Below are 115343 nucleotides of genomic sequence, written 5' to 3' on the forward strand. Positions count from 1 at the left end.
TTTATTACCTGATTGACATGCCATACGTTTTGGACAATCGTGTACTGTAACATCACGCATGCAACCTCCAAATTGTAAAGGGTGTAAGTAAGCATGTCTTTCGACTAATGAGTCTGCTTTTGGAAGATCTGAATTACTTAATTCATTAAAGGCGTCAGTAATATCAGAAAATAGATCTTCAAAGAAAGAGTGTTTAATGTGTTCTGAGATCTCATTTTTATTATCAAAAGATTGTAAATTCATTTTTAAATTACTTTCTAAATCTAGATATTTTGAAAAATACATATAACCATCTTGCTTAATTGATTCTACAGGATTAGAAGGCAGATAATTTTCTTTGTGTGTGGAGAGTATTAATTCATGTTTGTCCAACAAACTAGCTGCAATTTTTCTCTGTTTAATTGCTACATGTTGATAGTATTGATTTTGCTTAATATCTACACGCCCCATAAGTAAAGCTTGTAAATGCTCTGATAGTCCAGATAAAGCAAGGAACGTGTTAATATTATGCCTTGGGATATGTGTAGACAATTTTGAATATTCAGTATCATTTTCCTTGAGATAATATTTCTCAAATACAGATAAATTTTGACCACCCCCCAAGAAATTATTTATTATAGTACATGTGAATGGAATTATATTAGATTTATGGCTAAACTTTCTACTAAAATTCAATGACTTGTATTCATGCAAAAAAAGTAAATCCTCGTATAAAATTTCCTCATTCAAACCATTTTCATTAAGAACATGAACAAATGGTGAGCTAGATGTAAAATTGGGTGTCAAAGACTTTATGTAATCATTAATATCTTTCTTTAGATAATAAGTATTTACTTTTTTACCAATTTTAATTTCCTTTAGTACAGGAATTTTCTTAACTGACGGCAAAATTATTGCTCTGTAATTAATCCTATATTTATAGTCACTAATTTTTCTTACCTTAAATATCGTATTGATTAAATCTTCTAAAACAACTTCATTTCCTGGGATGTTATCTAATTCTAATGGGAGAAAATCAATCATTCTCTTTGATTTGATATATTGAATTTGAGCACGATATCCTTCTGTAAGTTGTTGTACAGTATCAAAAATTATTTCTGCTAATTTACCTGCGAGAGGCTCTAACCAATGAATACGCTCACCAGCACCTTTGGCACCATGATATCGAATACCTATTGAATATTGTGCGATACCATCTAAATTTAAATGTTCTTGTGTAATCGGATCTATAATTTTCTTTTTTATTAACGCATTTTTTTTTAATAATATAGCTTCAGTTGAACGAAAGCCCGTAATAATCAATAGCAACAGAAAATTAAGTGCTATTTTTTCACTGGTTGTTTGACATAGACTACTGAGAGCTACAATATTAATAAAAGTTTGAATTGACACTAATTTATCACTTTCGAGATCATCTTCATCTAGCTCAAGTTGATCAATTAAAGCTTTTGTTTTCTTTGCATTTGGTGTTCTATTTTGCTTGTTGAGATATTTTAAATCATGTACAAATTCAAGCTGTGATTCTGTAAAACCATAATGATTTATCATATTTTGTATACGCATAAAACTTCCTGCATGGTCTGGAAGATTTGTTTTACTTGAATTCTCAAATAAACAATCAAAAGCGATATTTAGAATTTCCGTTGTTAATGAACATGCATGGTGATTTTGAGTACGTTGAACTAATGCGCTGTACCAACGTTTAAGAACTAGCATTTCTGCATACAATTTTTGTGGCGAAGCACTTTTATTGGATTGACGATAACTTAAAACAATAACTGATTTCATAAAGTATTGAAATGCTTCATTTATCTCAATATCATTAATTCCCTTTATCCTTTTGATAACCCCAAAATTTAAATAAGTTTTACCTGATCTTGATAATAACCATCCAGATCCAACCGCACCTCCAACCCATAATGATTCATCCCAAGTATTTTTAAATGTTGGTTGAATATTTTCTAAGAAATACTGTTTTTGTTCCTTAATAAATTCTTGATAATTTTTAGAAATCATGATCTGATTCCTTACAAACATTACAGCGTAATATCACTGATTCAATTTCAAACTTTGTAGTTTCATGAATTCTAATCACCGGGTTCCTAGCTAGACCAATTCCATCAGATAATTTAATCAAGGAATTTATTTCGTTTTGAATACTACGAAGAACTTTTTCATGATCAGCATCGATGAAAGGGTGGAAATACATGCAACCGTAGCAATTTCTCACAGGTTGATATAAACAGTTATCTGAATAGGAGCAACCACCAATATCGTAGTGAATTTCTGCCCCTATGTTGCCTAATACTTTTTTGTGGGACCAATCTTTTGTATAGACCAACCGACCCGTCAATAGCATGGCAATCATTTGTTGATATAAAGAGTTTCTTCCTAATGCCTTAGCTCTAATTTGTGCCATTTCAGGTGTGGAAAAAATATAGTGTCTAGCCGTTACAACCGATGAATGTCCTAAAATATAAGCAATTTCTTCTGCAGTAGCCCCACTTATTGCAAGGCTGTAACCAACATGATGTCTGAAATCTGAGTAAGAATATTTCTGTTGAATCATCTCACCAGATAGAACTGCTTCTTTGTATTGCTTTGGAGAAAAATCAAATAATTGTTTATTAATCGAGTGTTGGCAAAAACGAGAAGCATTGTCACCCATGTCGAACATTTTTTGATCACCACTAAGGTTGTATCTTTTAATGTAAGCGATAAGAATGTCAGCAATTTCTTCGGGTAATTTTATAGCAATTTTTTCATGAACATAACGAGCTTGCTTTGCATAAGGAATAAGGACGCTATAACGACAAAAATTATCACTTTTGCGGATAGTATCCTGCTTTAAATCATTAACAGATAATTTAGCCAATTGGACGGGTCTAAGCCCTGATACATAAACTAGACCTAGCATCGCTGAATTTAAGAGTTGATCATTAGTGATGCTCTCAGCCTGATTTACCAAATTACTATTAATGTTAGAAAATCCTTGTTGAATCATAGTTTTAAGAGGGTAGTCAATCCGATCCTCATATTCTTGATAATATAATTCTGAGTTGAATGATTTAGGACGTTCCAAAAAATCAAGTTCATACTCTTTATCAATATTAAATCCAGAAAAATTTTCCAAAAAAAGTAATTTAACTAAAAATTTTAAATCATAATAAAAATGATTTTTATCTGTTTTAGATAAATGATTTAATAATATTTTAAAACTATCGAAGTTAAAATTTAATTTATTATTTTTAAAATATCTTATAGCATATTTAAATGAATCCAATTTAGAATTAAGCCTAGAAGGAGTGTTAACCTGTACAAAAAAAACCAAGAAAAATTTCAAAATTTTCTTTTCATAGAAGTCAAAACAATCAAAATTTAAATGAATCTTATTCCCAGAATAAAAAAATTCCCAAATATCATGTTTAGTACCAATAAATTTAGTATCAAATTTAGAAGCAAGATTAAATTTAAGAATTGGAGGTATCTTTAAATTATCAATAGAATTTAAATCTTCAGATGAGAATATATTAAAAAACTTTTCATTAACCGAAGACTCAAACTCAATATCAAGTTGTTTTTTAAGTGTTTTTTTCAAAAATAGCACTCATTTCAATAATTCTTTCAAGATTTGAGATATTTGCTCTTTCTACGAGAAACCTCTTCCCGTAGTAGATAGGCATTAAACTCGCAGGAGACCAACCTCCAAGCACACGTAAATCATCTTGTGCTTTATTCAAAGAATTTTGACCTATATTATTAATCGAATTTCCTAGTTTATCCATATTCTCATATTTTTTAAATGAATAATTTAACATTAAATATGCCCATGTATGTCTACATACATGCGGTGTAATGCCATTTATTGAATCAAAAGCTTTATTATCAAAGTGATGCGGTATTCTATGTTTAATTTTTTTATCCAAGATTGTAAAAATTTTATTAACACTAGAATAACTCAATGAAGAGTAGGGTGGTTTTAATGATGTGAATAAGATATCAGAATTAATATCACTGCGAATTTCTTTTATATAAATATTTATAAACCTATAATCTCTTTCTTGTAGTGTTATTACTCGATATGAAAACTCATTTTTAATTTTAGGTTTTCTCCGTCTGTCATCATGTTCATCATCAGTATTGGTAATAATTAAACTATAAGAGTCATTCAATATAGACTTTTTAATAGAATTTACGGTCAGCAACATCAGCTCACCGACTCGAAGTCCATAATTGAGCATTAAATGAATTATTAGGAAATTCCTAAATTGAGTTGGTCTATTTTTAAATGGATTAAAAGCATTAGTATTGTCAGAACTGCTAGGTGCTATAGTCTCATAAAGAACTTTAACCATTTCATTTGTCATACTTTTAAACAGATACTTCTTTTCACCATGTATGGTTTTAGTGGATTTCCTAAGAATCTTTTTCTTAATATCGATATGTTTTTTAATATTTAATTTAATTTTTTCTATTTCTTTTCTATCTAGATGAGGGTGTTTCTTTACAGTCAGATAGTCATCCATAAGATAAGTATAAAATTTCAAGAAAGAGCGAATCTTGTTGCTAATATTTATATAACTGACTTTACGATTTCCTCCTAAGTATGTGACATCACTTATGTCATTATTATTTTCTAGGTAAATGATAAAACTATCAATTTCGTCGTAAACAAGTTCAAAATTATAGTTTGAAGAATAGAAAAATTCGCAGAAAGAAATAGAGTATTTTTTATACCAAAATATATACCAATCTTTTAGTGCCATCAAATCAGAATATTGCGTAGATAAGCTTTGAAAACGTATCACTCTCAAGCTAAACAATAATGGGAATAAGCATGGGAATGTCGATTCAGTATCAAACAATAATTTGATTTCGTTCTCATTAGATATCTTTTGTTCTAACTGGATACTTTTGACTTCAAACATAGTGAACTTTATGAACTAAAATTTAGGTCAACATATCATATTTGTGATTAGGAGTTTTATTTGTATAAGTTATTGATATGAGGTAAGAGAAGTACAAATATGAAGTTAATGTTAGGTGTATTATATTTAACATAATATACATTATACGAAATCAATCTGTAAGCCACAAATAGATATGTTGCTCAAGCAACCTAAGCTTTAAAGCACTTCAAATTCAATCCTGCGATTTTTCTTACGACCTTCAGCTGTTAAATTATCAGCTATAGGTTGAGTTGATCCTAAACCATCAACACTTAAATTTTCAGCTGCTATATTTTTACTGATTAAATAATTCTTTACGGCTTCTGCGCGCTGTTGACTCAGTACTATATTTTTGTTGGCATCACCGGAACTATCAGTATGTCCAATAATCCGTACCTTCTTTCCGCTCACCTTATTTAAAGCTATGACCATTTCATCCAGAATCTTTGCACCGGACGCTGCCAGTACCGCACTACCAGATTCAAACTCAACAATGCGATTCTTTAATACCGCATCAATAATCTGCTGTTCTGCCTGATTTACAGTGAGCTGTGCATTTAAATGATAATTTGCTGGTATTAAACCTTGAAACTTTTTAGTAGTGATATCCATTTCATGAAGATTCAAAACCTTACCAATCAACTGAATATTAGACCCTTTGACCGTTAATTTACCTTGTTTTACCTTTTTAAGATCATCATTAATCACCTTATTTACCGCATTCGACCATCCAATTGGTGCTGTCACTTGACGGATCTGAATGCGATTTATCACATTTTTCTGGCCATAAGTTGCATAGAGTTTATTCAAAATTTCCTGTTGTGTGCTGTCATTCGGTACAACACCTTCAACAATAATGGATTGGGCCTGTACGCCGCCGCCTAAACATATAGATAATAAAATTATGATTTTATTTATATAATTCAATTTTAAGCAGGTTTTTTTTATTTTCATTTCAGGTTTCTACCCCATGTGTTTTTTATAGTTTAATATCGTGAGTTAAGCTCATCTGACATTTATTTATTTATTTATTTATTTTGGATTAAAAAGATCATGGCGTCGTCGCTCCTGTTTTTCCTACCGGAAGCATAGATGTTTGATTTATTTGTCCAGACACCGCAGTACGCTGTGCAGCGACCACACGTACCGATTTATTCGAGACGATCTGATCTACCAGTTGCAAATTGCTATAATTTGGCTGACCTCCGATAGAACTTGAATTATTACCACTCACCAGCCGGAAATGGGTCTTCACAAATAGTTCAGGATAATCTTTGCTGCGCCACACCATTTCAAAAATATTGCCTTTTTGAGTACGTTGTGCATTATCAATCATGCGGTTGATGCCATATTCACCTGGTTCATCAAATATGGTATGGGTCTTCCCTTCCAGATCGATTACTGTGATTCGCGCGCCCGGAATGGTGCCAGGATTTGGCCAGATAAAATTCACCCATTGTTGAACACCATTTTCAAATAGCATTCTTTGTCCGTCAATATCAATGGTATACGCTAATAAATGAGACTGTTCTAAGGGATAAAACTGAAAATTAGATTGATTGAAGTTCACGGTTTTTGAATTGGTATGGTTTAACTCTCCAGTCGCCAGACCATGTACCGGTGCGACATAATTTTGAAAACTTGCAATAAAGGCAGGATTTAGACTAATGCCTAAATTTTGCCAGGTTTTTGAAGTCAGACTATAGCCGCGACGGATCACCAGAGGATCCAGATGCTCTTTGACAAAACGTGCAATACTGCCATTTTCACCAAAAATCTGATTAATTTCCTGAGAGCTTGCCTGCAAACTGGCCTGACTGCTAAACGGATATTTTTGTGCCAAATTTCCACTAAATGGTTGATAGGCCTGTATCTGCCATAATTTATTCATTTCAGCCTGGGCCGGAATCATCAGGCTTTCAAAGGAACGTGTCAGCGGCACACTCAATAATTTTTTAATCAGCTGTTGATCCAGCTCATTGCTTCCCACCGACATTTTTTCATCGACAAATTTCTGTGTAATATTGAAGATAGAGTTCTGCTCATCAATGGTTTGTTTGACTAAGATCATGCTGGCAGGACCAATATCGCCAGAACTTTTTAAATCATTGAAACGGCTTCGAACCTTGGCCATGGACTGCATATACTCATCTAGCAGCGACCGGTTCTGCAGATCGTCTCGCGAGCGTACAATCTGATAAAACAACTGAAAATCTTTAGAAATCAGGATGGTGAAATTTATCAGGCACCAGCACAGGATTTATTACCGGAACCCGTGCAACTGGATGCTTTAAACCTGCATGGAGAGATGCAGGTTTATTTGGCTTTACCGATGCTACAACCCAATAAACAAAATGTAAGTCATGCCGAAAGTACTCAGGCTGGCCGCTATCACTCGCAGTTAATTTCAACCCACGACTTATTTACCGATGCAACGACTGCAGAAATCACCCTGTTACGCCGTCGTGCTGAATTTAAGCTATTTGAACTCGGACAAATACCTCAACAGCATCTGGATGGCTATTTATATATCCCGGTTGCTCAAATCAAGAGACAAAGTTCAGGGAATTTTATTCTCAATCATAAGTTTATTCCTCCCATTCTACATATCCAGGCATGTGAATATCTGCTAGACAATTTAAAGCGAAGCTTAAATATCATTCGAGCCAAAATTAAGACGATTCAATCCAATAATCGTGAAAATGAACAGAAATTGATTGAATTTCGCTCGGGAGATATTGTCTCTTTCTGGCTGGTAAATGCCTTAAATACAGCCCATGCAAGCTTGAACCATATTTTGCAGTATCCGCAAATTCATCCGGAGCGACTATATGCGGAACTGCTACGACTTACTGGATCTTTACTCACCTTCTCGACTGCTTATGAGATTGATCAACTGCCACAGTATCAACACCATCAACTTTACGAAAGCTTTAATCAGCTGGATATTATTCTCAGAGATTTACTCGATACGATTATCTCGAATCGCTATATCAGTATCAGTTTAAAAGAAACACGTCCATCCTATTGGATTGGGAGTCTGGAAACAGACAAAATCAGCCGAAATACCAGGTTATATCTGGCTGTATCGAGTAGCGTAATGCCAGCGCATAATCTGATTGCGCATGTTCCGGTCCGTTTTAAGGTCGGCAGTACCATCGATGTTGAACAACGTGTAATTGCAGCTTTGCCTGCTGTGCCAGTGCAGCATCTTATGCAGGTTCCTACGGCAATTCCGGTGCGATCCGGTGTTCATTATTTTGAGATCGAACCAAATAATGAACTGTATCAGCGTATGCTGGATTCAGAAGCAATTTGTGTTTATATCCCGAATGGGTTTCAGGATATTGCGATTGAACTCATTGCGGTTATGAATGGATGAATATTCAAATGAATACAATCACAAATAATCCTTCTTCACTGTTTGAAGAGGATCAGAACGGAATCGGCGATATAGCAAGACAATCTATCGAAACCAATATCTCATACGGGGCAAGTTTGCTAGATTTACTGCATGATGGTTTTTATATCATTTTTCTTATAAAAAATAAATACATACCTGCTGATATAGAATTATTCCGTGAGAAAGTTTTGCAGATGCTCAGCCGATTTGAAAGCCAGGCACGTAAGGTACAATTTTTAGCTGAAGATATTCAAGATGCCAAATATGCCTATTGTGCTTTACTGGACGAAACGATTGTCACACAACAGGATGAGCGCTTTTTTGATTTGCAGAATTCCTGGATGTTGAGCCCGTTGCAATTAAGTCTGTTTGGTTCACAACTGGCTGGCTATCAGTTCTTTGAATATCTGGAAAACATCCGTCATAAAGACAAGGATCGACTGGCAGTATTAGAGGTTTATCATTACTGTCTATTATTAGGCTTTCAGGGAAAATACCGGATTGAATCGATTGAACATTTGAATAGTTTGGTGGCTCGAGTCGGAGATCAGATTGATTATCTCAAAGTCAAGAAAACGACCTTTTCTCCTTTTTCCGCGCTTCCCGATCAAATCAGACATATAATTCATCGAGAATTACCATTTTTCTGGATTCTAATTTTCCTGTTTTTATTTGCAGTATTCAGCTTTGTCGCTTTTAAATATGCTTTATCGACAGAACAAACAACTATTTTTACTCAATATCAGAATCTGATTAGCGCTCCTGCTGAGCAAGCTTATATTACAATTCATTTACCCTAATTAAATTTTTCAGATCAATACCATGAAAGCTCATAAAAATAAAAACTTAAAAGTATTTACTTCAAAAAAATTGAATGCAATCTTTGCAAAGAATTGCGCCGTTGTACAATTTATATCGCTTAAGAAAAGACTTAGTTGGAATCTTAATTAGATCAAGTATTTCACTTATGATTTTTATCATATTGAGTAGCTTCACCCTAATGAGTTTGGTAATGTTCGCCCTGCTGTCCTATGAATTTAGACGAAGGATACAGGCTGTTTTTCTCAGATTCATTCCGCAAAGTAAACAGCAATTGACTCAAGCAATACATTTTTCACGTAAATTTTATCGGGCAGCCTCGCCTGAACATCTGCATTCTCATTGGTATGTGCAGCAGTGGTGGATTTTGATTACCGGATTAATATTATTTGGCAGTATTTTGCTACTCGCTTTTACCCAGCCCTTAACTGCCAGAAAATTTGAATCTGAATATTTAAGGAAAGTTGATCCACAAATTTATGCTCTTTTGGATGGGCAAATGTTGACGGCTCCGCCTGAAGTTGCTGACCACCTCATTATAGAAGCCCTTCAACAAGAGCATTTTCCAGATCATCCGGCTATTTCAGCACAAAGCTTTAATTCAAATCTTGAAGATATTTATAGACCAGCAATGCATACGCATTCAGATATCAGTACAGCAGACCGTAAATGGCATAAGATGAATCCACGATTTAAGCAACGTTTACTGATGGTATTTAAAATCATGAAAGAACAGCATGATTATGAGCTGGTTTTACTTGAAGGCTATCGGAGTCCGGAACGGCAAAATTCGTTGGCAGCCGATAGTAATATTACCAAAGCCAAAGGCTTTCAGAGTTATCATCAATTTGGATTGGCTGCAGATATTGCCTTTAAACGGCATGGCAAAGTAGTCATTACAGAACGTGATCCCTGGGCCATGCGCGGTTATGAGTTATATGGTCAGGTCGCTGAATCGGTAGGTTTGACCTGGGGCGGCCGCTGGAAATCCATTAAAGATTTCGGACATACTGAATATCGTATGCCCGGTTTAAAGAAAACTGCTGAGATGGCACATCAACTGATCCATGAAGGTCAATTACAGGTATATACATTACAGCCTTAAATATTACTTAATTAAGAAAGGCTTGCATGTGTTTAATGACTTCATCTGGTTTTTCACCATGTAGCCAATGACCGGTATTTTCAATAACTTCGATTTTTGCCTGAGAAAACTGTTCATTAATTGCTGCAAAATGTTCTGGTTTTGAGATATAAAAAGAATCACCACCACGCAGAAATAAGGCTGGCCGATTAATTTTTTCGACCTTTTCCCAAGCCATAATATCTGGATAATGATCAAATAAAGCCTGAACATTAAACAGCCACTGCCCTTTATTAAAGGATTTTAATAAAAATTGAATCACCATTTCTTCATGAATATATTTACGCATAATTTTTGCTGCTTCCAGTCGTGAAGCAACATTTGCTTGCTGTACTGCAAATAAGGCTTTAAAAATTTCAGCATGATGACTTTCATGATATTGGATCGGTGTAATATCAAGCACGATGAGTTTTTCAGTCTGTTCACGAGCTAAATCTGCCAGTTTCATAGCAATTTTCCCACCCATAGAATGTCCAACAACGACAAACTTATGAACATTTAAACTGGATAAAGTTTCCAATACATCTTCTGCCATGAGCTGATAGTTAATATCAGAGCTATGACCAGAAAGACCATGATTACGCACATCAATTTGGATCACGGTTCTCTGTTCAGAAAAATGTCGAGCCAATACTCCTAAATTACTCAAACTACCAAATAAACCATGAATAAAGATCATTGGAGATACTGTTGAAGTTTCATGATGGTGTAATTGATAGTTAAGGATCATTTGAGAATTCCGTGATTTCTTGATTTAATTGTTAATAGTGGGTTGATATTGAAAATTAATCAATTGCCAAATTTTTAAAATAAAAATTTACTTAGGCTATTTGTAGCAGGTTGATCAATTTGCTTAGGCTAAATTCATCATCAGATTAAAAGTGTTCAAAGCTTAATTATTAATTTGAATTAAAGAAAAATGCCCCATCAATATAAAAGACGATCTAATACATTTTTAAAATAGCCTTGGGATTAAGAGAAATCGCACCCATATTTTATTTTTAATTTCAGAATAAGGATGATACTAGAACAAATAGATTACCATCCCACTACTTTTTCAAAGTTAGCCCATTATTTTGTATAACAGAAATTTGTACATACATTCCTTTTTTCGTTTTAGAGCATGTAATAAATTAACAGGGATATTTGCCGCTAAAATATATAAAATACTTAGGCTATTTTATAAATACAACAGGATTAGTTTTGTAGCATAAATATAAGATATAATTTTACTACCCTGCTTGGAATACCATTCATTTATGTATGAGGACAAAATTTACTTTATTCGTTATGAAGTCATTTCTATAATGCTTATGTGTGACATGATCAAGCAACAATATTATGCAGTATTAAAAGATCTCTCGACAAGGCTTAGAAAAATATTAAAGTTTAATTATTAAATTATATTTATCAATTTTCTTATTTCCCGGATATATCCCCGGAATAATGAGTAACAATCATATTTATACTTTAGTTTAACTTCACAAAAACCCTACAGATAGATGCATCTTATTTAATATGATATTTTTTGATCAAAATCCAGCCAAGATTAAAATAATAATATTCTCTTTATTTTCATTAATGCGTGATGAAAAGCTGTGCTTAGAAGAAGTACCACTCGCCCTATTCAACATCCCTATTTTTACAGAATACGGTGGTGGTCATTCCTGATTTACTCAGGCTCTGATCCTGTCGATCAAGAAAACTTTTGGCGACCATAGCCATCATGGGCGCCATATCCAGACTGTTATTTTCTTCAGAAACTTTTTGAATGTCCTGATAGGCTTTCAGTCGATTACAAAAAGCCTGACGTTGGGTTTTGGCATCGGCCTTTGGATCATCTTCATCTAAAATGTGCTTGGTTTCATTGACGATTTTAGTCTGTTCTAAAATAAACTGGTCATACGCACTTTGTGAAAGTGGTTCTGCAAAGACCATGCTATTCAGTAAGAATAACAATCCTGCACAAATGAAAGATGATTTTTTTAGCATTTAGATTTCTTCTTTCCAGACATCTTCATAATCATCGGCATCAATCATGAAACGAAAACCTGTTTCCAGAGCAAGATATGGTAATACTTCTGGTGCGATGTCCTGTAATTCACGTACGGTCATCGTTTCAAAAGCATCTTCACTTGAAGGTTCTCCGCCATAAATATACCAGCTGATATTTTCCGCTGTCTCAGGCTTTTTACGAATACCAACTATCGGATCCTGCTTTAAGGTATGTACGGCCACAGCAACAACATCATCACCCGTGACTTCAACATAAGCTGAGCCTACTTCTTCACAAAGTAACTTTTGCTCTGCGATCAGTTCTTGTAAAGGTGATAGATTTTGCGTGTTTTTCGACATTCGATATTACTCATTTATTTGCATTAGCACGCTATTTTAACTGAATTTTAGCAATGCTGATGAGGATTTCGTCGAGATGTTAAAATATCTGCGCTTAAAATTGTTTAAGCGCAGATATGAATTTCAGGCTTATTTGAAAATTTTAAAACGCTCTTCGTCCGCAAGATAATCTTTGGCATGTGTTTCGCCTTCGATTGAACCAAAGACCAGCTGTGCGCGAAGCTTCCAGTTGGCTGGAATGTCCCACTCAGCATGCACCTGCTCATCTACGATCGGATTATAATGCTGTAAAGATGCACCTAGGCCTTCAGTATGTAATGCTGTCCATGTGGCAAATTGCGCAATCGCAGTAGAATGCTCTGCCCAGACAGGGAAGTTATCCGCATAAGACGGGAATTGCTCCTGCAACGCTTGTACCACTGTTTGATCTTCAAAGAATAATACCGTACCTACACCAGCAGCAAAGCTGGCCATTTTAGCAGTGGTTTTTGCTGCACTTGCTTCATCTTTTGCATAACTTTTTAATTTATCTGCAACGATGCCCCAAAACTTTTCATGTTCTGTGTTGAATAAAATGACGGCGCGTGAAGACTGGGAATTAAAAGCAGATGGACTTTGTTTAATTGCAGTTTGAATTAAATCAGTTAAACGTTCAGGAGATTGTTCAATATTCTTGCCAATGGCATAAATAGTACGGCGTTTAGTAATTAAATCTAAAAACTGATTCGACATTTTTAAAAATCCTGGGATATATCTTCGGGAAAATTGGAACCTTTAGCTATTTTTGTGAAGCATAGCTAATCAATTAAACTTTTAGCTTATCTAAAAATAAAACTTATATACATTAAAAAATAATAGACAGAATTACCAGGCTATTTGCTTGATATTTTTATATATTTTTTAGCTAAAACTAATTCTTTTCACCTATTTTTTAAACAAAGGTTAAAATTACTGCCCAATCAAAATACTTTAGGATAAATAGTGGGCTATCTTGCTTTGTTCTCGGGCGAAATTCTAGGAATCATTATTTTTATAAGGTTTATTTTTTGAAGATCCCTGTTAAAGAGAATCTAATAATATAGCTTAGGCTATTTCCAAGCATCTCCGATCATGAAGGAAAGCTTATGCTGCAGATAAAATTAATCCCCCAAGAATGGAGGACTAATTTTTATCAATGAAAACTATAAATTTAAATTAAAATTTTGCATTCAAAATTTGAGCTGATACTTTACTTTTCCACAGCTCACGTAGTGTCGGTAAATAGAATTTCTCACCTAGTTCAACCAGTTCTGCATCGATCAGTGCATGCATTTCCTGCATAAACAGATAGTCCAGTTCAACTGTACTTAGTTTTGCCTGCTGCTTTTGATAGTCCTTACGTTTTTGCTGGGCTTGTTTAACCAAACGATCCGCAAATGCTTTATCTTTAAACTGGCTAATCGCCTTTAAACGCAGTTCAATAATGCCCCAACCGGTTAACAACATTTGGAAAGTCTCAAAGTCATCGCTGGTCGATTCCCAAGACATTTCTTCCAGATTTTCATCATCTGGAAGCACCGGCAAAAGAAGTTCCATGACACTTGGAAAAATCTTTTTAAAATTCAGAATAAATTTAACAGGATGCTCACCTGGATAATCCTTGAATTGCACCTTTCTTTGAACATCTGTTAAATAAATATCAAGCATAAAACAATCATCAGTGGTTAATCTCATCGAGTTCTATTGTACGCAACTCTGCCTGAGATAAAAACCACTGCTGACGATTCCATGATAAAACAGGCTGAAAGATTGAAAATAAAAGCCTTAAACGCTTTATTTTACATTTGGTGAGACCATCTGTTCAGGACGCACCACCTCATCAAACTGTTCAGCCGTGACTAAACCAAGTTCAACAGCCACCTGCTTTAAGGTTTTAGCTTCTTTATAGGCAGTTTTGGCAACCTTGGCTGCATTCTCGTAACCAATCACCGGGTTTAATGCAGTGACCAGCATTAATGAGTCATGCAAGAAATGATCAATCTTGTCACGGTTCGGCTCAATACCTACGGCGCAGTGATCATTGAAACTATTACAGGCATCGCCCAAGAGCTGGATGGATTGCAGTAAGTTATAGGCAATCACAGGCATAAACACATTCAGCTCAAAGTTACCCGATGCGCCTGCCACATTAATCGTGGTGTCATTTCCAAGCACTTGCGCCACCACCATGGTCATGGCTTCACTTTGCGTCGGATTGACCTTACCCGGCATAATGCTTGAACCTGGCTCATTTTCAGGAATACGCAGTTCACCAAATCCACAACGAGGCCCACTGGCTAACCAACGAATATCGTTGGCAATTTTATTTAGGCTGACTGCAAGGGTTTTTAATGCGCCTGAAGCAAATACCGCAGCATCACGGCCGGCCAAAGCTTCAAATTTATTCGGAGCAGTGACAAATGGTAGACCTGTCAGCTTCTCCAGTGTTTCTGCGGCCTGAACTGCATAATCAGGATGGGCATTTAGACCTGTACCAACAGCCGTCCCGCCCAATGGCAACTCATACAAACCCAGTAAAGCTTGCTGTAAGCGAATTAAGCCATGATCAAGTTGGGATACATAACCACTAAATTCCTGACCTAGGGTTAAAGGTGTCGCATCCTGTAAATGCGTCCGGCCAATTTTGACAATATCGGCAAAGGCTAAAGATTTTGCATGCAAGGTATCACGTAGACGGGTAAGCGCTGGAATAAGAAGTTGATTAATCTGCAAACTCGCTGCGACATGAATCGCAGTCGGGAAAGAGTCATTCGTCGATTGGGCACGGTTGACATGATCATTTGGATGAACCGGTTTTTGCGCACCTAAATGATTGCCCAATTTTTGATTGGCAATATTGGCTATCACCTCATTACAGTTCATATTACTTTGCGTGCCTGAACCGGTTTGCCAGACCACCAGTGGAAACTGGCTATCCCACTGCCCGCTAATCACCTCATCTGCTGCATCCACAATATAGCCCGACAGCTCTTGAGGAATCTGATCCAGTTTAGCATTGGTCAAGGCTGCAGCTTTTTTTACCAGTCCCATTGCACCAATCATTGCCCGTGGCAAGCGTTCATTGCCGATCTTGAAGTTTTGCAAGCTACGCTGGGTCTGAGCGCCCCATAAAGCCTCACTTGGTACAGCCACTTCGCCCATGGTGTCATGTTCAATACGTGTTTGCATGTTCAACCTCAATTTTTTACATATCGCTGATTTTAAAAGCATCTATCACGATACTTTGCTAGATTGATTAAAAGTAATCGATTATATTAAATATGTAAATGATAATTATTATCAAATATTTTTTACTTATCTCATTTACTGTCCTCTCAGTATATTTTGATAAAATAGCCATTCATCCTCAAGCATCTTTTTCAGTGAACGCTGCGGTTGCCAATGCAAAATCTGCTGTGCCTTTTCAATATTCGCGCCTAGCTGGTCAAGCTCTGCATGAGGATAAGGCAAGGCATCGACTGTTCTAATTGCAGACTGGGTCACTTCTGCCAGTTGATCTAACAAATCCTGTATCGAAATGAGCGTTCCAGCAATATTGAAGGCTTCACATTTTAATTCCTGTTGTTGCCATAGCCACTGCAAGGATTTAATCACCGCATCACAACTGTCTGCCACATGCAGAAAACTCCGCTCTACTGTTCCATCCGCAGTATAAGCCTGACGGCGTAATTCCAGATATTCGCGCTGCTGCGCAGCGACCTGCATTGCCAAAGGCACAATATTTTTCGGTAAAGGTGGCACCGCCTCGCCTAGGACACCATGCTCGAAGGCGCCGCTAATATTAGATAGTCTTAAGATGGCAATGCGCCACTCGTTATCTGTTTTGACAGTATCCCGAATAATTTCCTCAACCATCTGTTGCGATTTAATATAGGGATTGGGATAAGTATAGTTAAAAGGTAGATCTTCATTGAGATCCGTACCGGATTGTCCATAGACTGCCAGACTGGATAAATGCACCAGATGCCGTACGCCGGTACGTTGCATGGCGCGCATTAAGCTCATAATACAGCTGACATTATCATTATAATATTCAAGGGGTTTTAATACTGATTCTTCTAGCGACTTAAAACTGGCAGCATGTACTACAGCCTGAATCGAATGCTGTTCAAATACTTTGTTTAATGCAGGCGTATTGCGAATATCAATTTTGATAAAAGGCACATACATCCCGGAAATATATTCAAGTCGCTCCAGCGTCTGCAAATTGGCATTGGCCAAATTATCGACCACAATGACCTCTAATCCTTGTGCTAACAGACTTAAAGCAATATGTGAGCCTAAAAAGCCTAATCCACCCGTCACTAAAATCATTGTATACTACCTACTTTCTGATGAAGCCCAGATCAAGCTGTTGCTATTGATCAAGCCTGTAGTGAATTTCGATGAGCACCTTAATTCTTGTTACCTCCGCACCAACTTCTATTTATGCCTGGCATGCCCTTGGTTTGGCGCAGGCATTACACAACAAAAACCAAGAATTCCGCGTATTCTTTTATCAGGACGGCGTGTCGGTCGCAAATGCACTGCAATGGGTGCCCGACGATCAACGTCATCTTACACATGCCTGGCAAGCACTCAATATTCGCCTACCGGTCTGTGTAAGTGCAGCACTGGCGCGAGGGATTACAGATCAGGACAATGCTCAACGTCACAATATTCAGCAGCATAATCTGGCGGATGCCTTTGAATTGGTCGGTTTAGGTGAACTTGCCGATGCTGTTCAATCCTCACAACGTCTGATTCAATTCTAGATGTTCCATTTTTTAGAATGTGTTGCTTTTCCAAGGAATCTTGTGTGAAATCTGTACTTGTTATATTAACCCAAGCCAATCTGACCAGCCTGCAAGTGCATGAAAGCCTGTCTGCGACCATGGTTTTGGCGACATTTGGTGCGGAAGTGAAAGTTCTGCTACAAGGTGCAGGCCTTAGTCTTCTACGCTCAGAACTGCAATTTGATCAGTTACAACATGCCTTTAAACTGGCATCAAATATGGTCGACAGTTTTGAGTTTTATGACCTCACTCCAATTCTGATTGAACAGAAAAACCAGAACTCGCCCTTTGTGGCTCAGAACGAACAAGAGATTGAATTTATTGAGCTAAGCCCAGCGTTTATTCAAGGCTTTGATCATGTGCTGTATTGGTAAGGAATAAAGGATATATAAAATGTCAAATCACACACTTTATCTGATCCAATCGAACTATGCGGCAACGGCGCAGATTCTGGAACAACTCGCTCAAATTTATACCCCAGTTGATCAGATCGTACTGATGGGTGAAGCCGTATTACAGCTGGAGCATTCATTTCTACAAAATTTGCCGAAAATTTACATGCTGGAAAATGATGCAGAGCTTTTGACACAGCCTTTGCCGGATCAGGTCAAGCTTCTCGATTTTGCCGATTTTGCAGATCTTTGCCTCGGGTTTAATCGCTGTATTTCAATGAAATAATCAATGAGTTAAATATGAATTTAGAACTGGATCAAGATGGTCATCTGATCGATTACACCATTTGGAATGAAGAAGTCGCGCAAGTCCTGGCCAATAACCTGGAACTGAACTTAACCCCGTGGCATTTTGAAATTCTGCAAGCAGTGCGTCAGTTCTATCAGCAGTTTGGCCATTCACCGGCCACACGTCCCTTAATTAAATTCCTAATGAAAACGGTTAGTGCTGACATTAACAATGCCATGCTTCAGGAAAAGTTTAATACGGGTCTGGTCGCGCGGCATTTAAGCCGTTTGGCCGGCGTACCCAAGCCTGCAAATTGTTTATAAAAGTACGCTGTCTTCAATACTTATATCTAAATGCCTGAATTCTCATTTGGGCTTTTTTATGAAAGCAATTTTCACATCTAAAATAATAAAAGATATTCGTGGCTTGAATTCGTCAACTTCGGGTTTGTTCTAAGGTTCGCAAAGCCCGATGCAATTCATGATCCATTTCTGGCAGAACTTTCAGCAGAAACTCAATTTGTGCTTTCGCCTCGTCTCGAGTCACCAGTTTAGCTTCTACCAGCGTCTGCTGTAGACTAACCAGCAAACTGACCTGTCTAGGATCTGGTTGTTGCCCCTGACCTAAAGCACTGATGATTTGAGCAAAGTCTAGATATAACTGTTGTTGTTGCTTTAACAATAGGCTTTGCTTTGTAGCTACATTATTTGGTTCAGCCTGTGTATTTTGGCTATTGCTCTTAAAACTCAGAGAAATATAGTTGGGTGATTTTTCAAGTCGGGCAACCTGATCACGATGGGCTTGGGCTTGATTGGCAAAATCAGTCCGATAGATGTCTTGTCGTATCTGGTAAGCAATAGCCACCAAAATGCCGAACAAGAGTAATCCGATGATGAGATATAAAAGAACGGTCTTATCTTTCATCTTGATCTCCTCAACCCAATAAAGACAGCTCTTATCAAAACGCTGCCTGTATCGTTGCTCGACTACGGCGTTGACCAGTCTATTGGTGCATAGCCGATCCGGACACGTTGTGGATGATTCCCAACTGGCACACTGAGCACTTTATCCCCTGTGGAAAAATCAATCACGGTCACCACATCGGTTTCACTTTCGGAAATCACACAGCTTTTACCATCTGGACTACGCGTTGCCCAATAGGGTTTACCGGCAGGAATCAGTTTGCCCGCAGTCAGCGTCTTACGATTTACAATCGTGGCATAATCATCCATGGTTCCTGCAACACAGAGCTTTTCACCATCAGCACTGATTGACAAACCATGATGACGCGAATCATTGACCCATTTTGTCCGGTCTTTCGGGATACTATCACTACCAGGGAGCTGTCCGATCCGGCTAATCTTGTTCTGATTCAGATCGTACTCAATCAGACCATTAAAAAATGAAACCTGGGCATAAAGTTTCGTTTCATCCTTGCTAAATACCATTGGGCGAACTGAATTGGATAAATCCTTGCGACCAAATGCATCGAGTGCGGGCCTGAAATCAATTTTTCTCAGCACTTGATGGGTATTGGCATCCGCGATGCTAATGTAGCGTTTTCCTTTGGTGAAATCCTGCCACTGTGCATCCATTGACGTTTCAACATTGCCAATCGCGGAGTTCAGGATTTTGTTACCATCATCGAAGTAGATATTTTCATGCGGTTTATCACCCGTAGCAAAACGCCCTAACTCTTTGCCAGTGTGAATATCCAGGACATGTACCACATTGCCTGAAGATGCTGACACCGCCACGCGTTGACCATCTGGCGAAACCGCCATGTGATCGGCACGAAAACCTTCAACCGGTGTACGCCAGTTCATCTTGCCTGTTTTGATATTAATAGAGACCACATCGGCGAAACTTGGACGCGATGCCACGATGGACTGACCATCTGGCGTCGAGTACATATCATCGACCAACTGATTATTACCTTCACCCGCTGTGGCCTGAATATAGGTATAGGCAATCAGCTTGATTGGATTGAGATGAATTTCTTTGAGACGCTCTTTACGGTCAGGAATCATGTTAATGACGCCAATTTTGCCAAAATCACCCGATGGACGAATCACAGTCACTGTGCCATCCCAGTTGTTTCCGACAAAGAAAACCTGCTGTGAATTGGCAGGTGCAGCTGAAGGCGCAGAAGCGGCCTGTACACTCGGAAACGCAGACAGCATCGCCATTGCAGATAAGGTCAGACAGAATCGTGGCCATTTTTTATTTTGAACTTTCATCCTTTATGCTCCGCATAATCATTTTTATTATTTTTAATTCTTTATTGCGCACATTTCCGCTGTGCTTATTCGTGACCTAATATACAAAGGTATAAAATGATTTGCTGATTTTTCCGACCAAAAAAAGATCACTTCAAACGCTATTCATTTAAATCTTCAGGGGAATTTGACCTTATACATCCAGCACATCGACAAACTGTGCATTCAGCACTTTGGCAAGATCAGCCGGTTTCAGTCCGATATCCAAGCCTCTTTTACCGCCACTCACATATATTTTATTGAGCTTTTCTGCCGATACATCAATGACTGTTTTTAAACGTTTCTTTTGTCCCACTGGGCTGATTCCACCCACCAGATATCCGGTTAATCGTTCTGCCTGTTTAGGATCTGCCATCTGCAATTTTTTACAACCGAATGCAGCAGCTACTTTTTTAAGATTAAGCTGATAATGAACAGGTAATACTGCCACAAAATATTGCTTTTCATCTGTTACCAATAGCGTTTTAAAGACTTCTTCGACTTGTAATCCTAATTTTTCTGCAGCCTCTAAACCAAAGCTTTTCGCATTGGCATCATGTTCATATTCATGAATACTATATTCAATTTTTTGAGTTTTTAAGAGTTTACATGCAGGTGTCATAATACTTCTGGCTCAAGTCTGATCGCCTTAGTATATAAATATTCGCTCAAGAAGTTAATGTTTTTGCCCCATACCTCTGCTCCATATGCATGACTACAAGCTGTTTCTGAGATTTTTTGCAAAGAAAGTGGCGTGCAAAATACCAACAAAGATATGTGTTTTTGCCACTATCTAGATATCAGATGCGCCTGTGCCTAGCGATTTAGAATGCTTTGAAATGAACATATTCGTCATTTCATCAAGATAGCGACAATCTAAATTTTTCCAAACCCTTCGCTATAAATCTCTTTAAATTCGATGTCTGTTTCTTAGTCAGCTTTATAAATTTAGAAACAGAACATAAAACTGATCTCTAAATTGAAGTAACTCATTTTTATCTGGTATTTTGTAATAAAATGCATATAAAAACACAGACTAAAATATTAAAATAAGCTTATTAACATATTGTCTTATCTTGCCTTTTTAAGTATTTCTCCATCTTTTCAAGATGAGATTTTGACATTAAGGGAAGCACGGTTAAAGGCAAAGTTAGGCTAGTCATCCTCTCACGCAAGTCAAGGATCTCTCGATTGAATGTCCTAATCGTTTTGGCCAGACATGAATTTTTGCAAGATTAAAATATGATCAAACAGCAGAGCTAATCCTTAACATGAAGATACAGTTACATAAAGGATATTAACTGTTTTTGCCAATTGGGTTTACAATGAAAACAATCTGAATACCCTGCGAATTGTAATTTTTTAACATTGCCAAATCTCTGCAAAGTTTTCATTATAGCGCCACTGTTTAGGATATGCTTTCTACGTCAATTCAAAGAAATTATAAATAGTCATGTAGAAAATCATGCAATAATAAGCAGAGTTTGCAGCTATCTTGCAAACAAACCTCGATACTTTTTAATTGGAGCATGCTGGATGAGTTCGACCATTTTGGTTATTCATGGACCGAATTTAAATTTGCTTGGAAAGCGCGAACCAGAAGTTTATGGTCATCTTACGCTTGGCGATATTAATCAGCAACTGACTGCTCAGGCTCAACAGGCCACATTACAACTCGATACCTTCCAAAGCAACTGGGAAGGCGCAATCGTTGACCGAATTCATCAAGCCCAACTCGACGGCGTACAATATATCATTATCAATCCGGCAGCATTGACACATAGTTCTGTTGCGGTTCGCGATGCCCTGCTTGGTGTCGCCATTCCTTTTATTGAAGTCCATTTGTCAAACGTCCATGCACGCGAGGCATTTCGACATCATTCGTACTTGTCCGATAAAGCCATCGGCGTGATCTGTGGTCTGGGTGCAAAAGGCTATGCTGCTGCGCTCGACTATGTCATTGAAAAAATACAATCTTCTACAAAATCTTAATTAGGAATACTGTCTCATGGATATCCGTAAAATCAAGAAACTCATCGACTTGATGATTGAATCTGACTTACAGGCGATCGAAGTTAAAGAAGGCGATCAATCGATTGCATTAACTCGTCGTAATCCAGTGGTTGCAGCGGCTGTTCCTGCAATGCCTGCACCTGCAGCTGAAGTACCTGCGGCGAAGTCTCCGCGCGGTGCTGTTGAAACATCTCCAATGGTTGGGGTGTTTTACTCTGCACCAAGCCCAGGCGAAGCGACATTTGTCAAAGTGGGTCAAACCGTTTCTGCTGGTGATACCTTAGGTATTATCGAAGCAATGAAAATCATGAACCCGATTGAAGCAACTCAAAGTGGTGTGATCGAAGAAATTCTAGTGAAAAATGGTGAAGTGATTCAATTCGGCCAACCACTTTTCCGCTACCGCGCTTAATCACCCCGGGGATTTATAATGTTGCAAAAAGTTTTAATTGCAAACCGTGGTGAAATTGCTTTACGCATCACCCGGGCTTGCAGAACTTTAGGGATCAAAACCGTAGGTGTCTATTCTGACGCAGACAAAGACCTGATGCATTTGCGTTTCTGTGATGAAGCGGTTTGTATCGGTCCGGGTGCGAGCAGTGACAGCTACCTGAATATTCCTGCGATTATTACAGCTGCTGAAATTACTGGCGCAGATGCCATCCATCCTGGTTATGGTTTTCTCGCTGAAAATGCTGAATTTGCTGAAATCGTAGAAAATTCTGGTTTTATCTTTATCGGTCCACGTCCAGAACATATTCGCTTAATGGGGAACAAGGTTTCTGCCATTATTGCCATGAAAAAAGCGGGTGTACCAACTGTACCGGGCTGCGACCATGCCGTAACCATTCACAATGCACTCGCTGAAGCGAAAGAGATCGGTTTCCCGCTGATTGTCAAAGCTGCTTCTGGTGGTGGTGGTCGTGGTATGCGTATCGTCGAAAATGTCGACACCCTGCTGGAATCTGTTCAGGCTGCACAGCGTGATGCAGAAATGTGGTTTGGTGATGATACGGTCTATATGGAACGTTTCCTGCAAAAGCCACGTCATGTTGAAGTACAGGTACTGGCTGATGGTAATGGCCATGCGATTCATCTCTATGATCGTGACTGCTCGCTACAGCGTCGCCATCAAAAAGTACTGGAAGAAGCGCCAGCACCGAACTTACCAGAGCAAGCACGTGCCGATATTCTAGAAGCCTGTGTCAATGCCTGTAAACTGATGCAATATCGTGGTGCAGGTACATTCGAATTCCTGTTTGAAGATGATGGATTCTTCTTCATTGAAATGAATACGCGTGTTCAGGTTGAACATCCGGTAACTGAAATGGTAACCGGTATTGATATTATCGAACAGCAATTGCGTATTGCTGGTGGCTTAGGTCTCGATATTCAGCAAGAAGATGTCAAGGTTTTAGGACATGCGATTGAATGCCGTATTAACGCAGAAGATCCATCAACCTTCTTGCCTTCACCCGGCAAGATTGAGAGCTTCTATGCACCAGGCGGCGCAGGTATCCGCTTAGACTCGCACATCTACCCAGGCTATAGCATTCCGCCGTATTATGACTCGATGATCGCCAAACTGATTTCGCATGGCAAGGACCGTGAGACGTCTATTTCTCGCATGAGAAATGCCTTGGAAGAAATGATTTTGACTGGTGTTAAAACCAACATTCCTTTGCACAAAGATTTAATCCTTCAGGATAAAAACTTCTGCAAACAGGCGATGGACATTCATTATCTGGAAAAACATTTGTTGAAACAGCTAGAAGGTGCTGAAGACAAAACTCAATAAGCTTAAAGCTTATAAAAAACCGCTGAAATTCAGCGGTTTTTTTATGTTGATGATTCATTTATGGTAATACACGTCTGAGCACGGCAAAGCATTGCTCGGCCTTGTCATTGGCACAGAAATTAATCGTGTACGGATTTTGCCATTTCACAAAATACTGGGAAATTTCACCGGATTGATCAACCTGATTGCCTGAGCAGTCTTTTTCATTATTATCATATTTAACCTGAAGAATCAGTGCGGGAATCTGAACGGTCGGATCCTGTGCAGGCTGATAATCATATAATCCTGAAGTCCACTCTTCACCACTTTTAATTACGACATTATTATTGCTTTTAAAATTATAATATTCGATACATTTTTTATTATCCGGAATTTCCATCCCCCACAACCCCACAATTTCAGGACGGGTTTTCACGGTAAATGTATTTGGGGTTTCAGCAGCTTTAGCAGAAACTTGCGCTGGTTTTTTATTTTCTGTCGCCATTAGCCAAGGTGAGCTCATGAGTAAGATAAGGCTAAGACATATTTTTTTCATATTTACCGGCATCGTTTTAACAATTGATTCTAAGTTAGCATATTTTTTCAGAATCGTATCCCACTCTGGAGCAGTTTAAATCTGAGTCCATAAAGTTTTTATCATATTGTTTAAAAACATGGATTTCTTTTCCAGTTTATTTTGTATATATTTCGTATATAACAATCTTAATATCATGTATTAATAACAGATTAATCAAAAAATAACTTTATATATAAAATCAGACTTACTTGCTAAAAAAAGTGATCATTCACACTTAAAAATTTAAATATAGGATTTTAAATTTGCAATTGGCTCGAATAACAGAACAACAATTAAATCATGAAACCTATGCTTATTTTGTCATTGTGTTCGCTGTTTTAGTATGTTGTTTTATTGGGATCGCAACCAGGCCACTCGGCTATCTCGCCCTGATCTGGCCAGCCAATGCTGCCTTACTGGCCATATTCCTGCGTTTTCCACATTTAAATCATCTGGGTGGCTGGCTGGGTGCATTCAGTGCTTTTATGTTTGCAGATCTGGTCACAGGCAACAGTCTGCTGCAAAGCCTGTTTCTTACACTTTCCAATCTGATTAGTACCATTGTCTCGATATTTTTATTCGTTATTTCAAGATTAATTATAAATACTACAATACCGGTTATACCTTTGGTTCTGGCCTTTCCCAGAATCAAGGATATGCAGTATCTGTTTAAAAACCGCCGTCAAAAGCGTCATCATTTCAGTTATTTTCTGCCCGCAGCTACAGTCGTACTCTGTGTCATCATCACCAATATTTTTTCAGGTCCGGGCGCCCTGCTCTATCCTTTGGCTGCGCTGATCTGGGCCGCATTAACCTATCGCCTGTTTAGCATGACACTGATTAATGCGTTTGTGACTATTTTAACCTATTACAGCCTGACGCAGTTTTATGCCACAACGCATGACACCTTGGCAGATTCTACGATTTATATTTCGCTCCGGATCGGGCTGTTTATGCTGGCCTTATCGCCGCTTATTCTTTGTATTATTAGTCAAAACCGCAATGAGCTGTTTAAACGGGTTCTCTATCTGGCCAATCATGACAGTCTGACCCACACCATGAACCGTCATTTTTTCTTTCAGAAAGGTGAATATTTACTGCAATATGCCAACAGAATGGAATTTTCGGTCATCATGCTGGATATTGATCATTTCAAACGTCTGAACGATGATTTTGGCCATCATGTCGGTGACAAGGTGCTGCAACATTTTGCGGAAATCATTCGCTGCAATTTACGTGCTGAAGATCTGTTTGCACGAATTGGTGGGGAAGAATTTGTGCTGTTACTCTGGAACACCGAGCCTTTTGAAGCTTAGGATATTGCAGAACGCATACGTAAACGTGTAGAAAAAACCCCGATGCATCAATCAGATGGTTCAGACCTCTACATTACCGTGAGTGTAGGGATTACCCATCAAAATGAACCACAATCACAAGACCTGCAAAACCTGATCAATATTGCAGATCAGGCCTTATATCAGGCCAAACATCGTGGACGTAATCAGGTGGTGCTTGCATCTTAAACTAAAATCATCTACAACCTTGAACAGCATTAACGCTAGGGAATGGCAATGAAATTAGAAGAATATCTACAATATGACGGTTTAGGATTGGCTGAACTGGTCGCCAATAAACAGGTACATTCCAGTGAACTTTTATCCGCTGCCTTAGAGCGTAGCTCAATTGCCAATCCCGAACTGAATGCTATTATTATTCCCATGCATGAGCATGCATTAAAACGGACCCAGCAGAATTTATCCGGACCTTTTGCCGGTGTGCCTTTTCTGGTCAAAGACCTGTTTCAGGAATATGCAGGTTATCCAACCTCTTATGGCTGTCAGGGCTTAAAACGGATCGGTTATATTGCCGAAACCAATGCCGAGATTGTCAATCGTTGGGAAAAAGCTGGAATTGTCACTTTTGGCCGTACCAATACGCCTGAATTTGGCATTAAAGGGATTACCGAACCAGATGCCTGGGGTAGCTGTAAAAATCCATGGAATTTACAACATAATAGCGGCGGCTCATCGGGTGGCTCGGCTTCTGCTGTGGCTGCCGGCATTGTACCAATTGCGGGTGCAGGCGATGGCGGCGGTTCGATACGTATCCCCGCTTCATATTGCGGGCTGTTTGGTCTAAAACCAAGTCGTGGCCGTACCCCCTGGGGGCCGCAAATGAGTGAGGCCATGCATGGTGCAGCGATTCAGCATGTCCTGACTAAAACAGTGCGGGACAGTGCTGCAATGCTGGATGCCACGCATGGTGAAGATCACAGCTCGCTATTTAAGATTCAGCGTCCACAGCATCATTATCTGGATGTGATTCAGCAACCACCGAAAAAACTGAAAATTGCCTTTAATCCCCATTCTACCATTGGCACGCCTGTCTCTCCGGATGCTGTGAAAGCCATCGAACAGACAGCCAAACTGCTGGAATCTTTGGGACATGAGGTGGTTGAAGACCGTCCGGCCATCGATGGCATGCAACTGGCCAAGGATTTTATTACCACCTGGTTTAGCCAGTTTTCATTTATGCTGGATGAAATCCAGAAAGGCTACCCGTCTAAAGCGAAGGATTTTGAACTGGACTCTTTAGCACTGGCGGCTTTTGGAGCTAAAACCAGCGCACTTGATTATATCCAGAACCTGAATAACTGGGGCCAGTACGTGACCCAGATGAATCATTTCTTTGATGATTATGATCTGTATCTGACGCCTGCAACCGCAACCGTCGCACCGAAAAATGGCGAAGTCAAAACACCTGCATGGCAGAAGCCAATTTTAAAGGCTTTATTGGGTATAGGTAAGGCCCATCTGCTGGCACAAGGTAAACTGGTCGATCAGATTGTCAAAGAAAACCTGAAATGGGTACCTTTTACTCAACTTGCCAATATTACCGGGCTTCCAGCCATGTCAGTACCCTTGTACTGGAATGAACAAAACCTGCCGCTCGGTTCGCAGTTTATTGCACCCTTTGCCCGTGAAGACCGGCTATTGCAATTAGCTGCTCAACTGGAACAGGCACAGCCTTGGGTTCATCAGTACGCCAAAATTCGGATCTAAATTTTAAGCATCAGAGGCATCATGAAGATATCTTTGATTGCTCAACTTTATTGGGCAACCCAAAAATCAATAACAAACCAAACAAAGTCGATGCGGCGGCAAACATAAAGATGGTTTCTCCGCCAATTTTATCCCAATAATAGCCCGCCAGAATGCTGCCACTTGCTACGCCTAAGCCCCACATGGTGCTATATAAAGCCTGTCCACGGCCTTGCTGTGCAGCAGAGAAATTCTGGAAAATAACCCGCATGGCGATCATGTGAAATAAACCAAAACTCAAGGCATGAATCGTTTGGGCAAAAAATTGTGCCACAAATGCAGATGGAAATACGCCTACAATCAGCCATCTTAAGCCAGTCATCAACAGGCAAAGTATCACCAAATGACGCCATGACCAGCGTGTCAGAAAGAAGGTAGCATAAGCAAACATAATAATTTCGGCAATAACCCCAATGGACCAAAGCAATCCGATCTGACTGCTACTAAATCCCGCCTGACTAAGATAATTACTATAAAAACTATAAAACGGCGCATGTGAAAACAGCATGATCAGTTCAATCAGAAAAAAACTGTATACAACCGGGCGCTTGAAAATCGGCCAGAGGGCTTCCAGCTTTTTCTGTGCAGTAGGCGCCGCCGTAGGTTCTTTAATGCTAAAAGACCAGAGAAAAGCCAGAAATGAAATACACAGCAATAAAACTGGAAGCATGCTAATGCTGATAATTTCAAAGATGGCGCCCAAGCCGAATACACCGATAATAAATCCAACCGAACCCCATTTCCGGACTTTGCCATAAAGTTCTGCTCTTTTTTCCCCGAGCCAGAATAGAGTCACGCCTTCAAATTGTGCCAAAATCGCATTTTGAAAAAAGCTGAAAATCAGCATCAGTAAAGCCACTGACTGAAAGCTGTTAGGAATGATAAACATCATCAACCAGATACAGGCTTCCATCCAGGTGGCAATCCGTACCAGCAACATGCGCTTACCAGATTTATCTGCAATCCAGCCCCAAATAAAAGGCGCAAAAAACCGAGTGAGAATCGCAATAGAAGATAAAATACCGATTTCCTGATAGTTAAAGCCTTGATCTTCCAGATACAGACTCCAGAACGGCATGAATGCGCCCACAATCGCATAGTAGAAAAAATAGAATCCTCCCAGTCTGGTACTGATTGCAAGTGCTTGCATTAAATTGTATTCCCTTGCATCTTCAATGGCTTATAAATACTAATAGTTGCGTCATATTGCATTGAATTGCCCTTACTTGCTGTTCAAAGGTCTACAAATCCACAGAAAATATATTTTAAAAAAATTTGTAGAGTGCACCCTAAGACACGAAATTTTCGTAAGTTTATGGCTAAATGTGGCTAAAGTAAAAAATCAATATTGAAAGGCATTTACAATGCGTAAAACATGAATCTATTTTTATAGAGCAACCTCGGATAAAAATGGGAATATTTTTAAGAAGGAGTTATTTCAATTCACCTTTGATACTTAATAAAGCAAAGTTACGGGAATATTGAATACTTTTGAAATAAAAACACGCTTTAAATCTTCTCTCCAAATAGCTAAGCCACTGATTTAAAATCTTCAATCCTCTATTTAAGAGGCCTATTTTTAGAACTAAAATACTCATTGTGGAGTTTAGGTATCGAAGCAATATCCGATAATTCCACTGACTTCGCACTTTAGTAGACAAATCATCTACCTGCACCATAATTCAAAAATATGCCGAAATATAAATAAGATATAAATCTCGAAATCCTACATATCGCTACACTCGCATCTCTAAATCATCTCATTGTAAGTGCTTTTAATATGCCACTCTAGGCAGGTCGAATCTTCGACAATTAAAATTGAGAAACTTATGTTAGTTAATACAAATACTGCTCAAAAAGCGTCTTTCAATCAATTTTCTAATAATGCGACTGAGAACAAACCTAAGCCAAATGAGCAAGAGCAAAAACCGAATCAAGGAGAGCCAGCTCCTATAACCAAAGAGCAAAATGATCAAAAAAATCAGGCGGATAAGAAAAACTCATAATATTATGTTGAATTAATAAAAGAAGCCTATCTCCCTGATAGGCTTTTTGCATTCAAAAGATAAACATTTTCCATAAAAGCCTGAGAAATAAAAAAGCCCATCCTATGATGAGCTCTTTAATCCAATAGATCTTATTCTTACGAAGCTGCGAATTCTTGCAGTACAAATTGTTTTACACTTTCATCAAAATTTGGTCTGGAAAGAGCGAGCTTGCCATTTTTCATAGATTTATAACAATAGCTTGCGGCTACGCCTACACCAAACAAAGTCAACAACTTCATTGCTCACCTCATTAACTGTCAGATTTGAATACAAAAATTAGCATTCAAATGTGTAGTTTTCCAACCCAATTTAGAGTGTTTTTTGTACTCCATGTTAATTAATGTATGGGTAGAAAATAACAAAGCTGACCATTGGATAAGCTGTTCTAACGTCAAAACCTAATTGTTGATGTGCATATCAACCCAATTAAGGAAGCTGTTTTTATCCGTAAATTTAGGTGCAGAACTTATGCTCAGTATTTCTTTATTTCCAAATTTACCACTAATGTTATGGAATGCTTGGACTTTAAATTCCTGAGGCTCTCCTTCGTGCAGCGTTCTAAAATACTCTACTGACTTATCAAACTCACTTTTCTCTTTAAAGCCAGGACGTTCTTTTAAAAACTCATAAACTTGTTCTAGAGCGGGTAAATAATTATTTCTAGGCATTCTATATTCTCTAAAATTATGAGTTTTATTGTGAATGCCTATTCTGAATTAATAGTGATAAGAATGTTTAAGCTTTTCTTACCGTTTATGTAACTCTTTCTTCTTTCAAGCAGTCACGACATACTTTCACTTCTTTACCATCCGCTTGGCATTCGATTTCTGTGACACCATGAAGACCGAATAAACAAAAGATAAAATGCAGCATGACCTTTCTGCGCAAAAGATAGCTCCTTCAGGCAAAGGAGGCAAAACTGGAAATAAAACTATAGCAATGGAATCTGGGCGCTCATTTTATCGAAGATTATTTTTCATCCATTGGCGAAAAATTACATTCATATTCACCATAAAAATTCCGTTTCCAGACCCAACTACATTTACGATTTCGAATTGTTTTGAGGTCATCATTCTTATAGTTTAATTGTTATCGCAGATCAGAATGCTAAGCAAAGAGGTCGGTCATGTGTTCAAACTATGAATTCCCCTCAAAAAGTCAGCTCTCTTTATTAGATCTTCATGCAGAACAACTTGAATTGAACATGAAATCACATGTTTACCCCTTAGCACCTGCTCCTATCATGATGCGAGGTGCTGAGGGGTTTGAGTTAGATATTGCACGTTTCGGACTGATTCCCTTTTGGGCGAAAGAATTAAAATATGGTCGACATACTTACAATGCCCGAACTGAAACAATAGCGTCCAAGCCAAGTTTTCGACATGCCTGGAAAAACAACCAGTTTGCTTTAGTGCCCGTGGATACTTTCTATGAACCTAAATATATCGATGGAAAACCGCACTGGTTTGGTATTTCACGTGAAGATGGCAACCCTTTTACCGTTGCAGCCATTTATGATGATGTGCTCATTGAGGGTGAAAAAATCAGATCATTTTCGATGCTGACTATAAATTCCGATCAACACCTATTGATGAAACAGTTCCACCATCCAGATGACGAGAAGCGCTCGATTATTGTGATTCCTGAAGAATCACGCCATGATTGGTTATGCTGCGATCATGAACAAGCTCATGAGTTTTTCTTTGAAATGAGAGATGAGTTTAGAGCGAAACCCAGAGATCACCGGTTGTCGAAAAACTAAAAGCCCTAAAGCAAGTTAGGGCTTTTAAAATGTGAAAGAGCTATTTTTGTTCTCTCAATGGATTTTCCGGTTCTGCATTGGGTTTTTTCTCTGGCTTCACGCCCTTATACGAATCCTGATTGCCTTTATCATCATTAGATTCTTTTTGCGGATTTGATTCTTGCTCTGATTTATTGGTCATGTGTATCTCCTTTATCGATCCATTAAGAAATAAATATGACATCTGATCCTAAACATCAATATTATTTATGTTTCACATTCACTTTTTAGAAAAGCAAACTTTTCTGGAGGCGCTCTCACCTTTCACGACACTTGAAATTTAAATAATCAAATGAGCAGCGCTACCTGATTAGACAGCACAGCATGGAAATATCAGCTTAGGCGGGCATCGATTAAAAGAAAGTATCTGCCGATACATCAAAGCGCTCAGACAAGGCCTTGATATGACGGATATTCAGCTGACGTTTGCCATTCAATATTTCTGAAATTACTGATTGTGTCGCGACATCAGACAAGTCTGCTTGACTAAGCCCGTGTTGCTCCATCAACAAGGCCAAGGCCGTTCGTCCATCACCTTCTGGCATGGGTAGATGTTCATGCTCATACGCCGAAACCAGATCACCCAGTTGATGAATAAGCCCCATTAAAGGATGTGATTCATCATCACCGACAATGTCCAAAAGCTCATCTAGGGCTTCAGTTAGTGTATGAAAGTCATCCTCATTTTCCGGCTTGCTGAGCAATGGTGCAACATAACGCCAGTGATCAACGGCCTGTTTAATCATTGCATTCATTCTAACCTTCCTTCCAATGACCTTTATCATATTCATGGTGAGACAAGACATGGCGAATATAAACGCGTTTTGCCTGATACATCACCACAGCAATCAGCCGAATCTTGTTTCCACCGATATCGAATACATGAAACTTTCCAACCTTATCTACTGCTGGAAAGAGTCTCTTCATTTCAGCAAAATCCTTAGGATGATTGGCCTTCATCAGTCGATACCAACCATCTAATGCCGTTCCAGCCTGTGGCCACTTTTGCGTTGCTTCAAGAATTCGAGCGTGGGTGATCACATGCATATATTTTATCGCATTTTGCTATATTTCTAGTATATATAAATTATCGCATTTTGCAATATATTCTTATCCGACTATTTTAGTTCTCAATTTTAATCATTTATCGTCATGTAATCCTATTTAAATCATAATCTTATAAAGTATAGATTGTGACCCGTATCATTTAAATCCAGTTGAGTTCAATCGTTATCTTGGATTTTTATTATAAAAATTTCACCCACAAACAAAACCCCCGCCAAGTGATGATTGAACGGGGATTGAGCTTCATTAATACATCCGGTGAATTGGAACATTATTCAATATCTTTCAAGCAATCACGACACTCTTTCACCTCTTCATGATCACAGGTGTAATTGATTTCAGTCGCACCATGAAGGCCAAATAAACAAAATATAAACTGGATCATGCTTTTCTCCTGAATGTAACAAGCTTAATCAGTGATTAAGCTTGTATTGATTTTAAGACTCAATAACTCGATACGGAATAATCGGATCACGACCTGAGTAATAACTTAACCGCCTGAATACATTTCACAATTTAAGCAAAGTTAAGTTTCTGGTATTTAAGTTCGTGCAGGCTCTTCACTTTTAGTCTTTTGATCCTTCTTACAATGATCATTGCCCATCATATGACACATTTTTTCTTTGCAAGATTTAAAACAACAACCTATCATCACGCCCATGCCAAATGCACATATACATCTCATCATAGCTTTGCCCTGTCTTTTTATAAAAAGAGATATATAAATACCATCTATTCATGTTTCACTCTTGAGAGAATTTTCAGGCTTTATGTTGTATATGAAAACTTATGTGAAAGAGAATAATTAAAGTAAAAAGCTCTCATTGAGCAATCCGTGTTTATAAACAAGAAAAAGCCTGCTTAACTCTCCTAAATTAAGCAGGCTTTATAATGTGCTGATTTTCTAATTATTTTCATTAAGTTCTTGGAATGAAGCCAAGATATCACTGGCCCAGCAGTCAATCTGTGTGTGATATATAGAGGCTATGTTTCTAAATGTGCAATAAGCGTTACTTTTCTTAATTGAATGGCTTTAATTTAGGCAAAATATATTTTATTCGTTAAATTTTATGCTTAAGAGAAAACAGATGGACACTTTAGATCAATATGCATAACAATAAATTTGTTCATTTTTTAGGATAAAATTCCCTGTTGCTGTACTGTATGTGAATATCAGGAATTTTTGACTTCTTCTAAAGTTGGTAGATGACTGCTTTCTTTTTGGCTATTTCTCTCTATAATTTTTGATATGACAAATAACAAGATTTTGACATCATGATAAATCGTATACTGATTACTTTATTGATAAGTCTGACAATAAGTGGCTGCCAAAAGCAGCAAGCCGACAGTTCAGCGGAACCTGATCAAGCCCTCAAAGCCCAATTTGAACAATCAGATAATCAACTCAGTGCTTATCTGGACAAACTAGATTCTTCCAGTATTAGTCCAGAAGAAAGAACACGCATACTCTGTGAACAATATCCTAAAGAATATAAAACTCGTTATATGCCGGCTTTATTAAAACTTATGCCTCAGGAATATACAGAAAAAGGACTGCTTACAGATTTAGACAATGCCTTAAGCTTTTATAAGCAGAAAGCCAATATCCAGTGTTAATTCATACTGATTAACGTCTATAACCAAATTTTTACCCTAAAAAAACCGCCTGATTCAGGCGGTTTTTTTATGAACGTACAGCTTAAACAGAATTAACGCTACAGTTTTGGCAGATCTTATGAATCATACCCACGCTGCTAGTTAATTCTATTATGGCTGCTAGTTCTGTTGATTATTCCAGATCTTGTTGAGATTGCTGGTTTTTTTGCTGATTACGCTGTGGCTGCTGTTGTTGCTGGTTTGGGTTTTGCTGGTTGTTTTGCTGACGCTGTTGATCTTGCGTGCCTTGTTGGTTTTGCTGTTGTTGCTGTTTCTGTTGGTCTTGCTGTTGTTGCTGTTTCTGTTGGTCTTGCTGTTGATTATTAGCCATGGTGTAACTCCTTACTATTTGCTTTAAATTAATTAAAAGCCGATAGAGTTTCGACTTAATATCTACTCTACGCATTTTTCAGAATTCTCCAACCTATAACCTGTTACAGATTAATTCAATGTAAAAAATGGCAAGCCAAGTAGTTGAAATCAAGATTAATAAGCAACATAAATTACTTTATCCAATAAAATAGACACATGATGAAAGATAATATGTTTCGAAATTTTTATTATTCAATAAAAGGAATAACTTAACCTGAGTAAAATATATAAAAAAGACATTTAAAATATTTTAAAAAATAACAATATATTATCAAGTAAAATATATTAAAAACCTATGCTCATGATATTTATGATTAAATTCAATAACTCAGCCTAAGTATTAATATTTTTAAAAATGGAATAAAACATGCAAAAGGTAATTGTTCTAAACAGTTTTTTAATAAACGAATATACGATACGTAACATTGAATCACGTATAACGACTAAGTTGTTTCCAATTTATCTTGACTTTAATAAAAGATATTTATCAATCAGACTGACATTAATTTTGGTAATTTTTTATTTTTAAAAAGCTTTTATTAACTTAATGTTAGCCAAATAATAAGCCTCTTAAAAAAAGAGGCTTATTCACTTTAAGGTTTATCTTAGATATTCACAACTTTAACAATAATCGTTTGGGTATCTTCCTGCTCTTCAGCCAGATGTAAACGTTTAAGCTCTTTGCTTTTTACTTTGAACTGTAAATTCTGATAAGAAATCGTGCTTGGAATCTGATCAAAATATTGACCATCAGCATCAATTTCTTCCTGAAATAATGGTGTACCCAATTGGTAGTCAAGACTTTTTAAGACTACATATTTTACTGTGGTTTTCATTCTAACGCCCTACTTTCACTAAGCACTTTATTTTTATTTTTACCACTGTTCAGCTTGAGAAGAAACCTCTATTTGAAAAAATAGTCTAAGCTTTAACCACTCAGGTTTTGTGATCAAATCAGTATCAAATTGTACTAATCCATGAAAAATTTTAACTTTCATAAAAATATAAATATACTCGGAGTTGAACGACAGAAAAAATCTGTCTAAATTAAGCTAAAACCACTCGGATCATAAAGAAAATATAGAGACTATGATAAAGACCTGTTGCAACTTACTCGAAGAGAAAAATATAAAAATTGCCTTTATTGAAAGTGCGAGCTCTGGATATCTATGTAGCCAGTTTTCCATCTGTAAAAGTGACGGCGCCGAAATTCTGGCTGGCGGATTGGTCTGCTACGATGTTGGTGTAAAAACTTCGGTATTAAACATTCCCCAGACTTTGATCAATAGTTACACTGCCGAATCCATGCCAGTTACTGTTGCCTTGGCAGAAGCGGGTAAAAAGATGTTCCGGGATGCAGACTGGATTATTGCCTGTACAGGTTTGCTTAAACCCGGTGGTAGTGCGACACCAGAGAAACCGGAAGGGACTTTTTTTGTAGCAATTAATGATGGTACTCAAGTGCATCAATTCCAGTATTATTTGAAAGGTACTCCACTCGAACGTCTGAATAAACTGTCTGCCGTGGTTGCACACGATATGATTAATCTACTCAATCATTAATCTAGTTTTATAATTACGCCGCAACAAGCTTCATTATTTCTACTGTATTTTAAGATAGATTAGCATGATCAAATGCTAATCTATTTTTTGCGGGTAGAATAACCATGAATATTAAAACTGCGCTGTTTCTGCTCCCTCTTGGCTTGCCGAGTCTGGCTTTTGCTACGGTCGGTGGCCCACAAAATATTGAAATTCTAGGCTATGAAGTCAAAGAGCAAAAGCTCTATGTCATGCGTCATTACCTTGATGGTCGTGGGCGCTTGCCACAGCTGTATTATTATAATTTTAAATCCGCAAAACCGAATCAGTTGATTCAGGTCAACTCCTTATATATCAATCCAAAAACCAAACGTATTGATTATGACCAAGACAGTCGCAAGTTTGATCAGGACATTGCCAAAATCAAAAAACGTTTAGTTCCACTGAGTCCGATTCAAAGTTCAAAGGCACAACTTAAAATTTTAAAAACCACAACAGGGACGGCAGCTGCCTGGTACGATCCACAAGAAAAAGTGCCAAAATGGACTTATCAATATCAAGTCAAATCTGGCTCACAAAAAAGTCCGACCCATCAAGCGGTCAGTTATCAGCAAGGTCTAAAAATTAGTCAGGCCTATAAAGTTCCTAAACAGAATAAAACGCTGGTGACAGTCAAGTATCTGGGGATTCCTTTTGAAACAGGCTATAGCATTGAAGATCCAGTCCTGTTAAGTCGATAAAAAATAAGGTCTCGATTGAGACCTTATTTTTTATTCAAGATATTAATAAATATTAAGCCGCTGTAGAACGCTCGGCGATCGGTACTACTTTACGCAGTTCCGGCCCAGTATAATCCGCGCTTGGACGGATAATACGGTTGTCTGCACGCTGTTCCATCACATGTGCTGCCCAACCTGTGACACGTGACATGACAAAAATCGGGGTAAACAGCTTGGTTGGAATGCCCATAAAGTGATAAGCCGAAGCATGGAAGAAATCGGCATTACAGAATAATTTCTTCTCACGCCACATCACTTCTTCGCAGCGCACTGAGACCGGATAAAGTACCGTATCACCGACATCTTTGGCTAAACGCTCAGACCAGATTTTGATGATGCCATTACGCGGATCATTGTCTTTATAAATCGCATGACCGAAGCCCATAATTTTTTCTTTACGTTCCAGCATGCCCAGCATTTCACGTTCAGCTTCTTCAGGCGAGGTCCAGTTTTCGATCATATCCATTGCAGCTTCGTTAGCACCGCCATGTAGAGGGCCACGCAAGGAACCGATTGCACCGGTAATACAAGAATGCATGTCAGATAAAGTCGATGCACATACACGAGCGGTAAAAGTCGAAGCATTAAATTCATGCTCTGCATATAGAATCAAAGAGACATTCATCACCTGTTCATGCAGTTGATTTGGCTTTTCGCCACGTAATAAATGCAGGAACTGTGCACCGATTGAATCATCATCCGTATTTTCTTCAATACGTACGCCGTCATGGCTATAACGATACCAGTAACAGATAATTGCCGGTAAAGTGGCAAGAATACGGTCTGCAATATCCTGTTGCTGTTCAAAAGACAGTTCAGTTTCAAGATTGCCCAGCATCGATACGCCAGTACGCATTACATCCATCGGATGAGAATCGGCAGGAATCCGCTCTAGCACTTCCTTTAAGGCTTGAGGTAGCGTGCGCAAAGATTTTAATTTGGCTTTATAGGCAACTAACTGCTCTGAAGTTGGCAGTTCGCCAAAGAAAATCAGATAAGCCACTTCTTCAAACTGGCAATGTTCAGCCAGATCCTGCACGTCATAACCGCGATAGGTCAGACCTGCGCCACTTTTGCCTACAGTTGAGAGTGAAGTTTTCCCTGCCACTTGTCCACGCAATCCTGCGCCGGTGAGTACTTTTCCTTCAGCCATTTTTTTAATTCTCCTGTTTAAACAGTTTATCTAATGTGTCTTCGAAGCTGTGATAATCTAAAAATTCGTAGAGTTCTTTGCGTTGCTGCATAATATCCAGCACATTCACCTGAGTGCCGTGTTTACGCACCGAACGCATCACTTCAAGGGCTGCCTTTTGCATGGCACGTGTCGCTGATAATGGATACAGCACCATGCCAATACCCTGCTCTGCCAACTCATTTACCGTATAATAGGGTGTATCACCAAATTCGGTAATATTTGCCAAGACTGGCACACCCACTGCATCGCATACGGTGCGATACATGGTGATATCGGTCATCGCTTCGGCAAAAATTGCATCTGCACCCGCTTCAACACAGGCACAAGCACGATCAATCACCGCTTGCAGGCCTTCTTTTTGTAGCGCATCGGTACGCGCCATGACCACAAAGTTTGCATCGGTTTTCGCATCGACTGCCGCTTTAATACGATCGACCATTTCCTGCTGTGACACAATTTCTTTATTTGGACGATGACCACAACGCTTTTGTGCCACCTGATCTTCAATATGCACCGCGGCTGCACCAGCTGCAATCATCTGTTTGATCGTGCGGGCAATATTTAATGCGCCGCCCCAACCGGTATCGATGTCGACCAATAAAGGTGTATCAACACGTTCTGTAATCCTGCGTACATCTTCCAGAACATTATCCAGACTGGTCATGCCCAGGTCAGGCAAACCATAAGAATAATTCGCGACACCCGCACCTGATAAATAAATGGCTTTATAACCGACTTGTTTGGCCATCATGGCAGCATAGGCATTTACCGTACCCATAATTTGCAATGGTTTCTCGACTTCAAGTGCTTGTCTAAATCTTAGACCTGCAGACATTTGTTCTGTCATCTTCCTTTTCCACAGTCTTGGCTATAATTATTGAAACTCGAGTATACTCATTTGGCTTGCTCATTCCACAATCTGATAGAACAAATACTCTAAAACTTTAGTCAAATTTTTAAGTTTTACTTTACCTAATCCGGCAAATACTGCGCTTATGCGGTGCAATTATGAAATATGTACATATATTTGCTATGATGGCGTTTCAATCTTTATTGACATGTTGATGTATTATCTCCTATGCAAGACCTCGTCCTAGAACCGCTCGCCAAAGACCTGCCGCAGACCAAACGTGGTCATGAGCGCTGTATTGCGCTGCTGAACAGTGCAACCGAGCTGTTTCTGGAACGGGGTTATGATGCTGTGTCTCTCGATGATATTGTTCAGCATGCAGGTGGCTCCAAAGCCTCCATTTATAAGTACTTTGGCAATAAAGAAGGCTTGTTTAAAGCCATCTGTGATTATCGTCGTATCAAGTTTTTTGAAGATATCAGCATTCCGATCGAACTGATGGCACTGGATTTTCGTAGTTATCTGGTTCACACCTTGCTGAATTTTTATCATCAGATCATGCAACCTGAAAACTCAGCCTTCATGCGTCTGGTTCTGGAACAGAGTCAGCGTAATCCAGAACTGGCTCAGCATATTCATGAACACGGTCCTGTACATGTCCAGAGTGCGATTGCCACTGCATTAGAACAGGCAGATGCACAAGGCTTATTGCATTGTGAAAATCCGCAATATTCGGCTCAGCTATATTTTGGTATTTTGCGTAATCTGGAATGGCGCATCCTGATGGGAATTTCCATACAAGAAGATGATCAGGAAATCGACAAATACATCAGTTATTGTGTGGATCGCTTTTTAGACGGTCATCAAAAAGTCTAGTTTTTTTGCATTTTTCATTGCTTATAGTATATTAGCCGATTCCGTATTTTTTCTTAAACTAACCAACAACTGATTGTTGATCGAGTTTTTCGGCAATTATTGTGGAGTAACGAATGGCTCTCCGTCACTTTCTCACCTTACGCGATTTATCAACTTTAGAACTTAACCAGATTTTGCAACGCGCAATTGAGCTTAAGCGCAAACAGCATAACAATGAAGTGTTCCAACCATTTGTTGGTAAAGTGATGGGCATGATTTTTGAGAAATCGAGTACCCGTACGCGTGTTTCGTTTGAAGCTGGCATGAGCCAATTTGGTGGTAGCGCAATTTTCCTGTCTTCTCGCGATACCCAGTTAGGCCGCGGTGAACCGATTGAAGATTCTGCACGCGTGATTTCAAGCATGCTGGATATCGTGATGATCCGTACTTTCGGTCATGATATCGTGGAACGTTTTGCATCTTATTCAAAAGTTCCTGTGATTAATGCTTTAACAGATGATCACCATCCTTGCCAGTTACTTGCTGACATGCAGACCTATGTAGAGCAACGCGGCTCAATCGAAGGTAAAACTGTTGCCTGGATCGGTGATGGCAACAACATGTGTAATTCATATATTGAAGCAGCACACATGTGGGGCTTTAATCTGAAAATTGCAGCGCCAAAAGGTTATGAACCACAAGAAAAATTCCTGTCTGAATTTGCGCATTGTGTTGAACTGGTCGATACCGCGGAAGATGCAGCCGTGAATGCTGACCTGATCGTGACTGACGTTTGGGCAAGCATGGGCCAGGAAGAAGAACAAAAAATCCGTGAGAAAGCATTTGCAGGCTATCAAGTGAATGAACGCCTGATGGATCTTGCGCATCCGGATTGTTTGTTTATGCACTGCTTACCTGCGCACCGCGGCGAAGAAATTTCAGAAAACTTGCTTGACCATAAAAATGCCGTGGTTTGGGATGAAGCTGAAAATCGCTTGCACGCACAGAAAGCCCTGGTTGAATTCCTGATTAATGAAAATCTGAAAAAAGACTAAATTAAAAGCTGAATCTTCACAAATTAAGCACCAATCTCTGGTGCTTTTTTTGTCTCAGCTCTTATAATCATGATTGAAATGGAATAAAAAGTGATGTTATACAATGCAAAAAAAATATTGGGCTTTGGCACTATTGGCAGGTTTTAGCAGTGCCACCTTCTCCGTTCATGCTTCTGAATTTGATCAATATCTTCAGGAAAAAAATATTATTGACAGCAAATTTAAAATTCAGAAAAAAGCTGAACTGAATGAATTACTCGCAGTACTGAGTGCAGAAGATTCCAGAACTTTACCTTTACAGATCGATCAGAATACAATTATTGAACAATTACAGTTAAGTGCCAATAAAACCACATTGAAAGGTTTAATCACCACACCGGATTTTAGCCAATTTGAAAAAGATCTGGGCCGCAAAGAAGTGATGAAAATGATCCGTAATAATCTGCTCAATAATTGCGAGATTTTCTTTGAGCATCGCTATCAGATTGAAAACCCATACAAGGTCGAGCTCAGCCTGAGCTCGCAAACACAAACCTATAAAACTGATATTTCCCAGAAAGATTGCAAATTGAAATAGTCTAAAGAAATAAGATATTGGCTTTTATTCAGGATTAAAACATCAAGAAAACAAAGAGGTCGCTATAGCTGCCTCTTTTTGATGAGGTTTGCTGTTATATCCTGCTAACGCACCAAACCTTGCGGCTGTAGAATTATAATCAGTGCCCCCAGTATTACTACCATCCCGCCAAGCAAATCCCAACGTGACAGTGTGACTTGATCAACGAAGTGCAACCACATTAGCGCCGAAAAAATATAGATGCCACCATAAGCGGCATAAATCCGTCCAGAAGCAGCCGGATGCAAGGTGAGTAGCCAGACGAAAGCCGCCAAAGCCAGAGCTGTCGGAATCCACAACCAGTGACTTCTCCCCTGATTTAAAATCAGGTAGGGAAAATAACAGCCTAAAATTTCCATCAATGCCGTGACCAGAAACAGGCAAAAAGTAGTGAGCAGCTTGGTAATTTGAATATCCATGATTTGTCTTTTGAACTGTATGAATGAATTTGATGATTTAAAATATGAGTGCATGAAAAAACCCGTGCTTGCACGGGTTTTATTTTTTCATATTGATTAAGCAGGTTCAGCAGTCTGGTCTTCAAAGACTTCAAGTTTTAAGCCAACAGCTTTACCATTTTCTTTCTTCACCGACACTGCAACATTACCGCCATTTTCAGCCAGTTCACCAAACAGGATCATTTCTGCCAATGGTTTTTTCAGGTGTTCCTGAATCAGACGCTGCATTGGGCGTGCGCCCATTAAACGGTCATAGCCTTGCTCTGACATCCATTCACGCGCACTCTGATCCACTTCCAGCATGACTTTCTTATCATCAAGTTGCGCTTGAAGTTCGGTCAGGAATTTATCCACGACATTTTCAATGATGCTGCTTGGCAATGCCTTGAACTGAATCACGCCGTCAAGACGGTTACGGAATTCCGGAGAGAAGGCTTTCTTCATCGCTTCCTGGTTATCGTTGCTATTGTCCTGTTCCATAAAGCCAATGCTAATACGTGAAATACTTTCAGCACCAATATTGGTGGTGAGGACTAGGACAACATTACGGAAATCCGATTTACGTCCGTTATTGTCAGTCAAGGAACCATGATCCATAATCTGCAATAACAGGTTAAAGACATCTGGATGCGCTTTTTCGATCTCATCAAGCAATAGCACGCAATGTGGATTTTTGTGAATCGCATCAGTCAACAAACCACCCTGATCAAAACCGACATAGCCCGGAGGTGCACCGATTAAACGCGACACCGCGTGGCGTTCCATGTACTCGGACATATCAAAGCGAACCAGCTCTACGCCCATCTGCTTAGCCAGCTGCTTGGTCACTTCGGTTTTACCGACACCGGTTGGGCCAGCAAAAACAAAGCTGCCCACAGGTTTATCGGGCGATTTCAAACCGGCACGAGACAGTTTAATGGCCGACGCTAAAGCTTCGATCGCTTCATCCTGACCAAAGACCACGCGTTTCAGATCGCGCTCAAGATTTTCCAGTACACTCTTGTCATCTTTAGAGACCGTTTTTGGTGGTATACGCGCAATTTTCGACACGATATCTTCGATATTTTCTACCGTGATCAAACTGTCATCTTGTTCAGCTTTTAAACGGCGCTGCGCACCTGCTTCATCAATCACGTCAATGGCTTTATCTGGCAAGAAACGGTCATTGATGAACTTCGCAGAAAGTTCAACCGCAGATACCAATGCCTGATCGTCATATTGCACATGATGGAAATCTTCAAACTTGGATTTCAGGCCACGTAGGATATCAATGGTTTCAGAAATAGATGGCTCATTCACATCGATTTTCTGGAAACGGCGTGACAAAGCATGATCTTTCTCAAAGACCTGACGGTATTCCTGAAAAGTGGTTGAACCAATGCAACGTAAAGTGCCATTGGCCAATGCAGGCTTGATCAGATTCGATGCATCCATAGTGCTGCCCATACTGGAGCCTGCACCAATAATCATGTGAATTTCATCAATAAACAGCACAGCTTCAGGTTTCTTTTTCAGCGCATTTAAAAGCTGTTTCAGGCGTTTTTCAAAGTCACCACGGTATTTTGTTCCGGCAACCAATGCTCCAATATCCAGACTGAAAATTTCAGCATTTTCGAGTGGTTTTGGCGCTTTACCATTAACGATCAACCATGCCAAACCTTCTGCAATCGAGGTTTTACCGACCCCCGGATCACCGACAAGAAGTGGGTTGTTTTTACGGCGGCGGCACAGAATTTGAGCGGCACGTTCAATTTCTTTTTCACGACCAATCAGTGGATCGGTCTTGCCTTTTTGCGCTTCGATATTGAGATTCGTCGTATACAGTTCAAGCGGACCTGAACTGGCTGAAGATGCAGACTCACCATCGAGGTCTTCAATTTCTTCTTCACCCTGTACTTCTTCTTTACGCGTACCATGAGACAGGTACTGAGTTAGCGTAAGGCGATTAATTTGATGACGTTTCAATAGATAGACGGCAAATGAGTCACGCTCAGAATACATTGCAACCAGAATATCAGCACCTTCTACAGTCCGATCACCACCGCTAGATTGCACGTGAAAAATCGCGCGCTGCAAGATCCGGTCAAAACTTTCTGTTGGGTGTGGTGCCTGATCACTATTTTCACCAAGCTTAGGGGTATGCTGTTCTACGTATTCTTCTAACTCCTTGCGCAACACGATAATGTCTGCGCCACATGCTTTAAGCGCATTTACGGCAGAGTCATTGTCAAGCAAGGCTAATAATAAATGTTCTACGGTCAGGAACTCATGTCTCTTTTGACGAGCCATGCTGACAGCCAAACGTAGTGATACTTCTAATTGACGACTGAGCATGTAACCCCCTTAATCTTTAGGCTCTATTTGGCAAAGTAATGGATGACCTTGTGATCGAGCATAATTATTGACTTGGTTCGCTTTGGTTTCCGCAATGTCTCGAGGATAGACCCCAGCTACACCCTTTCCTTCATAATGTACAGTTAGCATTACTTGTGTAGCTTGGTCAAGATTCATTGCAAAGTATTGTTGTAAAATTTCAATTACAAATTCCATCGGGGTATAGTCGTCGTTCATTAAAACGACAGCATATAAGGGCGGACGTTTCAGTTCTGGCGGTGCAGTCTGCACAGCAAGGTCAGAATCATCACCTTCCAGAGGTTCATTTGCTAAACGCGGGCTGATATGCCAATCAACAATTCCAGATTCATAAAAAGAATTTTTGATATCACTTAAACACATTTGACGTTTATTGCTTGGCATAAGATTTATATTTCACACTTAATTTGCATTTGCTTCGGTTTTCGGAATTTCTGACAAGGCGGCAGACTGATTTTCAACTGCTTTGCCCTGTTCCCAGCTAAAACGACGGATCACCGGTTTGGCACCGCTGAGACGTATCTCAATAAATTCTGGCTTAAAGCCTTTTGGCATGCTCCAGCGACCGGTTAAACGCTCATAATTTTCAAAATTAAAGTTTTTGTCTTCCAGTGGCACCACCAGAATTTCAGTCCCTTTAATCAGGCGTAATTCAATACTCCCGGAGGCACGACTTTTGCCCGGACTAACTTGAACCAGATCAATCTGATATTCAAAGGCATTTTCAGGCAAAGGCTTAATCGACAGGTTTTGCAAGGCCAAAGCCAAACCGCCACGCTGACGTAAGACCTCGCGATAAATGGTTCCGACACTTTCAGCCTGCACCTGTTCATCACGCGCCCTGGTCATGGCCAGATAGAGATCATTGGCATTACTCACCGCCAGATCACGCTCCTGAACCGCAGTATTCAGATTCTTATTTAATGTTTCCAGACTGGCTTTTTGTGTCTGTACCACATCGACCAGTTGCTCTGCATCTGCATCATAACCCGCCGCAGTCAAACCCTGACGGTGTCCTACGGTATATCCGAGCACACCACTACTCAAGATCAATACAGCCGCACCAATGACCAAGGGCGTATTGCCTTTCATCAAAGATTTTTTTGCAGCTGGTTCCTGAGGAATGGTCGTATTTGACTCGTTATTCGGCATTTTGATCTCTTGTTTGCTTTATTCAAGACACACATTTAAATCCAAATCTAAATGTGTGTGAAGTTCTAATACGTTTCTTATGGTAATAAACCAATATTATTTAAGCCAGCATCTTCGGCAAATCCGAACATCAGGTTCATGTTTTGTACGGCCTGACCTGCTGCACCTTTCACCAAGTTATCCTGTACAACCAGGACTACCAGCTTGGTCGGTTGCGGCTTGTACAAGGCTATACGCAACTGATTGGCACCACGCACTGAACGGGTTTCTGGTGAGCTGCCTGCTGGCATGACATCGACAAAAGTTTCATTGGCATAGAACTGTTCATACAATGCCTGTAAATCTGCTGCTTGTCCTGCTTCAGTGAGATCGATGTAGATGGTCGACAACATACCACGGATCATTGGCACCAAATGCGGAACAAATAAAATGTGATCAAACACATCTTTTTGACCTGAGATATTTTCCAGGGCTTCGACAATTTCAGGGTGATGGCGGTGACCTGCTACGCCATAGGCTTTAAAGTTATCGGCATTTTCAGTATAGATGCCGCCCAAGCTTGCTTTACGACCTGCACCCGACACACCTGATTTCGCATCAATAATAATGCTTTCAGGTTTCACTAATGCGTCACTTGATGTTAATACTGGCGCCAGACCTAACTGAACCGTGGTTGGATAACAACCCGGGTTTCCAACTACATTGGCCTGTTTAATTTGTTCACGATTCAATTCAGATAAACCGTAAACAGAGTCTTTTAACAGTTCTGGACAAGTATGTTGCATGCCATACCATTTTTCAAACTGTTGCAGATCTTGTAAACGGAAATCTGCAGCCAGGTCAATGACTTTGGTCTTTGCAGCCACAAGCGCTTCGGCATGTTTCATTGCAACACCATGCGGCGTTGCAAAAAACACGACATCACATTTTTTAAGTTCATCGATATTTAAATCTGAATATTGAAGATCGGTATGTCCGCGTAAACTTGGGAACATGTCATCTACACGGCGACCATTTTCGGTACGTGATGTTAGTACATTCACCTGTACATTTGGGTGTCGTAGCAAAAGACGCAACAATTCAACGCCTGTATAACCTGTACCACCGACAATACCAACAGTAATCACGATCACTACCTCAAATCAAAGTTTCCATTTCGTAACTGCGTAGTATGACAGGAAGTTGAGGTTTTCTAAACTGTTTCAGCGGGGATTACTGGTTTTTTATAAGTACTGAACACAATTTCAAAATTAAAGAGAGATGGAAAAGTAATATCTATATTGCTTAGGCTATTTTAAGCCTTTATTTCCCTCTCATTCTCTATTCAGTTCAATTTTAAGCTTCCCACCAATATGGCAACGGCGTATTTTTTAGCATTTTCCGATGCTGTTGAAAATTTGCATCATGTTTCTGAACTTCCGCCCAAAAAAGTGAACTATGATCAAAATATTGGGTATGTGCCAGTTCATGTACCGCGACATAACGGGTAATTTCTTCGGGAAATAGCACCAAAGCACTATTCAGCATAATGTCATGCTGAGCAGAACAACTGCCCCAGCGGGTTTTGGGCTGTCGAATATTGCACTTCTTAAAAGGCAGATTGCATTGCTGTGAGACAAGATTTAAATATAGGGGAAGCTGGTCTTTGGCATAGCTGATGACAAAAGCTGTTAAATATTCTTCAGGATGTCGATCACTGACACAGAGCTGTAACTTCTGAGAATCAAAAACAAAGTTATGTTTCTGGCTTTGATAATGAATCTGAACTGGCATGTTTAAATTAAACAACTGCAGCTCAGTTGGTAGCGTTCGGTCTATTTTTTGGACTTTTTCCTGCTGCGATTGCCAGGTTTTAATCAGCCATTGTTCTGATTGTTTTAAAAATTCTTGAACTTGGCGCTGTGTACAAAACTGCGGCACAGTTAATTTAATTTGCGTCGGCTCTACACGCAGTCTCAAGCGTGTTGCGCGTAATTTTCGAGTGATTTGGATTTCAGGGAGGTTTGGAATCATATTTTATTGATTTTATTTTTAATCCTCCCTAACCCTCCTTTTTCAAAGAGGGGCTTTTAAAAGTCTCCCTTCTTGCACTTGTTTTAAAGCAGTGCTTTAAAACTTCGCTCAGGGAGATTTAGGGGGATTTAATTTATAAAATTAAAGGATTAAACCGCAGTACGTTCTTCAATACCATCATTGGTTGCCACAATTGCGATGTCCGCTTTATTAATCGCAAAAATTCCGTTACAGACCACGCCAGGAATATTGTTAAGCGTTTTTTCAAGCTCGAGTGCATTTAAGATATTCAGATTATGCACATCTAAAATCACATTACCATTGTCAGTCACGACACCTTCACGATATGCAGGATCACCGCCCAGAGAGACAATTTTACGTGCAACCGCAGAACGTGCCATAGGAATTACTTCAACTGGCAGTGGGAAATCGCGTCCTAATTGTCCGACCCATTTTGAATCATCCACGATACACACAAATTTTTTCGCAATCGATGCCACAATTTTTTCACGTGTCAGTGCTGCACCACCACCTTTGATCATATGCAAATGACGATCAATTTCATCTGCGCCGTCGACATAAGCATCTAGTCCGCCGACAGAGTTCATATCGACCACTTCAATGCCTAACTTCTTAAGACGTTGCGCCGTTGCTTCAGAACTTGCCACAGCCGCTTCTAACTGAAGTTCTGGCAATAAATCGATTAAAAAGTTAACCGTACTTCCGGTACCTACGCCTAAAATGCCGCCTTTTGGTAAGTGTTTCAGAGCAGCACGGGCCGCTGCTTGTTTTTTCTCATCTTGGGTTGCATATAGACTCATGGCTTCACTCAACTATTTTGGACTTTTGCAGTATTTTCGAACCGCAAAGCCGTATGGTTTGTTACAATAAGCGCCTATTTTAAACTGTTAGATGGAAAATTAACATGCTGTCTCGTTTGGTTCGACAAATATTACAAGCAACGGTCTACGATGTTGCAATCGAAACTCCACTCGAAGCAGCGCCACGAATTAGCGAACGACTCAATAATAATATCCGCTTTAAACGTGAAGATTTACAACCGGTTTTTTCATTCAAATTACGTGGTGCTTATAACCGCATTAGTCAATTGCCTAAATCTCAACTGGAACGTGGTGTCATCACAGCCTCAGCAGGCAACCATGCGCAAGGCGTGGCATTATCGGGTAAAAAATTGGGTATTCGCGCCATTATTGTAATGCCAAAAACAACACCAGATATTAAAGTCCAAGCGGTAAAACGCCTTGGGGGTGAAGTTGTTTTACATGGTGACTCATTCGACGTTGCCAACAAATATGCAATTCAACGCGCTCAAGAAGATGGCATGACTTTTATTCCGCCTTATGATGATGAGCTGGTGATGGCGGGTCAAGGTACCATTGCCAATGAAATCTTGCGTCAATGGCGTGATGTCGATTATGTATTTGTAGCGGTAGGTGGCGGTGGCCTGATCGCAGGTGTGGCCGCCTACCTGGGTGATGTTGCCCCGCATGTCAAAGTCATTCCGGTGGAATATGACGAATCGGCATGCTTAAAAGCAGCTTTAGAGGCCAATGAACGTGTCATTTTACCTTCTGTGGGTTTATTCGCTGACGGTACAGCCGTTGCACAAATTGGTGAAAAACCATTTGAAGTGATTCGCCTGCAAAAGTCAGATAATTCTGGCCCGATCGTAGAACCACATGTGGTACTGGTCAATACCGACGAAATTTGTGCAGCCATTAAAGATACTTATGACGAATGCCGCAGCATTGTCGAACCCTCAGGTGCTATGGCATTGGCCGGCATTAAAAAATATGTCGAAGAACATAAAATCGAAGGCAAAAATATGGTGTCGATTGTATGCGGTGCCAACATGAACTTCGACCGTTTGCGTTATATCGCCGAACGTACCGAACTCGGTGAACGTAAAGAAGCGATTTTTGCCGTGACGATTCCGGAACAGAAAGGTTCATTCCTCAACTTCTGTCGCGCTTTGCAAGGTCGCAATATTACCGAATTTAATTACCGTGCCAGTGATGTCTCTGCTGCTCAAGTATTTGTTGGGATCAGCTTAAAAAATGGTGAAAAAGAACGTCAGGAAATTTATGAAACGCTAAAATTCCAGTATGACGTCGATGACCTGTCTGATGATGAAGTGGCAAAACTGCATATTCGTTACCTGATCGGTGGTCATGCCGATATTGAAAATGAACGCCTGTTCCGGGTGGAATTTCCAGAACGTCCTGGTGCTTTATTAATGTTCCTGGAACGTCTTGGCCCAACGCATAACATTACCCTGTTCCATTACCGTAACCACGGCGCTGCGGAAGGGCGTGTTCTGGTGGGTCTGGAGGCGACCGATGCGCAGCAGAATCCGGATGGCTTGATTGAAACCCTTGAAACCATTACCTATCCATATCAGGAAATTACCAATAATCTGGGCTATCAGCGCTTCCTGAAGTAATTGTTAAAATATAGACCGCCTTTCGAGGCGGTTTTTTATGTGCAACTCAAAATCATGATCATACTATTTATCTCGGCATAGCTTGCTGAATAGCAGCGCAATTTTTACGAAATTCTCTTACACTAAAATTGAGATGTAATAAAAATAGTTAGGACAATATTCATGGCATTATTTGCAGTGATTGGGCTGGGTAGTTTTGGTGCGACTGTGGCCACGCAACTGATCAGTCTGAATCATGAAGTGATCGGAATCGATCTGAATAAAAAATATGTAGAAAATATTTCTGATCAACTGACCCATGCTGTAATTGCCGATGCAACCGATGAGCATGTGCTGGATGAACTGAATGTGCAGCGTTGTGATGCCGTAGTCGTGGCGATCGGAGAAGATATTGAAGCCAGTATTTTGTGTGTATTGCACCTGAAAAATATGGGCGTCAAAAAAATCTGGGTAAAAGCCAAATCCAAATCCCATCACATGATTCTGACCCATCTCAATGTCGAGAAAATCATTCATCCTGAAGAAGATATGGGCGTGCGTGTGGCTCAGTCTTTAAGCTACCCGATGGTCAGTCGTTATATGGCACTGGAAGATGATCATTATATTGTCAAAATTCAGATTCATGCCGATCATCATGCTACGCCGCTCAACCAACTGATGAAGCACGCCCCTGAAATCACCACCTTATTACATAAGCGCGGATCAGTGGTGCAATACCAGGTCGCATCCGACCTGATTCTGCAGGAAGGCGATATTCTTGTGGTTGAAGGATTACTGGAGCCTTTACGCCATCTCGCCAGATATTTTAAAGCGCTATGAGAAGTTCTGACTTAAAGCAACATAGAACCATTAATCTCAGCCCGCCGAGTTTATTGGCCTTGGGTTTTCTCGGATTAATCCTGATCGGTTCACTGCTACTGATGTTACCTATTGCCCATCAGGGTGATATCAGCTGGTTGCAAGCCATTTTCACGGCTACTTCTGCGGTGACCATTACCGGACTGTCCGTAGTGAATGTCGGTGAAGCCTATACGGTATTTGGCCAGATTGTCATTATGTTTCTGCTGCAATGCGGTGGACTGGGTTTTATGACCTTTGCCATTCTGGCAGTGATGAGTCTGGCACCCAAGATGGGGCTCAAACAGCAAGTCATGGCACAGGAATCGATTGGCCAGACCAGCCTGAAAAAAGTCAGTTTTACCATTAAAGCGGTATTTTTATATTCCCTGTTTTTTGAAGCTATCGGTACGCTGATTCTGACCTTGTCCTGGCTCAGAGAATATCCGTTCAGTGAAGCACTCTTTTATGCTGCCTTTTATAGTGTGTCAGCGTTCAATAATGGTGGATTTTCGCTTTTTCCAAATAGCTTGATGAGCTTTTCAGGGCAGTATCTGATCACCTTTACCATCAGTATGCTGTATATCATTGGTGGTATCGGCTTTCTGGTGCTGATGGATGTCAAGCAACATAGACGCTGGCGCAAGTTAAGTACCAATAGCAAGCTCATTCTTTCGACGATTCTGGGGCTCAATCTGAGTGCGTTTATTGTGCTATGGCTGCTCGAAGCCTCTAATCCGCAAACTTTGGGCCTGATGAGTCTAGGCGATCAAGCCGTGAATGCCTGGTTCCATGCCACTGTTCCCCGCTCTTCAGGCTTTAATAGCTTACCGATGGAGCAAATGAGTGATGCATCGACCCTCGTCACCATGTTTCTGATGTTTATTGGCGGCGGCTCCTTAAGTACGGCGGGCGGAATTAAAGTCGGCACGTTTATTATTGTATTGATTAGCGTAATCAGTTTTTTAAGACGTGAAGATGAAATCCGTCTGTTTAATCATTCTATTCCCGAAAAAACTACGTTTAAGGCACTGGCTGTGGTCTGTATTACGGCAGCCTTAATTGTGATGGGTTTTATGAGTTTATTAATTCTGGAACCTGAACATGAATTTCTCGATCTGTTATTTGAAGCCGTGTCAGCAGCCTGTACGGTCGGCTTGACCCGAGGAATAACCGAAGAACTGCAACCTGCCAGTTTGATTATTTTGATGCTGTTAATGTTTGCAGGACGTTTAGGGCCACTGACTTTAGCTTATTTCATTGCTACCCCGAAAAAGAGCCGAATCAAACATCCGCCTTCAGAAATCCAGATTGGTTAAACCACCCAATAAAAAAACCATGCTACAGCATGGTTTTTTTATATTAATTCTAAAATGATGAAGCCTGGAAACTTAGAACCAGTTCATTAATGAAACACCCAAGCCCACATAAGTGGCACGATGGTTATAATCAATCAGACTTTCGCCATAGCCATCAAAAAGCTGGAATTGACCACGTAAACGGCCACTGATCGGGAATGACCAGTCAAACTGGATTGCACCACGATTGTCATCACCGCCTTTTAAGGTATGACGCAGCATCAAGGAAAAATCATGCTCGTTATGACGATAAAAAGCCGTCATGTCGCCGCGTCCAATATAGTTCTTGATCTCGGGATTGTTATCGTCGTCACGATTCTCTTCAAAGCGATACCAAGGGCGAACCATCAGGGCAAAATTGTCTTTTTCAAAGCCCAGATTCAGCATGACGCGGTTCCAGCTACGCGACAACGGGTCAGAACGGCCATTGGACTGATGATTAATGGTTAGTCCCAACATACGCCAGTTAAGACCAAAAAGGTCATAATTGGTACGCAAAACAAAACTTGCTTCGGGTTCATAATTGGTTTCACGAAACGGACGTGACTCTTCCGAGTTATAGACCTGCCAACGTGAAGACTGAGTATAACCGAGCCAGAGATCCCCATTATTCCCCAGAATATTTTCAACCGCCTTGGTCTTTAAAGACAGTTGAAACTTAGCTTCAGTTGAGGTGAGATTCTGTTTCTCTGTCTCTATATTGTTGGGATTTTCACTCTCGGGTAATTCATTTTTCTTTGAAGTCCAAAAACCGGGCATCAGATAAATTGGCTGATAAGAACGGATGTTCCAGGTACCCAGTTTACTTTCCGGAGACAATTCCCAGCGACTATCCAGCAAAGACAGATTTGGTGTCAGCTTTGATCCTTCAGAAGCATAAATATTGGAAACGGTTTGTCCAATCTTGGCTTTTAAATTATCAGGTTCAGGCGCAATTTCTGCTGCTGCACGACGTTCAGAAACGATCACCGGCTTATCGGTAATCGCTATTTTGAACAAGCTATCATAACAGGCCAAACGTTCTGCACTGATTTCCAGTGCTGCACAGGCTTCAGCCGTTGCCGGCATGGGACTATTCACCACTATTTTTTCTTCCGCATTCACTTGCGTCCCAACTGTACAGCCCAGCACAACGCTCAGCTGCAGAGTTGAGCGCCTAAACGAATTAAGCGCCATCCCTTATCCTCATTTTTTTATTTATAGAACTTGTTGAATTACAAAACCAAGCTGCTCTAGCGTTTCACGTTTTGCCACTGGCGCCACGACTGCCTTAGTGGCCTGCTGCTCAAGCAGATAAGTTTGTGCAACACGCTTTAAATCATCCAGTGTGACATTTAACAGACGTTTACGTAATTTCTTACGGAATGCTGGTGTACGCTGATGCAGATAGGCATAACATGCAGTGATTGCCTCGCCCGCTGGTGAACCCGGTTTATCCATACTGGCAATCAGACCCAGAATCGCTTCTTCCAGTTGATGCGGCTGTTGCGGCGCATTGAGTAACCACTGAATACTGGCATCAAAGTCCTGGAAAGTTTCTGCCAGACGCGGGTCACGGTAGCTGTAGAAACGGAATGAACAGGCATTGCCGTCATAGCTGGCACCACCGCCATAAGCACCACCTTTTTCACGGATTGCACTGTGCAGGAAGCCATTACGTAAATAACCCGCCAGCACCATCAAGGCAGCAGCATCAGGATGCGCCACTTCGACCGCCGGATAAGCAGCCGCGCAGAACTGGACATTGGCCTGAATTAACCAGGCTTCATGCTGATCATGCGTCACTTTTTCGATTTGAGTCAGTGCAACCGGTGCAGGATCAACCGCCAGTTTGTCCCAGACATTCTGGATTTCTTCAATCAAGCTATCAGATTGTGGCTCTTCACACACCAGCAGGAACTGCTTCGGTGCTTGCAACAGGACACGATGAATTCGTTTTAACTCGTCAATCAGCAGATCATATTCAGCCGGATCTTTTTCAATTTTAGAGACCAGCTCGATCAGCCAGTTTAATGCACCCAAACCAGTATTGTGATAATCACGCAATGCCAAGGCACTGTGCTGACGAGATGCAGATTGCATCGCATAGCTATGCCCCGAACCGGAAACACGTGACTGCCAGCGTGTTTTACGCTGTTGTAACAGTTCAATAATACGGTCTTTTTCATCAAAACGTAGCTGTTCAAAACCAATCTTCAACAGACGAATGGCATCTAAATGATTCACCAGTGATTTGGTGGTCAGCGTCAGCCAAGCCGTGATCTTGTTTTTGTCATCGACTTTAGAACGCAACGATGCGCCCATACCGAGACCCCCACTTACCGCAGTTTGCAGTTGCTGGAATTCCAGATAATCATATTCACCCGCACCGACTTCACCCATCAAAATCGAAAGCAGGTTGAAGTATGGTGATTGCACCACTTCATCTGGAATATTCACTAAAACCTGTTGATAATAAATACCATTGGTACCGGCATGATACAGATTCAACGGCGTATCGACCTGATTACAGATAATCTCGCGTAACTGGCCCTGAACAATCTGTAATTCCGCAGGTACATCTTCCAGACCGACTTTTGGCAATAAGTTCAAGTCATCCGGTGTATCCTGACGCACATTCAATGCTTCAGTCTGGGCAATAATGTCTGCTTTCTGCTCTTCGGTCAGATTCTTGCCAATTTCAGCCAGACGGGCTTTTTCATCGGCCGCTTCTTTGGCAGATTTGGTCGCATCCGGAACCAGCGTCAGTTGTACACGATGCGGATTATCCAGCAGATGCTCTTGAATCAGGTTGGATAACCACATTGGATCTTGTAGTTCTTCTTTCACCGCAGCAATCGCGGAATCCACATCCCAGACTTCCACCGGATCACGGTGATGAATCGCACTGCCCAAACCGCTCAGAATCAGGCTCAGACCATAAGGCGTGCCATCCCCATTGATTTCACGCTGATGCAGTTCAATTTGATGCAAAATTGCATCGACCATGTTCTGATCGACCGGTTTAGAGGCGACATCTTCTAAAACTTTAAACACGCCATTTTTAAATTCTTCTGCATGTTCAGGATTTGAACCCTGCACCGCACAGTAGAAGGTCATTTCAAAATTAGAATCATCCACACCCATAAATGGACCACTAGACTGTGCATAATCACAGGTTTCCAGATAATGACGCAGTGGTGATGCTGAATCTTCCAGCAGAATCCCTTCGACTAAACGCATACCCAAACGCAGTTTAATATTGCTGGCTTCTGGCAATAACCATGACAGCACATGATAGGTTTTATCCTGCAAATCTTCAGCATCGACTGCATAGCTGTCTGTCACAGTCAATGGTGCAGTCAAACGGGTTTCAGGCGTTGGATATAAGGTCTGACCTTGCTCAAATTTGGACAATGCCAGTTTTTCAAACTGTTCTTGCAGTTCAAATGCAGATTGATTACCAAAAGTCATGAAGACTGCATTACTTGGATGATAATGTGACTTATAGAAATCGACTAACTCTTGGTAAGTTAAGTCAGGAATATCTTTTGGATCACCGCCAGAATTATAATGATAAGTGGTATGCGGATATAAATGATGCGCCAGCGTATGATAAAGCTGGTCTGAAGGCGAACTCATCGCCCCTTTCATTTCATTAAAGACCACGCCTTTATAGACTGGCTCGCCATTTTCCAGCTCAATGCGAATGCCTTCTTGTGCAAAATCCAGTGGATTCAGGTTCGCAGCAAATGCCGCGTCCATATACACTTCAAGCAGGTTTTGAAAATCTTTGCTGTTTTGCGTTGCAAATGGATAAGCCGTCCAGTCTGCCGCAGTAAAGGCATTCATGAAGGTGTTCAATGAACGGCGGATCATCAGGAAGAATGGATCGCGCACCGGGAACTTTTCTGAACCGCATAATGCAGTATGTTCCAAAATATGTGCTTCGCCTTTAGAATCCATCGGCTGGGTACGAAACGCCACCAGAAAGACATTTTCATCGTGATTGGTCGCCAGGTGATAATGTGTGGCGCCAGTCACTTTATGTTTATATTCAGACACAAAAATGTCTAAAGCTTCAACATGTTGTTGACGTAACAACTGAAACGCAGGATGTACAGTTTGAGAAATGGTTTCAGTGACATCTACAGTCATGCGATCTCCTAATGCTTTAATTAAAATAACTAAGGACATTATAGCTTTAGTTATCTGAATTATTCACGTTGAAAACCGAGGATTTTGATCGAATTAAGTAAACTTGATCATTTGAAAATTAAATCATCAAATTTACTGGCTAAGTCTGGCTCAACAGCCGCAAGATCACGAAATCAAATATTTGAAGTAGTTATAACTTGGATTATTTTCCACAAATACATAATTCTGTTTTTGATAAAAACTTGCAGCCAGTCGGGTATCTGTTTGTAGACATAAGGCCGAATAATGCGGAGCTGCCAACTGTTCCAGATAAGCCAGAAGCTGTTTACCGACCCCATGTAGCCGATATTTTGGATGGACATAGAAACGGCGCACACGACCAATCCGCTCTTCAATGCCATTATCGCCCCATTGCTGGTTTAGGCCACCACAGGCAATCAGTTTTTTGCCATCATGCGCGACCAATAAATGTTCATTGGCTTGAGCAAAGCAGTTTTTACCGGTGCGATATTCTTCAATTAACTTATCCATCACATCTAAGCCTTCTTTACGCGCAAGGGTCGCTAGCGTTTCGACCTGGTCAGGAAGTTGTTCAACTTTTACAATTTTAATATCCATATACGCACACTATTTGAAATGATTGTGAAGAATGATCTTCGCAGAGCGACTTTAAAGTATCATGTCGAACGCGATATATCCTTATAAATAAAATTTGATGCTTAAATCAATGCTACAGCAACGTAGTGCATAAAAATAAGTCAAATCTTAGACCAAAGATAGTCACTGAATAAAATACAGCATTTTTGGAAAATATTTGAAAATGATTCAGCAAACTACAGCAATCCCAAGCAATCGTGTAAACTTGGCACTTTCATTTTTAATGTGATATTTGAACATGGCAAATGTTGATCTTTTTGCAATTGGTAATGCGCTGATTGACCAAGAATTTAAAGTGTCTGACGACTTTTTAACTGCACATCACTTGCAAAAAGGCACCATGCAGCTGACAGATGGTGATACTCAGGCCAGACTTTATCAAAATCTTCAAGCGACTCAAGTTTATAAGGGTCAGGCTTCAGGCGGTTCAGCAGCCAACACTACCGTGGCATTTTCTGCACTTGGCGGTTCTGCATTTTATGGTTGCCGTGTTGGTAATGATGAACTGGGGCAAATCTATCTGAAAGGTTTAAATGATGCAGGCATTCAGACCACAATCCAGTCGATCAGCGAAGGTGTAACGGGAACTTGTATGGTTCTGGTGAGTCCTGATTCTGAACGTACCATGCATACTTATCTAGGTATTACTGCTGAACTCACGGATCAACAAATTGATTTTAGTGCGCTAAATACTGCGAAATGGCTATATATCGAAGGTTATTTATCGACTTCTGAAACAGCACGCCATGCCGTCAAACAGGCACGTGCAATTGCCCGCGCTAACGGAGTTAAAATTGCTTTAACTTTATCGGATCCTGCCATGGTGCAATATGCGCGTGCCGGTCTGGATGAAATGATTGCAGAAGGTGTCGACCTGTTGCTGTGTAACCAGCAAGAAGCCCTGATGTATACAGAGACCGATAATATTGACGCGGCTCTAGTTAAATTAAAAACACTCAGTCAACACGTTGTCATTACATTGTCAGCCGAGGGTGCACTTATTTCGGATCACGACAATACATTTAAAGTGCCTGGCCGCAAAGTTACTGCAGTAGATGCGAATGGTGCCGGTGATGCATTTGCCGGGGCTTTCCTGTATGCCTTGAATGCCAACCTAGGTCTTAAAACTGCGGCTGAACTGGCGATTTTAATTTCCAGTCAGGTGGTTTCGCAATTTGGCCCACGTTTAGCGATTGAAGACTATGCGGCATTATTACAAGACTTTCAGAAGGAATGTGCTTAATGTTTAAAATTTGTATGACCGAAGATGTTCCAGAGCGTGAAGCACGCTCTTTTGAACTGGACAATGGGGATATTATTTTTATTACCCAGCGCGATGGAGCTTTTTATGCCTATCAAAACCTGTGTCCGCATTTGCAAGTCGAGCTGGAATTTCTGGAAAACCAGTTTTTGGATCGTGATCAGGAATTTATTGAATGTTCAACGCATGGTGCACTATTTTTGGTAGAAAGCGGTGAATGTATTTCCGGGCCTTGCCAAGGTCAGTCACTTGAAAAAGTAGAAATTACCGTGCATTCTGATGGTGGAATTTACCTCACAGAATAAGACCTAAAACGGACTTCACCATGCCTGCATTTTTTCTAGACTATAATCTGATACCTTTTCATCTCAGTTTATTGGCGATTATTTTATTCGGCGTGGTGAAAACCATTGGTTTCTATTTTGGACTCAGATCCAGCAAATTTTTGCAAAAAATTTCACCTTATAATTTTCAACAATTAGACCTGTTGAATGTCAAATTCTCCAAAACCCTAATTGTATTTTTCTTTCTGATGAATTTCAGCTTTGCTGGCTATGTTTTACAATTCCTGATCTATTCTCAGGAGTTTGAGTTTCTGCCCGCTTATTATCTGATTATTCCAGCTTTAATTATTGCCACTTTTTTTACGATTTTCATGATTCATTGCCTGGATCAGGTCATTCCACCCAAATATAAAAAGAATAATGTCAATTTGCTCGGCCGTCTGGCAACGATTTCAAGTGGCAATGCCCGCCCTGGATTTTCTGCTCAAGCGCGGGTTCGAGATGAATATGGGCAACTGCATTATGTACAGGTAGAACCGGAATTTGGTGAACTGGGTTTTCAATCGCAAATTATTTTAATTCGTACCCGAAAATCTCATTATATTGCCAAAAAAATCTGCGACTCTAACCAGCTGTTTAGCCTGAACCTAGATTAGCGATTTTAAAGTCTGCATAGCATTAAAAAATCCCGACTCAAATCGGGATTTTTTAATGATGGAATTTATTTTTTGAGAAGCCCTGAGACCATATTCAAGACATTTTGAATATCATTATTGGCTTCCTGCTTACTGGTCTGTTCACCCTGTGGCGTAAGTGAGTCAATAATCTGCGGCAAAACTTGTGAAATTGCACTATACACATCCTGTTTAGGCGCATGAGTTTGCTGTGCAACTTCTTCAATTTCCTGATCATCAAACAGATTTTGTACCTGCTGCGGATCAACATTGGCATTTTCACCCGGGCCAGTCGACACCCAGTCATCAACCTGACTATTCAACCCCTGTCCTTTAAGCTTATCCAATGCACCCTGTAAACCACCCTGTTTTTGAATCCAGGTCAGTACCAGAGGTAGCACCGCAATCAATAAGGTTTTGCCAGTCGAACCTCCTCCCAATCCTGAACGGGATTGAGCAGTACTTTGACGATTTGCCCCACCTAACTGACTGAGAACTGAACCTAAAATTGCACCTAAACCATTTTGTCGGGTCTGCTGGCCGGCTTGATTCTGCTGATTCTGACTGTGTTGACTCTGATCTTGTTGAGTCTGAGATTTATTCAAATGACCCAATACCGATCCCAGGATATCTGCCAGACCACCCTGCTGTGAAGATCGCTTTTGAGACTGCCCGCCACCCAATGCCTGCTTGGCCAATATTTCCACGATATTACTCAGATTCGTCATGCTCTATATCCTGTATGCATCATAGTTACAGAATACGGTCTGTCCTCATATTGTCTAGGCAGGATTGTGTTAATATTTGCAATTAAGCAGGCATAGGCTTACCAGCGAAATTTATCCCAGTTTTCCGGATTGGCCCAGAACTTGGAATTAAACCAGTCGGGCACATGCTTATAGGTTAAAATATTAAACTGCCACAGCGCAAAATCCGCCCCGTGCGTGGTCTTGTCAATCAGCTGGGTAAATCCCAAAGCTCTCAATAGTTTTTCATCTTGCAGCCGACTGATCACCACCAGACGTTTAGCAAATAAATCACGCAATTTCACCAAGATTTGACTCATGATCTGTTCAGACAAGTTTTCGGTTTCTATCGTATCCAGCATTACCACAGCCAGGTCATAACGCTGCTGAAAAGGCAGATTTAAAAAGCCAGATACGCTAAAATAGTGCCATTGAATAGATGGCTGAAACTGGACTTGCCTTAAGTCCTGCCCAATACAAATAGCAGTATGAATTGGCTGTTCCTGTGCGAAATCGTCTAGCATTGAAGTAATGACATTCTGCTCAGCCATAACTGCATCCTTATGATTTAAGTGAGTAATCTTTATGGAACTTCAGGGCATTTGCCATAAAATGCATGTCGGCCTCAAAGACCTTAGTGTAACTGATCAACAGATACAGCGGGCAAATGTTGAGTATAAATTAATTCTGGATCGTGCAGAAATCGATCTTCCATTTAATTTGGGCCAAGACATCGAGATTGAATGGACAGGGAAAATTTATTGCGTATCTTGTGGCAATAAAACCTCAAAATCTTTCTCGCAAGGTCACTGTTTTAAATGTTTTAAGACCAATGCTTCATGTGATATGTGCATCATGAAGCCAGAAACCTGTCATTATCATTTAGGCACTTGCCGCGAAGATGAATTTGCCCAGAATGTCTGCTTTCAACCGCATATTGTCTATCTAGCCAATTCCAGTGCATTAAAGGTCGGGATTACCCGTACCAGCCAAATGCCGACCCGCTGGCTGGATCAGGGCGCAACCCAAGCCCTGCCGATTATGAAAGTTGGCTCACGTCGCCTCTCTGGCAAATTGGAAGTCATGTTTGGTACGCAGGTCGCAGACAAAACAGACTGGCGCAAGCTGCTCAAAGGTGAAGCAGAACCACTGAATCTGATTGAAATCCGTGAACAGCTGTTAGAAGAATTTGCACCTAAAATTCAAAGCATTCGTGAAGAATTTAATCAGAATCTTGAGTTTAATGAAAATATTGAAGTGCTTGAAGATGAACTGCCACGTGAGTTTATTTATCCGGTCGAGCAATATCCAGAAAAGATTAAATCACATAATCTGGATAAAACTCCGGTGATTCGTGGCAAATTACAGGGTATTAAAGGTCAGTATTTAATTCTGGATACCGGTGTAATCAATATGCGTAAATATACCGGTTATGAACTGATTATTCGTGCTTAAACCCTCATTTGGCTAGAGCATAAAAAACCAGCCCGCAGGCTGGTTTTTTTATTCAAGATCGTCTTATTTGATTTTTGCCTGAGATTTCAGGTAGCGCGTATAGTCATCAAATTCTTGCTGACCACGAAGTTGCTGATACAACTTCACCAACTCACTACGTTGCTCTGCACTCAATACATCCACCGGGTTTTTCTTTACTTCTGATACCGCAACCACGACCAGCTCATTTGGCATTTTCGCTGTGGTCACTGACCAATGGCCTGCTTTTGGTGTCGGAAGACTAAAAGCGGCACGTTGTACATCACGTTTTAGCAAACCTTCAGCACGGGTATACACGCCAGCATCTTCAAAAATCAAAGCACCTTTGGCGACTGATGCAGCAGGTTTGGTTTTGAACTCATCCAGAGCTTTCTGAATTTTTGCTTTTGCCAAAGCAGCGGCTTTGTCTTCAATCAGTTGAGCCTGAACACGCGGTTTCGCTTCTGCCAGTGTTTGTTCACCAGCTGCATGATAGTCACGCACCTTGATCCAGGCCACATCACCATTGGCCAACTGAATGCTTGATGAAGCATTACGATCACCATTTTTGACATCATCATTAAACAGTTTGACTTTAAGGTTGGCATCGCTCAACACTGGGTCACGGGTTGAAAGTTTTACTCCTTGGGCTTTCTGAACCTGCACGCCTTTCACTTCTTGTGTAACAACCTCCAGAGAATCACTTCCCACCACCATATCATTCAAGCTATTCACCGTATCGGAGAATGCATTGGATTTTTTAGCAGCCAAAACCTCTTCAGATAAACGTGCTTTTTGTGACTCAAAAGATGGCACAGCCACATCAGGTGATTGCACAGAAATAATATGATAGCCATAATCTGTTTTCACAGGAGCAGAGACCTGACCTGATTTTAAAGAGCTAACAGTCTGGTCAAATGTGCTACCAAATACGCCAGTTTCATAGACTGCAATTGCTCCGCCTTTAGACTTGGATTCAGGATCTTCAGAATATTGTGCTGCAGCCTGTGCAAAAGTGTTACCGGCTTTAATTTTCGCTGCCACTTCTGCAGCCAGTTTTTGTGCTTCAGCATCACTACGACTGTCCGCCGTAATCAAAATATGCTTCACCTCTGGTTTAACTGCCTGTTTTTGTGTCGCAACAAAGGCTGTATACGCTTCCTGAAGTTCAGCATCTGTCACTGCCAAACCCTGTGCTTGAATATCACTTGGCTTCAACACCACATAGTCTACATCTACACTGGTCGGCTGTGTAAACGATGCCTTGTGCTGTTCATAATAGGCAGCGACTTCAGCATCGCTGACTTTGACATCTTGTTTATAACTGTCCAGATTAATACTGGAAATATGAATATGACGTTGTTCAGTCTGTAAATCGGCAATTTGCTGCATTTCGACCGGACTCACCAGTGGATAGTCCAGGAATGTCGAAGACAGCATTTTCAGCGCATGATCTTTACGCAAACTTTCGACTAAAGCACGATTGGTCATGCCAATTGATTTAAGATAGTTCTCATATAAAGCATCAGAGAACTTACCATCTTGCTGGAAAGTCGGCTGCTGGGCAATCATCTGTACAATTTGCTGGTCACTCAGGCTGATGCCTAATTCTTCTGCCTGTTGTAGCAATAAGGTACGTGAAACCAAAGTATCCATGGCTTTCTGGTCAATGAAGCTTTGATTCAGCAAGGTTTCATCGCCATTGGCATAACTGAGATATTGTTCTTTAAATGATTTCGTCAGTGACTCTAATTCTTTTTGAGATATTTCAGTTCCGTTCACGGATTTTGCCGCATCAGAGCTCCCGCCGCTAAAATATCCTTCAATACCTACAAGCGCTAACGGGGTCAAAAACAGAACGAGTAAAACTTTACCCAACCAACCCTTAATAACTTTACGAAAAGCTTCCATAAGTATTCCAATATTTTATTTGCAAAGGATTTTAACCGAAAATACCCATTGAATGAATGTGTTAATCATCACAATTTATTTTATCAATAAAAAACGCGCCAAAGAAGGCGCGTTTCATCGCTGGGTAAGCTTAAGCTACAGCGTCTTTTAAGCCTTTACCCGCTTTGAAGCTAGGCACTTTGCTTGCTTTGATCTCAAGAGTAGCGCCAGTCTGTGGGTTACGGCCAGTACGTGCAGCACGTTCTTTTACACCGAAAGTACCAAAACCGACCAAAGTAACTGTATCACCCGCTTTTAAAGCTTCAGTAACAGAAGCAATTGTAGCATCTAAAGCTTTACCTGCGTCAGCCTTAGATAATCCCCCTTTCTCTGCAATTGCATCAATTAATTCTGATTTATTCATGAAGATTACGTCCTCTTAATATCGTTTATTTAAGGTTCAAGAATTTGTTTAACATGCCATAACGCCTTTATAGCAATGCTTTAGGTATAAACGCAATACTTAAGAACCTCTTTTTTTTCAAAAAATATGCGAAAAAAACATTGAATAATAAATAAAGTCATTTTATTTGTGTTTTTTTCGACAATTCTTCCTGCATTTTTTCTTGTTCCGCAGTCAACTGATCAACTTTGGCATGTAACTGAAGGATTAAACGTTCCAAATGTTGTACATCCTTGAGTGTGACTAATCCTATACGATTCAATGAGTGATGAACAGAGTTGTCGATCAGCTTTTCTACTTTATCTTTGGTCTCTGTGACCGACTCTTTGGCCTTTCCTGAGACCTTTTCTACAGTTTGATCTGCAATATCTGCAGTTTTAGACTCCAGTTCTTCTCCAACCTTGACCAGTGAGTCAAACAGTTTATTGCCTTCTTCTTCGGCACGTGAAAATGCTCCCAGTCCAGCCAGCCAGATCTGTTTGGTATATTTACGAAAATCAAGAGCCGATTTGCGCTCCGAGGCAGATTTGGACTTGGCTTTCACTGTTTTCTGGTTTAAAGCTTCAGCTGAGTCTTGTGCTGTTTTTGACTTGTCCATGTGCACGGCTCCTGTTTGTTTTCTGCGCAATTATTATAAATTATTCTACAAAATCACTGCATAATAGCAAATTTAGTACTTGATAGATTTGCTAAACTGTTCTACAAAGCAATTTATTTCAAGTCTAATTTGATTTAACCCTGAAATCTCTTCACAGGCAGGAAGCTTTTTCACTTTATATTTCAGGTAAGGATTGGTTGTATATGAGCGAATCGCAACAAAGTCAAAATCAACCGCATTTGTTGCTTACGATGACGTTAATTGTTTTAGAAACAATATTTACCTTCATTCTCAAGCATGATCGTGTCGTTGCATTACAAGCCAAGAAGTTTGTAGATGAAAATATCTCGATTAAAATCAATAGCTATATTCCATATTTCGACTTTTATGTGCAATTCACCACAAATGGTCTTTTATTTGACCATAAAGCACCGGGTCGCATTGTAGATCTGGATGTGCGTACCACACTTCCCGATCTGATCAAAATTTTTATTTTTGGCAATCGTCGTAGCATTCGTAGTATGCGCATTGATGGTCATCAGGTTTTGAAAGACGAATTTCGTGATTTATTAACCGTATTCAGCTTGCCAAAAGTATTAGCCGACTGGAAACACTGGCTGTCTGAAACACCCACTGATGAAACGGAAATTATTGCGTCCAAAAAGCGTATAGCACCACTCTTAAAGAAAATTGAAGAGCAGCGTTCCAAGATCAATACCTTGCAGGTAGAAGTCAAACAGTATAAAAACCGCCTGAAACGGATCGAACGCCGTCAAAAGCGCATTAATATTGTTTTTGGCCTGAGTAGCATACTTTTGATTACGTTATTAGTGTATAATTGGCTCAGTATCTAAATCTTTCATTATGAAAAAATTAAATCCCACTAAGGTCTACTAAAAATAACTTGACTAATTTAGTCGGGATTCTTAAAATCGACACATCTAGTCTAACCATGTGTATCGAATCATGCGCCTAACCACTCGCGGTCGCTACGCTGTGACTGCTCTACTTGATCTAGCTTTGCAGCCTTCTGAAAAAACGATTACGCTCGCCGAAATTGCGGCACGTCAAACTATTTCTGTTGCCTATCTTGAGCAGTTATTTGCGAAACTCAAGCGCCATGGCTTAGTTTCAAGTGTTCGTGGAGCAAATGGTGGATACCATTTAGCACGTAATGCAGATGAAATTACTGTGTTAGCAATTATCGAAGCTGTAAACGAAACAGTTGATGCGACTCGCTGTGACCATAAAGGCAACTGCCAGAATGGTGCGATGTGCTTGACTCATGATTTATGGCAGGAACTCTCCCACCACATTGCCGATTATTTAGCAAAAATCTCGCTTGCTGATCTGGTTGCACGTGACAATGTACAAACAGTGTCATTACGCCAAAATTCAGCACCCTTTGATTCAGCCCTTTTATCGGTTACAGGTATTTGACATGAAACGTCCGATTTATCTTGATTATGCAGCTACGACTCCGGTAGATCCTCAGGTTGCTGAACGTATGATGGAATGTTTAACATTCGAAGGTACCTTCGGTAATGCTGCATCTCGTTCACATGCTTATGGCTGGCAAGCAGAAGAAAAAGTTGAATATGCACGTGAACAGGTCGCTAATTTAATTAAAGCTGATCCACGTGAAATCGTATGGACTTCAGGTGCAACCGAATCAGATAACCTTGCGCTTAAAGGTGTGGCTCATTTCTATGCATCGAAAGGTAAACATATCATTACCTCTAAAATCGAACACAAGGCAATTTTAGATACGTGCCGTGAGTTAGAGTCTGAAGGTTTTGAGATTACCTATATTGAACCACAGCCGCAAACCGGTTTAATTACTCCGGAAATGGTTCAAGCAGAAATTCGTCCAGATACGATTCTGGTTTCACTGATGATGGTGAACAACGAAATCGGTACGGTTACTGATGTTGCAGCGATTGGTGAAATCACTCGTGCCAACAAAATTTTCTTCCATGTCGATGCAGCACAAGCGGCAGGTAAAGTTGAAATTGATCTTTCAACTTTAAAAGTAGACCTGATGAGCTTCTCTGCGCACAAGATCTACGGCCCCAAAGGTATTGGTGCCCTGTTTGTACGTCGTAGCCCACGTGTACGCCTTAAAGCTGAAATGCATGGTGGCGGTCATGAACGTGGTATGCGTTCAGGTACGCTGGCAACGCATCAAATCGTGGGGATGGGTGAAGCATTCGAACTTGCAGGCAAGAATCTGGAAGCTGAACAAACCCGCTTACGTGTACTTCGCGACAAGCTTTGGAATGGCGTACAAGACCTTGAACAGGTGTTCTTGAATGGTCATCCTACACAAAACGTAGCGAACTACTTGAATATCAGCTTCAACTTTGTTGAAGGTGAATCACTGATGATGGCCTTGAAAGATGCTGCGGTATCTTCAGGTTCAGCATGTACCTCTGCAACACTGGAACCCTCTTATGTACTTCGTGCATTGGGTCTTTCAGACGAGCTTGCACACAGTTCGATCCGCTTCAGCTTTGGTAAATACACCACTGAAGAAGATATCGACCATGTATTGAGTATCACTAAAGCTGCTGTTGAGAAGTTACGTGAACTTTCTCCGCTTTGGGATATGTTTAAAGAAGGTATCGACCTTTCTAAAGTTGAATGGGCTGAACATTAATCTTCATCCTGAGATAGTGACCAATCGGTTGCTATCTCATTGAGAAAAGTTTTTTAACCCCCATATTTAATAATACTAAGGCTGACCCCGAGGTTTGGAGAAGCAACATGGCTTATAGCGAAAAAGTAATTGATCATTACGAAAACCCTCGTAATGTTGGCGTTTTAGATAAAAATGCTGAAAACGTTGGTACGGGTATGGTTGGTGCACCCGCATGTGGTGACGTGATGCGTTTACAGATTCAAGTCAACGATGCAGGCGTGATTGAAGAAGCACGTTTTAAAACTTATGGTTGTGGTTCAGCAATCGCATCAAGTTCTTTGGTGACTGAATGGCTTAAAGGTAAAACTTTGGATCAAGCTCAAGCAATCAAGAATATCGATATTGCAACTGAACTGGCACTTCCACCAGTAAAAGTACACTGCTCTGTTCTTGCAGAAGATGCAATCAAAGCAGCTGTAGAAGACTACCGTAACAAGAAAGTTAAAGCTTAATTGTTCCACGTTTTTAAATTTTAACGGAGTTTTCATGATCCATTTAACTGAAAATGCTGCAACTCATATCAGCAATTATTTAAAAAATCGCGGTAAGGGTGAAGGCATTCGCGTTGGTGTGAAAACTTCAGGCTGTTCTGGTCTGGCTTATGTACTCGAGTTCGTTGACGAAGTCGATACACATGACCAAGCATTTGAGCAGTTTGGGGTTAAAGTATTCATTGATCCGAAAAGTCTGGTTTATCTTGAAGGTATGGAGATGGACTATGTTAAAAACGGCTTGAACGAAGGCTTTGAATTTAACAACCCCAACAAAAAAGGCGAATGCGGTTGTGGTGAATCCTTCACTGTATAAACCCGGCAGTTATTCTCTTTTGACATTAAAACAGTGTGTTTCACACTGTTTTAATTGCATTTATACAGTTATTTTTGCACATTAATCGCGGACCCCATCTCCCATGAATCATTTTGAGCTGTTCAATCTTCCAGTAGCACTCGATATTGATTTGGCAACTTTAAAAACTGAATTTTTAAAGTTACAGCAACAATATCATCCCGATAAAGCTGAAGACAAAGATCAGGCCCTGATTAAATCAAGTGATATCAATCAGGCTTTTAAAGTTTTGTCAGCGGTCGATAGCCGTGCAGCGTATTTATTATCCCTCAAGAAACAGGATTATCACTTAGATCAATCGATCAGTGATTTTGAATTCTTGCAGGACGCTCTGGAAATTCGTGAACAACTCGACGATGCCACCTCTGCTGAAGATTTAACTTCACTGAAAGTTGAAGTACAGCAATGGATTGACGGTCTGGTTCGTGAGTTTAAAATTGACTATACCGATGAAGACTGGGCTGAAGCACGCGATACAGTGCGTAAACTACGCTTCTTTGTTAAAGTCATGGCAGATATCGACAAGGCGGAAGACCGCTTCCTGGACGATGACAGCTTTGACCTTGATGATGATTTCTAATTTTTAATATTTAACGTGCAAAGGATGTAACACTATGGCTCTCTTGCAAATTGCAGAACCAGGTCAATCAAGTGCACCACATGAACACCGCATTGCGATTGGTATCGATTTAGGCACCACCCACTCTTTGGTTGCCACGGTTCTTTCAGGTAAAGCCAAAGTGCTGAATGACGAACAAGGTCGTGTGCTACTTCCTTCTATCGTGCATTATGCAGAACAGCAGACTCAATATGGTAATGAAGCCGCGCCTTTTATTACCAGCGATCCTAAAAATACCATCGTTTCAGTCAAGCGTTTCATGGGGCGCTCTCAAGCGGATATCAAATTCCAGCATCCTTATGCCTTGGTCGGCGAAGCGAATGAAATGCCGGCTTTTGAAACCGCACAAGGTCGTAAAACTCCGGTTGAAATTTCTGCAGAAATTTTAAAGCAGCTCAAAGATCGTGCTGAAGCAAGTCTGAAAAATCCGGTGAATGGTGCAGTGATTACCGTTCCAGCGTATTTTGATGAAGCACAGCGTCAGGCAACCCGAGATGCTGCCCAGCTTGCCGGTTTGAATGTTTTACGTTTATTGAATGAGCCAACCGCTGCTGCTGTGGCTTATGGCCTCGATCAGGAAAGCAACTTGAGTACAGATCGCAACTATGTGATTTATGACTTGGGTGGCGGTACTTTCGACGTTTCGATTTTGCGTTTTTCGCAAGGCGTGTTTGAAGTGCTTGCGACTGGTGGCCACACTGCCCTCGGTGGTGATGACCTGGACCGTTTAATTTTGAAATGGGCCAAGAAACAGCTAAACATCGAAACTTTAGATGATGCTGAATATGCACATTTTATTGTGGCAGCGCGTAAGGCCAAAGAAGCACTTTCAGATGCTGAAACCGTTCAGATTCAATTACTCGATCAAGTATTAACCCTTGACCGTTCAACCTTTGAAGAAATCATTAAAGTTGCTTTGGACAAAACCATCAGCGTATGTAAACGTGTGATGCGTGATGCCAAGCTTGAACTGGATGACATTCAAAATGTGGTTCTGGTGGGTGGCTCAACCCGTTCTTATGCCGTACAAAAAGCAGTTGGTGACGTATTTAGCCAAGAACCGCTGTGCACGATTAACCCGGATGAAGTGGTTGCCATTGGCGCATCGATTACGGCAAACCAACTGATTGGCAACTCGACTGATGGTTCCTTATTACTGGATGTTACCCCACTGTCTTTAGGTTTAGAAACCATGGGCGGACTGGTGGAACGTCTGATTTCACGTAATACTGCCATTCCTGTAGCACGTCGTCAGGAATTTACTACCTATCAAGATGGCCAGACTGCCATGTTGATCCATGTAGTTCAAGGTGAACGTGATCTGGTTGAACATTGTCGTAGTCTGGGTCGTTTTGTCTTGCATGGCATTCCACCAATGACAGCCGGTCAGGCACGTATCGAAGTAACTTTCCAGGTCGATGCTGATGGTTTGTTGACGGTATCTGCCAAAGAAACAACATCTGGCGTGCATGCGCAAATTGATATTAAGCCATCTTATGGCTTATCTGGTGAAGATACCGAGCGCCTGTTGCTTGACGGTTATAAATTTGCCGAGGAAGATAAAAATCTGCGTCATTTGAATGAAACCAAAGTTGAAGCCCAGCGTGAGCTGGAAGCACTGGTTCAGGCACTAAAAGTAGATGCCGCTCTGTTGACTGAAGAGCAACTGGCAGCACTGCAAACTGCACAGGCACAACTTGAAACCGAGCTTCAAGGTTCAGACATCAAAGCGATTGAATCTGCAGTTGAACAGCTTAAAATACATAGTGATGCTTTTGCAGCAGCACGTATGAACCAACATATTGATGCCGCTCTTAAGGGCACTAAACTCGACGACTGGTCAAACTCAAACTAATTTAAGGTAACGACTATGCCACGTATTAAAGTTCTTCCACATGCGCAGATTTGCCCCGAAGGTGCTGAGTTTGAAGTCGAACACAATGCCAACCTGTGCGAAAGCCTGCTCAAAAATGGCATTAAAATCGAACATGCCTGCGATATGTCAGCTGCATGTACAACGTGCCACGTTGTGGTACGTCAAGGCTTCGATAGCCTCGAAGAAATGGATGATGTAGAAGCAGATTTACTGGATCGCGCTTGGGGTCTGGAACCTGATTCGCGTCTTTCTTGTCAGGTCACACTGGTCGATGAAGATCTGGAAATTGAAATTCCAAAATACACCATCAATCACGCTTCGGAAAATCATTAAGATTTTTCTTGAAAGATCATATAAAAAACCACGCTTAGACGTGGTTTTTTATATTTATGAGAATGATTAAATTACTTTGGAGTCTTTGAGTGATTCAAATTCGTCTTGTGGCTGGAGATGCTCAATCACTTCATCTTCAAGTTTAAGCTTGACGATGCCTTGAGAGTTGGTCAATTTCTGCTGAGTTTCAATGCGTTTAATCATTTTTTCCAGTACATGAATCAATTCTGGATATTCAAAGTTTTGTACTTCGTCCAGATTGAGCAGTAAATGAAAGCCTTTATATTCATAGTCGAACCAACGTTGATACTCAACTTTCTGCGATGCATATTTTTCCATTAGCTGCCAAGTTCTTACCGGTGCTTTAATGCCTTTCAAGAAAATTGGTTTCTTCGGCGCACATAAATAATCATTTTTGATCAGATTATGAGTATCTTCTGAAATCAGGATTTCATCCACTTCAGCTGCGCTCTGTAAGCGCGCTGCCAGATTGGCATCCCGTCCTACAATGGTATAGGCCATCCGATGCGTCGCACCATAATTCCCGACGTGGCAATAACCGGTCGAAATACCCATACGGATATGCAGTGGCGGATAACCCATTTTAATCCAACGCTCACGCAGCAGTTTCATTTGCTGACGCATGGCAATCGCCATTTCCATACAGTTCTTGGCATCCTGCTCTACGCCTTCAGAGTTTGGATCACCAAAGAAAATCAGGATGGCATCACCCATAAATTTATCGACAGTCGCTTCATAATTTTTGGCGATTTCGGTCATATGCCGCAAATAATCATTGAGCAAGAATGCTAAATCATCTGGAATAAGCGTTTCAGACAGTTCTGTAAAGCCTTGAATATCCGAGAAGAAAATTGTTAACTTTTTACGTTTATATTCAATTTTCGCTTCAGATTCACCTTTCATGATGGATTGCCACAACTGCACAGGCGCATAACGACTCAGCTGATTGGCAAATTCCATATAACGGTTCATCTGTTCAAAATAATGATTTTTCTTCTGGGTCATATACTGCACACGACCACTCTGATAAAAACTTCCGACACCAAAATAGGTAATCAGGCAGATGAAGCCTAAAACCGTTAGTTCACTGCTTGTCGGTTCAAAATAAGTCCCAAAACCAAAGACCAGAATATTGGCCAGATAAAAAACGGTGATCCCGACCAGACTGGCCAGAGAAGCCATCATCAATGAAATTTTATTACTGATCGCGGTATAGAGTATTGCCACCAAACCCAGCAAGGACAATACCAAATCCAGCTGTACTGCGGCTAAAACCACTACAATAACAATAACATCAATCAGAAAAAGAACATTGCGCCGAATACGATAATCATGGCGATAGATCAACCAGCGCGACAGTTTCGAGCTAATCAATAAAATCAGGAATAAAAACACAGGAACAAAGAGCTGATACTGAGTATCCGGTTCAGTGTAATGAAAGACGACCAAAACCAGAGACAGCATGATATAGCCCATCAAGCGATGAAAATATTCAAACTGTTGTGGTTCTTTTTGAATCCAGTCGTCTAATTGCATTCAGTCACTCCCTGAAATCCGCAATCGTTCATAGATCTCGGAATACTTGGGGCTAATCAGTCCATACGCCAGTCAAATGGCATATCGCCTTGACCACGTAGCGCCAGCATGAGTGTTTGACGCATATGTGCTAATACTTCACTGCTATAAGGAACAGCTGGTGTACCCCAAACAGGCTTCGGCCATGCTACATCGTTCTGATAACGAACCACATGATGAAAATGCAATTGCGGAACCATATTGCCCAATGCCGCGACATTCATTTTATCCGCACGGAAAACACGTGCCAGCTGGCTTGATAACCAGCTTGATTCACGTAAAAACTGCTCTTGGTCAGCTTGGCTCAATTCATATAATTCAGAGACACCCGGCACACGTGGAATCAGGATCAGCCAGGGAAATTGCATATCATTCATCAAACGACATGTTGACAAAGGAAAGTCGCCTACAAAAAAAGTATCTTGAGCAAGTTGTGGATGCAAACTAAACATATCTTTATAAATGATGCAAAATTAGAATGATGGCTAATACTAACATATCCAACCGAAGCTGAATATTGAAAGCAATGGGTTTAAAGACAAATTCTCATGATTTGTTGCAAGGCGCATCACGAGAATTTGTTCGAACATTTCATTAAAAAAAGCTGGTTTATCATTCCTGAAAATTTCAATGAAAATGAAATGTATCATGAACTTTCAAACTGATTTAGTCTAAATCAAATTAGCCCACTTCTTTCAATAGACTGTCCAGCAAATCCTGAATAAACTGAATCCGCTTTTGGTAATCTTCCAGCATGACCATGACCTTAAGACGTTGCCCGCCATTCATCCGGAAATAGGTTGGATGTTTCTGCATCATCTGGATAATGGTCATGGCCTGAACCGGGGTATCTGGCGCGAATTCCACATGCCCACCTTGAGCACTAATATCAATTTTGGTGATGCCAAGCTGCTCGGCTTTGAGACGAATCTGATGCACGGCAAAGAGCTGTTTGACCGGTTGTGGCGGTATGCCAAAACGGTCGATCAATTCCATCCGAATATTGTCCAGCTTCTCCTGAGTATCAGTATTACTGATACGCTTATAGAACAACAGACGCTGATGCACATCTCCGAGATAATCATCCGGAATGAGCGCTGGCATATGCAGGGTAATTTCTGCGGTCAATGACAAGGGTGCATCGAAGTTTGGGGTTTTACCTTTTTGAATGGCTTTGGTGGCTTTTTCCAGCATTTCCATATACAGGCTATAACCAATCGCCTGCATTGAACCGCTCTGCTGTTCGCCGAGTAATTCACCTGCCCCGCGAATTTCCAGATCTTCGGTAGCCAGCATAAATCCGGCCCCCAAGGTCGAAGCACGCTGGATCGCATCCAGACGTTTTTCGGCATCGCCTTTTAAGGCTTTTAAAGACGGCACCATTAAATAGGCATAGGCCTGATGATGCGAGCGCCCGACTCGGCCACGGAGCTGATGTAATTGTGCCAGGCCCAGTTTGTCAGCACGTTCAATCAAAATGGTATTGGCATTTGGGACATCAATCCCGGTTTCAATAATAGTCGAACACACCAGAACATTGTATTCCTTGTGATAGAACTGCTGCATCACCTGCTCCAGTTCACGTTCACGCATCTGGCCATGTGCCACAATCACCCGGGCTTCCGGCACCAATGTACGAATATGCGCTGCGGCACGGTCAATCGTATCGACTTCATTGTGCAGGAAATAGACCTGACCACCACGCAACAGTTCACGCAGAATCGCTTCTTTAATGGTGTCATCGGTATGTTCTTGCACAAAGGTTTTCACCGCAAGACGGCGTGCCGGCGGTGTGGCAATAATCGATAGATCACGCATGCCACTAAAGGCCATATTTAGTGTACGCGGAATTGGAGTGGCTGTCAGGGTCAACATATCGACATCGGCACGCATGGCCTTGATCCGCTCCTTGTCACGTACTCCGAAGCGATGTTCTTCATCGACAATCATCAGGCCAAGATTTTTAAACTGGACATTTTCCTGCAAAATTTTATGCGTACCAATCACGATATCCACTTTCCCTTCGATCAGGTCGTCAATGGTCTTGCTATGTGCTTTGGAAGAACCGAAACGTGACAGCACTTCAATCCGGACCGGCCAGTCGGCAAAGCGGTCTTTGAATGAATCATAATGCTGTTGTGCCAGCAAGGTGGTTGGCACCAGAATCGCCACCTGCCGGTTATTCTGTACCGCAACAAATGCGGCACGCATCGCGACTTCCGTTTTACCAAAACCGACATCACCACAGACCAGACGATCCATCGGCTTAGCTTGTTGCATGTCATGCAGCGTGGCTTCAATCGCATTGGCCTGATCCAGCGTTTCTTCATAGGCAAAGCCACTGGCAAACTGCATATACAGACTTTGATCAATTTCAAAACTGATGCCGGGTTTAGAGACACGGCGTGCCTGAATATGCAGCAACTCGGCCGCAACATCATGAATCTGTTCCAGCGCTTTATGTTTGGCTTTATTCCATGCATCTGTCCCGAGCTTATGCAATGGTGCCAGATCCGGATCACCACCGCTATATCGGCTGATTAAATGCAGATTGGTCACCGGCACATAGACTTTGGCCGCATCGGCATAATCCAGCTGCAAGAATTCATGATCCTGATCATCAATACTTAAAGTGACCAGACCGGCATAACGCCCCACTCCATAATCGATATGCACCACAGGCGCGCCCATGGTCAGTTCAGTCAGACTGCGGATCAGAAATTCTTCTGAAACTTCCTGCTGACGTTTACGGCGGCGCTGTACCACGCGATGTTCATAGAGCTGGTTTTCAGAAATGATGCTGACACGATCGGTCAGCACCAGACCACGCTCTAATGGCGCATTGGTAATCGCAATCGCATACAGGGAGGTGATAAAGCTCTCAAAGTTATCAACCGTCGGAATATCACCCAGACTTGGTCGTAACGCATCTTTTAAGCTTTCACGGCGTCCGGCACTCTCGGCCACCAGCAGCACCGGATGATTGGCCTGATCGATATATTTTTTGACTTCAATAAATGGTTTTTCACGTTTTGGATCGACAGGCAGACGTGGTGGCAACTGGGTATCGAGGTTCAATACGCCGGCTTTTTGGTCAAAAGGCGTTTGGGCGGCAATAATACGTGCAAATTGATTCAGCTGCTCCAGAACCTGATTGGTCTGAAAGAACAGGCTGTCTGGGGGTAGGATCGGCTGATCAACATTGTGACGGCGATCTTCATAACGGCGCACCACATCTTGCCAGAATTGGGTCAAACTCTCGTCTAAAGCCCGATCTGTAATGACAATGCCATTCTTTGGTAAGTACGAAATAAGTGAGCTTTGGTCTTGCATGGCCTCAGCACTGAAAAACAGCGGTAAATAAAACTCGATTCCCGGTGAAACAATGCCCTCCATCACATCCAGATAGATCGGGTTTTTCTTTGGATTGGCAGTTGAGAAAAATTCGGCATAACGGTCACGGAAGGTGGCACGGCCTTCCTTGAGTGGAAATTCCTGTGCCGGCAATACGGTAAACTGTTGCAAACTTTGTGTGGTGCGCTGAGTTTCGGAATCGAAAAATTTCAGGCTTTCAATTTCATCATCAAACAGGTCAATCCGAATCGGTGCTTCCTGCCCCGAGGCATAAATATCCATGATACTGCCGCGTACCGCAAACTCACCCGGATCATAAACCGTATCGACCAGATGATAACCGGCCTGAATCAGCTTTTTCTTCTGTTGTTCCAGATCGAATTTCTGTCCGACGTGAATATCAAAATGTTCACCCAAAATCCATGAAGTCGGTGCGACACGCTGTGCCAAGGTTGAGGCAGAAAGTAACAGTACGCCAGTTTTTGGCATATTGGATAAAATCGCCAGACGTTCCGAGACAATATCCTGGTGCGGAGACAGGCGGTCATAAGGCAAAATTTCCCAATCTGGAAAAATCGTGGGTTTAATCCCATAAAATTCCAGTTCACTTTCCAGTTGACCCAAATGCTGGTTATTGCGTGCAATCACAATAAATAAACGCGATTGCTGCTGCACGATTTCTTTGAGCAACAATGCCGTCGAGGAACCTTGCAGATTGCCTAACCAGCGTTTCTCGCCTGCTTTGAGTTGTGGTAAATTGAGTTGGGAAATTTCTTGTTGGAACATGGATATAGCTTTAAAGTCTAAATAACCTGAGGCTTATACTAGCACGATGATCTCAGGATATTTTGTTATTTTTATGCAGTCTTGCCACATCCATACGCTTCAATTTCAAGCCACTTTTAACACTTATTTTTTCTCTCGCAGAAAGTTACGATAATAATCATTTAACTTCTTGAGGATCATTTTAAATTGCAGCAGGTTCTCTTCGGTATTTCCTAAAGTCACATTAAAACGCTGATGGGCAATTTCCAGATCAATCTTTTCATTGATCAGCATCGCGGTGTCGTATAAAGCTTTTAAATCATCAAACTGTTTTAGACGGCGATTGGACAAATATTCTAAGCGTGCGGCCAGTTCCTGATTTAAGTCAATGCCATCCACGATATAACCTGTGCCTTCGACATGCTGGATATTCTGCTCGTCTAAATATAACTGTGCAGCAGTCGGTTTATTAGTTTTAAATAATGCACTGATTTTATCAAACATCGCCATTTACCCAGCCAAATAAAGTTCAGACCCTAGTCTAGATGAAAATGCCTCAAATCCACATATCGAACTTGAGGCAAATTGTCAAAATCACAACAATCAGTTGAGTTGAGCTGTTTCAAGACAATTTATGCTATCAAGAAACCTGTTCGAGCTGACTCTCTGCTACAGGTATTTCAGACACCAGATTTTCAAATGCAAAGATTTCTTCTAATTGTGTTTCGCTTAATAAACCGAGTTCCAATACCACTTGCGGCACGGTTTTATTTTCACGCATACATTGTTTACCAATTTCATCACATTTGGCATGCCCCAGAATCGGCTCAAGTAAGGTCACAATCCCGACACTGCGCATGACCGAACTTAAACAGATTTCTTCATTGGCCTGAATGCCAGCAATACATTTCTGATTCAGGGTTTGCATGCCTTGAGTCAACAATTGAATCGACTCATTCATGGTCAGGGCAATCACAGGTTCCATCACATTCAGTTGTAACTGCCCAGCTTCCGCTGCCATAGTAATGGTCAAATCATTACCGATGACCCGGAAGGCAATCTGATTGACCACTTCCGGAATCACAGGATTGATTTTTGCCGGCATAATTGATGAGCCTGCTTGCAATTCCGGTAAGCGAATTTCAGCCAGACCTGTACGTGGTCCCGAGCTAAGCAAGCGCAAGTCATTACAGATTTTGGACAGTTTCACTGCCAGGCGTTTTAAACTGCTCGACAAGATAATAAAGACACCACAATCACTGGTGGCCTCCACATAATCTTCTGCACCTTTTAAAGGCAGCCCCGTCAGGTGCGCCAAAGTTTCGACGACTCGCGTCGCATAACCTGGCGGCGTGTTTACCCCAGTCCCGATCGCTGTTGCACCTAAATTGACTTCCAGCAATAACTGGCGCATCTGCTCAATCAGTTTTAAATCTTCCTTTAATAAAGTCGCAAAAGCCCGGAATTCCTGCTCCATGGTCATCGGGACGGCATCTTGCAACTGGGTACGCCCCATCTTGATCACATACTGAAATTCGGCTGCCTTCGTATATAAACAGTCAATCAGTGCTTTCAGCACTGCCAATAATTCATTCAGGCTGCTATAAGTTGCCAAACGTAAAGCGGTTGGATAGACATCATTGGTCGATTGCGAAGTATTCACATGATCATTCGGATGCAGGATGTGATACTCACCTTTATGATGCCCCAAGATCTCTAAGGCGATATTGGCAATGACTTCATTGGCATTCATATTAATTGACGTACCAGCACCGCCCTGATAAGGATCAAGTGGAAAGGCTGCTTGCCAGTTTTCAGGATGCTGAATCAATTCATTACATGCTTTTTGAATCGCAGTACTGGTTTGCTCGGATATTTTTTGAAAATGCAGGTTGGTCTGTGCCGAAGCTTTTTTGACCTGGGCCAATGCACAAATAAAATGTGATTGTTGCCCTATCGCCAATCCTGAAATCTGGAAATTTTCGATGGCACGTAAAGTGTGAATCCCATAATAGCTGTGTAATGGGATCTGTTTTTCCCCCAATAAGTCACGTTCAATGCGGGTCGGTTCGATTTGCAGCATATTGTCCACTAAAAAATACCTTGGCGATGCACCGTATTTGGTGTGGTCTCAATATGAGCAAACAAATACAGAGCGAATAGGAGGACTTTAACCTAAATTTGCTACGATTTATTACCAATACAGTAAAGCTGTGAGTTTTGTAAGATCATGTAAATAAAAAGCTAAAATTTAAATCTTTTAATCGCTTATCCTGAATTAGCTTGTTTTGCCTCAATCCAATACTTTATCTCTCGCTGTTAAGTGGCTTAACTTTCCTTAAGTTCCATCTAGTTAAATTGGTATTTACAATAAACATACATAAAAGCTGTGTAAATGTTACAGAGTGTAATTTTTAAACCGTGCTTGAATCACTGCCTTGTGATCTCCGTACAAAAAATCATCTGGAACGATGGTTTCCATATTTACAGGATGCCCTGCCTATGACTTATTTAAATCCGACCCTGATTACCTTCATGTTTTATATTATCGCCATGATTGCAATCGGTTTATATGCTTACCGTGCAACCTCCAATTTTGATGAATATATTTTAGGTGGACGTAGTCTGGGCAGTGTCGTTACAGCTCTTTCCGCAGGTGCATCAGATATGAGTGGCTGGCTGCTGATGGGTCTTCCGGGCGCAATTTACCTGTCTGGCCTGTCAGAAGCCTGGATTGCCATCGGCCTGATTATCGGAGCGTGGCTAAACTGGTTACTGGTGGCAGGTCGTCTACGGGCGCATACCGAATACCAGAATAACGCCCTGACCCTGCCAGATTATTTCACCAGCCGTTTTTCCGACCGCAAACGCATTTTACGGGTCTTGTCTGCCTTGGTGATTCTGGTGTTCTTTGCAATTTATTGTGCCTCGGGCATGGTCGCAGGTGCACGCCTGTTTGAAAGCCTGTTCGGCTGGAATTACACCACGGCGCTTATCATCGGTGCGATGGCGACAATTTTATATGTGTGTATTGGTGGTTTTCTGGCAATCAGCTGGACGGATACTTTTCAGGCCGGTTTGATGATCTTCGCACTGTTGCTGACCCCGATCATTACCTTCCTGGCCTTGGGTGACAATAGCCAGCAAGTGAGTGTCATCCTTGAATCTGCCCGTCCACATGCGTCCAGTATGCTTGAAGGCTTAAGCGTGGTGGCGATTATTTCCAGTCTGGCCTGGGGTTTGGGTTATTTTGGTCAACCACATATTTTAGTGCGCTTCATGGCAGCAGATTCAGTGAAGACCATTCCTGCTGCACGCCGTATTGGCATGACCTGGATGATTCTGTGTCTGGGCGGCGCAGTGGCAGCTGGTTATATCGGGATTGCCTATTTCACCGTTAATCCAGCATTCGCCTCGGTGGTGAACCAGAACCCTGAAACCGTGTTTATGGAATTGACTAAAATCCTGTTTAATCCATGGATCGCTGGCATCGTACTTGCAGCTATTCTGGCCGCGATTATGAGCACCTTGAGCTGTCAGCTTCTGGTCTGTTCAACCACCCTGACTGAAGATTTATACAAGAGCTTCCTGCGCAAAAATGCCTCGCAAAAAGAACTGATCTGGGTCGGTCGTGCTATGGTTTTAGTAATTGCGTTAATTGCGATTGCCTTGGCGATTAATCCGAACAGCAAGGTTTTAGGTCTGGTGGCTTATGCCTGGGCAGGCTTTGGTGCAGCATTTGGCCCCTTGATTATCTTGTCTCTGTTCTGGAAGCGTATGACCCTCAACGGCGCGATTGTCGGCATGCTGGTCGGTGCGGTGACGGTAATCGTCTGGAAAAACTATATGGGTGATACCGGCCTGTACGAGATTATTCCCGGTTTTATTCTGGCTACCCTGAGTATCGTGATTGTCAGCTTAGTGGATAAGGCACCGAGTGATGATGTGGTACATCGTTTTGAAATGGCCAAAGCTGAATATCAAAAAGAAATGGCTGAAATGAAAAAATAGTCTGGATATTCAATACAATAAAAGGGACTTTCGAGTCCCTTTTGTGTTTTTTAGATTAGTCGTTAATACGCTACAAATTATTTAGATTTTCCCGGTATTTTTAGATGGATCTGCTGACTTTCTTTAATCACCTCCATCACCGGATAACTGCGTGTTTCCTTGATCCCGGGCAGTTGCCACAAGATTTGCCCGGAAATTTTACGGAATTCATCCATATTGGCGCAGCGGATTTTTACCACGAAATCAAAACCGCCACTGATCATATGACATTCAATAATTTCTGGAATCTGCCGGACTGCATGGGAAAACTCATCTAAAACATTCGGTGTGGTTTTATCCAGTAAAATCTCTACAAAAACCACAAAAGCGTTATTGAGCAGATTTGGATTCAGACGGGCTTCGTAGCCCAGAATATAGCCTTCTTTGCTCAGTTTCTGCACCCGCGCCAGTGCCGCGGTCGGCGATAAATTTACCAATTCAGCCAGTTTAATATTGGATAATTTGGCATCGGATTGTAATAAACTCAGGATACGAATATCTATACGGTCTAGGCTTAAATAAGGAGGCTGCATTAGAATTATCCTCTAAAAAATGTAAAAACTATAGTGAGATATTCGTCAAATATTCTGTGATTATAGATTAAAACTCGTTAGCCCCGCTAGATCTGATTGCAGCAGTACAGGATGTCACTATGCCGACCACACTAAGCCCCACCTATGGTTCAGATGCCATGAAGCAGCCAAATTATATCGCCGAATTCAAAGATAAAAATGAGTACGAACAACGTATCAACACTGCATGGCGCCGTGCGGAAACTGAATGCGTCGAAGAACTCTTGCTGCATAGTGAAATTTCCTCCGAACTCAGCAACAAGATTCAAGCGCTTGCCTTTGATCTGGCGCATTCCTTGCGTGAACGTAAAAGTTCAGGCGGTAAAGCAGGCATCGTACAAGGATTATTACAGGAATTTTCCCTATCTTCTCAGGAAGGCATTGCCTTGATGTGTCTGGCAGAAGCCTTGCTGCGGATTCCGGACAAAGCCACGCGTGACCTGTTGATCCGCGACAAGATCAATCAGGGCAACTGGAAAGAACATCTCGGTCAAAGCCAGCTGATGTTTGTCAATGCCGCAGCCTGGGGCTTGATGCTGACGGGTAAATTAATGGAAACCCCACAGCAAAAAAGCCTGTCCAGTTTATTAACCGGCCTGTTGGCGCGCAGTGGTCGCGGCATTATCCGTAAGGCTGTCGATGTTGCCATGCGCATGATGGGCGAACAGTTTGTGACGGGTGAAACCATTGATGAGGCGCTGAAAAATGCAGAACGTCTGGAAGAAAAAGGCTTTCGTTATTCCTATGACATGCTTGGTGAAGCAGCACTGACCGATCCGGATGCGGAACGCTATTATCAGGATTATCAGCAAGCGATTCATGCCATCGGACAAGCCTCGCAGGATAAAGACGTTTATGATGGCCCGGGCATTTCCATCAAACTCTCTGCCCTGCATCCGCGTTATCAGCGCGCACAGATGGATCGTGTACATGATGAACTGTATGGAAAAATGCTTAAACTCGCGGTCTTGGCGAAACAGTACAATATCGGTTTAAACATTGATGCCGAAGAAACTGATCGTCTGGAAATTTCCTTGCAACTGCTTGAACGCCTGTGTTTTGAGCCGCAATTACAAGACTGGAAAGGCATTGGCTTTGTGATTCAAGCCTATCAAAAACGCTGTTTCTATGTGGTAGATTATATTGTTGATCTGGCCAAACGTAGTCAGAAACGCCTGATGATTCGTCTGGTCAAAGGTGCCTATTGGGACAGCGAGATCAAGAAAGCACAGATTGAAGGCATGTCGGACTATCCGGTATTCACTCGTAAGGTGCATACCGATCTGTCTTATATCGCCTGTGCGCGTAAATTATTGGCTGAACCGGATTATATCTATCCGCAATTTGCCACGCATAATGCACAAACCGTGGCCACGATTTACCAACTGGCGCAACCTGAGCAGTATTATGCGGGTCAATATGAATTCCAGTGTCTGCATGGCATGGGCGAACCCTTGTATGAAAATGTGGTGGGCGACAAGTCAGCGAATAAGCTCGGTGTACCTTGTCGTATTTATGCGCCAGTCGGCAATCATGAAACCTTATTGGCTTATCTGGTGCGTCGTTTGCTGGAAAATGGCGCAAATACGTCTTTTGTCAACCGGATTGCCGACAAAACCCTAAATATCGAAGATTTGATTGAGAATCCACAACAAACGATTTTAAAAGCTGCACAGCAGGAAGTCATGATCGGTGCCAAGCATCCGCATATTCCTTATCCGCAAGATCTGTATGGCACACGTATTAACTCATCGGGTCTGGATCTCGCCAATGATGCAGAGCTGAGCGCCTTAAATGAAGTCGCTGCCAGCCTGAAAAACACACAATTTCAGGCAGCAGCCATGGGAACGGCATTTACAGGGACCGACACAAGTAACGCAGTGCAAATCATCAATCCGGCACAACATCAGGATGTAGTCGGTACAGTCTATGAAGCGACTCAGGAACAGGCTGAAATTGCCTTAACGCAAGCTGTCAATGCACAAGGTTTCTGGGCCAATTTGCCAAAAAATGAGCGAGCAGCCTGCCTGAATAAAGCCGCGGATCTGATGGAACAGCGTTTGCTGACACTGATGGTGATTCTGTCCCGTGAAGCTGGCAAAACCTATGCCAATGCCATTGCCGAGGTCCGGGAGGCGGTAGATTTCTTGCGCTACTATGCCGGTCAGATGTTGGATTTAGCTGAAAATACACAGATTCAACCTTTGGGTACCGTGCTGTGTATCAGTCCATGGAACTTCCCGTTGGCAATTTTTACCGGCCAGATTTCAGCAGCGCTGGTCGCGGGCAATACCGTCATCGCCAAACCGGCAGAACAGACCCCGCTGATTGCTGCACAAGCGGTGCAGATTTTATGGGAAGCTGGCATTCCGCAAGACGTCTTACAGCTCTTGCCGGGTCAAGGTGAAAGCATTGGTGCGCAGCTCAGTGCAGATTCACGCATTCAGGGTATCATGTTTACCGGCTCAACCGAGGTCGCCCATATTCTGCAAAAAACTGTAGCAGAACGTCTGAACCAGTTTGGCGAAAGTGTGACCCTGATTGCTGAAACCGGCGGTCAAAATGCCATGATTGTCGATTCATCTGCATTAACTGAGCAAGTGGTGCTTGATGTGGTTAATTCTGCCTATGACAGTGCCGGCCAGCGTTGTTCTGCTTTGCGTGTGCTCTGTGTGCAAGAAGATAACCTGGATGCTGTGCGCACGATGCTCAAAGGTGCCATGCAGCAGTTAAGAGTCGGCAATCCGATTTTATTAAAAACCGATATTGGTCCGGTGATTGATCTTGAGGCCCAGCAAAATATTCAGACGCATATTCAGCAGATGCGCAGCAAAGATCACAAAGTCCATCAACTGATGTTTGACCAAGATGAGACTGAATTAACCCAAGGCACCTTTATTCCGCCAACATTGATTGAACTTCCAAACCTGAACGATCTGGAGCGTGAAGTCTTTGGTCCGGTGCTGCATCTGATCAGCTATAAATATGGTGAACTGGAACAGTTATTGGAACAGATCAACAGCAAAGGCTATGGTCTGACCATGGGCTTACACACACGTATTGATGAAACCATACAAACCGTGATTGCGCGAGCAGAAGTCGGTAACTTGTATATCAACCGTAATATCGTCGGTGCAGTTGTGGGTGTTCAGCCTTTCGGTGGTGAAGGCTTGTCCGGTACTGGCCCTAAAGCTGGTGGGCCGCTTTACATCTACCGTTTAATGCAGCAGCTTTCCGAGAAGAAACTGGCGCAGCCTTATGCCATGCGATCTGATCAAGCCCCTATTGAACACAAACCAGTCCAGGAATTTAAGGCTTGGGCCTCTAAAACTTTCCCCACAATCTCCTTAAAAGCACCCAGCCAGATTGCGACCGGACAAAGCTTTAGTTTGCAAGGTCCAACCGGCGAAGAAAACCAGTACATGATCTTGCCACGTGAAAGTGTTCTATCTTTGGCGCACACCGAGCAAGACCAGATTCAGCAAATTTTGGCCATTTTATCGGTCGGCAGTCGCCCTGCAGTATTGGCTGAAAATACTTTTGTGCTGAAATATCTACAAACAATGCCAAAAGCAGTTGCTGCCCGATTCAAAGTGATTCAAGACATTGAAAGTGGGGAATTTGATGCTGTATTACATCATGGTGATGCTGCGGAATTGATTGATTTACAGAAGCGTATTGCGGCTCGAAAAGGCCCCATTGTAGGAATCACGCATTTAAACTCAGGCAATCATGACATTCCGGTGGAGCGATTGGTGCTTGAACGGGCCATTAGCATCAATACGGCAGCAGCCGGTGGCAATGCCAGTTTGATGACGATGAGTCATCTCTAAATTAATCGAATCATCTTGTCATTTTTCTGTTCATGATTTCCTCTTTACGGCCAAATTTTTCTCCTCAGAGGGTTTGGTCTTTTTTATGCAGTTTTTAAAGCCGCTCAGCCACAATAGGCTTAGGCAGATCAGCAATTATTTGCTACCATTTGCGCTTTAAAATATTTGCGACTTCTTACTGCATATGACTTCATCTTATCAGCAACAACTCGATGCCAAAATTGAACGCATCAGCGCTCAGTTTGCCGAATATCAACCACCTGCCCTCGAAGTATTCCAGTCTCCTGAAAAATATTTCCGCATGCGTGCTGAATTTCGGATCTGGCATACTGAGGATGACATGTTCTATGCCATGTTCGAGCGCAATGAAGATCAACAGAAAAAAGTCATCCGCATTGATGAATTTCCGGTTGCAGACCTCAGTATCAATCAGTTGATGCCTAAATTACTGCAAGCGCTCAAAGCAGATCCAGTATTATCGACACGTCTGTTTGAAGTACATTTTCTGGCGACCTTAAGTGGTCAGGTTCTGGTTTCTCTGATTTATCATCGTAAATTGGATGAAAGCTGGGAACCGGCAGCCAAAGCACTGGCAGAACAGTTAAATATCAAGTTAATTGGCCGCAGCCGTGGACAGAAGTTTGTCCTGTCTGATGAATATGTGGTGGAAGAACTTTCTGTTTTTGATCGTACCTATCAATACAAACAGATCGAAAGCAGCTTTACCCAGCCGAATGCCCAAGTCTGCCAAAACATGCTGGAATGGGCATGTGATGCGGCAGAGCAATCTGATCAAGATTTGCTGGAATTATATTGTGGTAATGGTAACTTTACCCTGCCACTCTCGACCAAGTTCCGCCGTGTTCTGGCAACCGAGTTAGCCAAATCTTCAGTCTATGCGGCTGAGTGGAATATTGAGCAAAACCAGATTGAGAACATTCAGGTCGCGCGTCTTTCTGCAGAAGAGTTCACCCAAGCTTACAACGGCGAGCGTGTGTTCCGCCGCCTGCAAGAAGCCAATATTGATCTTGCGACTTATGACTTTGATACGGTATTTGTCGATCCACCGCGTGCCGGTATTGATGATGAAACGCTTAAACTATTACAGCGCTTCCAACGCATTATTTACATTTCTTGCAATCCAGACACATTGCATGACAATCTGAAACTGTTGTCTCAAACCCATAAAATCAGCAAATTCGCTATGTTTGATCAATTTCCATATACACACCATGTAGAAACGGGCGTATTGTTAGAAAGAAGATAAAGAATTTGTTTCAATTTATTTTCTTGTTACAAAAAAGGAGTTTTTCGAAATTCCTTTTTTTATATCTTAAATCATTAACTTAATAACAAATTATCATTTGTACAGCTAAAAATATCGTTAGCTCTTTGAGCTTCAATCGGAAATTTTAAAGACTAACTGCTGCTTTTATCACATAGGTCCTATTGCTTTATTTATTTAATTGGCTATATTTCACTCTATGTTAGGTTGTTGTATGAAGGCTCTATGAGTTTTTGGCAAAAGTTGTTTTCTGTGGAACAACACAATGAACACAAGAATCAGATTGCTTGTGTAGAAAATGATTGCTCTTTCAAGACAAATGAACAGCTTCTTGAAGCTTTGTCTAAAGCAACTGATGAAGAGATCATCATCGGAATCAAAAAGGTTCTTGTATCACGCGGCTATAGCCGTAAGGAACTGAATGAACTTCAACACTTGCCCTTGCAGTAATCGGCAAAGGCTCTAGCCTGATCAAAAAAAGCACTTGTGTAACCAGGTGCTTTTTTTATATCTGTCGCTTTAATTACATTGAAGAAGAACCAAACTTAGAGAGTTCAATTGTATAAATCCGACTACACAACCTTCTGCCTTCTGTTGAGTAATTGGTAATAAATCTGAACACTTCTTCCTCTCACTTTTTCTGATTTTATTGAAATGTAAAAGTTAGCTTAGGCTATTTATAGGTGTTACTGAACAGATGTTCATCTGAATTCTGCCATACAGGTGATCAAGTCACTTGCTGCATACGCCTATTGCTTGTCTGCCTAAACTCAAGCAAAGCGTCGATTAATTTAGCAAAAGGCAGTACACTTGTTATTAAACTACAATGCTTTTTTAAATGGCTTAATTCTGATATGCAACAGACTAAACGGTTTCCCATAGGAGCGCACCTTATGGTTAAACATTTCGGTTATACCCATCATGGGATATACGCTGGACGTGGTCGTGTTATTCATTATTCGGGCTTTGCACATTTATTCAAGAAACGCCCCATTGAAATAACCTCTATTGAAAAATTCAGTCATGGCAAAGCGATTCATGTGCAACATTATGACTCAGCGAAATATAAAGGCCGTAAAGTTGTGCGTCGCATGCGTTCCAGAATGCATGAAAATAATTATCATCTGATTATCAATAATTGCGAACATCTGTGTACTTGGGCGATTACCGGCGTAGAAAGCAGCCCGCAAGTGATCTATATGATGAATCGCCTGACCACGATTGGTTATATCAGCTCGATGATGAGTTTCATGAACAGCATGTTCCTGACCCTGACCACGACGAGTTTTGCCTTGGCCTTGTACATCAAGAAGAAGCTTAGAGATAAAGCCAATCTGCGTTTGCAACAATACCGTGAATTGCAAGATCAGGCTAAAACGAAAGTGTCAGACCTGACTAATCTTAAACATCGTTAATTTAAAGCTCAGCCTGCCGATGATTTTTTGTTAGTAAGAAATTTTGAGTTCGGGTTTAAACTTTGATATTAAAAGGAACAGATCAGGTTAAATAACCTTTTTTGGCCTGAATCGCTTCAGGTAAACCTTTACCCAAAGAGCTTAAGGTTTCCCGTTCTACCAGTCGTACCATTGAATCGAGTGGCAGATCATTATCCTGTAGCCCAAAAGGCTCTTCTAGCTCAGCACTGAGCTCATCTAGGCCTAAGAGCATATAAGCAATCAACCCGACTAGAATCGGCGTCCACAGGCCCAGATTGGCCTGCAAACTAAAAGGCAAAATAAAACAGAACGAATACACTGCACGATGTAACAGTACCGAATAAGAAAATGGCAATGGCGTCGACAGTATCCGGTCACAACCGGCCTGAATATTGCCCAAGGCCACAGTATGCTGATTCAAATTGTTATAAATAATATCGCTGATGTTGCCCTGCTTATATTGCTGAACCAACTCCTTTTGCATCTGTTCCAGCACCCATTGTGAAGGATTGATTTGCACGAGCAACTGATCGAATGCCATATTTTCAAAATGCGTGGTTGTTTGGTAATGCTGAATACTTTGTACTTGCTGTCTGAGCCGGTCACGCAACAGATGGCTAAACAGCATCATGCGATATAACAAGACCTCGCGGGTCTGATCATCCAGCACATGGCTGTCCCGGCATAAATGACGTGTGGTGGCGATTAGCGCTCCCCAGAGCTTGCGCCCTTCCCACCAGCGCTCATAACATGCCGTATTTCTAAAGCTGAGAAAGATCGAAAGAATCACACCAAAAATGGTAAAGCCGATTGCGGGTACGGCAGGAAGATTCACAAAATGTGCCTGACTCAAATAGACCAGTAGGCCGGAAATAAAGACCACCAAGACTAAAGCCGGCAATACCTTAGGCAAAATTGTGCCCTGCCAGGCAAACAGTAAACCGATACTATTGTTTTTATCACGCACAATCATGGCATTTTCCCTGCTGTATTGAAAAAGCCCAACCGAAGTTGGGCTTTTAATATCTGATTTAAACCTGATTATTTGCCTGGCTTGAAACTGTCTTTCAAGTCAAGAATACGGTTAAATACTGGTTTCTTGCTATTATGATCGTATTGATCGGCAACGAAGTAACCTTCACGCTCAAACTGGAAGCGATCTTCCGGTTGAGCTTGCGCCAATGCCGGCTCAATCACGGCTTGAACCACCTTTAATGATTCAGGGTTCAGGTTGGCCAGGAAGTCATCACCCACTTCAGGATCCGACTCAGTGAACAGACGTTCATAAATACGGACTTCGGCAGGCACACCTTTAGTCGCAGATACCCAGTGAACCACGCCTTTCACCTTGCGGCCTTCAGGGTTCTTACCCAAAGTTTCAGGATCAATCGAACATTTCAGCTCAACCACTTCACCATTTTCATCTTTAATGACTTCATCACATTTGATCACATAGGCATGACGTAAACGTACTTCACCACCTGGAATCAGACGTTTAAAGCCTTTTGGTGGTTCTTCCTCAAAGTCTTTACGGTCAATAAACAGCTCAGTGGTTAAAGGAATCACGCGTTCGCCCATGTCCACGTTCGGATGACGTGAATGGGTCAGATCCATATCGGCTGGCAAGTTGCTTAAGGTCACTTTCAGTGGATTTAACACGGCCATACCACGCGCTGCGGTATTTTCCAGAGACTGGCGGATGCAATATTCCAGCATCGCGACATCGACAATACTACCATCCACTTTCGATACACCGACACGCTGGCAGAAATCACGCAGACCTTCAGGTGTAAAACCACGGCGACGCATACCGACTACAGTTGGCATACGTGGATCGTCCCAACCATTCACATGAGCACCTTCAACCAGTTTACGTAATTTACGTTTCGAGGTGATAGTGTAATCCACATTCAAACGGCTAGATTCGTACTGACGTGGCACAGATGGTGATTTAACCTTTGCCACCACCCAGTCATAGAACGGACGGTGATCCTGGAACTCTAATGTACAAAGCGAGTGGGTAATGCCTTCAATCGCATCAGACAATGGATGCGCATAGTCGTACATTGGATAAATTTTCCATGTATCGCCCGTCTGATGGTGCGCTGAATGCAAAATACGATACAAGATCGGATCACGCATATGTACGTTCGGTGAGGTCATATCGATTTTAGCGCGTAAAACAGCCTGACCTTCAGCATATTCGCCGCTACGCATCTTCTCAAAACGTTCCAGATTCTCTGCAACAGTTGCATCACGTTGTGGCGAGTTCTTACCCGGCTCGACAAAATTACCGCGGTTTAAACGGATGTCTTCGGGGCTTTGTAAATCCACATAGGCATCACCCTGTTCAATCAGCTGAACCGCCCATGTATAAAGTTGATCAAAATAGCTCGATGCATAGCGCGGCTCGCCCTCCCACTGGAAGCCCAACCATTTCACATCATTGGCAATACCATCAACATATTCCTGTTCTTCAGCATCCGGATTGGTATCATCAAAACGAAGATTACACACCCCCTGGAATTCTTCAGCAATCCCAAAGTTCAAGCAAATTGCTTTCACATGGCCAATATGTAAGTAGCCATTTGGCTCAGGCGGAAAACGCGTGACGATCTGTTGGGTACGACCAGCGGCTAAATCATCCGTAATGACCTGACGTACAAAGTCCAAGCCCGGTTGTTGTTCTTGCTGCTGCACTGAATCGACTGCATTGTTCTTTTGGGTCGGGTTCTCGGGCAGAGATGTCACAACATCATTTGGCTTCATGATCAATCATTCACTTCTAAAGTTAAAAAGGGATTAACGAATATTTAATCGCACAGGTTGTACGCATATTCATTATCAAAGTTCCTTAGTTTAACTAGAGGTGAATAATCTCTCAACCGCTAACTATGGTATTTGATTTCAATTCACCCATTTTAAAAAATGAAAATACGGCGAGTTGCCTGAAACTAAAATATCAGTGCTTGTACAAGCAGTAAAATCATTAATTTACGCCAATTCAAAATAGGGTGCCTGATAGGGCAATATCTGAAATGCCTTGATAAATCAACGTATAAATAAGGTACTATTTTTATGCTTTTAACAAAGAAAATAATGTTTTTACTTGCCTAGTCGATTGTAGTTTGCTTATGCTTCACTCATTCAGAAAAAACCATGGCACTCGTCCATGATTAGGAGATTACACAATGAGTTTTCCTCAAGTCGAATTAAACACCAATAAAGGTCGTATTGTTCTTGAACTCAATGCTGAAAAAGCACCTAAAACAGTGGCTAACTTTTTAGAATATGTGCGTGACGGTTTTTATGACGGCGTAATTTTCCACCGTGTGATTGATGGTTTCATGATCCAGGGTGGTGGTATGGATGAAAACTTCAAAGAAAAAGCGACCCGTGATGCAATCGAAAATGAAGCAGACAATGGCTTAACTAACGATTTGGGCACAATTGCCATGGCGCGTACGCAAGCTCCACATTCTGCATCTGCTCAATTCTTCATTAACGTTGGCAACAACGCATTCCTTAACCATTCTGGTAAAACAGCACAAGGTTGGGGTTATGCAGTATTTGGTAAAGTGACTGACGGCATGGACATTGTCAACGAAATTAAAGGCGTTCGTACTGGCAACCGTGGCTACCACGCTGATGTTCCACTAGAAAATGTGGTTATTGAGTCTGCAAAAATCATTTCTGAATAAAAAACGTCCTCTCCGTTCTTTATGAGTTTTAAAGCGATGCTTTAAAACGGTGTAATGGAAAATCCCTCATATAAATGAGGGATCTAGAGAGGAATAAAAGGAAAAGATTCGTGACCTATCTGTTTATCTCAGATTTACATTTGTCACCTGATCACCCTCGACTTGTTCGGGGGTTTTTAGATTTATTGACCAAATATCAAGATCAAAATACCCGATTGTATATTTTGGGTGACTGGTTCAATGCCTGGATCGGTGATGACTATACAGCCCCATGGCTGGACGAAATTATCACTGCCTTAAAACAGTTTATTCAGGCTGGCAATCAGTTATATTTTCAGGCAGGCAACCGGGATTTTGTTCTCGGCAGCAAGTTTTTAGCTCAATTTGGCGGAAAGCTGCTTCCTGAGATAGACCAACTGAACATTGCAAGAACACGTTTTCGCCTGGAACATGGTGATGCACTGTGTACCGATGACATCGCTTATCAGCGCTTTAAAAAGATTATCCGGCATCCACTTCTGCTAGGCTTATTAAAGCGTACACCGCTGTCTTTCCGTAAAAAATTAGCCAATGGCTTTCGTCAGCAAAGTCATCAGGCGCAGCAGTTTAAAAGCTATGAAGTCATGGATGTTAATGATCAGGCCGTTGAGCTGGCATTACAAGACGTTGACGTATTGATCCATGGCCATACGCATCGCGCAGCCATTCATCCGCTAGGTCAGAAAAAAAGAATCGTACTGGGTGACTGGAAGGAAGACAGTGCCGAGATACTGGAAATTCAGGAAAACCAAGATTTCGAGACCCTAAAACTAAAAAAGTGGCGATATTAATCGGCCACTTTTTTTAAGATATGTGTTTGCTTAGCACAGACGATAAAGCTTATTCACACCGGTATAGAAACTTTTACCATCAAGGTTAAACAGAATTTCTTCACCTGTTTGTAGCTGGATCATTTTTCCAACTTCTACCCAGATAAAACCATCCTGAGTATTTTGCTTACGCTTTAAAGGAACCAGTTTAACATTAATTTCGCCACCATTTACGGCTGTAGCGGTATGCCATTCATTTAATATATTCAAAATATTTACTCATAAAATGAGCTTTTTGTGACTGTACAAAGAGATTAAGAAAACCAAATTTGTATAATAATTCTGTAGTTACTAGATGTTATTCAAGCTCAAGCTTGAACCAAAAGTGAATCACAATTAGCTAGAAATAATAAAAGCGGGAACTATACCCGCTCGAAGTATCTATAAGTATACATGCTTATTTAATAGAAAGCAAACATACATTGTCATTACAAATAAAGATTAACCCTATTCTTTTAAATAATTATTTTGCACACTTTATCAGCGCTATTCTCTAAGCTGTTTTTCGTACAAATTGTTCCTCTTTGTAGCGGTTCATTAACATTCACTTGGATTTAAACAACCAGATTATTCCTGATAGAAAATAAAAATCTCTACAGCCTATTAACTCAGATTCATTTCCGGCATTTTACAGTCCAATCCACCACGCGATTTGCTGCCAGGTCTTCAGTTTATCTTTAAAATAATTGTAAACCGCATTCACTGCCCCATTTGCACATTGCCGGCGATACTTACTCTTCCACGCTTCTTGCTAAAAAATGCCAATAGACAAAAACCGGGTTTTCATCTGATTCAACACTAAGTTTTGCTTGAATTTATATCAAGATCATTAAACAACAGACTTTGCCTGATGCTTTTTTATTGTAATAATCTCCAGATCTGAAAATTTTATAGATCCAGAGCATCTACCCTCATTTTATTTAAAAAAATTGGAGTCCATTGATGGATTTACTCAAGATCACACAGACCCGCTATGCCACCAAAGCCTATGATCCTAGCAAGAAAATCCCGGCAGCCCAGTTTGAACGTTTATTAGAAGTTTTGCGTTTTGCACCTTCCTCAATCAATATTCAGCCTTGGCATTTTTTTATTGCCGATCATGATGCCGCCAAACAGCGCATTACCAAAGCTTTGATCGGTACTTATGCCTACAATGCACCCAAAGTTCTGGATTCTTCGCATACTATTTTATTTTGCACCAAAGCCGATATTAATGAGCTGCATCTGGAAAACTTACTGAATCGCGATGATCTCAGCGGGCGTTTTAAAGATGAATCGGCCAAAGAAGGCCAGAAAAATACCCGTGCAGGCTATATTCATTATTATCGTAATGAAAAAGGTGACATTCAGCGCTGGGCTGAAAATCAGACCTTTATTGCGCTCGGTCAGATGCTGTTGGCTGCCGGAATTGAAGGTGTCGATGCCACACCAATTGGCGGCTTTGATGAAGAGATAATTAGTGAAGAATTACAACTCGCAGAACAGGGTTTAATTCCCTCTGTCTTGCTGACTTTGGGTTATCGCAGTGAAAATGACTTCAATGCCAAACTGCCGAAATCACGTCTACCTGCTGAAGACATTTTCACCAAACTGTAAGGATTTTATGCTATAAAAGGGGCCAAGTGCCCCTTTCCATATCAGTTCGGGCCTATTTTTTGCTTTATTTAATTGTCATCCAATAGAATAACAATAGAGGTCATCTATGTCGCTCCTTACCTCCAAATCCCTGAAATTTGCATGCCATCATTGCGATAAAATTTATCTCCAACACTATAAAGATCAACAGCATCGTTATCCGCACTGTCCTGACTGCCAACAGGCGGGTTTACTGCTTGGAGTGGCCGAGGCAGGCGACCTGCTGCGACATCCGATTGAATTTGCATCGTCTTATGTCAAACAGACATTGCATAAGCTAGGCAAATCACACTAGTGAGACCTAGCAGTAAACCCGCGGCACTTGCAGGTTTGAGTCGCTCTTTAAAGAACACCAGACCTGCAATTACCCCCAAAACCACCACCAGAATATTCATGCCAGCAAAGACAATTGCCGGCGAATCCTTGAGCAGCATATGGGCTTTGACATAAAACGCAATATTGGCAAAATTCAGCACACCCAATAACAGACCAGCGCCGATATTCTGTATCGACCCCAAGCTTTTATATTTAAGTAGTAGATAGCCCATCGACATGATCAGAGCGCAAATAAACATCAGATTGAGTGCAACGGCGAACTGCAAACCTAAACTGGTTGTATATTTTAATAATACATCAATCAGTGCATAACCCACCCAGACCAGCCCCAGATACAACATGCCCTGACTGCCCTGTCCTATACTTTGTCGATGTGAAAATAAAATACACACTACTGCGCCAATACCTAAAGCGATCCCGAGTATTTTCAGCTGATTAAACTGTTCCTGAAAAATAAAATAAGCCGCCGCCAGTGACAAGACTACAGAAAGCCGCTGGGCGATTTCTGTTTTTAAAATTCCAGCGCTTTCCAAGGCTTTGGCCAGAAACAGAAATACGCTCGGAAGCAAAATACCTAATGCCAGAATGAGGAACCATGGTGTCTGGCTTGGTGAAATATGCTGGATATCCGGCTTAAACCAGAAAAAGCACAACAAGCTGGCGGTGGCATAATTCCAGCTAATCATGTGGATCGGACTCAGCCCTCTGTTTTTGGCGACTTTTAATAATATTGAGACCACAACGCTACACAGCGCTGCTGCGAAAATCAGTTCCATATGCTGCTCTTATTCTTGATCTTTATCAGTCTACAAAAAAGCCCACATTCGCTGTGGGCTTTTTCTATAAATGATTCACTGGGAATTATTTATTATAGTACGATACCATTTTCTCTAAAGAAATTGGGCGAATCTTGTCTGCATTGCCCGCAGTACCAAATGCTTCATAACGATCGATACAGATTTGCTTCATGGCATCAACCGTTGCGCTGAAGAATTTACGAGGATCGAATTCGCTTGGTTTTTCTGACATCATACGACGCATTGCACCTGTAGATGCTAAACGCAAGTCAGTATCGATGTTGATTTTACGCACGCCATGTTTGATCGCTTCAACCAGCTGCTCAACCGGAACACCATAAGTTTCCTTGATGTCGCCGCCATACTGGTTAATTACTGCCAACCACTCTTGTGGCACAGAGCTTGAACCGTGCATAACCAAATGCGTATTTGGAAGTGCCGCATGAATTTCTTTAATGCGGTCAATCGCCAGAATATCGCCTGTAGGTGGACGCGTAAATTTGTACGCACCGTGTGAAGTACCTACAGCAATCGCCAGCGCATCCACATTGGTATCTGCAACGAAACTACGTGCTTCTTCAACTGAAGTCAGGAGTTGAGAGTGATCCAGTACGCCTTCTGCGCCCACGCCATCTTCTTCACCCGCCATACCTGTTTCAAGGCTACCTAAACAACCGATCTCACCTTCTACAGAAACGCCACATGCATGTGCCATCTGAACCGTACGACGAGTCACATCAACGTTGTATTCGTATGAAGTTGGGGTTTTGCCATCTTCACCAAGTGAGCCGTCCATCATCACTGATGAAAAGCCGAGCTGGATTGAACGTTGGCAAATGTCAGGGCTGGTTCCGTGGTCTTGGTGCATTACCACTGGAATATGTGGCCATTCTTCAATTGCAGCCAAAATCAGGTGACGCAAGAACGGAGCGCCTGCATATTTACGCGCACCCGCAGATGCTTGTACGATAACAGGTGAATTGGTTGCATCTGCTGCAAGCATAATTGCACGCATTTGTTCTAAGTTGTTTACGTTAAATGCTGGTACGCCGTAAGCATGTTCGCCGGCGTGATCCAAGAGCTGGCGCAATGAAATAAGAGCCATAATATCCTCCCAGTGAATGCCACATATTCTACATGTTCAAAGGTTTCAATTCAGCAACAAATAACACTATTTAAAAAAAATCCCTGCTTTTGCAGAGATTTTGTCTCACATGCACTGGATTAAGGTGCTACAGGCTCAGAAGTCGCTGCAACTGACTGGTCTGCAGTGGCTTCATCTGCTGGCGCATTGGCAATTTCAGCTGGAATATCGGTATTTTTTTCATCTAAAACTGGCTGGTCAATAGCATCAATGGCTGCTTGCTGCTCTGGCGTTATAGTCTCATTGGCTACTGCTGCCGAGCTTTCTGTTTCAGCGACCGGTGCATTTTCCTGTTTCGCACATGCAGTCAGTGCCAATGATGCAGCGAATAAAGCCGCCAAAGTTAACTGTTTTTTCATCACGTGATCTCATCATTTGGTGATTTAATGACTGCATCTTATGACAGATTTATTGCATTTTCATGACGAAGCCATGAAGGGTAAGTTTTCATTGTCAAAAAAATGACATAAAAAAGCTGGCACTTGGCCAGCTTTTTAGCTTAGGACATGCAATCAAGCACGTTCTAAGAGTACGGCAACTGCAGGAAGGGTTTTACCTTCAACGAATTCGAGGAATGCACCACCACCCGTAGAAATATAGCCAATTTTATCTGCTACTTCGTACTTGTCGATTGCAGCTAATGTGTCACCACCACCCGCGATCGAGAAACCGGCAGATTCAGCAATCGCTAAAGATAAAGTTTTGGTACCTTCGCCGAATTGATCGACTTCAAACACACCCACCGGGCCATTCCAGAGAATGGTTTTAGAGGTTTTCAGGATTTCTGCAAATGCTTTCGCAGTTTCCGGACCTACATCCAGAATCATGTCGTTATCAGCAACATCGGCAACATTTTTCACAGTTGCTTTCGCAGCAGCCAATGAACCCAGGAAATCTTCAAAGTTGATTTCAGAAGCATCGGCAACCACAACGTCAGTTGGAAGTGGCACTGATACTTTTGCAGCAATGGCTTTTGCAGTATCGATCAGATCTTTTTCACACAGTGACTTACCAACGTTATAGCCTGCCGCAGCAAGGAAAGTATTGGCAATACCACCACCCACGATCAATTGATCGCAGATGTCAGACAGTGAAGTCAATACATCAAGTTTAGTCGATACTTTAGAACCCGCAACAATTGCCACCATTGGCTTTTCAGGTGTCTTAAGTGCACGGCCTAGTGCATCAAGTTCAGCTGCCAATAAAGGACCTGCTGCTGCAACTTTAGCAAGACGCGCTACGCCTTCAGTCGATGCTTCTGCACGGTGCGCTGTACCGAATGCATCCATCACGAATACATCACACAGCGCTGCATATTTTGCAGCAAGTTCAGGATTGTTTTTCTTCTCACCAACGTTAAAACGGCAGTTCTCAAGTAACACAACTTGACCCGGCTGAACCTCAACGCCATCTAGGTAGTCGGTAAATAATTTTACGTCTTGACCCAAAGCTTCAGTCAAGTAAGCCGCTACAGGTGCAAGCGATTGTTCAGCTTTAGGCTCACCTTCAACCGGACGACCAAGGTGAGAATACACCATCACTGCAGCGCCTTTTTCAACTGCTGCTTGAATGGTTGGCAATGCTGCACGAAGACGCGCATCGCTGGTGATCACACCATTTTTAACAGGAACGTTTAAATCTTCACGGATCAGAACACGTTTACCTGCTAAATCGAGGTCAGTCATACGCTGAAAGTTCATGTAGAGCTCACTTTATAGATATTAAAACCAGCCGATTTTAAATGATTATGCAGAAAAAGGTTAGCATCTTTTGCAGAAAACATTCTGAATGCCAAAGTTTTGTTATGATAGAAAAAAGCTTCTTTTAGATTCAGTGCCTATGTCGATACATCCTGATCCAAATCTTAACCGTTTGAACGTGTTAGGTGAGCCTTTATCAAGCTGCTGCTTCGATCCTATTACCGGTTATTTCCGCAATGGCTTTTGCCATACTGCGACCACTGATCTGGGGCAGCATACGGTATGCGCGCAGATGACGTCGGAATTTCTCAATTTCTCGCAAAAAGTGGGCAATGACCTGATCACACCTTTGCCAGAGCTGGACTTCCCTGGCCTGCAACCCGGTGATTTCTGGTGCCTCTGCGTGACACGCTGGGTCGAAGCCTATGAAGCAGGTCAAGCGCCCCCGATCAAGCTGCAAGCCTGCCATAAAGCGGTGCTGTCTTATGTACCTTTAAATATTCTTGAGGAATATGCTGTCTAATGAATGCTGTACAGATTATTTTGGCATCCTCCAGCCAAACCCGTAAAGAGTTGATGGATCGCCTGCATATTGATTATATTTCTCTAGTACCGGATATCGATGAATCTCCTCGCGGTGAAAATCACGCAGATGATTTGGCCAAGCGTCTGGCTTTTGAGAAAGCCAAATATATTGCTGAGAAAAATCCTGAAGCGATTGTGATTGGTTCGGATCAGGTGGCATGGCGTGAAGGCGCACCAGATATTTTTATTGGCAAACCTTTAACCCCTGAAAAAGCCATTCGCCAGTTACAGGCCAATTCGGACAAGATTGTCTATTTCAGTACTGCACTCAGTGTGCAACAGCAGGCTACTGGTTATGAACGAACGCTGGTCGAGCACTATAAAGTCAAGTTCCGTAAACTGTCCAAAGCCGAAATTGAACGCTATGTCACGATTGAACAGCCACTGCATTGTGCCGGCAGTTTCAAATGTGAAAGCCTCGGCATCAGCCTGTTTGAAGAAATGATCGGGCAAGACCAGACCACTTTGATGGGCATGCCGATGATCAAGCTGTGTCACATTCTTCGTGAATTGAAAATTTTAGTTCCTTAATCTCCCCTTAATTCAGGCTGTAATCTATGTCTCAACCTTTAGACGTTTTAGGCGGAATCACCGCTGAACAATTTTTGAGTGAATACTGGCAAAAAAAACCGTTACTGGTGCGTAATGCGATGCCTGAAATTGCCAATCTGCTTGAACCTGACGACGTGATGGAACTTGCGCTTGAAGAACACGTCACTGCGCGTTTAATCAAGCAAAAAGACCGTGATCCGAATCAGTGGAGCGTGAAATCTTCGCCTTTACTTAAAGCTGATTTTCAGAAAATGCCCAAGCTATGGACACTTTTGGTTCAGGCGGTAGATCATTATTCATTTGACCTGTCGGAAATGTGGAAAAAGTTCCCGTTTATTCCGCAATGGCGCCGCGATGACATCATGGTGTCTTATGCACCTCAAGGCGGCTCTGTAGGAAAGCACTTTGATTTTTACGATGTCTTTCTGGTACAAGGCTACGGGCATCGTCGCTGGCAGCTCGGACAAGTGTGTGATGCCGAAACTGCATTGGTTCCGGGTCAGCCACTGAAATTATTGCCTGAAATTGAGGTGAATTTTGACGAAGTTCTGGCACCTGGCGACTTGCTGTATGTGCCACCTGGTTTGGCGCATTACGGCGTTGCAGAAGATGATTGTCTAACCTTTTCCTTTGGCTTCCGTATGCCAAATGTGAGCGATATGATGGACCGTGTTGGTGATAAATTTTCTGAGAATGAAAGTTTACGCAATCCACTGGTTGATATTATTCGTGACCAGGTCGGAGCCATTGGTGAAGTCAGCGGCAATGAGCTGGAATATCTAAAAGAACAGATCATGCAGCAACTGCATAATTCGAATGTTTTAGAAGATGCCATTATGACTTTAATGTCAGAACCCAAATATCCAGAGAACCTTCCAGAAGCAGAAGAAATCGGTACAGGTGATCTGGAAGAAGCACTGGATCAGGGTTATAGCCTGATGCTCGAACCGGCTTCACGCCTGCTCTACACTGAAGCAGACGGCGATGTTCTGTTCTGGGCCAATGGTGAAGGGATTGAGATCTCTGAGGCATTTACCACAAAACTCAAGCAGCTTGCAGACGGTGAAACCATATTGCTCGATGAAAACTTCGCTAATGAAGATATTCTGGAAGATGTCGCGGCATTATTAAATGATGCGGTACTGATGCTGGTTCCGCCAGCAGAACAAGACTAATTCTAAGCTAAAGCCAAATAAAAAGAGGATTAAATAATCCTCTTTTTATTTGCAAAGATTAGGGTTGATAGAGTTCTAATACGACCTGAATCACTGTATGCCCTTTCTCAGACTCAATCTGAAACACGCCTCCCATACGTTCGACCCGCATTTTCATGCTGCGCATCCCAATACTCAGACCATTTTTTTGCACTATTTCAGCATCAAACCCAACGCCATTATCCTGAATACTTAAGGTGAGTTGATGTGGCAGAAAATATTCCAGACTGACTTTCGCCTGACTGGCCTGACTGTGCTTAATGATATTGGTCAGACTTTCTTCGACCACCCGAATCAGGGTCAAACATTGCAATGCGGTCGGTTCACGCTGCCAGACTTTTGGAAATAACCATTCAACCTCAATATTTATCTCTTCCAGCAACTGGGTAAAACGATAACGTACCGGGGCAATCCAAAGTAGCGGGGTTTCCGGTACTTTATTTTCGATAGACGAACCACTATCAATGATTTGTCTGAGATCATCTCTAAGCAATTTCAGCATAGAAAGAAACTGTCGGTTGGGAATGCTGTCAGTACTCTGATCGACCAGAATCATAGAGCGCACAATCGAGCCTCCTAGCCCATCATGCAGTTCATGCGATAAGTTAATCCGCTCCTGTAAGCGGACATTATCCAGCTCCAGTTGATGTTTATCGTTCAGGCTTTTATTCAGATCAGCGCTGACCTGCTGGACTTTACGTTCTAACTGGCTATTAAATTTTTCGATTTTCCTGACATTACGATTCAACCGCGTGGCCATAATCAGCACCACAAACAGGGTAATAATTGGTGAGGTATAGGGTGATAAAGGTGAAAAATCACTAATTGCCGTTTGACTTAAAATGATCAGATCTACGATTACACATAACAAAATCCCCCAGAGACACAGCATCAGGAAAAGATATTCCCCATTGCGGGTTTTAATTGCGTAATAGCTCACATAAATAATACAGCTTATAAATAATCCTACATAGAAAATAAATGCTGTACCCAGTATCTGCCCCAGATAATCCAAGGAACTCATCACAATCAGCAGAGCAAATAAAAGCGTGATCAGGATAAATCCCCGCTCCACATACTTAAATCTCTGTTTTAAAAAGCGGATCAAATACAGACTAAAACAGTGGATATAGGCAATAAAACAAAGCATATTGGCTTTGCTGGCCGCGATGCTGGAGCGAAATGGAAAGCTTTCTGTGGTCAGCACATTGGAAATAAACAGAATCCATAGGAATGAACTGAGTGCCAGCCAGCCAAAGGTGGTTTCTGAACGTCGAAATTGCCAGACAATGAAGCAGATGATCCCAATCATTGCAGAGAAAATCATATTCATCTGAAACAGCGTGCGACGATCCCAGATTTCGCCTAAATGCTTCTGGCTATTGACCAGCACATTATTAAATTCAATTTTACCCAGTCCGGCGTTCTGAAAACTGTAACCCTGTACATAAACCAGAATTTCATTACTGCCCTTGTTTAAGCCACTGATGGGCAAAATCCAGTAACGCGGCATATTCCAACTTTTTGACAATGGCTCTTGCAGGTGTTGATCTGACCAGAGTAAATCACCATTCAGGAACACGGCGCCGGCCGAATTAATATAATCAATGGAAAAGGCAATCGGTTCTGCAAGACGAATCTTGTCTTGGCATGACCAGTTCCAAACAATTTTATACCAGGCCCCACCATGATAATCTTTCCAGTTACGCTGCCAGTTATCCGGCAAACTGACACTTTGCCAGCCGGATGCAGGCATCTGGCTAGGATTCTGCACCTGAACCTTTTGAATGTAGTCAATCTTCACGTCACAGAGATCATTGACCTGAAAATGGTCTTGCGCCTGACTCATACCACTTAACAGACACAGCCAGCAGCAAAAGAGCAAAATACCGATCCATTGCAATCTCTGTCGCTGCCTGCTTCCAGAACGAGCTGGATGCATCACAGAATTCCTAAATGCCGTGCGGTACTGACTGCCTTGGTACGCCGACTGACGGACAGTTTCCGGTAAATATGTTTGATATGACTTTCGACGGTATAACGTGACACACAAAGTTGCTCGGCAATCTCTCGATTACTCAGGCCTTGTGCGACCAGTGACAGAATTTCTTTTTCCCGATGGGTCAGCACTTCCTGCTCGGCATCCGAATGGTTGCGTTCGACTGGTGGTGATGAAGCAGGTATAGAAATCTGCTTGAGAATTTCCCGCGCAATAAAAGGATCAATTGGCGCGCCACCCCGTAAAATACTGCGGATCGCCAAAGTGACCTCCACATCATCGCGTTCTTTTAATACATAACCGGTGGCACCCGCCTGAATTGCGGTAAATAAACTGTTTTGCGTACTCCAGGCCGAAACCACCAAAATCAGAGTTTGTGCGTCATTTTCGCGAATTTTTTCAATAATCGAAATCCCACTCCCATCTGGCAGCCCCAAATCGACCAATGCCAGTGAAATCGGCTGTTGTTTTAAAATGAAATATGCTTCTTTAAGATTATTGGCAAAGAGCAGAACATCTTCGCTATAGCCCAAATTGGTTAATATAATTTTTAAACGTCGTTGAATGACATACTCATCTTCAACGATTAATACAGGTACTGGCAAGACTGCCTCTAGTGCTGTCATAAGCACGCCCCTTATATTTATTGTTATGTCACCTTGAAGAGTAAAATATAACCAAAAAAACTCTAAAAATCATGATTTATTTCATTTTTATGCTATTTCTTTCTAGCCTCATAGGGATATTCTAAATACCGTCTGCTTAAAACCAGCATAAAAAAATGCCATCTACGCAGTGAATGGCATTTCTTAAGCACAATTTTAGAGTTTTAATAGGCTGAATATTTTAAGCGGCGCCGTATTGCTGTTTTAAATATTTTACAATCTCAGCTGATTCAAACATATTCACGCCTGTATTTGGATCGACCAGATAAGGAACCTGAATATTATTTCCCATCATTTCAAATAAATGTTCACGCTTCCCGCCTGGTAGTGGTTCATATTTCCCCGGTCTTAAGCGCAACTTGGCTGGCCCATAATCCTGCCAGCGTTCTTTGGCGACATTGTGAAAAATAAAGGGAACTTCCAGCTCACTCAACACGGCGCGTACGATCCGGGTATAAGGACTGGCCTCAAAACCCCATAATTCTAGTAACTGTTCAGGTGTTGGCCGATCCTTGATCTTGGGATTCACCATTCCTCCGCGTAAACCGTTGATGACTGTGCCAGCAATTGCAGCCACCGGAATTTTGGGATAGTGAGCATATTTTTTGGGTGTCTTGCCTGTTTTGCCATAGTGCTTGAACAGATGATGAATAATATCTTGCGATTCATAAAGTCGATCGCCCGTATTTTCATCTACCAGAAATGGAAACTGGAGTTTTCCGCCTAATTGCTGAACTTCGGGACGAAAATGAGTACCACCCCGTGGACATGGATAGACTTCATAATCCAGATTCAGCAAAGTCATGACTTCACGCACCCGGCGACAAAATGGCGAACCCTCATATTCATAGAGCTTTAAGGCTTTTTCAGGCTGATTCGGAAATGGTGTACCGACCATACCACGTCCACCTTGAGCGACTGCAGAAGCCAAAGCTTGTGCAACTTTAATTTGATGACCCAACATAATATTTTCCTGTTTTTGTTTTATTCAACTGAAAGACAGAATCTAAGCATCCTGTCTTTCGCGGTATAGATCAGTTTTGTTGTTATTCTTTAATGTAGCACTTGGCCAATTAAGCCACTAAGGCTGTTTTAGAGACCACAATGCCATTATTGTCTGCATAGACATAATCGCCAGCATTAAACGTGACTCCACCAAAACAGAGGGAGATATCCACCTCACCCACGCCCTTGCGATTGCTCTTTTGTGGAATAGCCGCCAAGGCATGCACACCAAGGTCTAATTCAGCAATCGCATCGACATCACGCACACAACCATAAATAATCACACCATTCCAGTGATTTTTGACCGCAGATTCTGCAATCAGGTCACCCATCAAGGCACAGCGCATCGATGCACCGCCATCGACCACCAGTACCTTGCCTGTTCCATCTGTGGCCAGTAACTCTTTCACCCGGGAGTTATCTTCAAAACATTTCACCGTCACAATCTGACCGCCAAAGGTTTTACGGGCGCCATAACTCTTAAAAAATTTACCGTCCAGACAAGGCGTCACCACTTGAAGCTCTAATTCCGGATGATCATCTAGTAAGTCACAGGTGACAAATGCTGCTGTAGACACGGTGTTTCCCCTCATTTCATTTTTTGTATGCGTAAATTATCATAAATTTCAAATTTTACCGTCTGAGTCAGCGCGGCCTCGACCATAGTATGAGCTACCTGCTCGGCTGTCACTGGCTTATAAGCAAAACCATCCGGAATAAAACGCGATATTTTATGATAAACCTGCTGTGCGGCATCCTCCAAAAAACGCTGCTCGGGACGTTCGCCAATTAATAATGAAGGCCGAATCAGGCTGATTTTATCCAGACTCAAGGTCTGTACATATTCTTCTAGCTGGCCTTTAACCTGATTATAATAAAAATGAGACTGGGAGTTGGCGCCCATCGCACTCAACAGCAAGTAATGCGCTGAAGTCTGTTGCAGCAATTCGGCAAAATGGGCATTAATAGTATAATCAATATTATAAAAGGCCTGCTTGGATCCGGCTTGTTTCATGGTACTGCCCAAACAGCTAAAACCGTGACTGTGCTCGCTGACATCCTGATCATTCAGCATCAGAAAATCTTCAAGTACCAATTGCTGGACTTTATCCAAACTATCCAGATCATTTTGATATTTTCTGACCACTGCAGTAATATGCTGGCAAGTTGGCTCGTCTTGCAGACGTTTTAAGAGTTGTTTTCCCACCAAACCGGTGGCACCTATGACGATGGGATGAATCAGCGATTTAGTCATTTTTTATACGATCTCCTAGGTAGAATACTAATCTAACGTTTTCTTTAGAATTTTTCTGCATCTAAAATGTTGTCAAAGCATGTCAAGACTTGACTTCGGTGCTCAGTTTAATCAAAATATGGCACTTGTTTACGGGCTGGTGATAATTCCTCTGATGATGGTTTTCAGTTGAGTTTCAGCCCGCCCAGACCAATCTATTTCAAGGAGTGCACGAGTGGCAAACTCTGCTCAAGCTAAAAAACGTGCTCGTCAAAACGTTAAAGCACGCAAACACAACGCAAGCTTGCGTTCTATGGTTCGTACCTATCTTAAACGTACATTAGCTGCTATCGGCACTAATGACTATGCTGTTGCTACTGAAGCGTACAAAACGCTTGTTCCAGTAATCGACCGCATGGCTGACAAAGGCATCATCCATAAAAACAAAGCAGCTCGTCACAAGAGCCGCTTGAACGCACAAGTTAAAGCATTAGCTAACTAATTTGTTGCAATGAAAAAAGCCCTTTTTAGGGCTTTTTTTGTGTCTGCTAAAAACTGATTCTGTATGTTTCTCATTTTTATTTTCAATTTTTTACTCTGATACAATCCCATATAAAAATTATGGTATTCTAAATCATATTGCTTACATCACTATAATTTTAAGCTTGTCACTATTTTGCTGGCTGTGAAGGGAATAAAAACCATGATTACAAAATATTTACCATCTTTAGAGAAGTTTCTAGCAATCGAACAGCAATATATTGAATACTTTAAGACCCAAGGTGAAAAAGACATTTTAGGCCGGGTGATTTCCAACATGAAAGGCACTGCTGAACTTCAGGCATCTCAAGGCGTAGACGCCTGGTTAGGCTATGGTGTGTATTTGCCCGCAGTAGAATATATCTTTGCCCGATATAAGGGTGAAAATGAAGTAGATTTTTATATACGCACCCGCTATCCCCAACAAGTCGTTGCAGCTTACAGCCTTCCGGAACATGACATCGCAACACTGATCGCCGCCGACAAATATAGTCGCATTCATCAGCAACAGGTTCCAGTCAATAGTCCTCTTTGGCCGCTGAATGATACAGGTGACCTGCTTGATCTCAATGCCTATCCTCAGCGTTTAAAAGCCAATATTTAGAAAAAAACAGACCTATATGTAAAAAGCCCAATCATATCTGCGATTGGGCTTCCTTTATGATAAATGAATACCTATTGAATTAAAATTACTGGGAACGCTTAAAATCAGCAATATCCAGCTCATGTACCTGACCACGCCAGATCCATTTCAGTTTTGATTCCAGAAAAACATCGCCCTCGAACCAGACAAACAGGCCTTCCATCATTTTGGGCCAGTCTTCTCGGCTGATGTCCTGACGCCCGGACATTACGGCAATCATCGCTGCCAGAATCGTGTCATGACTGACTGCCAGACTCAGCCCATACTTATTTTGCGGATGGGTGTTATAAATCAGTTCCAGCACATCCACCACACCATGAATCGGCTGTTTCATCCCCGGCAAGGCATTATTCACAAAACTGTTCACAAAACCGAGAGCGCCCTGCTTAGCAAAATAAGGACCGGCTTTTTGAATATCCAGCACAAAACTGCCCGGCTCGACCAGCAATCCCTGTTCGATAATTTCAATACGATGGGTATTCTGCTCAGGGGTAACCGCATCCGCACCTTCAATCATGAGCGCAGCAGTATCAATACAGCGCTGGATCGGGCTCGAAATACAGTGATGAATTACACGATCTGTCTGATCAGCCAGATAAGCACCCCATTCCTGTGCCAGATCCCGCCCCTGACCAGTCAATTGCAGGTCATAACCTGCCAGACCTTGACCCGGAACATCTTCACGAACCGAATGGCGTGTGAATAAGGTGACAGGCGTCTGTACATCAGGCAATAAATCAATTGCACTTAACATACTCGGTGGAAGCAGTTTCAGGGACACGTGACAGCCAACTGGATTGGTAATGAGTTAATCATCACTATACCATGCTCAGGATTTTGCTCAATGCTCGGCCTGCATGTCAGCCACCGCCTGTAATGCAATATTTTTCATATTATTATTTTTATAGGCAATAAATCCGCCATTGAGTAAGGTATCGCGATGATTATAAATAAATGGCCGCCCTTTTAAATCGACCAAACCACCACCAATCCGTTCGAGCATACATTGACCAGCACTGGTGTCCCATTCCGAAGTTGGGTGAAAACGTGGATAGATATCCACCTGATCTTCCAGCATCATACAAAACTTGTAGGCGCTGCCCGCTTTGAACTCTGTATATTCGGTAAGTTTGGCCAGATGCTGTAAATAGTCGACATATTTCGGTTTCTGCTGGCTACTTTGACTCAGACCAATCGCAATTCGTTGGTCTGTTGGCGCTGCTTCATAGCCAAACCACGTATCTCGCTGAATATCATATTTATAAGGCAGCCCCTGCTCTGCACAGAAATAAATCAGTTGCTGTTCTGGTACTGCCAATATGGCAAAAGTCGTCAAACTTCCACGAACCAAACTCAAATTGATGGTGAATTCAGGCCGCTGATGCAAAAACTCCTTGGTGCCGTCTAGCGGATCTAATAACCAGAATTCTGGCCATGAACGACGCTCATGTTCTTTTCCTTCTTCTGACAATAAAGGCAAGTCTGAAATATCTGCCAAAGCCTGAGTTAGAAAAGTATTGACCCTCAAGTCTGCCTGAGTTACCGGAGAATTATCATTTTTTTGGATGACATCAAAAGCCGCACCAGAACAATAACGCTGATATTCTTCTCGCAAAATTTCACAGGCTTGTGTCAAAATGGGCACAAACTGCAAAATCATCGGATCTTGTGGTGCTGCTATTGCTTTAAACATAGAAAACCTAAATATGTCAAAATGCTCTGAAAAACCTACCATAATTTTCGATATGGATGGAACTTTACTTGATCTTGCCTACGATGATTTCATCTGGAATGAGTTGCTGCCTGTCCGTTATGCCGAGACACATGGCTGTAGCATAGAACACAGTCAGGCGACCCTCTCCGCATTCTATCAGGAACATAATCATACCCTAAACTGGTACTCCTCACGCTTCTGGACGGCTAAAGTCGAAGTTGATGTTCTGGCGATGCAGATTGAACATAAAGACAAAGTCGCCTTACGCCCGTATTGTCTCGAATTACTGGATTATCTGAAAACGAATGGCTACCCGATCTGGCTGGCCACCAATGCCGATTGTGCCGGACTGGCCTTTAAACTGGATCACTTAAATTTAAGCCATTATTTTGATGTGATTGTCAGTTCAGAAACGATTGGGCATGCCAAAGAATTTGTTGAATTCTGGCAAGGCTTGAATGCCATGCATCCCTTCGATCCGCAACATGCTTATTTTATTGATGATACCGAAAAAGTCCTGAATGGTGCCAAAGCCTACGGGATTGAAAACCTGTTCAGTATCCAGCACCCCTCCTCGGCCAAAGTCGCACGCGAGACTTGCAATTATCCGATGCTGCACCAATTAACAGATTTAATCACTTATTTAAATCAGGCTGAGGTAGAGAAAAAATATGCGTAAATCGTCTTTACCCGAAGATGCGGTAGGCATGCGTATAGACAAATGGCTTTGGGCAGCACGGTTTTTCAAGACCCGTTCCATTGCCAAAAATGCAATTGAAGGTGGTAAAGTCCACCACAATGGTGAACGTGTCAAAGTATCACGCGAAGTCCGTGTTGGCATGGAACTGACGATTCAGCAAGGCATCGACAAGAAAACTGTCCTGGTTAAAGAACTTTCTGATGTTCGCGGCCCTGCACCTGTGGCACAAAAACTGTATGAAGAAACCGAAGTCAGTATTGCTCGACGGGAATTGATTACCTCACAAAGAAAGTTGCATAATCTAGCTCGTCCCGATCATCGTCCAAGCAAGAAAGATCGCCGGGATATCAGTAAATTTAAAAATGAAAATAGTCAGAGTTTTGATCAGTCATGGTCGTATAATGACGATTAAATTCAAGCGTCAGAATGTGTCGTACATGCGCTGACATTGATAGAACACTAGGGAAAATTCTGTCACTATACGCCTGTGGAACAAAGCTCTAATTTAAGACATCCACTTGAGTACTAACTGAGTGACATCGTATTGAGGTTGTAAGATGGATGAGAATAAAAACAAGGCGCTTAATGCTGCCTTAAGCCAGATTGAAAAACAGTTTGGTAAAAATACAGTCATGCGTCTTGGTGACAATACCGTTCAGGCTGTTGAAGCAGTATCTACAGGTTCTTTAACCCTGGATATCGCACTCGGTATTGGTGGCCTACCGAAGGGCCGTATCGTCGAGATTTATGGTCCTGAATCATCAGGTAAAACCACGATGACCCTGCAAGCAATTGCAGAATGTCAAAAAGCCGGTGGTACGTGCGCATTTATCGATGCCGAACATGCACTTGATCCGCAATATGCGCGTAAACTTGGCGTAGATATTGATAACCTGCTGGTATCGCAGCCCGATCACGGTGAACAGGCACTTGAAATCGCAGATATGCTGGTACGCTCTGGTGCAATTGACATGATCGTGGTCGATTCTGTAGCTGCTCTAACGCCACGTGCGGAAATTGAAGGCGAAATGGGTGACTCGCATATGGGTCTGCAAGCCCGTTTGATGAGCCAGGCACTGCGTAAAATCACCGGTAATGCCAAGCGTTCCAACTGTATGGTGATCTTCATTAACCAGATTCGTATGAAGATTGGTGTCATGTTCGGTAGCCCGGAAACCACGACTGGCGGTAACGCATTGAAGTTCTATGCATCTGTACGTCTAGACATCCGTCGTATTGGTCAGGTGAAAGAAGGTGACGAGATCGTTGGTTCTGAAACCAAAGTCAAAGTCGTGAAAAACAAAATGGCACCTCCATTTAGAGAAGCGCTGTTCCAGATTCTGTACGGCAAAGGCGTGAACCATCTGGGTGAATTGATCGATCTTGCTGTACAGCAAGAAATCGTGCAGAAAGCCGGTGCGTGGTATTCTTATCAAGGCGACAAAATTGGCCAAGGTAAGAACAATACCATCCGTTATCTGGAAGAGCATAAAGAAATGGCACAAACCATTGAAAAGCTGATTCGCGAGCAACTGCTGACCAAAGCCGTGATCACTGAAGAAGATAATAAAGAAGAAGCAGATCTTTTAGATGCCTAATCTATTATTTGCCTAGTCTTTAAACATCACGACACAGCGCCCTACGGGGCGTTTTGTTATTATGGGTAGATGATAAAATGCGAGAGAAAGATGTCAGAGGCAAAATTCAGCAAACTGCTCGATTATGAAACTTTAAAACAGCAATTTGGCGATGCTGATGATCAAGCGACCCAGCAAAACACATCGAAACAAAAACCCACTTTCGATTCAGAAGAGCGCCTGTTTGATACCTCTGGTGATGAAAAGAAAAAACCGGGCTTAACTGGCTCGCGTTTGCGTTCTTATGCCTTTGCCGTACTGACCCGCAAGGAATATGCCAAAGCCGAACTGATCGAGAAGCTATGCCTATATGCAGAGGATCGCGATGAAGTACTAGAATTAGTTGAAGAATTATCACGAGAGAATTACCAGAGTGATCAGCGTGTCGCAGAAACCATGCTGTCGAGCCAAAAGCGTAAAGGCAAAGGCCCCAATCAGATTAAAATGAAATTAAAAAACAAGAAAGTTGATACGGCTTTAATCGCAGAAGAACTGAAAGAAACTGACTGGGTGCAGCAAGCCTATGCGCTGAAAGTCAAAAAATATGGGGCGGAAGTTACTAAAGATCCGAAGCTCAAGGCCAAACAGATCCGTTTTCTGATGTACCGTGGTTTTGAAATGGATACGATTATTAAGGCGATTAGCCGTAAAGTCGAAGATTAATTTGTATTCAGATTCATTAATAGACCCACTACAAAAGTGTTTGCATATTGATCTTAAAATGAGAAAATCAGTTCGCTAGCAGAACGAATTATTGGGATAATAAAATATTAAAAATTAGCTGATATTAGAAGTTAGCTTTGAGATTAATAGGCTGGGATAAAATGTTTTTATTATTGAAAAATATGGTGGCAACCCTACCAGCAAAGCTCCGGCACATCATAGTTCTATTACCGTTGCTACCTTCCGGTCCTGGCGGGGTTCATAGAGTACAATTGCGAAGTAACCAGCAGGGCTACCATTACAAAAACAGAGTATAGAGATTTTTAATCAAGTTGCAAGCTTTGTTCCTTAAAATAATCCATCAAGCTATCCGTTTGATTATTTTAAAAACAATATTGATATTTCTGCTGATTTTCAGGCGATCTTCACAATCAATCCATCAACACCCAGATTCGCATTATCTTTGTAAAACCTTGTTGCAATTTCTAAAAATGCCGTTTTTAATGTGTGCAATGTATATGAATGATCTTCTTTAAAAGATGAGCAGCGGATACGTATCTCACAAAGAATTATGGAAATTTTATGATGTTTAAAAAGACCGTATTGTGTGCAGTGACAGCACTCTTTACCACACCGCTATTTGCCAATATTCCAATCGAATCGCGGGGCTTGAGCCAGACTGCCAATCAAGCGTCAATGAATACCCAGTCTGCGAGTTCTGCCGGCGTATCGACACCTGTGCAAACCAATACCAGCTGGCAGATTATGCAAAAAAACCAGCAACTGGAAAATGATCTGCGAATCTTGCGCGGCAAAATGGAAGAACAGGAAAATGAAATTGCCCAACTGAAAAGCGAACTGACCAATCGCTATGCCGATCTCGATCAGCGCCTGGAACTGTTACAGCAAAAAATTGAACCGGCTGAAGAAAACCCAACGGAGGACAACCCACAGGATAGTTCTCCCAGTTTAAATGCGAATGAGATCAATACAGCGAGCAGCGGACAACAGCCCACCGAGCTGGACAAAGCAGCCTATACAGTGGCTTTAGATGCCTATAAAAATGGCGGTGCAGCCAAAGCCATTGCACCCATGCAGAACTTTATTAAAAACAATCCGAATAGTGTGTATATCAGCAATGCCTATTTCTGGTTAGCAGAATTCAATCTGGCCATCGATCCGCCAAATTTTGAAGAAGCAAAACGCAATTACACCATTGTGGCAGACCGCTATCCAAAGTCGACCCGTGCTTCGCGTGCACTTTATCAACTGCATAACATTAGCAGGGACGTCGAGCAAAAACCGGCCATTGCCACCCAGTACAAGAACAAATTACTCAGTAATTACCCGCAATCTGAAGAAGCTAAATTTTTTAAGTAATAATCTTCTAGATAACCCTTAATTCAGCAATAAAAAAGACACCTTAAAGGTGTCTTTTTTTACTTGAAATATTTTAGCGCACAATACCACGCTTGGATTGTTCAAGAGAATCAATCAAACGTTGTGCTTCGGCAACTTCCGGCAAGATATCTTTACGAATCTGCTCGATTGCTTCCTGAGTGGTTAAACCTGATTTATAAATCAGTTTAAAGGCAGTACGCAAACCGTCAATTATGGCCTTAGACCAGCCCTTACGACGCATTCCCTCAATATTCATAGCAAAAGCGTGCGCAGGATTACCTGACACCATCACATAGGCCGGCACATCTTTCAAAATCAGTGATGCTCCGCCAATCATGCTATAAGAGTCAATCTTGCAGAATTGATGAATCCCTGAGTTTCCACCAATGACCACATAATCCCCGACATGAACATGTCCAGCCACACCGACATTATTGGCAAAGATATTGTGATCACCGACCATGCAGTCATGGGCAATATGGGTGTTGACCATTAGAAGATTATGACTGCCAATCTTGGTTAAACCCTGATCCTGAACGGTACCACGATGCAAACTACAATGCTCACGGATCTTGTTGTGATCGCCAATCTCAAGCCAGGTTTCTTCACCGGCATACTTAAGATCCTGACAAACCTCGCCCACACTGGCGAACTGGAAAATTTCATTATATTCACCTATACGCGTATAGCCACCCACCACTACATGTGAATGAAGTTTGCTACCCGCACCAATAGTGACGTTTGGCCCAATGATACAGTATGGACCAATTTCTACATCAGCAGCGATGACTGCTGATGCGTCAATAATGGCAGTTGGATGAATAAGGGGATTATTGCTCATGCCTGCTCGACTTTTTGATGCGAAACCATAATTTCCGCGGTTGTTGCGACGACGCCATCTACAGTGGCAATACAATTATATTTGTAAATGCCGCGCTTTTGCATCACCAATTCAGCCTTTAATACCAATTGATCGCCTGCAACCACCTGTTTTTTAAACCTAACCTTCTCCGCACCGGCAAAAAGGAACAATGAACCCGCACTTGGTGTTTCATTGTTCATCACAAAACCCAAGATTCCCGAGATTTGTGCCAGTGCTTCAACAATCAGCACACCCGGCATAATTGGATAATTCGGAAAATGGCCTTGCAAAAACTCTTCATTAATTGAGACGTTTTTATAACCAACAATGCCATTTTCGGTAATCTCGACCACGCGATCAACCAATAAAAATGGATAACGATGGGGCAAATATTCACGAATCTTTTGAATATTCATTGGCAATTCAGGTTTCGTGAATGTAGGCAAATTCGACTCTGTCATCATAATTATTTACGCAACTTAAATGTTGATTCAATGGACTCAATTTGAGATTGCATATGATCTAGTCGTTTCATCACCTGGGTCAATGGCACATCTGCTAATTGTTTAAAACGCACAGCAGCACGTTTCCAGTGCAAACTTTCCAACATAGGTGTGCCAGAAGAATAACTGCCCGCCTCAGAAATATTTTTTGTCACCATTGACATGCCAGTAATTGTGACATTATCTGCGATATTAATGTGGCCTACTACCCCCACCGCACCTGCAAATACACAGTTTTTGCCAATTGTAGTGCTTCCGGCGATTCCGCATTTTGCTGCGAGTGCGGTATTGGCACCAATCTTGACGTTATGCGCGATTTGCACAAGATTATCAATAATCACACCCTGTTGCAAAATCGTATCATCCAATGCACCGCGGTCTATACTACAGTTTGACCCGATACGCACATCATCAGCAATACGCACAGAGCCAAGCTGGGCAATACGATGCCATTTACCTTGATAAGGTGCAAAACCAAAACCTTCGCTGCCAATCACAGTATTGGCATGAATACGAACGCGATTGCCAATTTTGGCGCCACCCGTCAGCGTCACATGCGCATCAATAAAACAGTCCTGACCGATTTCCACATCATTATCGACATGTACATGAGGCTGAATAACGGTATTGGCACCCACAACACAATGCTCGCCAATCACCACATAGTGTCCAATATACGCATCATCGGCGATGATCGCTGAAGGATGAATTTGAGCAGTACTTTCGATACCACGCTGGGTATTTTTTTTCTCAAATACATGGGTCAGGATCGCAAAAGCCAGATAAGGATTTGCAACAACAATAAAGTTTTGATGTGACGTTATTTGTTGTTTCAGTTCAGCCGTGACAATTAAAGCAGCTGCCCGACTTTGATTGGCTTGCTCTACATATTTGTCTGCATTGACGAATGCCAAATCTTGCGATGTCGCATGCTCAAGACTGGCCAAAGCGCTCAAACGCAAATCTGCCTGACCTACGCACTCGCCTTGAACCAGGCGAGCAAGGTCAGCTAACTGAAGCTGTTGATGATTCATTGATTACTTAATTGCATTAACCTTTTGAATCATTTTATCAGTTAAATCATATTTAGCGTCATAAGCAAGTGCTGAATTTTTATTTAAAACCACATCCAGGTTATTTTCTTTACGCAATTGTTCAGCAATTTGCTTTACACGTGCATCAAATACCGTCCGAATCTGCTGAATCGAACTTTGAACATTACTCTGCACAGATTGTTGCAACTGATTCAATTCCTGAAATTTGGCCTGATATTGCGTAGACATCTTCTGCTTTTCAGCATCGCTCAGTTTGGTATTAGACTGAGCACGTTGCTGCAAAGCTTCCAGCTCTTTACTGAGTTGTTCAATCTTGCTGGTTTGTGGCTGAATTTTTTGCTGAAATGCCGTGTTTTGCTG

At 41.6% G+C, this 115343-nt stretch carries 115 protein-coding genes, 1 other RNA gene and 3 pseudogenes (1 of these 119 running past the window's edge); 54 read left to right on the forward strand and 65 right to left on the reverse strand.

The genetic code is table 11. The annotated features are described in order from the left end of the window. The 5 genes and pseudogenes from KT990_RS12735 to KT990_RS12755 form a co-directional block, all read right to left on the reverse strand. On the reverse strand, positions 1–2016 hold a 2016-nt coding region (locus KT990_RS12735), incomplete at its 3' end, for a hypothetical protein (RefSeq protein ID WP_218208884.1). Next, positions 2006–3598: a site-specific integrase gene (locus KT990_RS12740; RefSeq protein ID WP_218208885.1), complete on the reverse strand. Its 1593-nt coding sequence runs from the start codon at positions 3596–3598 to the stop codon at positions 2006–2008. The genes KT990_RS12735 and KT990_RS12740, both read right to left, overlap by 11 nt. After that, positions 3582–4928, reverse strand: a complete 1347-nt coding sequence (locus KT990_RS12745) for a site-specific integrase (protein WP_218208886.1) — start codon at positions 4926–4928, stop codon at positions 3582–3584. The genes KT990_RS12740 and KT990_RS12745 overlap by 17 nt, the downstream gene beginning before the upstream one ends. Positions 4929–5126: 198 nt before the next feature. Further along, entirely contained in the window at positions 5127–5903 is a 777-nt protein-coding gene (locus KT990_RS12750; RefSeq protein WP_074382802.1) for an OmpA family protein, read from the reverse strand. A gap of 97 nt (positions 5904–6000) precedes the next feature. After that, positions 6001–7176: pseudogene (locus tag KT990_RS12755) on the reverse strand (type VI secretion IcmF C-terminal domain-containing protein); the annotation flags it as partial. Between KT990_RS12755 and tssK the strand changes: the two are divergent. The 3 genes and pseudogenes from tssK to KT990_RS12770 all read left to right on the forward strand — a co-directional run. Beyond that, positions 7174–8331: pseudogene (gene tssK, locus KT990_RS12760) on the forward strand (type VI secretion system baseplate subunit TssK); the annotation flags it as partial. The pseudogenes KT990_RS12755 and tssK overlap by 3 nt on opposite strands. 8 nt (positions 8332–8339) lie before the next feature. Further along, positions 8340–9152: a type IVB secretion system protein IcmH/DotU gene (gene icmH, locus KT990_RS12765; protein ID WP_218209386.1), complete on the forward strand. Its 813-nt coding sequence runs from the start codon at positions 8340–8342 to the stop codon at positions 9150–9152. A 167-nt stretch (positions 9153–9319) separates the two neighbouring features. Next, positions 9320–10276, forward strand: coding sequence for a M15 family metallopeptidase (locus KT990_RS12770; protein WP_218208887.1), 957 nt, complete (start codon positions 9320–9322; stop codon positions 10274–10276). A gap of 7 nt (positions 10277–10283) precedes the next feature. Here the strand turns inward: KT990_RS12770 and KT990_RS12775 are convergent, their stop codons facing one another. From KT990_RS12775 to KT990_RS12805, 7 genes are all read right to left on the reverse strand, one after another. Further along, complete coding sequence (locus tag KT990_RS12775) at positions 10284–11045, reverse strand: alpha/beta fold hydrolase (RefSeq protein WP_100357166.1); 762 nt, start codon at positions 11043–11045, stop codon at positions 10284–10286. Positions 11046–11938: 893 nt separating this feature from the next. Next, complete coding sequence (locus KT990_RS12780; protein ID WP_005171030.1) at positions 11939–12307, reverse strand: hypothetical protein; 369 nt, start codon at positions 12305–12307, stop codon at positions 11939–11941. After that, positions 12308–12670, reverse strand: a complete 363-nt coding sequence (locus tag KT990_RS12785) for a hypothetical protein (protein WP_005171032.1) — start codon at positions 12668–12670, stop codon at positions 12308–12310. Positions 12671–12799: 129 nt separating this feature from the next. After that, a complete protein-coding gene (locus KT990_RS12790) occupies positions 12800–13402 on the reverse strand; it encodes a nitroreductase family protein (protein WP_005171034.1) in 603 nt (200 codons plus the stop codon). A gap of 462 nt (positions 13403–13864) precedes the next feature. Next, entirely contained in the window at positions 13865–14356 is a 492-nt protein-coding gene (locus tag KT990_RS12795) for a hypothetical protein (RefSeq protein WP_100357164.1), read from the reverse strand. A 126-nt stretch (positions 14357–14482) separates the two neighbouring features. Continuing rightward, complete coding sequence (gene fumC, locus KT990_RS12800; RefSeq protein ID WP_005171036.1) at positions 14483–15877, reverse strand: class II fumarate hydratase; 1395 nt, start codon at positions 15875–15877, stop codon at positions 14483–14485. Between the two features lie 135 nt (positions 15878–16012). Then, on the reverse strand, positions 16013–17023 hold the full coding sequence (locus KT990_RS12805; RefSeq protein ID WP_074382815.1) for an NAD-dependent epimerase/dehydratase family protein: 1011 nt from the start codon (positions 17021–17023) through the stop codon (positions 16013–16015). Positions 17024–17094: 71 nt separating this feature from the next. Here KT990_RS12805 and tusD point away from each other — a divergent pair, with 71 nt between their 5' ends. Genes tusD through KT990_RS12825 form a run of 4 tightly spaced genes read left to right on the forward strand, consistent with a single transcriptional unit; the run spans position 17095 to position 18488 of the window. After that, positions 17095–17463 carry a sulfurtransferase complex subunit TusD gene (tusD, locus tag KT990_RS12810; RefSeq protein WP_005096839.1) on the forward strand — a complete coding sequence of 123 codons (369 nt, stop codon included), beginning with the start codon at positions 17095–17097 and terminating at the stop codon, positions 17461–17463. 44 nt (positions 17464–17507) lie between these two features. Beyond that, a complete protein-coding gene (locus KT990_RS12815; RefSeq protein ID WP_074382816.1) occupies positions 17508–17858 on the forward strand; it encodes a hypothetical protein in 351 nt (116 codons plus the stop codon). 19 nt (positions 17859–17877) lie between these two features. Then, positions 17878–18162, forward strand: coding sequence for a hypothetical protein (locus tag KT990_RS12820; RefSeq protein ID WP_005096836.1), 285 nt, complete (start codon positions 17878–17880; stop codon positions 18160–18162). 14 nt (positions 18163–18176) lie between these two features. Beyond that, complete coding sequence (locus KT990_RS12825) at positions 18177–18488, forward strand: TusE/DsrC/DsvC family sulfur relay protein (protein ID WP_005096835.1); 312 nt, start codon at positions 18177–18179, stop codon at positions 18486–18488. Positions 18489–18600: 112 nt separating this feature from the next. Here KT990_RS12825 and KT990_RS12830 read toward each other — a convergent pair whose 3' ends face one another. The 3 genes from KT990_RS12830 to ybaK all read right to left on the reverse strand — a co-directional run bounded on the left by KT990_RS12830 (position 18601) and on the right by ybaK (position 21045). Further along, positions 18601–19089, reverse strand: a complete 489-nt coding sequence (locus tag KT990_RS12830) for a hypothetical protein (protein WP_218208888.1) — start codon at positions 19087–19089, stop codon at positions 18601–18603. 62 nt (positions 19090–19151) lie between these two features. After that, positions 19152–20405: a YncE family protein gene (locus KT990_RS12835; RefSeq protein ID WP_218208889.1), complete on the reverse strand. Its 1254-nt coding sequence runs from the start codon at positions 20403–20405 to the stop codon at positions 19152–19154. A 172-nt stretch (positions 20406–20577) separates the two neighbouring features. Further along, positions 20578–21045: a Cys-tRNA(Pro) deacylase gene (gene ybaK, locus KT990_RS12840; protein WP_218208890.1), complete on the reverse strand. Its 468-nt coding sequence runs from the start codon at positions 21043–21045 to the stop codon at positions 20578–20580. 914 nt (positions 21046–21959) lie between these two features. On the opposite strand from ybaK, the gene aroQ reads away from it, so the two are divergent. Genes aroQ through accC form a run of 3 tightly spaced genes read left to right on the forward strand, consistent with a single transcriptional unit; the run spans position 21960 to position 24234 of the window. Further along, positions 21960–22415: a type II 3-dehydroquinate dehydratase gene (aroQ, locus tag KT990_RS12845; protein ID WP_005096831.1), complete on the forward strand. Its 456-nt coding sequence runs from the start codon at positions 21960–21962 to the stop codon at positions 22413–22415. 16 nt (positions 22416–22431) lie between these two features. Next, positions 22432–22848, forward strand: a complete 417-nt coding sequence (gene accB, locus KT990_RS12850; RefSeq protein WP_005096830.1) for an acetyl-CoA carboxylase biotin carboxyl carrier protein — start codon at positions 22432–22434, stop codon at positions 22846–22848. A gap of 18 nt (positions 22849–22866) precedes the next feature. Further along, positions 22867–24234, forward strand: coding sequence for an acetyl-CoA carboxylase biotin carboxylase subunit (gene accC, locus KT990_RS12855; RefSeq protein WP_005096829.1), 1368 nt, complete (start codon positions 22867–22869; stop codon positions 24232–24234). Between the two features lie 58 nt (positions 24235–24292). On the opposite strand, the gene KT990_RS12860 is transcribed toward accC, so the two are convergent. Beyond that, positions 24293–24736 carry a hypothetical protein gene (locus tag KT990_RS12860; RefSeq protein ID WP_218208891.1) on the reverse strand — a complete coding sequence of 148 codons (444 nt, stop codon included), beginning with the start codon at positions 24734–24736 and terminating at the stop codon, positions 24293–24295. 317 nt (positions 24737–25053) lie between these two features. Between KT990_RS12860 and KT990_RS13640 the strand changes: the two are divergent. Further along, positions 25054–26313, forward strand: a pseudogene (locus KT990_RS13640) (GGDEF domain-containing protein). Between the two features lie 48 nt (positions 26314–26361). Continuing rightward, positions 26362–27852, forward strand: a complete 1491-nt coding sequence (locus KT990_RS12870; protein WP_100357160.1) for an amidase — start codon at positions 26362–26364, stop codon at positions 27850–27852. 19 nt (positions 27853–27871) lie between these two features. Here the strand turns inward: KT990_RS12870 and KT990_RS12875 are convergent, their stop codons facing one another. Next, entirely contained in the window at positions 27872–29041 is a 1170-nt protein-coding gene (locus KT990_RS12875) for an MFS transporter (RefSeq protein WP_180000457.1), read from the reverse strand. 679 nt (positions 29042–29720) lie between these two features. Between KT990_RS12875 and KT990_RS12880 the strand changes: the two genes are divergently transcribed. Next, positions 29721–29897, forward strand: coding sequence for a hypothetical protein (locus KT990_RS12880; RefSeq protein ID WP_005096822.1), 177 nt, complete (start codon positions 29721–29723; stop codon positions 29895–29897). 440 nt (positions 29898–30337) lie between these two features. Here KT990_RS12880 and KT990_RS12885 read toward each other — a convergent pair whose 3' ends face one another. Then, positions 30338–30607 carry a hypothetical protein gene (locus KT990_RS12885; RefSeq protein ID WP_074382825.1) on the reverse strand — a complete coding sequence of 90 codons (270 nt, stop codon included), beginning with the start codon at positions 30605–30607 and terminating at the stop codon, positions 30338–30340. Positions 30608–31065: 458 nt separating this feature from the next. On the opposite strand from KT990_RS12885, the gene KT990_RS12890 reads away from it, so the two are divergent. Continuing rightward, positions 31066–31701: an SOS response-associated peptidase gene (locus tag KT990_RS12890; protein ID WP_074382826.1), complete on the forward strand. Its 636-nt coding sequence runs from the start codon at positions 31066–31068 to the stop codon at positions 31699–31701. A 40-nt stretch (positions 31702–31741) separates the two neighbouring features. Here the strand turns inward: KT990_RS12890 and KT990_RS12895 are convergent, their stop codons facing one another. The 3 genes from KT990_RS12895 to KT990_RS12905 form a co-directional block, all read right to left on the reverse strand. Next, entirely contained in the window at positions 31742–31882 is a 141-nt protein-coding gene (locus KT990_RS12895; RefSeq protein ID WP_005096816.1) for a hypothetical protein, read from the reverse strand. A 211-nt stretch (positions 31883–32093) separates the two neighbouring features. Beyond that, the gene (locus KT990_RS12900) at positions 32094–32495 is read right to left on the reverse strand and encodes a helix-turn-helix domain-containing protein (protein WP_005096813.1); all 402 of its coding nucleotides are present in this window, start codon (positions 32493–32495) and stop codon (positions 32094–32096) included. 1 nt (position 32496) lies between these two features. Beyond that, the gene (locus tag KT990_RS12905; RefSeq protein WP_005096812.1) at positions 32497–32787 is read right to left on the reverse strand and encodes a type II toxin-antitoxin system HigB family toxin; all 291 of its coding nucleotides are present in this window, start codon (positions 32785–32787) and stop codon (positions 32497–32499) included. A 1293-nt stretch (positions 32788–34080) separates the two neighbouring features. On the opposite strand from KT990_RS12905, the gene KT990_RS12910 reads away from it, so the two are divergent. Continuing rightward, positions 34081–34422 carry a hypothetical protein gene (locus KT990_RS12910; RefSeq protein ID WP_005096809.1) on the forward strand — a complete coding sequence of 114 codons (342 nt, stop codon included), beginning with the start codon at positions 34081–34083 and terminating at the stop codon, positions 34420–34422. Positions 34423–34594: 172 nt separating this feature from the next. On the opposite strand, the gene KT990_RS12915 is transcribed toward KT990_RS12910, so the two are convergent. Both KT990_RS12915 and KT990_RS12920 read right to left on the reverse strand, forming a co-directional pair. Next, on the reverse strand, positions 34595–34792 hold the full coding sequence (locus KT990_RS12915) for a hypothetical protein (protein WP_218208892.1): 198 nt from the start codon (positions 34790–34792) through the stop codon (positions 34595–34597). Positions 34793–35438: 646 nt separating this feature from the next. Next, positions 35439–35669: a hypothetical protein gene (locus KT990_RS12920; protein WP_004280185.1), complete on the reverse strand. Its 231-nt coding sequence runs from the start codon at positions 35667–35669 to the stop codon at positions 35439–35441. 253 nt (positions 35670–35922) lie between these two features. Here KT990_RS12920 and KT990_RS12925 point away from each other — a divergent pair, with 253 nt between their 5' ends. After that, positions 35923–36396 (forward strand): CinA family protein, encoded by a 474-nt coding sequence (locus KT990_RS12925; RefSeq protein ID WP_005171076.1) that lies wholly within the window; start codon positions 35923–35925, stop codon positions 36394–36396. A 98-nt stretch (positions 36397–36494) separates the two neighbouring features. Beyond that, positions 36495–37115: an aminotransferase gene (locus KT990_RS12930; RefSeq protein ID WP_218209387.1), complete on the forward strand. Its 621-nt coding sequence runs from the start codon at positions 36495–36497 to the stop codon at positions 37113–37115. 52 nt (positions 37116–37167) lie between these two features. On the opposite strand, the gene prpC is transcribed toward KT990_RS12930, so the two are convergent. Together prpC and prpB are read right to left on the reverse strand one after the other, a co-directional pair. After that, positions 37168–38307: a bifunctional 2-methylcitrate synthase/citrate synthase gene (gene prpC / locus KT990_RS12935; protein WP_159138138.1), complete on the reverse strand. Its 1140-nt coding sequence runs from the start codon at positions 38305–38307 to the stop codon at positions 37168–37170. A gap of 4 nt (positions 38308–38311) precedes the next feature. Continuing rightward, the gene (gene prpB / locus KT990_RS12940) at positions 38312–39196 is read right to left on the reverse strand and encodes a methylisocitrate lyase (protein ID WP_218208893.1); all 885 of its coding nucleotides are present in this window, start codon (positions 39194–39196) and stop codon (positions 38312–38314) included. Positions 39197–39427: 231 nt separating this feature from the next. Here prpB and KT990_RS12945 point away from each other — a divergent pair, with 231 nt between their 5' ends. The 3 genes from KT990_RS12945 to KT990_RS12955 all read left to right on the forward strand — a co-directional run bounded on the left by KT990_RS12945 (position 39428) and on the right by KT990_RS12955 (position 41686). Further along, positions 39428–40075 (forward strand): TetR/AcrR family transcriptional regulator, encoded by a 648-nt coding sequence (locus KT990_RS12945; RefSeq protein WP_005171084.1) that lies wholly within the window; start codon positions 39428–39430, stop codon positions 40073–40075. Between the two features lie 113 nt (positions 40076–40188). Continuing rightward, on the forward strand, positions 40189–41109 hold the full coding sequence (gene argF / locus KT990_RS12950) for an ornithine carbamoyltransferase (protein WP_159138139.1): 921 nt from the start codon (positions 40189–40191) through the stop codon (positions 41107–41109). Positions 41110–41212: 103 nt separating this feature from the next. Continuing rightward, the gene (locus KT990_RS12955) at positions 41213–41686 is read left to right on the forward strand and encodes a hypothetical protein (RefSeq protein ID WP_180083165.1); all 474 of its coding nucleotides are present in this window, start codon (positions 41213–41215) and stop codon (positions 41684–41686) included. A 104-nt stretch (positions 41687–41790) separates the two neighbouring features. Here the strand turns inward: KT990_RS12955 and KT990_RS12960 are convergent, their stop codons facing one another. The 7 genes from KT990_RS12960 to rpiA form a co-directional block, all read right to left on the reverse strand. Further along, positions 41791–42144, reverse strand: a complete 354-nt coding sequence (locus tag KT990_RS12960) for a YnfA family protein (RefSeq protein WP_218208894.1) — start codon at positions 42142–42144, stop codon at positions 41791–41793. A 96-nt stretch (positions 42145–42240) separates the two neighbouring features. Continuing rightward, complete coding sequence (clpA, locus tag KT990_RS12965) at positions 42241–44517, reverse strand: ATP-dependent Clp protease ATP-binding subunit ClpA (protein ID WP_005171089.1); 2277 nt, start codon at positions 44515–44517, stop codon at positions 42241–42243. 9 nt (positions 44518–44526) lie between these two features. Continuing rightward, positions 44527–44940 (reverse strand): ATP-dependent Clp protease adapter ClpS, encoded by a 414-nt coding sequence (gene clpS, locus KT990_RS12970; RefSeq protein WP_005171093.1) that lies wholly within the window; start codon positions 44938–44940, stop codon positions 44527–44529. Positions 44941–44958: 18 nt separating this feature from the next. Next, complete coding sequence (locus KT990_RS12975) at positions 44959–45708, reverse strand: DUF6776 family protein (RefSeq protein ID WP_218208895.1); 750 nt, start codon at positions 45706–45708, stop codon at positions 44959–44961. A gap of 77 nt (positions 45709–45785) precedes the next feature. Then, complete coding sequence (gene argC, locus KT990_RS12980; RefSeq protein ID WP_180039757.1) at positions 45786–46841, reverse strand: N-acetyl-gamma-glutamyl-phosphate reductase; 1056 nt, start codon at positions 46839–46841, stop codon at positions 45786–45788. 202 nt (positions 46842–47043) lie between these two features. Continuing rightward, positions 47044–47721, reverse strand: a complete 678-nt coding sequence (locus tag KT990_RS12985) for a M48 family metallopeptidase (protein ID WP_218208896.1) — start codon at positions 47719–47721, stop codon at positions 47044–47046. Between the two features lie 149 nt (positions 47722–47870). Continuing rightward, positions 47871–48542: a ribose-5-phosphate isomerase RpiA gene (gene rpiA, locus KT990_RS12990; protein ID WP_100355010.1), complete on the reverse strand. Its 672-nt coding sequence runs from the start codon at positions 48540–48542 to the stop codon at positions 47871–47873. A 104-nt stretch (positions 48543–48646) separates the two neighbouring features. Here rpiA and ilvA point away from each other — a divergent pair, with 104 nt between their 5' ends. From ilvA to KT990_RS13005, 3 genes are all read left to right on the forward strand, one after another. Beyond that, positions 48647–50185 (forward strand): threonine ammonia-lyase, biosynthetic, encoded by a 1539-nt coding sequence (gene ilvA / locus KT990_RS12995; RefSeq protein ID WP_005171103.1) that lies wholly within the window; start codon positions 48647–48649, stop codon positions 50183–50185. Positions 50186–50347: 162 nt separating this feature from the next. Continuing rightward, positions 50348–51004 (forward strand): potassium channel family protein, encoded by a 657-nt coding sequence (locus tag KT990_RS13000; protein ID WP_159515796.1) that lies wholly within the window; start codon positions 50348–50350, stop codon positions 51002–51004. Then, on the forward strand, positions 51001–52341 hold the full coding sequence (locus KT990_RS13005) for a TrkH family potassium uptake protein (protein WP_074382832.1): 1341 nt from the start codon (positions 51001–51003) through the stop codon (positions 52339–52341). Before KT990_RS13000 ends, KT990_RS13005 begins: the two co-directional genes overlap by 4 nt. Positions 52342–52413: 72 nt before the next feature. On the opposite strand, the gene KT990_RS13010 is transcribed toward KT990_RS13005, so the two are convergent. The 3 genes from KT990_RS13010 to KT990_RS13020 form a co-directional block, all read right to left on the reverse strand. Next, entirely contained in the window at positions 52414–53556 is a 1143-nt protein-coding gene (locus tag KT990_RS13010) for a phospholipase A (protein WP_218208897.1), read from the reverse strand. Between the two features lie 21 nt (positions 53557–53577). Then, positions 53578–56517 (reverse strand): insulinase family protein, encoded by a 2940-nt coding sequence (locus tag KT990_RS13015; RefSeq protein WP_180085321.1) that lies wholly within the window; start codon positions 56515–56517, stop codon positions 53578–53580. A 165-nt stretch (positions 56518–56682) separates the two neighbouring features. Next, positions 56683–57135: a GNAT family N-acetyltransferase gene (locus KT990_RS13020; RefSeq protein ID WP_100535023.1), complete on the reverse strand. Its 453-nt coding sequence runs from the start codon at positions 57133–57135 to the stop codon at positions 56683–56685. Between the two features lie 277 nt (positions 57136–57412). Here KT990_RS13020 and KT990_RS13025 point away from each other — a divergent pair, with 277 nt between their 5' ends. Genes KT990_RS13025 through KT990_RS13035 form a run of 3 tightly spaced genes read left to right on the forward strand, consistent with a single transcriptional unit; the run spans position 57413 to position 59375 of the window. Further along, on the forward strand, positions 57413–58417 hold the full coding sequence (locus tag KT990_RS13025; protein ID WP_005171110.1) for an adenosine kinase: 1005 nt from the start codon (positions 57413–57415) through the stop codon (positions 58415–58417). Between the two features lie 14 nt (positions 58418–58431). Further along, positions 58432–58740: a Rieske (2Fe-2S) protein gene (locus tag KT990_RS13030; protein ID WP_171063348.1), complete on the forward strand. Its 309-nt coding sequence runs from the start codon at positions 58432–58434 to the stop codon at positions 58738–58740. A 20-nt stretch (positions 58741–58760) separates the two neighbouring features. Further along, positions 58761–59375: an OB-fold-containig protein gene (locus KT990_RS13035; RefSeq protein WP_218208898.1), complete on the forward strand. Its 615-nt coding sequence runs from the start codon at positions 58761–58763 to the stop codon at positions 59373–59375. Positions 59376–59440: 65 nt separating this feature from the next. On the opposite strand, the gene KT990_RS13040 is transcribed toward KT990_RS13035, so the two are convergent. Continuing rightward, entirely contained in the window at positions 59441–60121 is a 681-nt protein-coding gene (locus KT990_RS13040; RefSeq protein ID WP_180085318.1) for a YidB family protein, read from the reverse strand. A gap of 98 nt (positions 60122–60219) precedes the next feature. After that, entirely contained in the window at positions 60220–60690 is a 471-nt protein-coding gene (locus tag KT990_RS13045; RefSeq protein ID WP_074382836.1) for a DUF6231 family protein, read from the reverse strand. A 34-nt stretch (positions 60691–60724) separates the two neighbouring features. On the opposite strand from KT990_RS13045, the gene KT990_RS13050 reads away from it, so the two are divergent. Beyond that, positions 60725–61594, forward strand: coding sequence for a DUF2797 domain-containing protein (locus KT990_RS13050; protein ID WP_218208899.1), 870 nt, complete (start codon positions 60725–60727; stop codon positions 61592–61594). A gap of 63 nt (positions 61595–61657) precedes the next feature. On the opposite strand, the gene KT990_RS13055 is transcribed toward KT990_RS13050, so the two are convergent. The 3 genes from KT990_RS13055 to KT990_RS13065 form a co-directional block, all read right to left on the reverse strand. Further along, positions 61658–63523 (reverse strand): SurA N-terminal domain-containing protein, encoded by a 1866-nt coding sequence (locus KT990_RS13055; RefSeq protein ID WP_074382837.1) that lies wholly within the window; start codon positions 63521–63523, stop codon positions 61658–61660. 130 nt (positions 63524–63653) lie between these two features. Further along, complete coding sequence (locus tag KT990_RS13060; protein WP_004786051.1) at positions 63654–63926, reverse strand: HU family DNA-binding protein; 273 nt, start codon at positions 63924–63926, stop codon at positions 63654–63656. A 157-nt stretch (positions 63927–64083) separates the two neighbouring features. Then, positions 64084–64563 carry a phasin family protein gene (locus tag KT990_RS13065; protein WP_218208900.1) on the reverse strand — a complete coding sequence of 160 codons (480 nt, stop codon included), beginning with the start codon at positions 64561–64563 and terminating at the stop codon, positions 64084–64086. 203 nt (positions 64564–64766) lie between these two features. Between KT990_RS13065 and KT990_RS13070 the strand changes: the two genes are divergently transcribed. The 8 genes from KT990_RS13070 (at position 64767) to fdx (ending at position 70938) form a co-directional block, all read left to right on the forward strand. Continuing rightward, the gene (locus KT990_RS13070) at positions 64767–65417 is read left to right on the forward strand and encodes a hypothetical protein (protein ID WP_005171121.1); all 651 of its coding nucleotides are present in this window, start codon (positions 64767–64769) and stop codon (positions 65415–65417) included. 112 nt (positions 65418–65529) lie between these two features. Continuing rightward, a complete protein-coding gene (locus KT990_RS13075; RefSeq protein ID WP_005096769.1) occupies positions 65530–66003 on the forward strand; it encodes an Rrf2 family transcriptional regulator in 474 nt (157 codons plus the stop codon). Position 66004: 1 nt separating this feature from the next. After that, positions 66005–67222 carry an IscS subfamily cysteine desulfurase gene (locus KT990_RS13080; RefSeq protein ID WP_005171123.1) on the forward strand — a complete coding sequence of 406 codons (1218 nt, stop codon included), beginning with the start codon at positions 66005–66007 and terminating at the stop codon, positions 67220–67222. 107 nt (positions 67223–67329) lie between these two features. Continuing rightward, positions 67330–67716, forward strand: a complete 387-nt coding sequence (iscU, locus tag KT990_RS13085) for a Fe-S cluster assembly scaffold IscU (RefSeq protein ID WP_005171124.1) — start codon at positions 67330–67332, stop codon at positions 67714–67716. Positions 67717–67750: 34 nt separating this feature from the next. Continuing rightward, positions 67751–68071 (forward strand): iron-sulfur cluster assembly protein IscA, encoded by a 321-nt coding sequence (iscA, locus tag KT990_RS13090; RefSeq protein WP_005096766.1) that lies wholly within the window; start codon positions 67751–67753, stop codon positions 68069–68071. A 103-nt stretch (positions 68072–68174) separates the two neighbouring features. After that, positions 68175–68690: a Fe-S protein assembly co-chaperone HscB gene (gene hscB / locus KT990_RS13095; RefSeq protein WP_005096765.1), complete on the forward strand. Its 516-nt coding sequence runs from the start codon at positions 68175–68177 to the stop codon at positions 68688–68690. 34 nt (positions 68691–68724) lie between these two features. After that, entirely contained in the window at positions 68725–70584 is a 1860-nt protein-coding gene (hscA, locus tag KT990_RS13100; RefSeq protein WP_218208901.1) for a Fe-S protein assembly chaperone HscA, read from the forward strand. A 15-nt stretch (positions 70585–70599) separates the two neighbouring features. Continuing rightward, a complete protein-coding gene (fdx, locus tag KT990_RS13105; RefSeq protein WP_005171126.1) occupies positions 70600–70938 on the forward strand; it encodes an ISC system 2Fe-2S type ferredoxin in 339 nt (112 codons plus the stop codon). Between the two features lie 66 nt (positions 70939–71004). Here fdx and KT990_RS13110 read toward each other — a convergent pair whose 3' ends face one another. From KT990_RS13110 to KT990_RS13130, 5 genes are all read right to left on the reverse strand, one after another. Beyond that, positions 71005–72495, reverse strand: a complete 1491-nt coding sequence (locus KT990_RS13110; protein ID WP_005171127.1) for an adenylate/guanylate cyclase domain-containing protein — start codon at positions 72493–72495, stop codon at positions 71005–71007. 56 nt (positions 72496–72551) lie between these two features. Continuing rightward, positions 72552–72986 carry an HIT domain-containing protein gene (locus KT990_RS13115; protein ID WP_004646760.1) on the reverse strand — a complete coding sequence of 145 codons (435 nt, stop codon included), beginning with the start codon at positions 72984–72986 and terminating at the stop codon, positions 72552–72554. Positions 72987–73215: 229 nt separating this feature from the next. Continuing rightward, entirely contained in the window at positions 73216–76674 is a 3459-nt protein-coding gene (gene mfd, locus KT990_RS13120; protein WP_218208902.1) for a transcription-repair coupling factor, read from the reverse strand. A gap of 123 nt (positions 76675–76797) precedes the next feature. Beyond that, positions 76798–77163 carry a hypothetical protein gene (locus KT990_RS13125; protein ID WP_005171129.1) on the reverse strand — a complete coding sequence of 122 codons (366 nt, stop codon included), beginning with the start codon at positions 77161–77163 and terminating at the stop codon, positions 76798–76800. Positions 77164–77293: 130 nt separating this feature from the next. After that, on the reverse strand, positions 77294–78736 hold the full coding sequence (locus KT990_RS13130; RefSeq protein ID WP_218208903.1) for an aspartate ammonia-lyase: 1443 nt from the start codon (positions 78734–78736) through the stop codon (positions 77294–77296). 419 nt (positions 78737–79155) lie between these two features. On the opposite strand from KT990_RS13130, the gene putP reads away from it, so the two are divergent. Beyond that, a complete protein-coding gene (putP, locus tag KT990_RS13135; protein WP_074383168.1) occupies positions 79156–80664 on the forward strand; it encodes a sodium/proline symporter PutP in 1509 nt (502 codons plus the stop codon). Between the two features lie 77 nt (positions 80665–80741). On the opposite strand, the gene KT990_RS13140 is transcribed toward putP, so the two are convergent. Beyond that, positions 80742–81236 carry an Lrp/AsnC ligand binding domain-containing protein gene (locus tag KT990_RS13140; protein WP_005096755.1) on the reverse strand — a complete coding sequence of 165 codons (495 nt, stop codon included), beginning with the start codon at positions 81234–81236 and terminating at the stop codon, positions 80742–80744. A 119-nt stretch (positions 81237–81355) separates the two neighbouring features. Between KT990_RS13140 and putA the strand changes: the two genes are divergently transcribed. The 4 genes from putA to KT990_RS13160 all read left to right on the forward strand — a co-directional run bounded on the left by putA (position 81356) and on the right by KT990_RS13160 (position 87808). Then, a complete protein-coding gene (gene putA, locus KT990_RS13145) occupies positions 81356–85108 on the forward strand; it encodes a trifunctional transcriptional regulator/proline dehydrogenase/L-glutamate gamma-semialdehyde dehydrogenase (RefSeq protein ID WP_218208904.1) in 3753 nt (1250 codons plus the stop codon). A 184-nt stretch (positions 85109–85292) separates the two neighbouring features. Beyond that, positions 85293–86375 (forward strand): tRNA (uridine(54)-C5)-methyltransferase TrmA, encoded by a 1083-nt coding sequence (gene trmA, locus KT990_RS13150; protein WP_218208905.1) that lies wholly within the window; start codon positions 85293–85295, stop codon positions 86373–86375. Positions 86376–86618: 243 nt separating this feature from the next. After that, entirely contained in the window at positions 86619–86843 is a 225-nt protein-coding gene (locus KT990_RS13155) for a hypothetical protein (RefSeq protein ID WP_005096749.1), read from the forward strand. 404 nt (positions 86844–87247) lie between these two features. Next, entirely contained in the window at positions 87248–87808 is a 561-nt protein-coding gene (locus tag KT990_RS13160; RefSeq protein WP_034608524.1) for a lecithin retinol acyltransferase family protein, read from the forward strand. Between the two features lie 82 nt (positions 87809–87890). Here KT990_RS13160 and KT990_RS13165 read toward each other — a convergent pair whose 3' ends face one another. Together KT990_RS13165 and KT990_RS13170 are read right to left on the reverse strand one after the other, a co-directional pair. Next, the gene (locus KT990_RS13165; protein WP_005096746.1) at positions 87891–88802 is read right to left on the reverse strand and encodes a bestrophin family protein; all 912 of its coding nucleotides are present in this window, start codon (positions 88800–88802) and stop codon (positions 87891–87893) included. Positions 88803–88870: 68 nt separating this feature from the next. Continuing rightward, positions 88871–90598 carry a glutamine--tRNA ligase/YqeY domain fusion protein gene (locus KT990_RS13170; protein WP_005171137.1) on the reverse strand — a complete coding sequence of 576 codons (1728 nt, stop codon included), beginning with the start codon at positions 90596–90598 and terminating at the stop codon, positions 88871–88873. Positions 90599–91020: 422 nt separating this feature from the next. Between KT990_RS13170 and KT990_RS13175 the strand changes: the two genes are divergently transcribed. Then, positions 91021–91530 carry a peptidylprolyl isomerase gene (locus tag KT990_RS13175; RefSeq protein ID WP_005171140.1) on the forward strand — a complete coding sequence of 170 codons (510 nt, stop codon included), beginning with the start codon at positions 91021–91023 and terminating at the stop codon, positions 91528–91530. Positions 91531–91640: 110 nt separating this feature from the next. After that, on the forward strand, positions 91641–92360 hold the full coding sequence (locus KT990_RS13180) for a UDP-2,3-diacylglucosamine diphosphatase (RefSeq protein ID WP_218208906.1): 720 nt from the start codon (positions 91641–91643) through the stop codon (positions 92358–92360). Positions 92361–92390: 30 nt separating this feature from the next. Here KT990_RS13180 and KT990_RS13185 read toward each other — a convergent pair whose 3' ends face one another. Further along, on the reverse strand, positions 92391–92609 hold the full coding sequence (locus KT990_RS13185) for a hypothetical protein (RefSeq protein ID WP_005096740.1): 219 nt from the start codon (positions 92607–92609) through the stop codon (positions 92391–92393). A gap of 732 nt (positions 92610–93341) precedes the next feature. On the opposite strand from KT990_RS13185, the gene nfsB reads away from it, so the two are divergent. Both nfsB and KT990_RS13560 read left to right on the forward strand, forming a co-directional pair. Beyond that, positions 93342–93995, forward strand: coding sequence for an oxygen-insensitive NAD(P)H nitroreductase (nfsB, locus tag KT990_RS13190; RefSeq protein ID WP_218208907.1), 654 nt, complete (start codon positions 93342–93344; stop codon positions 93993–93995). Positions 93996–94101: 106 nt separating this feature from the next. Continuing rightward, positions 94102–94329: a hypothetical protein gene (locus KT990_RS13560; protein WP_228730808.1), complete on the forward strand. Its 228-nt coding sequence runs from the start codon at positions 94102–94104 to the stop codon at positions 94327–94329. Here the strand turns inward: KT990_RS13560 and KT990_RS13200 are convergent. The 4 genes from KT990_RS13200 to KT990_RS13215 form a co-directional block, all read right to left on the reverse strand. After that, on the reverse strand, positions 94292–95146 hold the full coding sequence (locus KT990_RS13200) for a DMT family transporter (protein ID WP_218208909.1): 855 nt from the start codon (positions 95144–95146) through the stop codon (positions 94292–94294). The two genes, KT990_RS13560 and KT990_RS13200, sit on opposite strands and share 38 nt — an antisense overlap. 85 nt (positions 95147–95231) lie before the next feature. After that, positions 95232–96272, reverse strand: a complete 1041-nt coding sequence (gene fba / locus KT990_RS13205) for a class II fructose-bisphosphate aldolase (RefSeq protein ID WP_180077423.1) — start codon at positions 96270–96272, stop codon at positions 95232–95234. A gap of 119 nt (positions 96273–96391) precedes the next feature. Continuing rightward, positions 96392–96670 (reverse strand): hypothetical protein, encoded by a 279-nt coding sequence (locus KT990_RS13210; RefSeq protein WP_100535005.1) that lies wholly within the window; start codon positions 96668–96670, stop codon positions 96392–96394. 153 nt (positions 96671–96823) lie between these two features. Beyond that, positions 96824–98011, reverse strand: a complete 1188-nt coding sequence (locus tag KT990_RS13215; RefSeq protein WP_074382847.1) for a phosphoglycerate kinase — start codon at positions 98009–98011, stop codon at positions 96824–96826. Between the two features lie 139 nt (positions 98012–98150). Between KT990_RS13215 and KT990_RS13220 the strand changes: the two genes are divergently transcribed. From KT990_RS13220 to KT990_RS13230, 3 genes are read left to right on the forward strand one after another with little or no spacing between them, the layout of a single operon-like run. Next, positions 98151–98534 (forward strand): DUF2237 family protein, encoded by a 384-nt coding sequence (locus tag KT990_RS13220; RefSeq protein WP_005096732.1) that lies wholly within the window; start codon positions 98151–98153, stop codon positions 98532–98534. Then, complete coding sequence (locus tag KT990_RS13225) at positions 98534–99127, forward strand: Maf family protein (protein WP_005171155.1); 594 nt, start codon at positions 98534–98536, stop codon at positions 99125–99127. The genes KT990_RS13220 and KT990_RS13225 overlap by 1 nt, the downstream gene beginning before the upstream one ends. Before the next feature lie 26 nt (positions 99128–99153). Continuing rightward, a complete protein-coding gene (locus KT990_RS13230) occupies positions 99154–100323 on the forward strand; it encodes a cupin domain-containing protein (protein ID WP_218208910.1) in 1170 nt (389 codons plus the stop codon). 58 nt (positions 100324–100381) lie between these two features. Here the strand turns inward: KT990_RS13230 and KT990_RS13235 are convergent, their stop codons facing one another. The 5 genes from KT990_RS13235 to KT990_RS13255 all read right to left on the reverse strand — a co-directional run bounded on the left by KT990_RS13235 (position 100382) and on the right by KT990_RS13255 (position 105286). Continuing rightward, positions 100382–102304: an ATP-binding protein gene (locus KT990_RS13235; protein WP_218208911.1), complete on the reverse strand. Its 1923-nt coding sequence runs from the start codon at positions 102302–102304 to the stop codon at positions 100382–100384. Further along, positions 102304–102987, reverse strand: a complete 684-nt coding sequence (locus tag KT990_RS13240; protein ID WP_005096728.1) for a response regulator — start codon at positions 102985–102987, stop codon at positions 102304–102306. Before KT990_RS13240 ends, KT990_RS13235 begins: the two co-directional genes overlap by 1 nt. A 220-nt stretch (positions 102988–103207) precedes the next feature. Continuing rightward, entirely contained in the window at positions 103208–103990 is a 783-nt protein-coding gene (locus tag KT990_RS13245; protein WP_074382852.1) for a glutathione S-transferase N-terminal domain-containing protein, read from the reverse strand. A 109-nt stretch (positions 103991–104099) separates the two neighbouring features. Next, the gene (gene rraA / locus KT990_RS13250) at positions 104100–104609 is read right to left on the reverse strand and encodes a ribonuclease E activity regulator RraA (protein ID WP_005096725.1); all 510 of its coding nucleotides are present in this window, start codon (positions 104607–104609) and stop codon (positions 104100–104102) included. Between the two features lie 11 nt (positions 104610–104620). Beyond that, a complete protein-coding gene (locus KT990_RS13255) occupies positions 104621–105286 on the reverse strand; it encodes an NAD(P)H-binding protein (RefSeq protein ID WP_005171169.1) in 666 nt (221 codons plus the stop codon). 214 nt (positions 105287–105500) lie between these two features. On the opposite strand from KT990_RS13255, the gene rpsT reads away from it, so the two are divergent. Together rpsT and KT990_RS13265 are read left to right on the forward strand one after the other, a co-directional pair. Next, complete coding sequence (gene rpsT, locus KT990_RS13260) at positions 105501–105767, forward strand: 30S ribosomal protein S20 (RefSeq protein ID WP_005171172.1); 267 nt, start codon at positions 105501–105503, stop codon at positions 105765–105767. Between the two features lie 201 nt (positions 105768–105968). Further along, complete coding sequence (locus tag KT990_RS13265) at positions 105969–106409, forward strand: hypothetical protein (protein WP_005171181.1); 441 nt, start codon at positions 105969–105971, stop codon at positions 106407–106409. Positions 106410–106494: 85 nt separating this feature from the next. Here the strand turns inward: KT990_RS13265 and KT990_RS13270 are convergent, their stop codons facing one another. Both KT990_RS13270 and KT990_RS13275 read right to left on the reverse strand, forming a co-directional pair. Further along, positions 106495–107229 carry a phosphoglycerate mutase family protein gene (locus tag KT990_RS13270; RefSeq protein WP_034608526.1) on the reverse strand — a complete coding sequence of 245 codons (735 nt, stop codon included), beginning with the start codon at positions 107227–107229 and terminating at the stop codon, positions 106495–106497. Positions 107230–107289: 60 nt separating this feature from the next. Further along, a complete protein-coding gene (locus KT990_RS13275) occupies positions 107290–108141 on the reverse strand; it encodes a 3'(2'),5'-bisphosphate nucleotidase CysQ family protein (RefSeq protein WP_005096720.1) in 852 nt (283 codons plus the stop codon). 13 nt (positions 108142–108154) lie between these two features. Here KT990_RS13275 and KT990_RS13280 point away from each other — a divergent pair, with 13 nt between their 5' ends. The 4 genes from KT990_RS13280 to KT990_RS13295 all read left to right on the forward strand — a co-directional run bounded on the left by KT990_RS13280 (position 108155) and on the right by KT990_RS13295 (position 111162). Then, the gene (locus tag KT990_RS13280) at positions 108155–108841 is read left to right on the forward strand and encodes an HAD-IA family hydrolase (protein ID WP_180039801.1); all 687 of its coding nucleotides are present in this window, start codon (positions 108155–108157) and stop codon (positions 108839–108841) included. Continuing rightward, the gene (locus KT990_RS13285) at positions 108834–109274 is read left to right on the forward strand and encodes an RNA-binding S4 domain-containing protein (protein ID WP_218208912.1); all 441 of its coding nucleotides are present in this window, start codon (positions 108834–108836) and stop codon (positions 109272–109274) included. The genes KT990_RS13280 and KT990_RS13285 overlap by 8 nt, the downstream gene beginning before the upstream one ends. Before the next feature lie 145 nt (positions 109275–109419). Then, on the forward strand, positions 109420–110460 hold the full coding sequence (gene recA / locus KT990_RS13290) for a recombinase RecA (RefSeq protein WP_005096717.1): 1041 nt from the start codon (positions 109420–109422) through the stop codon (positions 110458–110460). Positions 110461–110550: 90 nt separating this feature from the next. After that, a complete protein-coding gene (locus KT990_RS13295; RefSeq protein ID WP_180077415.1) occupies positions 110551–111162 on the forward strand; it encodes a regulatory protein RecX in 612 nt (203 codons plus the stop codon). A 192-nt stretch (positions 111163–111354) separates the two neighbouring features. Here KT990_RS13295 and ffs read toward each other — a convergent pair. Beyond that, positions 111355–111451, reverse strand: an RNA gene (gene ffs, locus KT990_RS13300) — signal recognition particle sRNA small type. Between the two features lie 293 nt (positions 111452–111744). Here ffs and KT990_RS13305 point away from each other — a divergent pair. After that, entirely contained in the window at positions 111745–112542 is a 798-nt protein-coding gene (locus tag KT990_RS13305; RefSeq protein WP_218208913.1) for a YbgF trimerization domain-containing protein, read from the forward strand. Between the two features lie 73 nt (positions 112543–112615). Here KT990_RS13305 and lpxA read toward each other — a convergent pair whose 3' ends face one another. The 4 genes in view from lpxA to KT990_RS13325 are tightly spaced (at most 5 nt apart) and all read right to left on the reverse strand, a layout consistent with a single transcriptional unit that may run on beyond the window. Continuing rightward, positions 112616–113404, reverse strand: a complete 789-nt coding sequence (gene lpxA, locus KT990_RS13310; RefSeq protein ID WP_074382858.1) for an acyl-ACP--UDP-N-acetylglucosamine O-acyltransferase — start codon at positions 113402–113404, stop codon at positions 112616–112618. Then, complete coding sequence (gene fabZ, locus KT990_RS13315; RefSeq protein ID WP_171063349.1) at positions 113401–113886, reverse strand: 3-hydroxyacyl-ACP dehydratase FabZ; 486 nt, start codon at positions 113884–113886, stop codon at positions 113401–113403. The genes lpxA and fabZ overlap by 4 nt, the downstream gene beginning before the upstream one ends. Before the next feature lie 5 nt (positions 113887–113891). Next, on the reverse strand, positions 113892–114962 hold the full coding sequence (gene lpxD / locus KT990_RS13320; protein WP_180000040.1) for a UDP-3-O-(3-hydroxymyristoyl)glucosamine N-acyltransferase: 1071 nt from the start codon (positions 114960–114962) through the stop codon (positions 113892–113894). A 3-nt stretch (positions 114963–114965) separates the two neighbouring features. After that, positions 114966–115343, reverse strand: partial view of an OmpH family outer membrane protein gene (locus KT990_RS13325; RefSeq protein WP_218208914.1) — the 3' portion only. The gene runs 120 nt beyond the window's last position; 378 of the gene's 498 nt are visible here — the last part of the coding sequence; the start codon falls outside the window, past its right edge; it ends in the stop codon at positions 114966–114968.

Source organism: Acinetobacter sp. F9 (assembly GCF_019195275.1).
Taxonomy (GTDB): domain Bacteria; phylum Pseudomonadota; class Gammaproteobacteria; order Pseudomonadales; family Moraxellaceae; genus Acinetobacter; species Acinetobacter pseudolwoffii.

Excerpts from the sequence above, each read along its gene's own strand:
- KT990_RS12745 (WP_218208886.1), bottom strand. The coding sequence starts at position 4,928 with ATGTTTGAAGTCAAAAGTATCCAGTTAGAACAAAAGATATCTAATGAG.
- KT990_RS12750 (WP_074382802.1), bottom strand. The coding sequence starts at position 5,903 with ATGAAAATAAAAAAAACCTGCTTAAAATTGAATTATATAAATAAAATC.
- icmH (WP_218209386.1), top strand. The coding sequence starts at position 8,340 with ATGAATACAATCACAAATAATCCTTCTTCACTGTTTGAAGAGGATCAG.
- KT990_RS12770 (WP_218208887.1), top strand. The coding sequence starts at position 9,320 with ATGATTTTTATCATATTGAGTAGCTTCACCCTAATGAGTTTGGTAATG.
- KT990_RS12775 (WP_100357166.1), bottom strand. The coding sequence starts at position 11,045 with ATGATCCTTAACTATCAATTACACCATCATGAAACTTCAACAGTATCT.
- KT990_RS12780 (WP_005171030.1), bottom strand. The coding sequence starts at position 12,307 with ATGCTAAAAAAATCATCTTTCATTTGTGCAGGATTGTTATTCTTACTG.
- KT990_RS12785 (WP_005171032.1), bottom strand. The coding sequence starts at position 12,670 with ATGTCGAAAAACACGCAAAATCTATCACCTTTACAAGAACTGATCGCA.
- KT990_RS12790 (WP_005171034.1), bottom strand. The coding sequence starts at position 13,402 with ATGTCGAATCAGTTTTTAGATTTAATTACTAAACGCCGTACTATTTAT.
- KT990_RS12795 (WP_100357164.1), bottom strand. The coding sequence starts at position 14,356 with ATGCTTGATATTTATTTAACAGATGTTCAAAGAAAGGTGCAATTCAAG.
- fumC (WP_005171036.1), bottom strand. The coding sequence starts at position 15,877 with ATGCAAACACGTATTGAACATGACACCATGGGCGAAGTGGCTGTACCA.
- KT990_RS12805 (WP_074382815.1), bottom strand. The coding sequence starts at position 17,023 with ATGATTTTAGTGACGGGTGGATTAGGCTTTTTAGGCTCACATATTGCT.
- tusD (WP_005096839.1), top strand. The coding sequence starts at position 17,095 with ATGAGCACCTTAATTCTTGTTACCTCCGCACCAACTTCTATTTATGCC.
- KT990_RS12820 (WP_005096836.1), top strand. The coding sequence starts at position 17,878 with ATGTCAAATCACACACTTTATCTGATCCAATCGAACTATGCGGCAACG.
- KT990_RS12825 (WP_005096835.1), top strand. The coding sequence starts at position 18,177 with ATGAATTTAGAACTGGATCAAGATGGTCATCTGATCGATTACACCATT.
- KT990_RS12830 (WP_218208888.1), bottom strand. The coding sequence starts at position 19,089 with ATGAAAGATAAGACCGTTCTTTTATATCTCATCATCGGATTACTCTTG.
- KT990_RS12835 (WP_218208889.1), bottom strand. The coding sequence starts at position 20,405 with ATGAAAGTTCAAAATAAAAAATGGCCACGATTCTGTCTGACCTTATCT.
- ybaK (WP_218208890.1), bottom strand. The coding sequence starts at position 21,045 with ATGACACCTGCATGTAAACTCTTAAAAACTCAAAAAATTGAATATAGT.
- aroQ (WP_005096831.1), top strand. The coding sequence starts at position 21,960 with ATGAGTTCGACCATTTTGGTTATTCATGGACCGAATTTAAATTTGCTT.
- accB (WP_005096830.1), top strand. The coding sequence starts at position 22,432 with ATGGATATCCGTAAAATCAAGAAACTCATCGACTTGATGATTGAATCT.
- accC (WP_005096829.1), top strand. The coding sequence starts at position 22,867 with ATGTTGCAAAAAGTTTTAATTGCAAACCGTGGTGAAATTGCTTTACGC.
- KT990_RS12860 (WP_218208891.1), bottom strand. The coding sequence starts at position 24,736 with ATGAGCTCACCTTGGCTAATGGCGACAGAAAATAAAAAACCAGCGCAA.
- KT990_RS12870 (WP_100357160.1), top strand. The coding sequence starts at position 26,362 with ATGAAATTAGAAGAATATCTACAATATGACGGTTTAGGATTGGCTGAA.
- KT990_RS12875 (WP_180000457.1), bottom strand. The coding sequence starts at position 29,041 with ATGCAAGCACTTGCAATCAGTACCAGACTGGGAGGATTCTATTTTTTC.
- KT990_RS12880 (WP_005096822.1), top strand. The coding sequence starts at position 29,721 with ATGTTAGTTAATACAAATACTGCTCAAAAAGCGTCTTTCAATCAATTT.
- KT990_RS12885 (WP_074382825.1), bottom strand. The coding sequence starts at position 30,607 with ATGCCTAGAAATAATTATTTACCCGCTCTAGAACAAGTTTATGAGTTT.
- KT990_RS12890 (WP_074382826.1), top strand. The coding sequence starts at position 31,066 with ATGTGTTCAAACTATGAATTCCCCTCAAAAAGTCAGCTCTCTTTATTA.
- KT990_RS12895 (WP_005096816.1), bottom strand. The coding sequence starts at position 31,882 with ATGACCAATAAATCAGAGCAAGAATCAAATCCGCAAAAAGAATCTAAT.
- KT990_RS12900 (WP_005096813.1), bottom strand. The coding sequence starts at position 32,495 with ATGAATGCAATGATTAAACAGGCCGTTGATCACTGGCGTTATGTTGCA.
- KT990_RS12905 (WP_005096812.1), bottom strand. The coding sequence starts at position 32,787 with ATGCATGTGATCACCCACGCTCGAATTCTTGAAGCAACGCAAAAGTGG.
- KT990_RS12910 (WP_005096809.1), top strand. The coding sequence starts at position 34,081 with ATGATAAATCGTATACTGATTACTTTATTGATAAGTCTGACAATAAGT.
- KT990_RS12915 (WP_218208892.1), bottom strand. The coding sequence starts at position 34,792 with ATGGCTAATAATCAACAGCAAGACCAACAGAAACAGCAACAACAGCAA.
- KT990_RS12920 (WP_004280185.1), bottom strand. The coding sequence starts at position 35,669 with ATGAAAACCACAGTAAAATATGTAGTCTTAAAAAGTCTTGACTACCAA.
- KT990_RS12925 (WP_005171076.1), top strand. The coding sequence starts at position 35,923 with ATGATAAAGACCTGTTGCAACTTACTCGAAGAGAAAAATATAAAAATT.
- prpC (WP_159138138.1), bottom strand. The coding sequence starts at position 38,307 with ATGGCTGAAGGAAAAGTACTCACCGGCGCAGGATTGCGTGGACAAGTG.
- prpB (WP_218208893.1), bottom strand. The coding sequence starts at position 39,196 with ATGACAGAACAAATGTCTGCAGGTCTAAGATTTAGACAAGCACTTGAA.
- KT990_RS12945 (WP_005171084.1), top strand. The coding sequence starts at position 39,428 with ATGCAAGACCTCGTCCTAGAACCGCTCGCCAAAGACCTGCCGCAGACC.
- argF (WP_159138139.1), top strand. The coding sequence starts at position 40,189 with ATGGCTCTCCGTCACTTTCTCACCTTACGCGATTTATCAACTTTAGAA.
- KT990_RS12955 (WP_180083165.1), top strand. The coding sequence starts at position 41,213 with ATGCAAAAAAAATATTGGGCTTTGGCACTATTGGCAGGTTTTAGCAGT.
- KT990_RS12960 (WP_218208894.1), bottom strand. The coding sequence starts at position 42,144 with ATGGATATTCAAATTACCAAGCTGCTCACTACTTTTTGCCTGTTTCTG.
- clpA (WP_005171089.1), bottom strand. The coding sequence starts at position 44,517 with ATGCTCAGTCGTCAATTAGAAGTATCACTACGTTTGGCTGTCAGCATG.
- clpS (WP_005171093.1), bottom strand. The coding sequence starts at position 44,940 with ATGCCAAGCAATAAACGTCAAATGTGTTTAAGTGATATCAAAAATTCT.
- KT990_RS12975 (WP_218208895.1), bottom strand. The coding sequence starts at position 45,708 with ATGCCGAATAACGAGTCAAATACGACCATTCCTCAGGAACCAGCTGCA.
- KT990_RS12985 (WP_218208896.1), bottom strand. The coding sequence starts at position 47,721 with ATGATTCCAAACCTCCCTGAAATCCAAATCACTCGAAAATTACGCGCA.
- rpiA (WP_100355010.1), bottom strand. The coding sequence starts at position 48,542 with ATGAGTCTATATGCAACCCAAGATGAGAAAAAACAAGCAGCGGCCCGT.
- ilvA (WP_005171103.1), top strand. The coding sequence starts at position 48,647 with ATGCTGTCTCGTTTGGTTCGACAAATATTACAAGCAACGGTCTACGAT.
- KT990_RS13000 (WP_159515796.1), top strand. The coding sequence starts at position 50,348 with ATGGCATTATTTGCAGTGATTGGGCTGGGTAGTTTTGGTGCGACTGTG.
- KT990_RS13005 (WP_074382832.1), top strand. The coding sequence starts at position 51,001 with ATGAGAAGTTCTGACTTAAAGCAACATAGAACCATTAATCTCAGCCCG.
- KT990_RS13010 (WP_218208897.1), bottom strand. The coding sequence starts at position 53,556 with ATGGCGCTTAATTCGTTTAGGCGCTCAACTCTGCAGCTGAGCGTTGTG.
- KT990_RS13015 (WP_180085321.1), bottom strand. The coding sequence starts at position 56,517 with ATGACTGTAGATGTCACTGAAACCATTTCTCAAACTGTACATCCTGCG.
- KT990_RS13020 (WP_100535023.1), bottom strand. The coding sequence starts at position 57,135 with ATGGATATTAAAATTGTAAAAGTTGAACAACTTCCTGACCAGGTCGAA.
- KT990_RS13025 (WP_005171110.1), top strand. The coding sequence starts at position 57,413 with ATGGCAAATGTTGATCTTTTTGCAATTGGTAATGCGCTGATTGACCAA.
- KT990_RS13030 (WP_171063348.1), top strand. The coding sequence starts at position 58,432 with ATGACCGAAGATGTTCCAGAGCGTGAAGCACGCTCTTTTGAACTGGAC.
- KT990_RS13035 (WP_218208898.1), top strand. The coding sequence starts at position 58,761 with ATGCCTGCATTTTTTCTAGACTATAATCTGATACCTTTTCATCTCAGT.
- KT990_RS13040 (WP_180085318.1), bottom strand. The coding sequence starts at position 60,121 with ATGACGAATCTGAGTAATATCGTGGAAATATTGGCCAAGCAGGCATTG.
- KT990_RS13045 (WP_074382836.1), bottom strand. The coding sequence starts at position 60,690 with ATGGCTGAGCAGAATGTCATTACTTCAATGCTAGACGATTTCGCACAG.
- KT990_RS13050 (WP_218208899.1), top strand. The coding sequence starts at position 60,725 with ATGGAACTTCAGGGCATTTGCCATAAAATGCATGTCGGCCTCAAAGAC.
- KT990_RS13055 (WP_074382837.1), bottom strand. The coding sequence starts at position 63,523 with ATGGAAGCTTTTCGTAAAGTTATTAAGGGTTGGTTGGGTAAAGTTTTA.
- KT990_RS13060 (WP_004786051.1), bottom strand. The coding sequence starts at position 63,926 with ATGAATAAATCAGAATTAATTGATGCAATTGCAGAGAAAGGGGGATTA.
- KT990_RS13065 (WP_218208900.1), bottom strand. The coding sequence starts at position 64,563 with ATGGACAAGTCAAAAACAGCACAAGACTCAGCTGAAGCTTTAAACCAG.
- KT990_RS13070 (WP_005171121.1), top strand. The coding sequence starts at position 64,767 with ATGAGCGAATCGCAACAAAGTCAAAATCAACCGCATTTGTTGCTTACG.
- KT990_RS13075 (WP_005096769.1), top strand. The coding sequence starts at position 65,530 with ATGCGCCTAACCACTCGCGGTCGCTACGCTGTGACTGCTCTACTTGAT.
- KT990_RS13080 (WP_005171123.1), top strand. The coding sequence starts at position 66,005 with ATGAAACGTCCGATTTATCTTGATTATGCAGCTACGACTCCGGTAGAT.
- iscU (WP_005171124.1), top strand. The coding sequence starts at position 67,330 with ATGGCTTATAGCGAAAAAGTAATTGATCATTACGAAAACCCTCGTAAT.
- iscA (WP_005096766.1), top strand. The coding sequence starts at position 67,751 with ATGATCCATTTAACTGAAAATGCTGCAACTCATATCAGCAATTATTTA.
- hscB (WP_005096765.1), top strand. The coding sequence starts at position 68,175 with ATGAATCATTTTGAGCTGTTCAATCTTCCAGTAGCACTCGATATTGAT.
- hscA (WP_218208901.1), top strand. The coding sequence starts at position 68,725 with ATGGCTCTCTTGCAAATTGCAGAACCAGGTCAATCAAGTGCACCACAT.
- fdx (WP_005171126.1), top strand. The coding sequence starts at position 70,600 with ATGCCACGTATTAAAGTTCTTCCACATGCGCAGATTTGCCCCGAAGGT.
- KT990_RS13110 (WP_005171127.1), bottom strand. The coding sequence starts at position 72,495 with ATGCAATTAGACGACTGGATTCAAAAAGAACCACAACAGTTTGAATAT.
- KT990_RS13115 (WP_004646760.1), bottom strand. The coding sequence starts at position 72,986 with ATGTTTAGTTTGCATCCACAACTTGCTCAAGATACTTTTTTTGTAGGC.
- mfd (WP_218208902.1), bottom strand. The coding sequence starts at position 76,674 with ATGTTCCAACAAGAAATTTCCCAACTCAATTTACCACAACTCAAAGCA.
- KT990_RS13125 (WP_005171129.1), bottom strand. The coding sequence starts at position 77,163 with ATGGCGATGTTTGATAAAATCAGTGCATTATTTAAAACTAATAAACCG.
- KT990_RS13130 (WP_218208903.1), bottom strand. The coding sequence starts at position 78,736 with ATGCTGCAAATCGAACCGACCCGCATTGAACGTGACTTATTGGGGGAA.
- putP (WP_074383168.1), top strand. The coding sequence starts at position 79,156 with ATGACTTATTTAAATCCGACCCTGATTACCTTCATGTTTTATATTATC.
- KT990_RS13140 (WP_005096755.1), bottom strand. The coding sequence starts at position 81,236 with ATGCAGCCTCCTTATTTAAGCCTAGACCGTATAGATATTCGTATCCTG.
- putA (WP_218208904.1), top strand. The coding sequence starts at position 81,356 with ATGCCGACCACACTAAGCCCCACCTATGGTTCAGATGCCATGAAGCAG.
- trmA (WP_218208905.1), top strand. The coding sequence starts at position 85,293 with ATGACTTCATCTTATCAGCAACAACTCGATGCCAAAATTGAACGCATC.
- KT990_RS13155 (WP_005096749.1), top strand. The coding sequence starts at position 86,619 with ATGAGTTTTTGGCAAAAGTTGTTTTCTGTGGAACAACACAATGAACAC.
- KT990_RS13160 (WP_034608524.1), top strand. The coding sequence starts at position 87,248 with ATGCAACAGACTAAACGGTTTCCCATAGGAGCGCACCTTATGGTTAAA.
- KT990_RS13165 (WP_005096746.1), bottom strand. The coding sequence starts at position 88,802 with ATGATTGTGCGTGATAAAAACAATAGTATCGGTTTACTGTTTGCCTGG.
- KT990_RS13170 (WP_005171137.1), bottom strand. The coding sequence starts at position 90,598 with ATGAAGCCAAATGATGTTGTGACATCTCTGCCCGAGAACCCGACCCAA.
- KT990_RS13175 (WP_005171140.1), top strand. The coding sequence starts at position 91,021 with ATGAGTTTTCCTCAAGTCGAATTAAACACCAATAAAGGTCGTATTGTT.
- nfsB (WP_218208907.1), top strand. The coding sequence starts at position 93,342 with ATGGATTTACTCAAGATCACACAGACCCGCTATGCCACCAAAGCCTAT.
- KT990_RS13560 (WP_228730808.1), top strand. The coding sequence starts at position 94,102 with ATGTCGCTCCTTACCTCCAAATCCCTGAAATTTGCATGCCATCATTGC.
- KT990_RS13200 (WP_218208909.1), bottom strand. The coding sequence starts at position 95,146 with ATGGAACTGATTTTCGCAGCAGCGCTGTGTAGCGTTGTGGTCTCAATA.
- fba (WP_180077423.1), bottom strand. The coding sequence starts at position 96,272 with ATGGCTCTTATTTCATTGCGCCAGCTCTTGGATCACGCCGGCGAACAT.
- KT990_RS13210 (WP_100535005.1), bottom strand. The coding sequence starts at position 96,670 with ATGAAAAAACAGTTAACTTTGGCGGCTTTATTCGCTGCATCATTGGCA.
- KT990_RS13215 (WP_074382847.1), bottom strand. The coding sequence starts at position 98,011 with ATGAACTTTCAGCGTATGACTGACCTCGATTTAGCAGGTAAACGTGTT.
- KT990_RS13220 (WP_005096732.1), top strand. The coding sequence starts at position 98,151 with ATGTCGATACATCCTGATCCAAATCTTAACCGTTTGAACGTGTTAGGT.
- KT990_RS13225 (WP_005171155.1), top strand. The coding sequence starts at position 98,534 with ATGAATGCTGTACAGATTATTTTGGCATCCTCCAGCCAAACCCGTAAA.
- KT990_RS13230 (WP_218208910.1), top strand. The coding sequence starts at position 99,154 with ATGTCTCAACCTTTAGACGTTTTAGGCGGAATCACCGCTGAACAATTT.
- KT990_RS13235 (WP_218208911.1), bottom strand. The coding sequence starts at position 102,304 with ATGCATCCAGCTCGTTCTGGAAGCAGGCAGCGACAGAGATTGCAATGG.
- KT990_RS13240 (WP_005096728.1), bottom strand. The coding sequence starts at position 102,987 with ATGACAGCACTAGAGGCAGTCTTGCCAGTACCTGTATTAATCGTTGAA.
- KT990_RS13245 (WP_074382852.1), bottom strand. The coding sequence starts at position 103,990 with ATGTTGGGTCATCAAATTAAAGTTGCACAAGCTTTGGCTTCTGCAGTC.
- KT990_RS13255 (WP_005171169.1), bottom strand. The coding sequence starts at position 105,286 with ATGACTAAATCGCTGATTCATCCCATCGTCATAGGTGCCACCGGTTTG.
- KT990_RS13265 (WP_005171181.1), top strand. The coding sequence starts at position 105,969 with ATGATTACAAAATATTTACCATCTTTAGAGAAGTTTCTAGCAATCGAA.
- KT990_RS13275 (WP_005096720.1), bottom strand. The coding sequence starts at position 108,141 with ATGTTTAAAGCAATAGCAGCACCACAAGATCCGATGATTTTGCAGTTT.
- KT990_RS13280 (WP_180039801.1), top strand. The coding sequence starts at position 108,155 with ATGTCAAAATGCTCTGAAAAACCTACCATAATTTTCGATATGGATGGA.
- KT990_RS13285 (WP_218208912.1), top strand. The coding sequence starts at position 108,834 with ATGCGTAAATCGTCTTTACCCGAAGATGCGGTAGGCATGCGTATAGAC.
- recA (WP_005096717.1), top strand. The coding sequence starts at position 109,420 with ATGGATGAGAATAAAAACAAGGCGCTTAATGCTGCCTTAAGCCAGATT.
- KT990_RS13295 (WP_180077415.1), top strand. The coding sequence starts at position 110,551 with ATGTCAGAGGCAAAATTCAGCAAACTGCTCGATTATGAAACTTTAAAA.
- KT990_RS13305 (WP_218208913.1), top strand. The coding sequence starts at position 111,745 with ATGATGTTTAAAAAGACCGTATTGTGTGCAGTGACAGCACTCTTTACC.
- lpxA (WP_074382858.1), bottom strand. The coding sequence starts at position 113,404 with ATGAGCAATAATCCCCTTATTCATCCAACTGCCATTATTGACGCATCA.
- fabZ (WP_171063349.1), bottom strand. The coding sequence starts at position 113,886 with ATGACAGAGTCGAATTTGCCTACATTCACGAAACCTGAATTGCCAATG.
- lpxD (WP_180000040.1), bottom strand. The coding sequence starts at position 114,962 with ATGAATCATCAACAGCTTCAGTTAGCTGACCTTGCTCGCCTGGTTCAA.